Annotated in this window: 99 protein-coding genes and 5 pseudogenes (2 of these 104 cut by a window edge); 55 read left to right on the top strand and 49 right to left on the bottom strand. The window is 72.6% G+C overall.

All coding sequences use genetic code 11. The annotated features are described in order from the left end of the window. Positions 1-1,101, bottom strand: partial view of an SDR family oxidoreductase gene (locus tag DRB89_RS20190; RefSeq protein WP_112449688.1) — the 5' portion only. It extends 393 nt beyond the left edge of the window; only the first 1,101 of its 1,494 coding nucleotides appear in the window; its start codon is at positions 1,099-1,101; the stop codon falls past the left edge of the window. A gap of 154 nt (positions 1,102-1,255) precedes the next feature. On the opposite strand from DRB89_RS20190, the gene DRB89_RS20185 reads away from it, so the two are divergent. The 32 genes from DRB89_RS20185 (at position 1,256) to DRB89_RS20035 (ending at position 33,605) form a co-directional block, all read left to right on the top strand. Beyond that, the gene (locus DRB89_RS20185; protein ID WP_112463367.1) at positions 1,256-2,635 is read left to right on the top strand and encodes an FAD-dependent oxidoreductase; all 1,380 of its coding nucleotides are present in this window, start codon (positions 1,256-1,258) and stop codon (positions 2,633-2,635) included. After that, positions 2,632-3,402: a DUF1365 domain-containing protein gene (locus DRB89_RS20180; RefSeq protein WP_239516248.1), complete on the top strand. Its 771-nt coding sequence runs from the start codon at positions 2,632-2,634 to the stop codon at positions 3,400-3,402. Before DRB89_RS20185 ends, DRB89_RS20180 begins: the two co-directional genes overlap by 4 nt. Further along, complete coding sequence (locus DRB89_RS20175; RefSeq protein ID WP_239516247.1) at positions 3,399-4,634, top strand: cyclopropane-fatty-acyl-phospholipid synthase family protein; 1,236 nt, start codon at positions 3,399-3,401, stop codon at positions 4,632-4,634. Before DRB89_RS20180 ends, DRB89_RS20175 begins: the two co-directional genes overlap by 4 nt. Before the next feature lie 56 nt (positions 4,635-4,690). After that, a complete protein-coding gene (locus DRB89_RS20170; protein WP_112453583.1) occupies positions 4,691-5,440 on the top strand; it encodes a DUF1295 domain-containing protein in 750 nt (249 codons plus the stop codon). Between the two features lie 13 nt (positions 5,441-5,453). Continuing rightward, the gene (locus tag DRB89_RS20165) at positions 5,454-5,933 is read left to right on the top strand and encodes an Lrp/AsnC family transcriptional regulator (RefSeq protein ID WP_112449685.1); all 480 of its coding nucleotides are present in this window, start codon (positions 5,454-5,456) and stop codon (positions 5,931-5,933) included. 52 nt (positions 5,934-5,985) lie between these two features. Beyond that, on the top strand, positions 5,986-6,663 hold the full coding sequence (locus tag DRB89_RS20160; protein WP_112449684.1) for an HAD family phosphatase: 678 nt from the start codon (positions 5,986-5,988) through the stop codon (positions 6,661-6,663). A 124-nt stretch (positions 6,664-6,787) separates the two neighbouring features. After that, complete coding sequence (locus tag DRB89_RS20155) at positions 6,788-8,149, top strand: cytochrome P450 (protein ID WP_239516246.1); 1,362 nt, start codon at positions 6,788-6,790, stop codon at positions 8,147-8,149. Positions 8,150-8,230: 81 nt separating this feature from the next. Beyond that, positions 8,231-8,314: a putative leader peptide gene (locus DRB89_RS46350; RefSeq protein ID WP_343234701.1), complete on the top strand. Its 84-nt coding sequence runs from the start codon at positions 8,231-8,233 to the stop codon at positions 8,312-8,314. A 211-nt stretch (positions 8,315-8,525) separates the two neighbouring features. Then, the gene (locus DRB89_RS20150; RefSeq protein ID WP_112449682.1) at positions 8,526-9,437 is read left to right on the top strand and encodes an ABC transporter permease; all 912 of its coding nucleotides are present in this window, start codon (positions 8,526-8,528) and stop codon (positions 9,435-9,437) included. Further along, entirely contained in the window at positions 9,410-10,132 is a 723-nt protein-coding gene (locus DRB89_RS20145) for an ABC transporter ATP-binding protein (RefSeq protein ID WP_112463366.1), read from the top strand. The genes DRB89_RS20150 and DRB89_RS20145 overlap by 28 nt, the downstream gene beginning before the upstream one ends. 28 nt (positions 10,133-10,160) lie before the next feature. Continuing rightward, positions 10,161-10,640 (top strand): VOC family protein, encoded by a 480-nt coding sequence (locus DRB89_RS20140; RefSeq protein WP_343234826.1) that lies wholly within the window; start codon positions 10,161-10,163, stop codon positions 10,638-10,640. Between the two features lies 1 nt (position 10,641). Further along, entirely contained in the window at positions 10,642-12,462 is a 1,821-nt protein-coding gene (locus DRB89_RS20135) for an AGE family epimerase/isomerase (protein WP_112448567.1), read from the top strand. Positions 12,463-12,498: 36 nt separating this feature from the next. After that, positions 12,499-12,855: an STAS domain-containing protein gene (locus DRB89_RS20130; RefSeq protein ID WP_112448568.1), complete on the top strand. Its 357-nt coding sequence runs from the start codon at positions 12,499-12,501 to the stop codon at positions 12,853-12,855. Next, a complete protein-coding gene (glgX, locus tag DRB89_RS20125) occupies positions 12,852-14,987 on the top strand; it encodes a glycogen debranching protein GlgX (protein WP_239516245.1) in 2,136 nt (711 codons plus the stop codon). Before DRB89_RS20130 ends, glgX begins: the two co-directional genes overlap by 4 nt. Before the next feature lie 61 nt (positions 14,988-15,048). Beyond that, entirely contained in the window at positions 15,049-15,357 is a 309-nt protein-coding gene (locus DRB89_RS20120) for an STAS domain-containing protein (protein WP_112448569.1), read from the top strand. A 5-nt stretch (positions 15,358-15,362) separates the two neighbouring features. After that, on the top strand, positions 15,363-15,827 hold the full coding sequence (locus DRB89_RS20115; protein WP_239516244.1) for an anti-sigma regulatory factor: 465 nt from the start codon (positions 15,363-15,365) through the stop codon (positions 15,825-15,827). Then, positions 15,809-17,068 (top strand): PP2C family protein-serine/threonine phosphatase, encoded by a 1,260-nt coding sequence (locus DRB89_RS20110; protein ID WP_112448570.1) that lies wholly within the window; start codon positions 15,809-15,811, stop codon positions 17,066-17,068. Before DRB89_RS20115 ends, DRB89_RS20110 begins: the two co-directional genes overlap by 19 nt. 1 nt (position 17,069) lies before the next feature. After that, positions 17,070-17,813 carry a MinD/ParA family protein gene (locus DRB89_RS20105; protein ID WP_112448571.1) on the top strand — a complete coding sequence of 248 codons (744 nt, stop codon included), beginning with the start codon at positions 17,070-17,072 and terminating at the stop codon, positions 17,811-17,813. Positions 17,814-17,892: 79 nt separating this feature from the next. After that, a complete protein-coding gene (locus DRB89_RS20100; RefSeq protein ID WP_112448572.1) occupies positions 17,893-18,633 on the top strand; it encodes a type 1 glutamine amidotransferase domain-containing protein in 741 nt (246 codons plus the stop codon). A 45-nt stretch (positions 18,634-18,678) separates the two neighbouring features. Continuing rightward, positions 18,679-20,163, top strand: a complete 1,485-nt coding sequence (locus DRB89_RS20095; protein WP_112448573.1) for an aldehyde dehydrogenase family protein — start codon at positions 18,679-18,681, stop codon at positions 20,161-20,163. A gap of 40 nt (positions 20,164-20,203) precedes the next feature. Continuing rightward, on the top strand, positions 20,204-20,821 hold the full coding sequence (locus DRB89_RS20090; protein WP_112448574.1) for an NAD(P)-binding domain-containing protein: 618 nt from the start codon (positions 20,204-20,206) through the stop codon (positions 20,819-20,821). Then, a complete protein-coding gene (locus DRB89_RS20085; protein WP_112448575.1) occupies positions 20,806-21,330 on the top strand; it encodes a (2Fe-2S)-binding protein in 525 nt (174 codons plus the stop codon). The genes DRB89_RS20090 and DRB89_RS20085 overlap by 16 nt, the downstream gene beginning before the upstream one ends. A gap of 5 nt (positions 21,331-21,335) precedes the next feature. Next, on the top strand, positions 21,336-23,831 hold the full coding sequence (locus DRB89_RS20080; protein ID WP_239516243.1) for a xanthine dehydrogenase family protein molybdopterin-binding subunit: 2,496 nt from the start codon (positions 21,336-21,338) through the stop codon (positions 23,829-23,831). Beyond that, a complete protein-coding gene (locus DRB89_RS20075; protein WP_162688660.1) occupies positions 23,828-24,649 on the top strand; it encodes an FAD binding domain-containing protein in 822 nt (273 codons plus the stop codon). The genes DRB89_RS20080 and DRB89_RS20075 overlap by 4 nt, the downstream gene beginning before the upstream one ends. Before the next feature lie 26 nt (positions 24,650-24,675). After that, on the top strand, positions 24,676-25,953 hold the full coding sequence (locus DRB89_RS20070; protein ID WP_112448577.1) for an MFS transporter: 1,278 nt from the start codon (positions 24,676-24,678) through the stop codon (positions 25,951-25,953). After that, positions 25,950-27,491 carry an ATP-binding protein gene (locus DRB89_RS20065; protein ID WP_112463365.1) on the top strand — a complete coding sequence of 514 codons (1,542 nt, stop codon included), beginning with the start codon at positions 25,950-25,952 and terminating at the stop codon, positions 27,489-27,491. The genes DRB89_RS20070 and DRB89_RS20065 overlap by 4 nt, the downstream gene beginning before the upstream one ends. Before the next feature lie 81 nt (positions 27,492-27,572). Continuing rightward, positions 27,573-27,914, top strand: a complete 342-nt coding sequence (locus DRB89_RS20060) for a nuclear transport factor 2 family protein (RefSeq protein ID WP_112448579.1) — start codon at positions 27,573-27,575, stop codon at positions 27,912-27,914. 105 nt (positions 27,915-28,019) lie between these two features. After that, the gene (locus DRB89_RS20055; protein ID WP_112448580.1) at positions 28,020-28,667 is read left to right on the top strand and encodes a TMEM175 family protein; all 648 of its coding nucleotides are present in this window, start codon (positions 28,020-28,022) and stop codon (positions 28,665-28,667) included. A 72-nt stretch (positions 28,668-28,739) separates the two neighbouring features. Beyond that, positions 28,740-30,035: a transposase gene (locus tag DRB89_RS20050; protein ID WP_112448581.1), complete on the top strand. Its 1,296-nt coding sequence runs from the start codon at positions 28,740-28,742 to the stop codon at positions 30,033-30,035. Further along, a complete protein-coding gene (locus DRB89_RS20045; RefSeq protein WP_112448582.1) occupies positions 30,035-31,234 on the top strand; it encodes an XdhC/CoxI family protein in 1,200 nt (399 codons plus the stop codon). Before DRB89_RS20050 ends, DRB89_RS20045 begins: the two co-directional genes overlap by 1 nt. Before the next feature lie 147 nt (positions 31,235-31,381). Continuing rightward, positions 31,382-32,824, top strand: a complete 1,443-nt coding sequence (locus DRB89_RS20040) for a GuaB1 family IMP dehydrogenase-related protein (protein ID WP_204357708.1) — start codon at positions 31,382-31,384, stop codon at positions 32,822-32,824. A 226-nt stretch (positions 32,825-33,050) separates the two neighbouring features. Then, a complete protein-coding gene (locus tag DRB89_RS20035) occupies positions 33,051-33,605 on the top strand; it encodes a sigma-70 family RNA polymerase sigma factor (protein ID WP_112463364.1) in 555 nt (184 codons plus the stop codon). A gap of 39 nt (positions 33,606-33,644) precedes the next feature. Here DRB89_RS20035 and DRB89_RS45995 read toward each other — a convergent pair. Next, positions 33,645-33,722: pseudogene (locus DRB89_RS45995) on the bottom strand (LuxR C-terminal-related transcriptional regulator); the annotation flags it as partial. A gap of 221 nt (positions 33,723-33,943) precedes the next feature. Here DRB89_RS45995 and DRB89_RS20025 point away from each other — a divergent pair. The 4 genes and pseudogenes from DRB89_RS20025 to DRB89_RS20010 all read left to right on the top strand — a co-directional run. Beyond that, positions 33,944-35,002: pseudogene (locus DRB89_RS20025) on the top strand (vitamin B12 dependent-methionine synthase activation domain-containing protein); the annotation flags it as partial. 32 nt (positions 35,003-35,034) lie between these two features. Then, the gene (gene metF / locus DRB89_RS20020; protein WP_112453581.1) at positions 35,035-35,973 is read left to right on the top strand and encodes a methylenetetrahydrofolate reductase [NAD(P)H]; all 939 of its coding nucleotides are present in this window, start codon (positions 35,035-35,037) and stop codon (positions 35,971-35,973) included. 32 nt (positions 35,974-36,005) lie between these two features. Further along, positions 36,006-37,454: an adenosylhomocysteinase gene (gene ahcY, locus DRB89_RS20015; protein WP_112449681.1), complete on the top strand. Its 1,449-nt coding sequence runs from the start codon at positions 36,006-36,008 to the stop codon at positions 37,452-37,454. A 202-nt stretch (positions 37,455-37,656) separates the two neighbouring features. Continuing rightward, complete coding sequence (locus DRB89_RS20010) at positions 37,657-37,932, top strand: acyl carrier protein (protein WP_112449680.1); 276 nt, start codon at positions 37,657-37,659, stop codon at positions 37,930-37,932. Between the two features lie 105 nt (positions 37,933-38,037). Here DRB89_RS20010 and dxr read toward each other — a convergent pair whose 3' ends face one another. Then, positions 38,038-39,279 (bottom strand): 1-deoxy-D-xylulose-5-phosphate reductoisomerase, encoded by a 1,242-nt coding sequence (gene dxr, locus DRB89_RS20005; protein WP_112449679.1) that lies wholly within the window; start codon positions 39,277-39,279, stop codon positions 38,038-38,040. After that, complete coding sequence (gene fdxA / locus DRB89_RS20000; protein WP_112449678.1) at positions 39,272-39,598, bottom strand: ferredoxin; 327 nt, start codon at positions 39,596-39,598, stop codon at positions 39,272-39,274. Before fdxA ends, dxr begins: the two co-directional genes overlap by 8 nt. A 257-nt stretch (positions 39,599-39,855) precedes the next feature. Here fdxA and DRB89_RS19995 point away from each other — a divergent pair, with 257 nt between their 5' ends. Further along, the gene (locus DRB89_RS19995; RefSeq protein ID WP_112449677.1) at positions 39,856-42,192 is read left to right on the top strand and encodes a LuxR C-terminal-related transcriptional regulator; all 2,337 of its coding nucleotides are present in this window, start codon (positions 39,856-39,858) and stop codon (positions 42,190-42,192) included. Then, positions 42,192-43,793, top strand: coding sequence for an AMP-binding protein (locus tag DRB89_RS19990; RefSeq protein WP_112449676.1), 1,602 nt, complete (start codon positions 42,192-42,194; stop codon positions 43,791-43,793). The genes DRB89_RS19995 and DRB89_RS19990 overlap by 1 nt, the downstream gene beginning before the upstream one ends. A gap of 195 nt (positions 43,794-43,988) precedes the next feature. Here the strand turns inward: DRB89_RS19990 and ispG are convergent, their stop codons facing one another. From ispG to DRB89_RS19945, 9 genes are all read right to left on the bottom strand, one after another. After that, the gene (gene ispG, locus DRB89_RS19985) at positions 43,989-45,152 is read right to left on the bottom strand and encodes a flavodoxin-dependent (E)-4-hydroxy-3-methylbut-2-enyl-diphosphate synthase (RefSeq protein WP_112449675.1); all 1,164 of its coding nucleotides are present in this window, start codon (positions 45,150-45,152) and stop codon (positions 43,989-43,991) included. Between the two features lie 140 nt (positions 45,153-45,292). Continuing rightward, positions 45,293-47,635 (bottom strand): 1-deoxy-D-xylulose-5-phosphate synthase, encoded by a 2,343-nt coding sequence (dxs, locus tag DRB89_RS19980; protein WP_275431969.1) that lies wholly within the window; start codon positions 47,633-47,635, stop codon positions 45,293-45,295. A gap of 84 nt (positions 47,636-47,719) precedes the next feature. Next, positions 47,720-48,646, bottom strand: coding sequence for a Gfo/Idh/MocA family oxidoreductase (locus DRB89_RS19975; protein ID WP_112449674.1), 927 nt, complete (start codon positions 48,644-48,646; stop codon positions 47,720-47,722). Continuing rightward, positions 48,643-49,776, bottom strand: a complete 1,134-nt coding sequence (locus tag DRB89_RS19970) for an Ldh family oxidoreductase (RefSeq protein ID WP_112449673.1) — start codon at positions 49,774-49,776, stop codon at positions 48,643-48,645. Before DRB89_RS19970 ends, DRB89_RS19975 begins: the two co-directional genes overlap by 4 nt. A gap of 11 nt (positions 49,777-49,787) precedes the next feature. Continuing rightward, complete coding sequence (locus DRB89_RS19965) at positions 49,788-51,131, bottom strand: M20/M25/M40 family metallo-hydrolase (RefSeq protein WP_239516242.1); 1,344 nt, start codon at positions 51,129-51,131, stop codon at positions 49,788-49,790. Then, positions 51,112-52,071, bottom strand: a complete 960-nt coding sequence (locus DRB89_RS19960; protein ID WP_112449672.1) for a sugar phosphate isomerase/epimerase family protein — start codon at positions 52,069-52,071, stop codon at positions 51,112-51,114. The genes DRB89_RS19965 and DRB89_RS19960 overlap by 20 nt, the downstream gene beginning before the upstream one ends. Continuing rightward, complete coding sequence (locus DRB89_RS19955) at positions 52,061-53,098, bottom strand: Gfo/Idh/MocA family oxidoreductase (RefSeq protein WP_112449671.1); 1,038 nt, start codon at positions 53,096-53,098, stop codon at positions 52,061-52,063. Before DRB89_RS19955 ends, DRB89_RS19960 begins: the two co-directional genes overlap by 11 nt. A gap of 25 nt (positions 53,099-53,123) precedes the next feature. Continuing rightward, positions 53,124-54,173, bottom strand: coding sequence for a polyprenyl synthetase family protein (locus DRB89_RS19950; RefSeq protein WP_112449670.1), 1,050 nt, complete (start codon positions 54,171-54,173; stop codon positions 53,124-53,126). A gap of 62 nt (positions 54,174-54,235) precedes the next feature. Continuing rightward, positions 54,236-55,186 (bottom strand): 4-hydroxy-3-methylbut-2-enyl diphosphate reductase, encoded by a 951-nt coding sequence (locus DRB89_RS19945; protein ID WP_112449669.1) that lies wholly within the window; start codon positions 55,184-55,186, stop codon positions 54,236-54,238. Between the two features lie 326 nt (positions 55,187-55,512). On the opposite strand from DRB89_RS19945, the gene DRB89_RS19940 reads away from it, so the two are divergent. Beyond that, positions 55,513-56,331 carry an isocitrate lyase/phosphoenolpyruvate mutase family protein gene (locus DRB89_RS19940; protein WP_112449668.1) on the top strand — a complete coding sequence of 273 codons (819 nt, stop codon included), beginning with the start codon at positions 55,513-55,515 and terminating at the stop codon, positions 56,329-56,331. Positions 56,332-56,456: 125 nt separating this feature from the next. Here DRB89_RS19940 and DRB89_RS19935 read toward each other — a convergent pair whose 3' ends face one another. Next, a complete protein-coding gene (locus DRB89_RS19935; protein ID WP_204358198.1) occupies positions 56,457-57,848 on the bottom strand; it encodes an MFS transporter in 1,392 nt (463 codons plus the stop codon). 97 nt (positions 57,849-57,945) lie between these two features. After that, positions 57,946-58,800 (bottom strand): annotated as a pseudogene (locus DRB89_RS44695) (WD40 repeat domain-containing protein); the annotation flags it as partial. Between the two features lie 76 nt (positions 58,801-58,876). Between DRB89_RS44695 and DRB89_RS19925 the strand changes: the two are divergent. Then, positions 58,877-59,611 carry a GDSL-type esterase/lipase family protein gene (locus tag DRB89_RS19925; protein ID WP_112449610.1) on the top strand — a complete coding sequence of 245 codons (735 nt, stop codon included), beginning with the start codon at positions 58,877-58,879 and terminating at the stop codon, positions 59,609-59,611. A gap of 190 nt (positions 59,612-59,801) precedes the next feature. Next, positions 59,802-59,954: pseudogene (locus DRB89_RS19920) on the top strand (aldo/keto reductase); the annotation flags it as partial. An 84-nt stretch (positions 59,955-60,038) separates the two neighbouring features. Here the strand turns inward: DRB89_RS19920 and DRB89_RS19915 are convergent. Then, entirely contained in the window at positions 60,039-61,028 is a 990-nt protein-coding gene (locus DRB89_RS19915; RefSeq protein WP_112449611.1) for an aldo/keto reductase, read from the bottom strand. 246 nt (positions 61,029-61,274) lie between these two features. On the opposite strand from DRB89_RS19915, the gene DRB89_RS19910 reads away from it, so the two are divergent. Then, complete coding sequence (locus tag DRB89_RS19910; RefSeq protein WP_112449612.1) at positions 61,275-62,105, top strand: aldo/keto reductase; 831 nt, start codon at positions 61,275-61,277, stop codon at positions 62,103-62,105. A 118-nt stretch (positions 62,106-62,223) separates the two neighbouring features. Here DRB89_RS19910 and thpR read toward each other — a convergent pair whose 3' ends face one another. Genes thpR through DRB89_RS19895 form a run of 3 tightly spaced genes read right to left on the bottom strand, consistent with a single transcriptional unit; the run spans position 62,224 to position 64,690 of the window. Next, entirely contained in the window at positions 62,224-62,814 is a 591-nt protein-coding gene (gene thpR / locus DRB89_RS19905) for an RNA 2',3'-cyclic phosphodiesterase (RefSeq protein ID WP_112449613.1), read from the bottom strand. 51 nt (positions 62,815-62,865) lie between these two features. Next, the gene (locus DRB89_RS19900; RefSeq protein ID WP_112449614.1) at positions 62,866-64,227 is read right to left on the bottom strand and encodes an MFS transporter; all 1,362 of its coding nucleotides are present in this window, start codon (positions 64,225-64,227) and stop codon (positions 62,866-62,868) included. 25 nt (positions 64,228-64,252) lie between these two features. Then, positions 64,253-64,690, bottom strand: coding sequence for a MarR family transcriptional regulator (locus tag DRB89_RS19895; protein ID WP_112449615.1), 438 nt, complete (start codon positions 64,688-64,690; stop codon positions 64,253-64,255). 120 nt (positions 64,691-64,810) lie between these two features. Between DRB89_RS19895 and DRB89_RS19890 the strand changes: the two genes are divergently transcribed. Next, positions 64,811-64,993, top strand: a complete 183-nt coding sequence (locus DRB89_RS19890; RefSeq protein WP_030156886.1) for a hypothetical protein — start codon at positions 64,811-64,813, stop codon at positions 64,991-64,993. Between the two features lie 40 nt (positions 64,994-65,033). On the opposite strand, the gene DRB89_RS19885 is transcribed toward DRB89_RS19890, so the two are convergent. Beyond that, positions 65,034-66,440 (bottom strand): NCS2 family permease, encoded by a 1,407-nt coding sequence (locus DRB89_RS19885; protein ID WP_239516241.1) that lies wholly within the window; start codon positions 66,438-66,440, stop codon positions 65,034-65,036. A gap of 135 nt (positions 66,441-66,575) precedes the next feature. Between DRB89_RS19885 and DRB89_RS19880 the strand changes: the two genes are divergently transcribed. Further along, on the top strand, positions 66,576-66,875 hold the full coding sequence (locus DRB89_RS19880; RefSeq protein WP_112449617.1) for a DUF2530 domain-containing protein: 300 nt from the start codon (positions 66,576-66,578) through the stop codon (positions 66,873-66,875). A 185-nt stretch (positions 66,876-67,060) separates the two neighbouring features. Continuing rightward, positions 67,061-69,535 (top strand): cation-translocating P-type ATPase, encoded by a 2,475-nt coding sequence (locus DRB89_RS19875; protein ID WP_112449618.1) that lies wholly within the window; start codon positions 67,061-67,063, stop codon positions 69,533-69,535. Positions 69,536-69,581: 46 nt separating this feature from the next. Here the strand turns inward: DRB89_RS19875 and DRB89_RS19870 are convergent, their stop codons facing one another. Next, entirely contained in the window at positions 69,582-70,772 is a 1,191-nt protein-coding gene (locus DRB89_RS19870) for an MFS transporter (protein ID WP_112449619.1), read from the bottom strand. Between the two features lie 95 nt (positions 70,773-70,867). On the opposite strand from DRB89_RS19870, the gene DRB89_RS19865 reads away from it, so the two are divergent. Together DRB89_RS19865 and DRB89_RS19860 are read left to right on the top strand one after the other, a co-directional pair. Further along, positions 70,868-71,854: a DUF5937 family protein gene (locus DRB89_RS19865; protein ID WP_204357774.1), complete on the top strand. Its 987-nt coding sequence runs from the start codon at positions 70,868-70,870 to the stop codon at positions 71,852-71,854. A gap of 132 nt (positions 71,855-71,986) precedes the next feature. Beyond that, complete coding sequence (locus DRB89_RS19860) at positions 71,987-73,645, top strand: VCBS repeat-containing protein (RefSeq protein ID WP_112449620.1); 1,659 nt, start codon at positions 71,987-71,989, stop codon at positions 73,643-73,645. Between the two features lie 74 nt (positions 73,646-73,719). Here DRB89_RS19860 and DRB89_RS19855 read toward each other — a convergent pair whose 3' ends face one another. The 4 genes from DRB89_RS19855 to serC all read right to left on the bottom strand — a co-directional run bounded on the left by DRB89_RS19855 (position 73,720) and on the right by serC (position 80,018). Continuing rightward, positions 73,720-76,887 (bottom strand): molecular chaperone Hsp90, encoded by a 3,168-nt coding sequence (locus tag DRB89_RS19855; protein WP_112449621.1) that lies wholly within the window; start codon positions 76,885-76,887, stop codon positions 73,720-73,722. A gap of 176 nt (positions 76,888-77,063) precedes the next feature. Further along, positions 77,064-77,699 (bottom strand): class F sortase, encoded by a 636-nt coding sequence (locus tag DRB89_RS19850; RefSeq protein WP_112449622.1) that lies wholly within the window; start codon positions 77,697-77,699, stop codon positions 77,064-77,066. Then, positions 77,692-78,483: a hypothetical protein gene (locus DRB89_RS19845; RefSeq protein ID WP_162688658.1), complete on the bottom strand. Its 792-nt coding sequence runs from the start codon at positions 78,481-78,483 to the stop codon at positions 77,692-77,694. The genes DRB89_RS19850 and DRB89_RS19845 overlap by 8 nt, the downstream gene beginning before the upstream one ends. A 416-nt stretch (positions 78,484-78,899) precedes the next feature. After that, a complete protein-coding gene (serC, locus tag DRB89_RS19835; protein WP_112449625.1) occupies positions 78,900-80,018 on the bottom strand; it encodes a phosphoserine transaminase in 1,119 nt (372 codons plus the stop codon). 55 nt (positions 80,019-80,073) lie between these two features. Between serC and DRB89_RS19830 the strand changes: the two genes are divergently transcribed. Continuing rightward, a complete protein-coding gene (locus DRB89_RS19830; RefSeq protein WP_112463361.1) occupies positions 80,074-82,551 on the top strand; it encodes an FAD-binding and (Fe-S)-binding domain-containing protein in 2,478 nt (825 codons plus the stop codon). On the opposite strand, the pseudogene DRB89_RS19825 reads toward DRB89_RS19830, so the two are convergent. The 12 genes and pseudogenes from DRB89_RS19825 to DRB89_RS19770 all read right to left on the bottom strand — a co-directional run. Next, positions 82,451-83,602: pseudogene (locus tag DRB89_RS19825) on the bottom strand (MFS transporter); the annotation flags it as partial. The gene DRB89_RS19830 and the pseudogene DRB89_RS19825 overlap by 101 nt on opposite strands. 13 nt (positions 83,603-83,615) lie before the next feature. Continuing rightward, a complete protein-coding gene (locus tag DRB89_RS19820; protein ID WP_112449638.1) occupies positions 83,616-84,839 on the bottom strand; it encodes a 3-hydroxybenzoate 6-monooxygenase in 1,224 nt (407 codons plus the stop codon). A gap of 34 nt (positions 84,840-84,873) precedes the next feature. Further along, positions 84,874-86,784 (bottom strand): anthranilate synthase family protein, encoded by a 1,911-nt coding sequence (locus DRB89_RS19815; RefSeq protein ID WP_239516240.1) that lies wholly within the window; start codon positions 86,782-86,784, stop codon positions 84,874-84,876. Next, complete coding sequence (locus tag DRB89_RS19810; RefSeq protein WP_112449637.1) at positions 86,781-87,446, bottom strand: isochorismatase family protein; 666 nt, start codon at positions 87,444-87,446, stop codon at positions 86,781-86,783. Before DRB89_RS19810 ends, DRB89_RS19815 begins: the two co-directional genes overlap by 4 nt. Then, positions 87,446-88,216: a 2,3-dihydro-2,3-dihydroxybenzoate dehydrogenase gene (locus DRB89_RS19805; protein WP_112449636.1), complete on the bottom strand. Its 771-nt coding sequence runs from the start codon at positions 88,214-88,216 to the stop codon at positions 87,446-87,448. The genes DRB89_RS19810 and DRB89_RS19805 overlap by 1 nt, the downstream gene beginning before the upstream one ends. Continuing rightward, positions 88,213-89,631 (bottom strand): FAD-dependent oxidoreductase, encoded by a 1,419-nt coding sequence (locus tag DRB89_RS19800; protein ID WP_112449635.1) that lies wholly within the window; start codon positions 89,629-89,631, stop codon positions 88,213-88,215. The genes DRB89_RS19805 and DRB89_RS19800 overlap by 4 nt, the downstream gene beginning before the upstream one ends. After that, positions 89,628-91,523, bottom strand: a complete 1,896-nt coding sequence (shc, locus tag DRB89_RS19795; RefSeq protein WP_112449634.1) for a squalene--hopene cyclase — start codon at positions 91,521-91,523, stop codon at positions 89,628-89,630. Before shc ends, DRB89_RS19800 begins: the two co-directional genes overlap by 4 nt. Beyond that, entirely contained in the window at positions 91,523-91,945 is a 423-nt protein-coding gene (locus tag DRB89_RS19790; protein WP_239516819.1) for a DUF2834 domain-containing protein, read from the bottom strand. The genes shc and DRB89_RS19790 overlap by 1 nt, the downstream gene beginning before the upstream one ends. Beyond that, on the bottom strand, positions 91,935-93,500 hold the full coding sequence (locus DRB89_RS19785) for an NAD(P)/FAD-dependent oxidoreductase (RefSeq protein ID WP_239516239.1): 1,566 nt from the start codon (positions 93,498-93,500) through the stop codon (positions 91,935-91,937). The genes DRB89_RS19790 and DRB89_RS19785 overlap by 11 nt, the downstream gene beginning before the upstream one ends. After that, on the bottom strand, positions 93,497-94,393 hold the full coding sequence (locus tag DRB89_RS19780; protein WP_112449633.1) for a 1,4-dihydroxy-2-naphthoate polyprenyltransferase: 897 nt from the start codon (positions 94,391-94,393) through the stop codon (positions 93,497-93,499). The genes DRB89_RS19785 and DRB89_RS19780 overlap by 4 nt, the downstream gene beginning before the upstream one ends. Further along, positions 94,387-95,109, bottom strand: coding sequence for a bifunctional 2-polyprenyl-6-hydroxyphenol methylase/3-demethylubiquinol 3-O-methyltransferase UbiG (ubiG, locus tag DRB89_RS19775; RefSeq protein WP_112449632.1), 723 nt, complete (start codon positions 95,107-95,109; stop codon positions 94,387-94,389). Before ubiG ends, DRB89_RS19780 begins: the two co-directional genes overlap by 7 nt. Positions 95,110-95,176: 67 nt before the next feature. After that, positions 95,177-96,232 carry a polyprenyl synthetase family protein gene (locus DRB89_RS19770; RefSeq protein WP_112449631.1) on the bottom strand — a complete coding sequence of 352 codons (1,056 nt, stop codon included), beginning with the start codon at positions 96,230-96,232 and terminating at the stop codon, positions 95,177-95,179. 152 nt (positions 96,233-96,384) lie between these two features. On the opposite strand from DRB89_RS19770, the gene DRB89_RS19765 reads away from it, so the two are divergent. Then, positions 96,385-97,803, top strand: coding sequence for a cytochrome P450 (locus DRB89_RS19765; RefSeq protein ID WP_112453569.1), 1,419 nt, complete (start codon positions 96,385-96,387; stop codon positions 97,801-97,803). 54 nt (positions 97,804-97,857) lie between these two features. Here DRB89_RS19765 and DRB89_RS19760 read toward each other — a convergent pair whose 3' ends face one another. From DRB89_RS19760 to DRB89_RS19740, 6 genes are all read right to left on the bottom strand, one after another. Next, positions 97,858-98,985 carry a mechanosensitive ion channel family protein gene (locus DRB89_RS19760; RefSeq protein WP_112449630.1) on the bottom strand — a complete coding sequence of 376 codons (1,128 nt, stop codon included), beginning with the start codon at positions 98,983-98,985 and terminating at the stop codon, positions 97,858-97,860. Between the two features lie 251 nt (positions 98,986-99,236). Next, positions 99,237-99,617: a hypothetical protein gene (locus DRB89_RS44690; RefSeq protein ID WP_239516238.1), complete on the bottom strand. Its 381-nt coding sequence runs from the start codon at positions 99,615-99,617 to the stop codon at positions 99,237-99,239. 13 nt (positions 99,618-99,630) lie between these two features. Then, positions 99,631-100,374, bottom strand: a complete 744-nt coding sequence (locus DRB89_RS19755) for a hypothetical protein (protein WP_239516237.1) — start codon at positions 100,372-100,374, stop codon at positions 99,631-99,633. Between the two features lie 61 nt (positions 100,375-100,435). Continuing rightward, a complete protein-coding gene (locus DRB89_RS19750; RefSeq protein ID WP_275431961.1) occupies positions 100,436-101,248 on the bottom strand; it encodes an amino acid ABC transporter ATP-binding protein in 813 nt (270 codons plus the stop codon). A gap of 28 nt (positions 101,249-101,276) precedes the next feature. Then, positions 101,277-102,077 carry an amino acid ABC transporter permease gene (locus DRB89_RS19745; protein ID WP_112449628.1) on the bottom strand — a complete coding sequence of 267 codons (801 nt, stop codon included), beginning with the start codon at positions 102,075-102,077 and terminating at the stop codon, positions 101,277-101,279. Beyond that, positions 102,074-102,874 (bottom strand): ABC transporter substrate-binding protein, encoded by an 801-nt coding sequence (locus DRB89_RS19740; RefSeq protein WP_112453568.1) that lies wholly within the window; start codon positions 102,872-102,874, stop codon positions 102,074-102,076. The genes DRB89_RS19745 and DRB89_RS19740 overlap by 4 nt, the downstream gene beginning before the upstream one ends. A 147-nt stretch (positions 102,875-103,021) precedes the next feature. Between DRB89_RS19740 and DRB89_RS43040 the strand changes: the two genes are divergently transcribed. Then, the gene (locus DRB89_RS43040; RefSeq protein WP_162688657.1) at positions 103,022-103,198 is read left to right on the top strand and encodes a hypothetical protein; all 177 of its coding nucleotides are present in this window, start codon (positions 103,022-103,024) and stop codon (positions 103,196-103,198) included. Between the two features lie 7 nt (positions 103,199-103,205). Here DRB89_RS43040 and DRB89_RS19735 read toward each other — a convergent pair whose 3' ends face one another. The 3 genes from DRB89_RS19735 to DRB89_RS19725 all read right to left on the bottom strand — a co-directional run bounded on the left by DRB89_RS19735 (position 103,206) and on the right by DRB89_RS19725 (position 106,819). Then, positions 103,206-104,504, bottom strand: a complete 1,299-nt coding sequence (locus tag DRB89_RS19735) for an MFS transporter (protein ID WP_112449627.1) — start codon at positions 104,502-104,504, stop codon at positions 103,206-103,208. 11 nt (positions 104,505-104,515) lie between these two features. Further along, positions 104,516-105,781, bottom strand: coding sequence for an Ig domain-containing protein (locus tag DRB89_RS44685; protein ID WP_239516236.1), 1,266 nt, complete (start codon positions 105,779-105,781; stop codon positions 104,516-104,518). A gap of 144 nt (positions 105,782-105,925) precedes the next feature. Beyond that, a complete protein-coding gene (locus tag DRB89_RS19725) occupies positions 105,926-106,819 on the bottom strand; it encodes a LysR family transcriptional regulator (protein WP_112449023.1) in 894 nt (297 codons plus the stop codon). A 537-nt stretch (positions 106,820-107,356) separates the two neighbouring features. Between DRB89_RS19725 and DRB89_RS19720 the strand changes: the two genes are divergently transcribed. The 3 genes from DRB89_RS19720 to DRB89_RS19710 all read left to right on the top strand — a co-directional run bounded on the left by DRB89_RS19720 (position 107,357) and on the right by DRB89_RS19710 (position 110,024). Next, positions 107,357-108,397 carry an ABC transporter ATP-binding protein gene (locus DRB89_RS19720; protein WP_204357770.1) on the top strand — a complete coding sequence of 347 codons (1,041 nt, stop codon included), beginning with the start codon at positions 107,357-107,359 and terminating at the stop codon, positions 108,395-108,397. An 80-nt stretch (positions 108,398-108,477) separates the two neighbouring features. Next, complete coding sequence (locus tag DRB89_RS19715; RefSeq protein WP_239516817.1) at positions 108,478-109,224, top strand: ABC transporter permease; 747 nt, start codon at positions 108,478-108,480, stop codon at positions 109,222-109,224. 53 nt (positions 109,225-109,277) lie between these two features. Next, complete coding sequence (locus tag DRB89_RS19710) at positions 109,278-110,024, top strand: hypothetical protein (protein ID WP_204357771.1); 747 nt, start codon at positions 109,278-109,280, stop codon at positions 110,022-110,024. Between the two features lie 13 nt (positions 110,025-110,037). Here the strand turns inward: DRB89_RS19710 and ybaK are convergent, their stop codons facing one another. The 3 genes from ybaK to DRB89_RS19695 all read right to left on the bottom strand — a co-directional run bounded on the left by ybaK (position 110,038) and on the right by DRB89_RS19695 (position 112,982). Beyond that, the gene (gene ybaK, locus DRB89_RS19705; protein ID WP_112449541.1) at positions 110,038-110,526 is read right to left on the bottom strand and encodes a Cys-tRNA(Pro) deacylase; all 489 of its coding nucleotides are present in this window, start codon (positions 110,524-110,526) and stop codon (positions 110,038-110,040) included. Positions 110,527-110,545: 19 nt separating this feature from the next. Next, positions 110,546-111,283, bottom strand: coding sequence for an LON peptidase substrate-binding domain-containing protein (locus DRB89_RS19700; RefSeq protein WP_112449542.1), 738 nt, complete (start codon positions 111,281-111,283; stop codon positions 110,546-110,548). Positions 111,284-111,380: 97 nt separating this feature from the next. Then, complete coding sequence (locus tag DRB89_RS19695; protein ID WP_112449543.1) at positions 111,381-112,982, bottom strand: oxidoreductase; 1,602 nt, start codon at positions 112,980-112,982, stop codon at positions 111,381-111,383. A gap of 146 nt (positions 112,983-113,128) precedes the next feature. Between DRB89_RS19695 and hisD the strand changes: the two genes are divergently transcribed. After that, the gene (gene hisD, locus DRB89_RS19690) at positions 113,129-114,451 is read left to right on the top strand and encodes a histidinol dehydrogenase (RefSeq protein ID WP_112449544.1); all 1,323 of its coding nucleotides are present in this window, start codon (positions 113,129-113,131) and stop codon (positions 114,449-114,451) included. Continuing rightward, positions 114,448-114,813: the start of a histidinol-phosphate transaminase gene (locus tag DRB89_RS19685; protein WP_239516235.1), read on the top strand. The gene runs 759 nt beyond the window's last position; 366 of the gene's 1,125 nt are visible here — the first part of the coding sequence; its start codon is at positions 114,448-114,450; its stop codon lies beyond the right edge, outside the window. The genes hisD and DRB89_RS19685 overlap by 4 nt, the downstream gene beginning before the upstream one ends.

Raw genomic sequence — 114,813 nt, 5'->3', positions numbered from 1 at the left:
GTTCTCCCCGCCGATGCCTTCCACCACCCGCCACAGCGCTTCGGGCGGGGCGTCGACGGCGAGCTCCCGCCGGTCGGTGTAGAGGCTGCCGCCCGCCCAGTCGGGGTCGGTGGGCAGCGGGTCGCTCGGTGCTCCCGGCACCGAGGCCGAGGACCAGCGGGTGGTCACCTTGGCCTCCCGGATCCGCTGGAGTGCCAGCGCGAGCGCCTCGTCGAGGCCGATGGGGGCGCCCGGCGGGTCCGGGACGTGCGCGGCGATGTCGTGCTCGGCGCAGACCACCTCGTGCCGCAGGGATTCGGCGAGCGGGCGGGCCAGCGCCCTCGGCACGGGGGTGACGAGGCCGATCCAGTGGCTGGACAGGCGGGGGGTCAGCATCGGCACCCTCAGGATGAGGCGCGGGGGCAGCCCGGCGACGGCGGCGTAGCGGCGCATCATCTGCTCGTACGTGACCACGTCGGGCCCGCCGATGTCGAAGGCCCGGTCGACCTCGGGCGCCATGCCCGCGCTGCCGACGAGGTAGCGCAGCACGTCGCGGACGGCGATGGGCTGGCAGCGGGTGCCGACCCAGCTGGGGGTGACCATGACGGGCAGCCGCTCGGTCAGGTAGCGGAGCATCTCGAAGGAGGCCGAGCCCGATCCGATCACGACGGCCGCGCGCAGGACGGTCGCCGGGACGGCTCCGGCGAGGAAGATCTCGCCGACTTCGGCGCGGGAGCGCAGGTGCGGGGAGAGGGCGCGGCCGGGGACGGCGGCGGGGGTGAGTCCGCCGAGGTAGACGATGCGGCGGACCCCGGCGGCACGGGCCTGCTCCGCGAAGGTCCGGGCGGCGTCCCGGTCGCGTTCCTCGAAGCCGGGTCCGGCGCCCAGGGCGTGCACGAGGTAGTAGGCGACGTCGATGCCGGACATCGCGGCGGCCACGGACCGCGGATCGGTGACGTCGCCACGGACCACCTCGGCGCGTCCGGCCCAGGGGTGGTCGCGCAGCTTCTCCGGAGCGCGGGCCAGGCAGCGGACGCGGTGTCCGGCGTCGAGGAGTTCCGGCACCAGTCGGCCGCCGATATAGCCGGTGGCTCCGGTGACCAGGCAGTTCTTGCCCGTCATGGCTCTCTCCGCTCCTCGTGGCCCGCCCCGTGCCGATTGTGCCCCCGCGCTTCCCCTTCCCCGGGGCGCGCCGCACCGGATGCGGGATTCCGCCGTTCGGCACATCCAAGACCCCCCTCGGCTCCGAAGGAGGAGTGAGCGAGGGAGGAACACGATGACCGGACGAGGACGGCCGCGGCCGCGGCCGCGTACGGCCGTGATCGGCGGGGGCGTTTCGGGGCTGACGGCGGCGTACGTGCTGGCGCGCTCGCACGAGGTGACCCTGTACGAGGCGGAGGACCGGCTGGGCGGGCACGCCCACACCCACGAGCTGAAGGGGTCGGACGGGCGGGTGCGGGCGGTGGATTCCGGGTTCATCGTCCACAACGACCGGACCTACCCGCATCTGCTGCGGCTCTTCGACGAGCTGGGGGTGGCCACCCGGCCGACGACGATGAGCCTGTCCGTGCTGTGCGAGGGGTGCGGGCTCCAGTACGCGGGGGCGCGCGGGCCGCGCGGGCTGTTCGCCCGGCCCCGGTCCGCCGTGAACCCGGCGTACCTGCGGATGCTGGCACAGATCCCGGTGTTCCACCGGCGGGCGCGGAGGCTGCTGGCCGGCGCGGACCCGGCGTACCGCGCGGCGGCGGCGGACCCCCCGGACCCCGCGGACCCCGCGGACCCCGCGGACCCGGCCGCCGCCGCGCGCTCCGCGCACGGGGATCCGTACGAGCCGACGCTGGCCGAGTTCCTGCGGCGGGGCCGCTTCGGGCCCTACTTCACCGCGCACTTCGCGATCCCGCTGGTGGCCTCGGTGTGGTCGTGCCCGCCGGACACGGCGCTGGCGCACCCCGCGCGGTACCTGTTCCGCTTCCTGGAGCACCACGGACTGCTGTCGGTGGGCGGCTCTCCGCGCTGGCGTACGGTCGAGGGCGGCTCGGCGCGCTACGTGGAGCGGGTGCGCGAGCGGCTGGACACCGTGTACGCGGCGGCGCCGGTGCGCCGGATCGCGCGCGGCGCGGGCAGCGTGGCCGTGACCACCGCGGGCGGGGCGACCGGCCTGTACGACTCGGTGGTCCTCGCCGTCCACGCCGATCAGGCGCTGCGCCTGCTGGCCGATCCGACGGACCGGGAACGGGCCGTGCTGGGCGCCTTCGGCTACTCCCGCAACCGGACCGTCCTGCACACGGACGCCTCGGTGCTGCCGAGTGCGCCGGGGGCGCGGGGCTGCTGGAACTACCGGCTGTCGGGGTGCCGTCCGGACGACGCGCACGTCCGGGTCAGCTACGACATGAACCGGCTCCAGGGGCTGGACGGGCCGGAGCGGTACGTCGTCTCGCTGAACGCCGGCGACCGGGTGCGGCCGGAGCTGGTGCTGGCCGAGATGGACTACGAACACCCCGTCCACACCGTGGAGTCGGTGGCGGCGCAGCGGCTGCTGCCGGCGCTGTCGGGGCCCGTGACGGCCTTCGCCGGCGCGTACCACGGGTGGGGTTTCCACGAGGACGGCTGCCGCTCGGGCGTGGAGGCGGCCGCCGCGCTGGGGGTGGGGTGGTGACGGCGCCCTGCCTCTACGAGGCCGACATCCGGCACGTCCGCTCGGGTCGCGGCCGCCACCGGCTGCGCCACCGCACGTACGTGTGGCTGGTGGATCTGGACGGACTGCCGCGGCTGCCCCGGCTGTTGCGCCCGCTCGCCCGTTTCGACGCGCGGGACCACTTCGGGGGCGGCGCGCCCTCGATCAGGGCGGGGCTCGACTCCTTCCTCGCGGCGCGCGGAGCGGGCCTGCCGCCCGGCTCGCGGGTGGTGATGCTGGCGCACGCCCGCGTGCTGGGCCACGTCTTCAACCCGCTGAGCGTGTACTGGTGCCACGGCCCGGACGGCTCCCTGCGCCACGTGGTCGCCGAGGTGCACAACACGTACGGCGAGCGCCACTGCTACCTGCTCTCCCCGGAGACCGCCCGCGCGCGGGGCCCGCGGGACGGCCCGGGGCCCGGTGGCGGCGCCGGTACCCCCAAGGAGTTCCACGTCTCGCCCTTCCTGGCCGTGGAGGGCGAGTACCGGATGCGGCTGCCGGAACCGGGCGAGCGCCTCGCCCTGAGCGTCCGGCTGGCGGGCACGTCGGACGGGACCGGGCTGACCGCGACCGTGCGCGGCGTGCGCCGCCCCGCCGGAGCCCGCGGGGTGCTGCGCGCCGCGCTGCGCCATCCCTGGTCCACGGCCGCCGTCTCCGTGGCGATCCGCGTCCACGGCATCCGTCTGTGGCTGCGCGGTCTGCCGGTGCGGCCGCGTCCCCGACACGTCCCCCAGGAGGGCCTGAAGTGACCACCGTGAACTCCCCGACCGCCCTCATCGCCCCGGCCGTGCCGCCCTGCTCCCGGACCAGGGCCGCCGTCGGGCGGCTGCTGATCCGCCGGGCCCTGGACCGGCTGCCGCTCCAGGTCCGGATGGGGCCCGACGGCACCCTGGGGCGGGGCGGTCCGGCGATGGCGGTCCACGACCCGGCCGCCTTCGAGCGCCGGATCGCGGCCGAGGGTCTGATCGGCTTCGGCGAGTCGTACCTGGCCGGGGAGTGGGACGCCCGCGACCCGGTCGCCGTGCTGACGGTACTGGCCGGGCACGTGACGGCGCTGGTCCCGGCTCCGCTGCAGCGGCTGCGCGGCTTGTGGGCGGCGCGCCACCCGGCGGCGGACCGCAACACCCCGGACGGCTCGCGGACGAACGTCCGGCGCCACTACGACCTGTCGAACGAGCTCTTCGCGCAGTTCCTCGACCCGACGATGACCTACTCCTCCGCGGTGTTCCGCTCCTTGCCCGCCGGGCCCGACCAGCTCGCCGAGGCCCAGCAGCGCAAGATCGACATGCTGCTGGACCTGGCGGGCGTCGGACCCGGGACCCGTCTCCTGGAGATCGGCACGGGCTGGGGCGAGCTGGCCGTCCGGGCCGCCCGGCGCGGGGCCCGCGTCCTGACCCTGACCCTCTCGCGCGAGCAGCGGGAGCTGGCCCTGCGCCGGATCGCCGCCGCCGGGCTCACGGACCGCGTCGAGGTGCGGCTCTGCGACTACCGGGAGGCCGAGGGGCGCTACGACGCCATCGTGAGCGTCGAGATGATCGAGGCGGTCGGCGCCGAGTACTGGCCGGTGTACTTCGCCACGCTGGACCGGCTGCTGGCACCGGGCGGGCGGGTCGCGCTCCAGGCGATCACCATGCCGCACGAGCGGATGCTGGCCACGAGGGACACGTACACCTGGATCCACAAGTACATCTTCCCCGGCGGGATGCTGCCGTCGGTGCGGGTGGTGGAGGAGATGGCGCGGCGGCACACGGGGCTGCGCGTGACCCGGTGCGAGGCCTACGGGGGCCACTACGCGCAGACGCTGCGCCTGTGGCGGGAGCGGTTCGCCGAGCGGGCCGACCGGGTGGCCGCGCTGGGCTTCGACGAGACGTTCCGGCGGATGTGGACCTTCTACCTGGCGTACTGCGAGGCGGGATTCGCCTCGGGGTACCTGGACGTGCACCAGTTCCAGCTGTCGGCCGCGGTGGGCGGTCCGCGGTGAACTGGGGCTCCTTCGGCCTGAACCTGGCCGTCTCGGCGGGCGCCGCCCTCGCCGTCATGCTGGCCGCCTTCGCGGTCGGGGTCCGCCTCGGCAGGCACCGCGGGGTGGACGTGGCGTGGGGCCTGGGCTTCGCCGCCGTCGCGGTCGCCACGTACGCCGTCTCGGGCGGCCGGCACCCGCTGCCGGCCGCCATGGCGGTGGTGTGGGGGCTGCGGCTCGCCGGGCACATCGCGTGGCGCGGCCGGGGACACGGCGAGGACCCGCGCTACGAGCGGATGCTCGCGCGCGCCCCCGGGAACCGGAACCGGTACGCGCTGCGGATGGTCTACCTGCTCCAGGCGGCCCTGGTCTGGTTGGTCTCGCTGCCCGTGCAGGCGGCGGCGTACGCGACCGGGGAGCCCGGCGCCCTGGCGGCGGCGGGCACGGCCCTGTGGCTGGGCGGGCTGCTCTTCGAGGCGGTGGGGGACCACCAGCTCGCCCGGTTCAAGGCGGACCCCGCGAACCGGGGGCGGATCATGGACCGCGGCCTGTGGGCGTGGACCCGGCACCCGAACTACTTCGGCGACTTCTGCGTGTGGTGGGGCCTGTCCCTGGCCGCCTGGACCTCCGGCGGCGCGCTGGCGGTCTCGGTGGTCTCCCCCCTCGTGATGTCGTACCTGCTGATCGCCGGCAGCGGCAAGCGGCTGCTGGAGCGGCACATGGCGGACCGACCGGGGTACGCGGACTACCGGGAGCGCACCAGCGGCTTCCTGCCTCGGCCGCCACGGCGCCGGGCCGGTCCACCGGCCTCTCCACCCGCCCGTTGATAGGGTCGCGGGCATGGCGGTGGACGAGCTCGACACACGGATCCTGCGCCTGCTGATCGAGCAGCCGCGCACCAGCGTCCGGGAGTACGCCCGGATCCTCGGCGTCGCGCGCGGCACCCTCCAGGCCCGGATCGAGCGGCTGGAGCGCACCGGCGTGATCACCGCGACCGGGCCCGTCCTCTCCCCCGCGGCGCTCGGCCACCCGGTGCTGGCCTTCGTGCACATCGAGGTCACCCAGGGGCACCTGGACGAGGTCGGTGACGCGCTGGCCTCGGTGCCGGAGATCATCGAGGCCTTCTCCATCACCGGCGGCGGGGACCTGCTGACCCGGGTGGCCGCCCGGGACAACGCGCATCTGGAGGACGTCATCCAGCGGCTGATCCGGCTCCCGGGGGTGGTCCGCACCCGGACCGAGGTCGCGCTGCGCGAGCGGGTGGCGCACCGGCTGCTCCCGCTGGTCGAGTCCGTGGGACGAGCCGCGCGCAAACCCTGACAAGATGGTCGGGACAGGCACAAGACAGGCACCGGCAGGACGGGCACAGCGGATGATCTCCGTCATATTCGATCTCGACGGCACCCTCGTGGACAGCGAGCCGAACTACTACGAGTCCGGGCGGCGCACCCTGGAGCGCCACGGGGTCCCCGATTTCACCTGGGAGCAGCACTCCCGGTACATCGGCATCGGCACCCTGGAGACGCTGGAGATCCTGCGGGACGCCCACGGCATCGAGGCCCCGGTGGAACAGCTGCTGGCCGAGCAGAACGCCGCCTACCTGGAGCTGGCCCGCACCCACACCCCCGCCTATCCGGAGATGCGCCGGTTCGTCGAGCGGCTGCACGCCGACGGGGTTCCGATGGCGGTGGCCTCCGGGTCCTCGCTGGAGGCGATCGACGCGGTCCTGTCCGGCACCGGGCTGGACGCGCTGCTGACCACGGTGGTCTCCGCCGAGGAGGTGGCGCAGGGCAAGCCCGCCCCGGACGTGTTCCTGGAGGCGGCGCGGCGCCTGGGCGCGGAGCCCGCCGACTGCGTGGTCGTCGAGGACGCGGCGCCGGGCGCGCTGGCCGCCCGCGCGGCGGGCATGCGGTGCGTGGCGGTCCCGTACGTGGCGGCCACCGCCGACGATCCGGCCTTCGCCTCCGCCGGGCTCCTCTTCCCCTCCGGCCAGCCGGAGTTCAGCGCGGACACCGCGTACGGCTGGCTGGCGGAGCCCCGGGCGGCCTGACTGCCGCGCAGCCCTTGCGCGTTGAGGCCGCCGGAGCTCAGGCGCCGCCGGGGCTCCGGGGCCGCCGGGCTCTGGCGCCGCCGGGGCTCTGGCGCCCTGGAGGCCGCGCTGTCACCATGCCGTGGTGACCGCCACCCAGCTGCCTCCGGGCGCCGAGCGCGGACCGCGCCGGTGGCCCCTGGTCGGGAACCTCCCCGCCTTCGCCCGCGATCCGCTGGCCTTCTTCGAGTCGCTGCGCGACGACTACGGGGACTGGGTGCCCTGGGCGCTCGGCCCCCAGCGCAACGTGCTGGTCTCCCTTCCCGAGCACGCGGGCGAGCTGCTCGGCGCCGTCGAATCCACCTTCGACCCCACCGAACTGGGCTGGGCGTTCCGCCAGTTGCTCGGCAACGGCGTGGTCGTGGCCACTGGTGAGGACTGGCGGCGCAAGCGGGCGCTGGTCCAGCCCTCGGTGCGCCCGCGCCAAGTGCGCGCGTACGCGGCCACGATGGTGGAGTGCGCCGACGCGCTGGTCTCCGGCTGGGCCGAAGGCGAGCGGATCGACGTGCACAGGGAGATGGCCGGGCTGACCCAGCGGATCGCGGTGCGCACCCTGTTCGGAAGCGACGCCGCCGGCCGGGAGGAGCCCATCAGCGCGGCCATGGCCATCGCGCAGCGGGAACTCAGCGCCGAGTTCCGCGGGGTGACCCTGTTCCTGCCGCCGTGGGTGCGCACTCCGGGCCGGCGGCGGATGCGGGCGGCCGTGGCCGTCCTCGACCGGGAGATCGAGCACGTCATCCAGGAGCACGAGGCGGCCTCGGCGGCCGGCGAGGAGCGCGAGGACCTGCTGAGCCGGCTGCTCGCGGCCCGCGACGAGAACGGCGGGCCGCTGTCGCGCACGGAGCTGCGCGACGAGTCGATCACCCTCTACATCGGCGGCCACGAGACCACTTCGACCACCCTGACCTGGGCCTGGCAGCTGCTCTCGGGGGCGCCCGAGGCGCGCGAGCGGCTGACGGAGGAGCTGGATCGGGTGCTGGGCGACCGGCTGCCGACGTACGAGGACTACGCGCGGCTGCCCTGGACGCAGCAGGTGGTCAAGGAGGCGCTGCGGATCTATCCGCCGATCTGGCTGATCTCCGCGGTGGCGAAGGAGGGTGCGACGCTCGGCGGCCGCCCGGTGCCGGCCGGCCTGTCGGTGTGGGCGAGCCCGTGGTCGATGCACCGGGACGCGCGCTGGTTCCCCGAGCCGGAGGCCTTCCTCCCCGAGCGGTGGGACGCGAACGCCCCGCAGCCGGTGCCGGAGCACGCCTGGTTCCCCTTCGGCGGCGGCCCGCGCGCCTGTCTGGGCGCCCGCTTCGCCCTGGTCGAGGCGGCCCTCGTACTGGCCGTCGTGGCCCGGCGCTTCCACCTCGACAGCGGCCCCGGCCGCGCGAAGGTCCTCCCGGGGCTGACCCTCCAGCCGATCGGCCCGGTCCTGGCGACGCTGCGCGCGCCCGGGAAGTAGGGCGTCCCGACAAGGGAGACCGGAGTCCCAGTGAGCGAGACGCCATTGACCCGGAGCGGGCGGCTGGCTAGGTTTCGCCGCATGTTGCGTTCAGCTCTGCTCACCACGCGCGGTCACATCGACCTGCTGCGGGTGGCTTCCGCCGCGTGTTGTCGCGGCTGCTGACGCCCTTTCCCCCTTTCGGGTCGCGTCCCTTCACGTCACGAGCGCTCCGCGCTCCCCTTTCGCACGCCCTGAAGCCCTGAGGCCCTGAGGCCCTGAGGCCTTCCGGTCATTCCCCGTACCTCCGCACCTCCGCACCTCCGCGGGGTCGGCCGGGGCGTTCGACCGGGTGCGTGCGCCGCCTCCCGCCCCTCTCCCCTTCCGTGGAGCACTCATGAGCGTCACCAGCCATGCACCGTCGGACATATCGGTTAAAGCACCATCCAGTCAGCCGATCGAAGCCCGATCCGGGTCCGCCGCCGAGACCGGCACCCGCGGCGCCCCCGCCCTCGTGCCCGTCGTACCGGCCTCCGCGCGGCGGCGGTCCGCGCCCCGCTGGACACGGCGCACCATCGGGCCGCTGCTGCTGCTCGCGCTGTGGCAACTGGCCAGCAGCTTCGGGGTGTTGCCCGTCGACACCCTGGCTCCCCCGCTGACCATCGCGAAGGCCGGGGCCGATCTGATCGGGGACGGAACGCTGCCCGCCGCCATGGGCGTGTCCCTGCAGCGCGTGGCGATCGGCCTGGTCCTGGGCGGGACGGTGGGCACGGTACTGGCGCTGCTGTCCGGGCTGTCCCGGCTCGGCGAGGACCTGATCGACGCGAGCGTGCAGATGCTGCGCACGGTGCCGTGGGTCGGCCTCATTCCGCTGTTCATCATCTGGATGGGCATCGGAGAGGCGCCGAAGGTGGCGCTCATCGCCCTCGGCACGGCATTCCACCTGTACCTGAACGTGTACGCCGGCATTCGCGGGGTCGACGAGCAACTCATCGAAGCGGGCGGGGCGTTGGGGCTCGGCCGCTGGGGTCTGGTCCGGCACGTGGTACTGCCGGGGGCGCTGCCCGGGTTCATGACCGGGCTGCGGTACTCCCTCGCCACGGCCTGGCTCGCCCTCGTCTTCGGGGAGTCCATCAACGCCGACGCCGGGATCGGGTTCCTGATGAACCAGGCGCGCGAGTTCTTCCGTACCGACGTGATCGTCGTGTGCCTCGTCGTCTACGCCTTCCTCGGCCTCACCGCCGACCTCGTCGTCCGCGCTCTCGAAAGGCTGCTGCTGCAATGGCGACCGACCTTCACCGGGAAGTGATCCCGGACACCGCCGTCACGGTCGCGGGGCTCACCCGGGCCTTCGACGGACGGCCCGTCATCGACGGGCTCGATCTGACCCTGCGGGCCGGGGAGTTCACCGCGCTGCTGGGCCGCAGCGGCTGCGGCAAGTCCACGCTGCTGCGGGTACTGGCCGGGCTGGACCGGGAGATCGAGGGCCGGGTGCTCGTCCCCGAGCGCCGGGCGGTGGCCTTCCAGGCGCCCCGGCTGATGCCGTGGAAGCGGGTGTGGCGCAACGTGCTGCTCGGTCTGCCCGGCCGCCCCGAACGCGAGGTCGCGGAACGGGCCTTGGCGGAGGTCGGGCTGGAACACCGCACCGACGCCTGGCCCAAGACCCTGTCCGGCGGCGAGGCGCAGCGGGCCTCACTGGCCCGCGCCCTGGTGCGCGAGCCCGATCTGCTGCTGCTGGACGAGCCGTTCGGTGCGCTGGACGCCCTGACCCGGATCAAGGCCCAGCAGCTCGTCGCCGAACTGTGGCAGCGGCGCGGCTGCGCGGTGCTGCTGGTCACCCACGACGTCGACGAGGCGCTGCTGCTGGCCGACCGCGTGCTCGTCATGGACGAGGGCCGCATCGCCTACGACACCGAGGTGGGGCTGGAGCGGCCGCGCTCGGTCTCCGACGCCGGGTTCGCGCAGTTGCGCGAACGGCTGCTGGGCGAGCTCGGCGTGAGCTGAGCGCCGCCCCCACCCTGCCCTGCCCGCCTTGGCCGCGCCCTGGGTGGCGTACACCCGGGCGGCGGGGACGATGCGCTGGTCGCACGTGGGCCTGAACTGCGTGGACCAGAAGGCCACCGAGGAGTTCTACACCCGGTACTTCGGCTTCACCCGGGCCCGGGTGGTCGACCTCGGGGACGCCCGGATCGTGTTCCTGCGCCAGGGGGACGTGTACCTGGAGCTCTTCGGGGCGGGCACCGAGCCGGCCGGCACGGCACTGCACGACGGACCGCCGGCCCCGGGCCGGATGCGCCACCTGGCCTTCCAGACCGACAGCGTGGACGCCTTCCTGTCCACGCTCGGCGACGCGGCCGAAGTGACCCTGGGGCCACTGGACTTCGGCGACTTCATCTGCGGGTGGCGGACCGTGTGGGTCCGCGATCCCGACGGGGTGATCGTCGAGGTCAGCCAGGGATTCGAGGACGAGCACCCGCATGAGGGCTTCCACGACGACAAGGACGGTGTATGACATGGCGGATGCCGTGAGCTTCTCCTTCTCCGACACGATCGCCGGCTACGTCACCCGCTTCGACTCCGGGTCGCGCCTGCTGCGCCTGAAGACCTCGGACGGCCGCGCGTTCGACGTCTCGCTGGCCGGCGACCCCAGCGCCGAACTGGTCCGCAACCTGGACGAGCCGTACATCGACGCCTCCGGGCACATCGACGAGATGCTCTCGCCGGGCCGGTTCCTCTACGTCTACGGGGTCCACTACCCCGAGCACGGCGGCCGCTTCGAGGCCAAGCGCCTGGTGTTCCTGGGCCGCGGGGCCGAGGACTTCCGCTTCGAGGAGCCCAGCTGGTGGATCAAGCAGATCGAGTCGCTGGCCGACTTCTACAAGCGGGCGCAGTTCGGTGACGGGCCGGTGGACTTCGCCGAGTACCGCACCGAGATCCGGCTCGGCGGCGACAAGACCGCCAGCCACGTCCAGGAGACCGACACGATCTCCCGGCTGGTCTACGGCATGGCCTCGGCCTACCTGCTGACCGGCAAGGACGAGTACCTGGAGGTCGCCGAGCGCGGCACCGAGTACCTGCGCAAGCACATGCGGGTCGTGGACAGCGAGGAGGACGTGGTCTTCTGGTACCACGGCATCAGCGTCGACGGGGACAGCGAGCGCAAGCTGTTCACCTCGGAGTTCTCCGACGACTACGACGCGATCCCGATGTACGAGCAGATCTACGCGCTGGCCGGCCCGATCCAGACCTACCGGATCACCGGCGACGTCCGGATCAAGAACGACGCGGACGCCACCATCCGGCTGTTCGACAAGTTCTTCAAGGACCCGGAGCAGGGCGGCTACTACTCGCACATCGACCCGATCCTCTTCAGCGCCGACCACGAGTCCCTCGGGGAGAACGCGGAGCGCAAGAACTGGAACTCGGTCGGCGACCACGCGCCGGCGTACCTGATCAACCTGTACCTGGCGACCGGCGACCAGAAGTACGCCGACTTCCTCGAGTACACCTTCGACACCATCGCGGACAAGTTCCCGGACTACAAGAACAGCCCCTTCGTCCAGGAGCGCTTCTTCCGCGACTGGTCCCACGACACCGCGCACAGCTGGCAACAGAACCGCGCGGTCGTCGGCCACAACCTCAAGATCGCCTGGAACCTGATGCGGATGAACTCGCTGAAGGCCAAGCCGGCCTACGAGGAGCTCGCCCGCAAGATCGGCGAGATCATGCCGGCCGCCGGCAGCGACGTGCAGCGCGGCGGCTGGTACGACGTGGTGGAGCGGGTGAAGGAGGGGGACCAGGAGACGTATCGTTTCGCCTGGCACGACCGCAAGGCCTGGTGGCAGCAGGAGCAGGCGATCCTCGCCTACCTCATCCTGAACGGCACCGTCGGCGGCGACGCCTTCCTGCGCGAGGCGCGGCAGGCGCAGTCCTTCTACAACACCTTCTTCCTCGACCACGACGAGGGAGCCGTCTACTTCAACGTGCTCGCCAGCGGTACCCCGTACCTGCTCGGCACGGAGCGGCTCAAGGGCAGCCACTCGATGTCCATGTACCACTCCGCGGAGCTCTGCTACCTCTCCGCCGTCTACAACAACCTGCTCGTCAACGGCCGGGAGATGGACTTCCACTTCCAGCCCGACCCGAGCGGCTTGCCCGACCGCGTGCTGCGCGTCTCGCCCGACCTGCTCCCCGCCGGCTCGGTGCGGATCGCGTCCGTCGACATCGACGAGAAGCCGTACACGGACTTCGACGCCGACGGGCTCACCGTCCGGCTGCCCGACGTCCAGGGCCGGGTCAAGGTCAAGGTCCGGCTGCGGCCGACCGCTCACTAGCGCTCAACGGGGGCGCCCCACTCAGAGGGGAAAGCAATGACCCTGAACGTGAAGGAACGACGCAACAAGACGGGCACCGTGCTCGTCGCAACCGGCGAGATCAACAGCGAGACCTCCGGATCGCTGCTCCAGACGCTGCTGCCGCTGGTCCGCGAGGGCAAGCCGCTGCGCATCGACCTGACGGCCGTCACCTACGTCTCCAGCGCCGGGCTGCGCACCCTGCTCGTCGTCTACCGCGAGGCCCAGCACGCCGGGGTCGCCGTCACCCTCTACGGGGTGAGCGAGGAAGTCCGGTTCGTCATGTCGGCCACCGGCTTCCTCGACTTCTTCTCCACCGGCGAGGCCGAGGCGGCCACCGTCAAGGCGGCCGCCCGGGCACGGGCCGCGCGATGAGCGAGCCGGTGTCCGAACAGGTGCTGCGCGTCGACGCGTACCCGACCCACGAGGTGGGCGGGTACCGGGTCCGGGCCGGCAAGCCGTTCCCCTTCGGGGCCAACGTGGTCCCCGGCGGGGTCAGCTTCTCCGTCTTCTCCGACCAGGCCACCTCCATGACCCTGGTCCTCTACAAGCGCGGCGAGCCCGAACCGATGGCCGAACTGGAGTTCCCCAAGGAATTCCGCACCGGCAGCGTCTTCGCCATGACGGTCTTCGGCCTCGTCCACGAGAACATCGAGTACGGGTACCGGGCCGACGGCCCCTACGACCCCGTCACCGGCCACCGCTTCGACGCCCGCCAGGTGCTCTCCGACCCGTACGCCCGGCTGATCGCCGGCCGCGACGTGTGGGGCGTGGAGCCGGACCGCAGCCGCGGCTACCAGTACCGCTCCCGCGTCTGCCTCCAGGACTTCGACTGGGGCGACGACACCCCGCTGGGCGTCCCCGCCGAGGACCTCGTCGTGTACGAGACCCACGTGCGCGGCTTCACCCGGCACCCCTCCTCGGGGGTCACCGCCCCCGGCACCTTCGCGGGGCTGCGCGAGAAGATCCCGTACCTGAAGGAGCTCGGGGTCAACTGCATCGAGCTGCTCCCGGTGTTCGAGTTCGACGAGAGCGACAACCCGCGCACCAACCCGGAGACGGGCGAGCAGCTCTTCGACTACTGGGGCTACAACACCGTCTCCTTCTTCGCCCCCAAGGCCGGCTACGCGGCCACGGGACGCTACGGCATGCAGGGCGACGAGTTCCGCACCCTGATCAAGGAACTGCACGCCGCCGGCATCGAGGTCATCCTCGACGTCGTCTTCAACCACACCGCCGAGGGCAACGAGCACGGCCCGACGATCTCCTTCAAGGGGCTCGACAACGCCACGTACTACATGCTCACGCCCGAGGGGTACTACTTCAACTTCAGCGGCACCGGCAACACCGTCAACTGCAACCACCCCGTGGTGCGCAACTACGTGCTCGACTGCCTGCGCCACTGGGTCGCCGACTACCACATCGACGGTTTCCGCTTCGACCTGGCGGCCATCCTCGGCCGCTCCGCCGACGGCACCCCGCTGCCCAACCCGCCGCTGCTGGAACTGCTCGCCTACGACCCCGTCCTGCGGCACACCAAGCTCATCGCCGAGGCCTGGGACGCCGGCGGCCTCTACGAGGTCGGCAACTTCCCGGCGTACGGCCGCTGGGCGGAGTGGAACGGCAAGTACCGCGACACCGTGCGAAGCTTCCTCAAGGGCGACCCCGGGGTCACCGGGGAGCTCGCCACCCGGATCGCCGGCTCGCCCGACCTGTACTCCAGCCGCGGCACCTCCGCGTCGGTCAACTTCCTGACCGCGCACGACGGTTTCAGCCTCGCCGACCTGGTCTCCTACAACGACAAGCACAACGAGGCCAACGGCGAGGGCAACAACGACGGCGGCAACGACAACGCCAGCTGGAACTGCGGCGCCGAGGGCCCGACCGACGATCCCGAGGTCAACGCGCTGCGGCTGCGCCAGATGAAGAACGCCCTGGCCATCCTCTTCACCAGCCAGGGCATCCCGATGCTCCTGTCGGGCGACGAGGTGGCGCGCAGCCAGCAGGGCAACAACAACACGTACTGCCAGGACAACGAACTGTCCTGGTTCGACTGGGACCAGGTCGACGAGAACTCCGAACTCCTGCGGTTCACCCGGGAGATGATCGCCTTCCGCAAGCACCACCGCGAACTGCGCTCCACCTCCCACCCCACGGGACAGCTCAGGGACAGCCTCGGGCTGCCCGACATCAGCTGGCACGGGGAGCGGGCCTGGCAGCCCGACTGGTCGCCGGAGAGCAGGCTGCTGGCGGTGGCCCGCTGCGGCACCGGTGACGACGACGTGGTGTACGTGGCCATGAACTCCCACTGGGAACCGCACGACCTGGAACTGCCCGCGCTGCCGGGAGGCCGCGTCTGGCACCTCTTCGCGGACACCGGGGCGAGCGCCCCGTACGACATCCGCACCCCCGGCGCCGAGCTCGAACTGGAGAACGCCGGCAAGTACCTGATCGGCCCGCGCTCGGTCGTGATCCTGGTCGGCCGCACGCCGGACGCCGAGCTCTAGCGCGCGCTCCGGCCCGCGCGAACCCGTACGCCGTACGCCGTACCTCCGAAGGAGACCTGACATGCCGCTTTCCGTGTCCCTGAGCATCGAGGGCGACACCACCGTGATCGAGCTGGAGGGCGAACTGGACGCCAAGACCGCGCCGGACTTCCACCGGACCATCGAGAAGGCCGCAGGGCACGGAACCAGCACCGTCGAGATCAGGATGGCCGGCGTCGGCTACATGGCCAGTGCCGGACTGCGCTCCCTGGTCTTCGCCCAGCAGAAGGTGGGGGACCACGTCACCATCAAGGTGGTCGGCGCCATCGAGCCCGTCGCCCGGACCATCCGGACGGCCGGGCTGGACCGCAGCATCGTGCTCACCGACTGAGTCCGATGGCTGACCTGGTCAAGTCGGCGGTGACCGCCGCGGAACTGGAAGTGCCCGCCACCCTGGGGGCGCTGGGCGACATCGCCGCGCTCGTCCTGCGGCTGGCCGGGGGAGCGGGCCTCGACAAGGGCTCCGCCTACCGGATCCGGCTGGCCGTGGACGAGCTGGCCACGAACATCGTGGTGCACGGGTACCGGGGCGGCGACGGACGGATCACCGTCAGGGGCCGCTCCGGCCCGGGCCGGGTGCAGATCGCCATAGAGGACCGGGCGCCGGCCTTCGACCCCGTCCGGGGGAGGCTGCCGCCCGACCGGGAGAGTGCCCCCGAGCGGCGCCGGATCGGCGGCCTCGGCATTCACCTGGCACTGACCAGCGTGGACGAGTTCGGCTACGTACGCAGGGACGGCCGCAACATCAGCACGCTGACCGTGATGGCTGAGGGGACTGACCCATGCCCTCCACGACCGTGATCATCCTCGACCAATACCCGCCGCCGCCCATCGAACTGCTCGACGCGCTGGGGGAGATGGACGCGGAACTCGTGCCCCGCACCCTCGCCGACCTGCTGTCCGGCCCGCTGGAGGACCTGCCCGAGGCGGACGTGCTGCTCGCCCCGGCCGAGGCCGACGGGGAGTCCGTCCGGACGGCCGTGCGCAGGCTGCGCCGCTGGGCCGGCGCCCCCATCGTGGTCGTCTGGACCGTGACGGCGTTCGCCGCGCTGGAGGAGCACGTCCGGATCGGCCACGACTACCTCGTACCGCCCTTCCTGCCCTCGCTCGTCGGGGCCCGGCTGCACAGCTGCTCGGAGCGCGCCGGACTCGGCCGCACCCTGCGCGAAGCCGACGCCCGCGCCGAACTCATGGGGTACGAGAAGGAGCTGGAGATCGGCCGGGAGATCCAGGCCGGCTTCCTGCCGGAATCCCTGCCGGTCCCCGACGGCTGGGAGATCGACGTGTGCTTCCGGCCCGCGCGGCAGGTCGCCGGGGACTTCTACGACGTCTTCGAGCTCTCCCGGGGCCGGCGGCTGGCCTTCGTGGTCGCCGACGTCTGCGACAAGGGGGTCGGCGCCGCCCTCTTCATGGCGCTCATCCGCTCCCTGCTGCGGCACACCGCCGAGAACAGCGGCCTCCAGCACCTGGTGGCCGCCGGCCGCACCGGCAACAGCCGGCGGATCCCGGTCGTCGGCGCCACCCCGCTGCTCAACGCGGTCACCGCCACCAACGGCTACCTGACCCGCAACCACCTGCGCCAGGGCTACTTCGCCACGCTCTTCTTCGGGGTGCTCGACCCGCTCACCGGCTCGCTGGTCTACATCAACGGCGGACACAACCCGCCGCTGCTGCTGGCCGCCGACGGCGCGGAGCCGCTCGCCCTGGACGTCACCGGCCCGGCCGTCGGGGTGCTCCCGGACTGTGTGTACACGCTCGGCTACGCCCAGCTGAACCCGGGCGACACCCTCTTCGTGTTCACCGACGGAGTGCCCGAGGCCCGCTGCCCCAGCGGGACCTTCCTCGGGGACGAGCGGATGCTGCAGCTGCTTTCCGGCCCGCCGGTCAGCGGCAGGGAGATGGTCGACCGGATGGACACCGCCGTACGCGAACACACCGGAACAGCGGAACAGCACGACGACGTCACCATGCTGGCCCTGCACCGGCCACGCGCGGCGCGGGGGCCGCACGACGGCAGTGCGGGCCACAAGGTCGTGGCCTGAGATGACCCGGACCATCGTGGTGCACTCGTACCGCGGCGGGACCGGGAAGTCCTCGGTGCTGGCGAACCTGGCCCTGCTCATCGCCGCCGGGGGGCGCCGGGTCGGGGTGATCGACACGGACATCCAGTCGCCCACCCTGGACCAGCTCTTCCGGCTGGGCCCCGGCCCCTCGCTGGCCGACTACCTGCTCGGACGGTGCGAGATCGAGGCCGCCGCCCAGGAGGTCGCCCTGCCCGGGCTGTACGTCGTACCGGCCCGGACCGGGACGGCGGCCCTGCGCGAGCTCATGACCACCGGCTACGACGTGGGGCTGCTGCCCGAGGGCTTCGACCGGCTGTCCTGCCACCACGACCTCGACGTCCTGCTCCTCGACACCCATGCCGGGCTCAACAACGAGTCGGTCACCGCCATGGCCAGCGCCGACGTGCTCCTCATCATGGCCAGGGCCGACCGGATCGACCTGCTCGGCGCCGCCGAGACCATCGCCCTGACCGGCCGGCTCACCTGCCGCCGGACCCTGGTGATGAGCATGGCCCCCGAGGGCGTCGACCGGGAAGCCGCCCGGCGGCGGGCCGAGGAGGTCTACCGCACCCCGCTGGCCGGAATCCTTCCCTACGTACCGGAAATGGCCGCCCTCTACGGGGAGCGCATATTCGCGGAAGCGCATCCCGACCATCCCCTGGTCAGTGAATTCCGCACCATCATCTCGGCGTTGGACGCACGTGACGAAGTATCGCGGGCCTGACGTCAGGCCCTTACGCCCCTAGGCGGGGGCGTGTTGAATCGGCAGCGAATCCGGCGCATCATGAACAAGGAGAAGAGTCATGAAGATTCTCGTCGTCATGACGGCCAAGGCCACGCTTCATCTGCTGGACGGGGAACAGCACCCCTCGGGTTTCTGGGCCGAGGAATTCGCCGTCCCCTATGCGCTCTTCAAGAACGCGGGCCACAGCGTGGACGTGGCGACGATCGGGGGACTGGTCCCCACGGTCGACCAGACCAGCGTCGACCCCCAGTTCCTCCAGTGGGTCCGGCCCCAGGGCTCGGCGGACGAGGACGCGGCCAACGCCGCCGAGTACGTCCGCGTCATCGGCGAGAGCCCGCAACTCAGAAGTCCGATCGCGCTGGAGTCCCTGGGCGAGAAGGACATCGCCGGCTACGACGGCATCTACATCAGCGGCGGCCACGGCGCCATCGGCGACCTGCCCAAGTCCGACGAGCTCGCGCAGATCCTGCGCTGGGCCATCGCCCAGGACAAGCCGCTCGCCACCGTCTGCCACGGCCACACCGCACTGCTCGCCCTGCGCGACGGCGAGGGCCGCTGGCCCTTCGAGGGCTACCGCATGACCGCCTTCTCGCACAGCGAGGAGCTGGTCACCAACATGGCCGGCCGCCTCCCGCTGATCCTGGAGGCCGAACTCACCCGGCTCGGCGCGCGCTACGAGAAGGCCGAGGCCATCTGGGACTCGCACGTCGTGGTGGACCGCAGGCTCACCACCGGCCAGAACCCGTACTCCTCCAAGGCCCTCGCGCAGACGTTCCTGGCCCAGCTCGCGCGGGACTGACGAAGCCCCGCTCCTCGCATCCGACACCGGAAGGCAGCCACAGCCATGACCAAGCGCGAGCTCAGCGACCAGCCCTTGGCCAACCCCGGAAAGCTGTTCATCGGCGGCACCTGGGTCCCGGCCCGGGACGGCCGTACCGAACCGGACATCAGCCCCGTGGACGGCCAGGAGATCGTGCCGGTGGCCCAGGCCGCCGCCGCCGACGCGGACGCGGCCGTGGCCGCCGCCCGCACGGCGTACGAGGAAGGTCCGTGGAGCAGACTGTCCGCCCAGGAGCGCGCGCTGCGGCTGAACCGGGTCGGTGAGCTCATCGAGCGCGACCTCGAGGAGATCGCCCTGCTCGAGACGGTGGACATGGGCAAGCCGTTCGCCTTCTCCTCCACGGTCGACGCCCCCATGGCCGCCCAGCTCATGCACTACTACGCCGGCGCCGTGACCCGGGTGGACGGCTCCTCCAGGGCCCCCGCCGGCGGACAGCTCGCCTACACCCTGCGCGAACCGCTGGGCGTGGTGTGCGCCATCACCCCCTTCAACTTCCCGCTGCTGCTGTCGATGACGAAGATCGCCCCGGCCCTCGCCGCCGGGAACACGGTCGTCCACAAGCCCTCGCCGGCCACCCCGCTCACCGCCCTGAAGATCGCCGAGCTGTTCCAGGAGGCGGAGATCCCCGACGGGGTGCTGAACGTCATCACCGGTCCGGGCGTGGAACTGGGGGAGACCCTCACCGGCCACCCCGGCATCGACAAGATCGCCTTCACGGGCTCCACCTCGGTGGGCCAGTCGATCATCCGCAAGGCGGCCGGCACCCTGAAGAAGGTGACGATGGAGCTCGGCGGCAAGTCCGCCAACATCGTCTTCGCCGACGCGGACCTCGACGCCGCCGAGGAGCTGGCCTTCTTCGGCATCTACTACAACAAGGGCGAGATCTGCACCGCGGGCTCCCGCCTGCTGCTCCAGCGCCCGATCCACGACGAGATGGTCGAACGGCTCGTCACCCGGGCCGCGGCCCTCAAGCCCGGCGACCCCCGCGACCCGGCCACCCTCTTCGGACCGCTCGCGCACCAGGGCCAGTTCGACAAGGTCAGCTCGTACATCGAGGTCGGCGAGAAGGAAGGCGCCGTCCTGCGCACCGGCGGCACCGGCTGGACCCCCCAAGGGGCCTCGCACGAGGGGCTCTACTTCCTGCCGACCATCTTCACCGGCGTCGACAACGGCATGCGGATCGCCCAGGAGGAGATCTTCGGGCCGGTCCTGTCGATCATCCCCTTCGACACCGAGGAGGACGCCGTGCGCATCGCCAACGACAGCGCGTACGGCCTCGCCGCCGGCGTCCACACCAAGGACCTGCGCCGCGCCCACCGGGTCGCCTCGCAGATCAAGGCCGGCACGGTCTGGGTCAATTGCTACAACCAGTACGACCCCGCCGTGCCCTACGGCGGCTACAAGGCCTCCGGGTACGGGCGCGAGTGCGGCCCCGAGTCCCTGGAGAGCTACACCCAGACCAAGTCGGTCTGGATCGGAATGGACTGACCCGGAACGGACGGACCCGGCAACCACCTGAGGAGCCCTCATGCGGATCGGCATCATCGGCACCGGCCGGATCGGCTCGACCCTGGCAAGGATCCTCGTGGCGGCGGGCCACCAGGTCGTGCTCGCCAACGCCCGGGGACCGCGCAGCCTCGCACCCCTGCTGGCCGAACTGGGCCCCGCGGCCTCGGCGGCGCACCCCGCCGAGGCCGCGGACCGGGCCGACGTGCTGGTGCTGATGGTGCCCTTCGACAGCGTCGAGGGGCTGCTGGAGCCGGACGCGCTGCGGGGCACCGTACTCGTCGACGCCACCAACGCGTTCGCCCCGCCGGGCGGCGCCCCGCGGAATTCGGAAGGGCGCGGCTCCAGCGAACTCGTCGCCGAGTGGTATCCCGGCGCACGGCTGGTGAAATCCCTGAACACCATGCATTTTGAAACACTCGCCGTGGCCGGGACTTCCGACGGCCCGCGTCTGGCCCATTTCACGGCGGGTGACGACGGGAAAGCGAAAGACATCGTCGCGGGAATCATCGCGGATCTCGGATTCGCCCCCGTCGACACCGGCCCGCTGCATTCCGGAGGAATTCTCCAACAGCCCGGCGGGCCCCTCTTCAACCGGCCGCTCACGGAAGCGCAGGCGCTGGCATGGACCTCACACTGAATGTGAACGGAAGACCGGAGCGGTTCTCGGCCCAGCCGAACGAACTGCTCGTGGAACGGCTCCGCGACGGCCTCGCGCTGACCGGGACCAAGGTCGGCTGCGACACCGGCCAGTGCGGCAGCTGCGTCGTCCGGCTCGACGGCCGGTCCGTCAAGAGCTGCCTGATCCTCACCGTCGCGGCCGCCGGCTCCGAGGTGGCCACCATCGAGGGCGTCACCACACCCGGCGGCGAACTCACCGGTCTCCAGGAGGCCCTGCGCCAGGAGCACGGCACCCAGTGCGGCTTCTGCACCCCCGGCATGGTCATGGCGCTGGGCGAGCTCGTCGACAACACGGCCGAACGCGAAGCGCCCACCGAGCCCGAGATCCGCGAGTGGCTCACCGGCAACCTGTGCCGCTGCACCGGCTACCACAGCGTCGTACGGGGAGTGCAGCGCGCCTGCTCCGCCGCCCGCGGCGAGGCCTCCGCCGAGCACGCCGACGCCGCCGTGTCCGGACAGGAGGGATGAAGGGGATGACCGCAGTGACGGGGGAGACTCCCCTCCAGGAAGCGCCGGCCGCCGCCACGCCGGCCGCCGCCACGACGACCGCCGCCACGACGACCGTCGACCCGCCGCCCCAGGACCCGCCGCTCCAGGGCAGCGGCCTGCTCGGGCAGCCGCTCGACAGCCGCGAGGATCCGCAGCTGCTGCGCGGCGAGGCCGTGTACGTGGCCGACATCGACCTGCCGGGCACCGCCCACATGGCGATCCTCGGCAGCCCGGTCGCGCACGCGAAGATCCTCTCCATCGAGACCAAGGCGGCCGAACAGCTGCCCGGCGTCCTGAAGGTGGCCACCGCCGCCGACTTCACCGACGTCATGCCGCTCCCCTGCATCTGGATACCCGGCGGGGTCGAGAGCCACTTCCCGCCCCACCCCTACGGACTTCCCGGCGCCCGCCCGGTGCTGACCGGCGACACCGTGCGCCACGTCGGCGACCCCATCGCGGTGGTCGTCGCCGAGACCCCGCGCCAGGCCGCCGCCGCGCTCGCCGCCATCGCCGTCGAGTACGAGCCGCTGCCCGTCGTGACCCGCGCCGACGCGGCCCTCGCCGAAGGCGCGCCCCAGCTGCACGAGGCCGTCCCGGGCAACCTGAACGCGTACTGGACCTGCGGCGACAAGGACCGCACCGACGCGGCCATCGCCGAGGCCGAGGTCACCGTCGAGCTCGACCTGGTCAACCAGCGCACGATCAACAGCCCCATCGAACCCCGCGGGGCGGTCGGCGACTACAACGCCGCCACCGGCGAGTACACGCTCTACGCCTCCACCCAGGGCCCGCACAACCACCGCTTCCTGCTCTCCGCCCTGGTTCTCGGCATCCCGTTCAACAAGCTCCGCGTCGTCGCCCCGACCGTCGGCGGCAGCTTCGGCACCAAGGGCTACCTCTACCCCGACATGCCGCTGGTGCTGCTGCTCTCCAAGGCGCTCGGCCGGCCCGTGAAATGGGTCGACACCCGCACCGGGCTGATGAACTCCACGGTCCAGGGCCGCGACCACCGCCAGCACGTGGTCCTCGCCGGCACCCGCGACGGCCGCATCACCGCCGTGCGCGCCACGAGCTACGCGAACCTCGGGGCCTACCCCTCCACCATCGGCCCCGGCGTCGCCACCGCCCTGATGGGCCGCTCCATCAGCGGCATGTACGACATCGACGCCGCCTTCTGCGAGGTCTACGCCGCCTTCACCAACACCGTCTCGCTCGGCGCGCAGCGGGGCAGCGGGCGCGCCGAGGCCGCCTTCCTGATGGAGCGGCTCGTCGACCGGTACGCCGGCGAGATCGGCATGGACCCGGCGGCCGTCCGCCGCAAGAACCTGGTGCCGAAGGAGAAGTTCCCCTACGACAACGGCCTGGGCTGGACCTACGACTCCGGCGACTACCAGCTCAACTTCGACCGGGCCATGGAGCTGTCGCAGTACGTCGAGATGCCCGCCCGCAAGGCCGAGGCCCGCGCCCGCGGCAAGCGGCTCGGCGTCGGCATCGCCTCCTACGTCGCGATCTGCGGGGTCGGCCCCTCCACCCGGATGTCCAAGGAGGGCATGCTCGGCGGCACGTGGGAGAGCGCCAACATCCGCGTCCACCCGACCGGCGAGGTCACCGTCACCGTCGGCTCCGCCTCCACCGGGCAGAGCCACGGCACCGTCTTCGCGCAGGTCGCCGCCGACGAGCTCGGCATCGACCCGGCACAGGTCCAGGTGTACGAGGGGGATACGCAGAAGGCCCCGTACGGCCAGGGCACTTACGGCTCGCGCTCCTACAGCATGGCCGCGCCGGCCATCGCGCTGACCGCCCGCAAGATCAAGGCCAAGCTGGTCAAGGCCGGAGCCGTCTTCCTCGGCGTCCCCGAGGACAAGGTCGTCTACGAAGGCGGCAAGGTCCACGAAGAGGGCAACGAGGAGAACGCCAAGACCTTCGCCGAGCTGGCGATGGCCATGTGGTACGGCTGGGGGCTGCCCCCCGAGATCGAGCCGGCCCTCGACGAGACCACCCACTTCGACCCGCCGGACTTCAACTACCCCTTCGGGACGCACGTGGCGGTCGTCGAGATCGACGAACTGACCGGTGAGACCGAGGTGGTGGCCTACACCGCGGTCGACGACGCCGGCAACATCGGCAACCCCAAGATCGTCCTCGGCCAGATCGAGGGCAGCATCCTGCACGGCCTCGGCCAGGCCCTGATGGAGCACGCCGAATACGACGAGGACGGCCTGCTCGTCAGCCGCGACCTGAACCACTACGCCCTGCCGCGCGCCGCCGACGCGCCCTTCTACACCCTCGGCAAGACCACCACGCCCTCCCCGCACAACCCGCTCGGCGCCAAGGGCGCGGGCGAGATCGCCACCGTGCCGCCCGCCGCGGCCGTCGTCAACGCCGTCGTCGACGCCCTCTCCGACCTGGGCGTCCTGCACATCGACATGCCCGTGACCCCCGAGAAGGTCTGGCGCCGCCTGAGAGGGGAATCCCAGTGATCCTCGCCGATTTCGACTACGTCCGGCCCGTGGGCCTGGACGAGGCCCTGACCCTGCTGGCAGGCCGTCCCGGCGCCCGCGTGCTGGCCGGCGGCCAGAGCCTGCTGCCCGGCCTGCGCACCGGTGAGGAACGGGCCGCCCTGGTCGTCGACATCCGCCGGCTGGAGGAGCTGCGGGGCATCGGGCGGGCCGCCGACGGGATCCGGATCGGAGCGGCGACCACCCTCGCCGAACTGGCCGCGCACCCGCTGGTCCTGGCCCGCGCCCCGGAGCTCGCCGCCGCGGCCCGCGCCAACGGGGACCCGCAGGTCCGCAACCTCGGCACGGTGGGCGGCAACCTCGCCGCCGGGGGCCGCGCCACCGATCTGCCGGTGGCCGCCATCGCCGCCGGCGCCACGGCCGAACTGGCCGGGCCCGGGCGCCGGGCCGTGACCGCCGAGGAGCTCGCCTCCTCCGGGGTCCCGGCCGGCACCGTCATCACCGCGCTCCTGGTGCCCGGAGCCGGGCCGGCCGCCGCCTTCGAGAAGACCGCCGACCGGGCGACCCGCTACCCGGTGTGCGCCGCCGCCGTACGGATCACCCCCGACGGGCCGCGCATCGCGGTCACCGGGGCCACCGTCCGCGCGACCCGGCTGCGCGGGGTCGAAGAACGGCTGCGCGGGGGCCCGTACACGACGGAGACCGTGCTCGAGGCCTTCCGCGCCGAGCCCCGGGAGCTGTTCGTCCCCGGGCGCGGCACCTCGGCCGAGTACCTCGGCCACCTCGCGGGGGTGCTCACCGCCCGTGCGCTGGCGCGGGCAGCTCAGTCCCTCGGCTGACCGCCCACCAACGGGGAGTTGACGCAGTGGAACCCTTTCCGACGACCGCGACCACCACGGGGGTCACCGTGCGCCCAGCCGTCGACGCGCCCGGAGGACCGAGAGGCACGGGCTTCTGGGTGGTGGGCGCGGTCCTCGTCCTGCTGATGCTCTCCTCCTCCGTCCCCTCCGCCCTCTACGTGCTCTACCAGCAGGAGTGGGGCCTGTCCTCCGGCATGATCACGGTGGTCTTCGCCCTGTACGCCGTCACCGTGCTCGCCGGACTCCTGCTGTTCGGGTCGCTGTCCGACACCCTCGGCCGGCGGCCCGTGCTCGGCGCCGGACTGGTCCTCGCGATCGTCTCGATGGGCCTGTTCGCCGGGGCCGACGGGCTCGGCCTGCTGCTCGCCGCCCGCGCCGTGCAGGGTCTCGCCGTGGGCCTGGCCACCGGGGCCATGGGCGCCGCGCTGCTCGAACTCGCACCGCGCTCCCGGCCCGCGCTCGGCGCCCAGGTCAACAGCGCGGGACCGACCATCGGCATCGGGCTCGGCGGCATAGGCGCCGGACTGCTGGTCCAGTACGCGCCCGCGCCGACCGTACTGACCTACCTGCTGCTCGTCGGGGCCTTCGCCGTCGCCCTGGTCGGCGTCGTGCGGATGCGCGAGAGCGCCCCGGCCCGGCCGGACCCGGGCGGCGGCGGCCGCTTCAAGATCATCCCGCACCGGATCCGCGTCCCCGCCGCCGCCCGCGGCCGGTTCGCCGTGCTGATCCTGACCATCGTCGCCGTCTGGTCGGTCGGCGGCTTCTACCTCTCCCTCGGCCCGCACCTGGCCCTCTCCCTGCTGGAGAGCACCAACTACCTGGCCGGCGGCGCCACCGTGGCCCTGCTCGCCGGCGCCGCCACCGCCGCCCAGCTGCTGCTGGGCCGCACCGAGGCGCTGCGCACCGCCGTCCTCGGGCTGCTCGGCCTGCTGGCCGGGCTCGCCCTGGTGCTGCTCGCGCTCGGCCTCGGCTCGGCGCCCGTGTTCCTCGCGGCCACCGCCGTGCTCGGGGCCGGCTGGGGCGCCGCCTTCCTCGGCGCCTTCCGTGCGCTCAGCGCGCTGGCCGAGCCCGCGCACCGCGGCGAACTGACCGCCGCCGTCTACGTCTTCGCGTACCTCGCGATGAGCGTGCCGGCGGTCCTCGCCGGGCTGTTCACCAACATCCACGGCCTGCACCGGACCTCGGTCGGCTTCATGGCCGCCGTCGCCGCGGTCTGCGTGCTGGCCCTCCTGGCCACCCTGCGGCTGGCCGCCCGCACCCGGGCGCAGGGGAGCCCGTCATGAGCACCGCCGCCGGTCCCGCTGCCGGTCCCGCCGTCGGCCCGGGCGCGGACCTGCGCGAGGCCCTGCGCGCACTGGAGATCTTCGCGGGGCTCACCGGCGAACAGCTGGACTGGCTGGTCTCGGTCTCCGAACCCCGGGTGCTCGCGGACGGGGAGGTCCTCTTCCGGGACGGCGAGGAGGCGACCGGCTTCCACGTCCTGCTCTCGGGCGGGCTCGTGGTGACCAAGGTCGTCGACGGCCGCGAGGAGGTCCTGACCCGGCACTCCACCGAGGAGGAGGGCGCGGAGGCCGAAGGCCACGACGGCAAGCCCTCGGCCGCGCACCGGTTCACCGGCGAACTGCCGCTGCTCACCGACGGGGCGTACGTGGCCACCGCCGCCGCGAGCGGGCCCGCCACCACCGTGGTGGCGTACGCGAAGCCGGTCTTCTTCGAGATGCTGACCCGCTGCCACGGGGTGGCCGCCGTACTGATCCCCGTACTGGCCTGGCGCATCAAGTCCTCGGAGGTCCAGGCCCGCAAACGGGCCACCGTCGAGGCGCTGGGCACCCTCGCCGCGGGCCTCGCGCACGAGCTGAACAATCCCGCGGCGGCCGTCGCCCGGGCCGCGCAGGAACTGGCGCCCGCCCTGGACCAGCTGACCCGGACCGCCCAGGCCTGGGGCGCGGCCGCCTCGGGCACCGAGCGCTCCGTCTTCGACCGGCTGGCCGACGAGCTGGACAAGGTGGCCCCGCCCGTGGTCACCGATCCGCTGGGCCAGGCCGACGCCGAGGAGGAGCTCGCCGACTGGGCCGAGGAGACGGGCGCGGAGCGGCCCGGGTTGCTCGGCTCGGGGATCAGCGACCTCGGGCTGGAGCTGGGCTGGCTGCTGGAGCGCCTGGAGGGGATCGGTGAGCCGGCCCTGCCCGCCGCCCTGGACCACCTCGCGGCGCTCCTGGAGATCCGCTCGCTCGCCGCGGAGCTGCGGGCGGCCGGTCCCCGGATCTCCCAGCTGGTTGCGGCCACCCGGGATTACGCCAATCTCGACCGGGCCCCCGAGCAGCGCTTCGCGGTGACCGACGGGCTGGAGAACACGCTGGTCGTCCTGCGTGCCAAGCTCTCGGGAATCGCGATCGTCCGTGCTTACGACCCCGACCTGCCCGAACTGACGGGCTATCCCAGCGAGTTGAACCAGGTGTGGACCAACCTGGTCGACAATTCGGCGGCCGCCATGGAAGGCGCCGGCACGCTCACCCTGCGTGCCCGGGTCGAAGGCGTCTGCATGGAGGTGGAGATCGCGGACACGGGCTCGGGCATAGCCGAGGAATCCCTGCCCAGGATCTTCGAACCCTTCTACACGACCAAGGACGTGGGGAAGGGGACCGGCCTCGGGCTGCACCTCAGCTACCGGATCGTGACCCAGCGTCACCACGGTTCGATCACCGCCCGCTCCCGTCCGGGGGAGACCCGGATGACCGTCCGGCTGCCGCTGTCGGGGACGGACCCGTCCTGCGCCGTACCCGAACCGCCCGAACCGCCCGAACCGCAGGGCCGCCCGTAGAAGAGCCACCCCTAGAAGAGCCGCCCGTAGAAGAGCCACCCACCGAAGAGTCACCCATCGAAGAGTTGAAGTGGAGTCGACATGCCCAAGTACGACATCGCCACGCTGCACCCGGTCTTCGTCCGTCAGATGGAGGCGCTCGCCGCCCTGGACATCGAAGCGGTGATGAAGAACTACACCGACGACGCGGTGCTGTTGCGCTTCGAGGGGGTCTCGGTCGGCATCGACGCGGTGCGCGAGACGTTCACCGGCTACCTCACCGTGAAGCCCGCCCTGGTGGAACTCCAGGAGTACGTCGAGACCGACGACACCATCTTCTACCGGGCGATCATGAACCTGAACGGTGAACCGGAGCACGCGTTCGGGACACTTGTGGTCCGCGATGGCCGAATCTGGCGGCAGACAGCCGGCTTTGGCAGCTGACCGCCGAAATCTGGGTAGCGTGTGCGGGGAGGGCGGAGAAGGACGTGCGCCCTCCCCGTATGTGCGCCAGGCGTAGATATATGCAAGCAGTGCGAAGGGGAGGTCATGGAAACCGAAACCGGTCGGGTCGAGGCATTCAGTGACGGTGTATTCGCGGTCATCATCACCATCCTCGTTCTGGAATTGAAAGTTCCGGAAGAAACGGGATCCGACTTCTGGCACGGAGTGCGGGAACAGTGGCCGCACTACGCCGCCTATGTGGTGAGTTTCCTCATCATCGGAGTGATGTGGGTGAACCACCACACCATCTTCAGTCACATCAAACGGGTCGACCGTCCTTTGCTGTTCCTGAACCTCCTGGTGCTGATGGTGGTGTCGGTGGTCCCGTACACGACCAACGTGCTCGCCGAGCACCTCATGGAGGAGGGCGGGTCGGCCAACGCGGCGGCCGTCCTCTACAGTCTCGTCACCGTGGCCTACGCCTTGGCGTTCCTGGCCTTCTGGTGGTACGTCACCCGGCTCGGGCACCTCTTCCACGAACAGGTGGACAAGGACGGCGCCCGCGCCACCAGGGTCCGCTTCGGCCTGGGCGCCATTGCCTACCCGTGCACCGTCGCCCTGGCGTTCTACTCCGCACCGCTCACGCTTGTCGCACACTTCCTGATCGCGATCTACTATGCGGCGAACCAGATCCCCATCCCCCTCGTGGTAGAGGAAGAGCGGCTCGAAACTGCCAGCGACCTCAGGAAGTAGCCGCCGGGGCCTACGGCCGTTCTCCACGGTCAAGTAGGGTATTGGATCTAGCTGGTCGCGGGGGAGGCCCAGATGGCTCGCGTAGTCCTGCCGGAGGAATCCACGAAGGAAATCTCCGAATTGATCGACGTACTGATCTCGCTCTTCTTCGAGTCCTTACCTCGGCGGGACCAGCGAAACTGGGCCCGCGTATATCTGAACGGCCTGGTGCGGACGAGCGGAAAGAAAACAATCCGCAACATCGCCGGAACAGGGGCCAGTTCCGTCGAACAGAGCCTCCAGCAGTTCATCAGCAAGTCCCCCTGGGACTGGACCCCCGTCCGCCGGTCCCTCGCCCAGCACCTCGAACGGACCGCGCAGCGCCCGCTGGCCTGGGTGGTCCAGCCGATGGTCATCGAGAAGGCCGGAGACCGCTCGGTCGGCGTGGGCCGGCAGTTCGTCCCCCAGCTCGGCCGCACCGCCAACTGTCAGCAGGCCAGCGGGATCTGGCTGGCGTCCAGCGACGCGGGCTTCCCCGTCGAATGGACCCTCACCCTCCCCGGTCCGTGGACGGCCGAGCTCCTGCGCCGCCGCAGGGCCGGCATCCCCGACACCGCACGCTCGCTCACCCCCGCCCAGGACGCCGTACACGCCGTCCAGCGGATGGCCGCAGGCTGGCAACTCCAGCGCAGGCCCGTGGTGATGGAGGTGTCCAACGCAGAACTGCCCCAGTGCATCGAGTCGTTCGCGCTCCAGGACATCCCCTTCGTATTCAAAGTGGACGGCACCCTGCCCGTCTCCTTCGGCGGGGCCGGCCGCCACAAGCCCGGCCCGCACACCGCGCCCGCCCGTGAGCTCATCGACTCCCTGCGCTCCCAGCGCCGCGTCGTCGAATGGACCCGGCACGGCCGCACCGAGGGGGCGGTCACCCTGCTCACCTCGGCCGCCATCTTCGCCACCCCCGGCGAGGACCGGCTCGTCCCCGCGCCGCCCACCCCGCTGCTGCTCGTCGGGGCGTGGACCGAAGCGGCCCTGCTGCCCTCGGAGTTCTGGATCACCAACATCGGTGACCGGCCGCTCGCGCAGCTGTTCCTGCTCGCCAAGCTCACCGACCGGGTGGACCTCGACTTCGCCGAGGTCTGCGAACCCGCCGGGATCCGCGATTTCGAAGGCCGCTCCTTCCGCGGCTGGCACCACCACGCCACCCTCGCCAGCGTCGCCCACGCCGCGATGCTGCTCGGCGCGCGCGGACGGGAACCGGAGCGGTACCCCGCCCCCTCCCGGCCGGCCGTCCCCCGTACGGTCGCCGCCCACACCGCCGTCGGGCCGGTGCTGCCGTCGAGACCGCTCCTCCCCGGGCAGAGCCCGCGCCGCGAGTACATCCGCTGATGCTCGACATCGCCGCGGAGCTACGCGCGTGGTGCGCCGCCGGCCGGGACTTCGCGCTGGCCACGGTCGTCGCCGTCAGCGGCAGCGCGCCGCGCGGACCGGGCGCCTCGCTGGCCGTCGACTCCGCGGGCAGCGCGCTCGGCTCCCTCTCGGGGGGCTGCGTGGAGTCCGCCGTCCACGAGCTCTGCCTGGAGGCGATCGACTCCGGCGAAGGCGGCGTCCACCGCTTCGGCTACAGCGACGACGACGCCTTCGCGGTCGGGCTGACCTGCGGGGGAGTACTCGAAGTCCTGATCACTCCGGTACGCCGGCACGACCCCGTGCGGCCCGTCATCGGCGCGGTGCTCGACGCCGCCCGCGACGGGGCCCGCTCCGCGCTCGGCCGGGTGGTCTGCGGTCCGCCCGAACAGCTCGGCCGGGCGCTGGCCGTGCACGCGGACGGCTCGTACGAGGGCCGCCTCGGCGGCAGCGCCGAGCTGGACCGGGTGGCCGCCGAGCGGGTGCGGGTCTGGCTCGCCGCCGGGCGCACCGGCACCACCGAGCTCGGCGGCGCCGCGGGCGGATGGTGCGGGGCCCCGCTCACCCTGCTCGTGGAGTCGGCGGCCGCGCCGCCCCGGCTGCTCGTCTACGGGGCCATCGACTTCGCCGCCGCCCTCGCCCGGATCGGGGCCTTCCTGGGCTACCGGGTCACGGTGTGCGACGCACGGCCCGTCTTCGTCACCGCCGCCCGGTTCCCCGATGCCGACGAGGTGGTCGTGGACTGGCCGCACCGGCACCTCGCCGCGGAATGGGAGGCCGGCCGCCTCGACCCCCGCACGGTGGTGTGCGTACTGACCCACGACGCCAAGTTCGACATCCCCCTGCTGGCGCTCGCGCTGCGGCTGCCGGTCGGGTACGTGGGGGCCATGGGGTCCAGGCGCACGCACGAGGAGCGGACCGGGCGGCTGCGCGCCGAGGGGCTGCCGGCCGCCCTGCTGGACCGGCTGCGCTCGCCGATCGGCCTGGACCTCGGCGGCGGGACCCCCGAGGAGACGGCCCTGGCCATCGCCGCGGAGTTCACGGCCGAGCGGTACGGACGCGGCGGCGGGCCGGTCCTCCCGCTGGCCCGGAGCGCGGGACCGGTCCACCGGCGGCCGGCCGCGCCGCACCCGGCCGCGCCGCACCCGGCCGCGGTGGCCCAGGGGTCTAAAGTCCCGTAGGAAACGACCATGCGGCCCCATGTGTCCTGGACGATCGGCCCGGGCCACGTAAACGCCAGGGCGTGGGACAATGAAGTACGTGCGTTTCCTCGGCTGCCCTGACGTGGGTAGGACGGGCTCCTCCGATTCGACTGGGATGTTCTGCACGTGCGTTTTCTCAATGACCTGAAGCCGCCGTACGACCTTACGTACGACGATGTGTTCATGGTGCCGAGCCGCTCCGCGGTGGGTTCCCGCCAGAGCGTCGACCTCTCGGCCCCCGACGGCACCGGCACCACCATTCCGCTGGTCGTGGCGAACATGACCGCCATCGCCGGCCGCCGGATGGCCGAGACGATCGCCCGCCGGGGCGGCATCGTCGTCATCCCGCAGGACATCCCGATCGATGTCGTCACCGACGTCATCTCCTGGGTGAAGACCCGCCACCTCGTGCTCGACACCCCGATCACGCTGGCGCCCACCCAGACCGTCGCCGACGCGCTGTCCCTGCTGCCCAAGCGGGCGCACGGCGCCGGCGTCGTCGTCGACGCCGACGGCCGCCCGGTCGGCGTCGTCACCGACCACGACCTCACCGGCGTGGACCGCTTCACCCAGCTCTCCGAGGTCATGTCGAAGGAGCTGCTGCTCATCGACGCCGACATCGACCCGCGCGAGGCCTTCAACAAGCTCGACGCCGGCCACCGCAAGCTGGCCCCCGCCGTCGACAAGGACGGCAAGCTCGTCGGCATCCTGACCCGCAAGGGCGCCCTGCGCGCGACCCTGTACACCCCGGCCACCGACGCCAACGGCAAGCTGCGCATCGCCGCCGCCGTCGGCATCAACGGCGACTTCGTCGCCAAGGCCAAGCAGCTGCTGGACGCCGGCGTCGACACGCTGGTCATCGACACGGCCCACGGCCACCAGGAATCGATGATCAACGCGATCAAGGCCGTCCGCGCGCTGGACCCGCAGGTCCCGATCGTCGCCGGCAACATCGTCGCCGCCGAGGGAGTCAAGGACCTCATCGACGCCGGCGCCGACATCATCAAGGTCGGTGTGGGCCCCGGCGCGATGTGCACCACCCGCATGATGACCGGCGTGGGTCGCCCGCAGTTCTCCGCCGTGCTCGAGTGCGCGGCCGAGGCGAAGAAGCACGGCAAGCACGTGTGGGCCGACGGCGGCGTCCGCCACCCGCGCGACGTGGCCATGGCGCTGGCCGCCGGCGCGTCGAACGTCATGATCGGTTCCTGGTTCGCCGGTACGTACGAGTCCCCGGGCGACCTGCAGCAGTCGGCCGACGGCCGCCTGTACAAGGAGTCCTTCGGCATGGCCTCGGCGCGCGCGGTGCAGAACCGCACCTCGGAGGAGTCGGCGTACGACCGTGCCCGCAAGGGCCTCTTCGAGGAGGGCATCTCCACCTCGCGGATGTTCCTCGACCCGACCCGTCCGGGCGTCGAGGACCTGATCGACTCCATCATCGCCGGTGTCCGCTCCTCCTGCACCTACGCCGGTGCGGGCTCCCTCGCGGAGTTCGAGGAGAACGCCGTCGTGGGCGTCCAGTCCGCGGCGGGCTACGCCGAGGGCAAGCCGCTGCACGCCAGCTGGAGCTAGTCCCTTCCTGACGCGCGCTTCGTTCCGTCGGCCCCCCGAGCTCCGGCCCGGGGGGCCGACGGCGTCCGCGGCCGCCGCGCGGGGGTCAAGGTGCGTGGGGCGGGCGACCGTTCGGCGACGCCGGACGACCGGTCGGCGCAAGACGGGGCGGGATACGCCGGGCGGCGGATAACTCCGCGCGCGGACTGCGGCACGCTCCGGTCATCCGACCCGGAAGGGGTGGCCCGTGCCCGCGACCGCCGACACCACGACCCGCCGCCGCACCGACGCGCACTCCCTCGCCCGTCTGCACAGGGAACACGGCAAGGCCCTCCAGGGCTTCCTCCTCGGCCTCACCTTCGGCGACCGGCACCGTGCCGAGGACCTCCTCCAGGAGACCCTCTTCCGCGCGTGGAAGCACCCCGAGGCGCTCGAGAGCGGCGCCCACGCCTCCCCGCGGCCCTGGCTGTACACCGTGGCCCGGCGCGTCGCCATCGACGCCCGCCGGGCCCGGCTCGCGCGCCCCGCCGAGGTCGGGCCCGACGGGCTGGAGCACTCGCCCGCCGACGAGGACCGCACCGAGCGGTCCGCCGCCGTCCTCGACGTCCGCGAGGCCCTGCGCTCACTCAGCTCCGACCACCGGGCCGTCCTGCTCCAGATCTACTTCCACGGGGCCAGCGTCTGTGAGGCCGCCGAGGCGCTGGGGGTGCCCGCCGGGACGGTCAAGTCCCGTACCCACTACGCCCTGCGGGCCCTGCGCGAGCTCCTGCCCGGCTACGATCGCGGCGACCGCCGACCGTGAACGGACCTCCAGCTTCGCCAGGATGCGCGAGACGTGCGTCTGCACGGTCCGGCTGGACAGGAAGAGGGCGGAGGCGATCTCGGGATTCGTCCGGCCCTCCGCGACGAACAGCGCCACCCGCAGCTCCGACGGAGTCAGCGCCTCCCAGCCCCGCGCCGGGCGCCGCCGCGCCGCGCGGCTGCCCCGGCGGACCCCCAGGCTCCGCAACCGGGCTTCGGCCCGGGCGACGTCCCACCGCGCGCCCAGGGCCTCGTAGGCGGTCACCGCGCGGATCAGGGCCGACCGCGAGGAGGGCAGGTCGCCGTGCCAGGCCCGGGCCACGGCCAGGTCCTCCAGACCCCGTCATCCTCGGCGGCGCCGCCCTGACCCGCGCCTACGTCGAACAAGACCTCCACGAAATCTACGAAGGCGAAGTCCGCTACGCCCGCGACGCCTTCGAAGGCCTGCGCCTCATGGACGCCCTCATGGGAGTCAAACGCGGAGTCCCCGGAGCCGCTCTTCCCGAGCTCAAGAAGCGCCGCGTCGCCAAGCGGGACGCGCCCGTCATCGTCGAGGAGCGCCCCGAGGACGAGGGATCCGTCCGCTCGGACGTCCGCATCGACAACCCGGTCCCCGCCCCGCCGTTCTGGGGCACCCGCGTGGTCAAGGGCATCCCGCTGAAGGACTACGCCTCCTGGCTGGACGAGGGCGCCCTGTTCAAGGGCCAGTGGGGCCTCAAGCAGGCCCGCGGCGGGCCCTCGTACGAGGAGCTGGTGGCCGGCGAGGGGCGGCCCCGCCTGCGCGGGCTCCTGGACCGCCTGCACACCGGCAACCTGCTCGAAGCGGCCGTGGTCTACGGGTACTTCCCCTGCGTGTCCAAGGGCGACGACCTGGTGATCCTCGACGAGACGGGGTCCGAGCGGACCCGTTTCACCTTCCCGCGCCAGCGCCGCGGCCGCCGGCTCTGCCTGGCCGACTTCTTCCGGCCCGAGGAGTCGGGGGAGACCGATGTGATCGGCCTCCAGGTGGTCACCGTCGGCTCGAAGATCGGCGAGGAGACCGCCCGCCTGTTCGCCGGGAACGCGTACCGCGAGTACATGGAGCTGCACGGCCTGTCCGTCCAGCTCGCGGAGGCCATGGCCGAGTACTGGCACGCCCGCGTCCGCGCCGAGCTCGGCTTCGGCGGCGAGGACCCGGCACAGGTCCAAGAGATGTTCGACCTGAAGTACCGCGGCGCCCGCTTCTCCCTCGGCTACGGCGCCTGCCCCGACCTCGAAGACCGCGCCAAGATCGCCGACCTCCTGCGGCCCGAGCGGATCGGCGTCCACCTCTCCGAGGAGTTCCAGCTGCACCCGGAGCAGTCGACCGACGCGATCGTCATCCACCACCCCGAAGCCAAGTACTTCAACGCCCGCTGACGCGCGCCCCCGTACGTCCGGAAGGAACCTCCATGTCAGGTCCGCAGCGCTCCGCCGAGCGCGGCCGATACCGCCCGGCCCTGCTTCCCGCCGACGGCGAGCGCTCCTACTCCTTCGAGTTCTTCCCCGCGAAGGACGAGGCCGGGGAGCGCCGCCTGTGGCACGCGATCCGCCGGGTCGAGGCCGTCGCCCCGACCTTCGTCTCGGTGACCTACGGGGCCGGCGGCTCCTCCCGTACCCGCACCATCGCGACCACCCACAAGATCGCCACCCAGACCACCCTGCGCGCCGTCGCGCACCTGACCGCGGTCGGGCACTCCGTGGCGGAACTGCGCCAGATCATGGGCCAGTACGCCGATGCCGGGATCCACGACGTCCTCGCGCTGCGCGGGGACCCGCCGGGCGATCCGAACGGCCCCTGGATCCCGCACCCGGAGGGACTGACCCACGCCGATGAGCTCGTGACCCTCGTCAAGGAGGTCGGCCGCTTCGGCGTGGGCGTCGCCGCCTTCCCCGAACGCCATCCGCGCTCCGCGGACTGGGAGAGCGACATCGGCCACTTCGTGGCCAAGTGCCGGGCCGGCGCGGACTACGCCATCACCCAGATGTTCTTCCGGGTCGAGGACTACCTGCGGCTGCGCGACCGGGTCGCGGCGGCCGGCTGCGACATCCCGATCATCCCGGAGATCATGCCCGCCACCGACGTCCGCCAGATCCGGCGGTTCGCCGAACTCAGCAACGCCTCCTTCCCCGACGCCCTGGCCCAGAGGCTGGAGGCGGCCCGTGACGACCGCGCCGAAGGACACCGGATCGGCGTCGGGCACGCGACGGACATGGCCGAACGGCTCCTCGCCGAGGGGGCGCCCGGCCTGCACTACATCACCCTCAACCGTTCCACGGCCGCCCTGGAGATCCACCAGAACCTGGGACTGGCCCGGGCCCGCCTGTCGGCCCGCGCAGCGGTCGCCTGACCCCGACCATCACCCCGCACGGAGGAATTCGAATGACCAGCACGCAGGTGGCCGACTTCAAGGTCGCCGACCTCTCCCTCGCCGCCTTCGGCCGCAAGGAGATCACCCTCGCCGAGCACGAGATGCCCGGGCTGATGTCGCTGCGCGCGGAGTACGCCGCCGCGCAGCCGCTGGCCGGCGCCCGGATCACCGGTTCGCTGCACATGACCGTGCAGACCGCCGTCCTGATCGAGACGCTCGTCGCCCTCGGCGCGGAGGTCCGCTGGGCCTCCTGCAACATCTTCTCCACGCAGGACCACGCGGCCGCCGCCATCGCGGTCGGCCCGACCGGTACCCCGGAAGACCCGCAGGGCATACCGGTGTTCGCCTGGAAGGGCGAGACGCTGGAGGAGTACTGGTGGTGCACGGAGCAGGTGCTGACCTGGCCGGGCCAGCTGGGCCCGAACATGATCCTGGACGACGGCGGCGACGCCACCCTCCTGCTGCACATGGGCGTCGAGTTCGAGAAGGCCGGCGAGGTCCCCGACCCCTCCACCGCCGAGAACGACGAGTTCGCGCTCATCCTCGAACTCCTCGGGCGGACCCTGAAGGCCAACCCGTCGAAGTGGACCGACACGGCCGGCGAGATCCGCGGTGTGACGGAGGAGACCACCACCGGCGTCCACCGCCTGTACGAACTGGCCGCGAACGGCCGGCTGCTGTTCCCGGCGATCAATGTGAACGACTCCGTGACGAAGTCGAAGTTCGACAACAAGTACGGCTGCCGGCACTCCCTGATCGACGGCATCAACCGCGCCACCGACGTGCTGATCGGCGGCAAGGTCGCGGTCGTCTGCGGTTACGGCGACGTCGGCAAGGGCTCCGCGGAGTCCCTGCGCGGCCAGGGCGCCCGCGTCATCGTCACCGAGATCGACCCGATCTGCGCGCTCCAGGCGGCCATGGACGGCTACCAGGTCGCCACCCTCGACGACGTCGTGGAGATCGCCGACATCTTCATCACGACCACGGGCAACAAGGACATCATCATGGCCGCCGACATGGCCAAGATGAAGCACCAGGCGATCGTGGGCAACATCGGCCACTTCGACAACGAGATCGACATGGCCGGCCTCGCGAAGATCGAGGGCATCGTCAAGGACGAGGTGAAGCCCCAGGTCCACACCTGGAAGTTCCCCGACGGCAAGGTCGTCATCGTGCTGTCCGAGGGCCGCCTGATGAACCTGGGCAACGCGACGGGCCACCCGTCCTTCGTGATGTCGAACTCCTTCGCCAACCAGACGATCGCCCAGGTCGAGCTGTTCACCAAGCCCGAGGAGTACCCGGTCGGCGTCCACGTGCTGCCCAAGCACCTGGACGAGAAGGTGGCCCGCCTGCACCTCGACGCCCTCGGAGTGAGGCTGACGGCCCTGCGCCCCGAGCAGGCCGAGTACATCGGCGTCAAGATCGAGGGCCCGTACAAGGCGGACCACTACCGCTACTGAGGCCGGGCGGGCCGCCCGAGCCCGCCGCGCGAGGAGGACGGCCGCGGCAGCCCCCGACCGGGGGTTGCCGCGGCCGTCCTCCCGCACCGCGCGCCATCACGAGCCACAGCCACAGCCCCAGCCGTGCCTTTAGCGGGCGCGGTGACCATCCTGAGGCGGCGGCCCACGGGCCGCGACGACCTCGCGTACAGGAGGACCAGCCATGACCACCCCCGGAGCCCCGCCGGTGGCCGGAGAGCTGCGCGGCTGGCTGACCGAACGCCTCGCGCTCCACCTCGGCCGGCCGGTCGGCAGCCTCGACCCCCGGACCCCGCTCGCCGTCTACGGCATGGACTCGGTCTGCGCCCTGACCCTGTGCGGTGACCTGGAGGACGAGCGGGGCCTGATCGTCCCCTCGACCCTGGTCTACGACCACCCGACGATCGACGCGCTGGTCGCGTACCTGTCGGTGCTGACGGCGGCCCCCGTCGGCCGCTGACCGGCCCCGTACGCCCGCAGACTCCGTACGCCCCGTACGCCCCGTACGCGTAGATCCCCCGCCCGGCACGGCCGGACGGGGGATCTACGCGTCTCTCGGGCCGGTTCAGCCGGCCAGCTCGCGCGCGCGGACCCGGGCCCGCTTCTCGGCGTCGAGCACGTCGGACAGGGTCAGAGCGGCGGCGCTCGGGGTGGCGTCCAGTTGCTCGTCCACCACCCGCTGCACGGTGCTCACGATGCCGGTGAACGGCAGCCGGCCGGCGAGGAAGGCGCCCACGGCCTCCTCGTTGGCGGCGTTGAAGACGGCGGGCGCCACACCGCCCGCGCGGCCCGCGTGCTGCGCGAGGCCGACGGCGGGGAAGGCCTCGTGGTCCAGCGGGAAGAAGGTCCAGGCCGTCGCCGTGGTCCAGTCGCATCCGGGGGCGGCGTCCGGCACCCGGTCCGGCCAGCCCAGTCCGAGCGCGATGGGGATCCGCATGTCCGGCGGGCTGACCTGGGCCAGCGTGGAACCGTCGGTGAACTCGACCATGGAGTGCACGACCGACTGGGGGTGGACCACCACGTCGATGCGGTCGAAGGGGATGTCGAAGAGCAGGTGGGCCTCGATGACCTCGAGCCCCTTGTTCATCAGCGTGGCCGAGTTCACCGACACCATCGGGCCCATGTCCCAGGTCGGGTGGGCCAGCGCCTGCTGCGGGGTGACGTTCTCCAGATCGGCCCGGGCCCGGCCGCGGAACGGCCCGCCGCTGGCCGTGAGGACCAGGCGGCGCACCTCCGTGTCGCGGCCGCCGGTCAGGCACTGGTACAGCGCCGAGTGCTCGGAGTCGACGGGCACGATCTGCCCCGGTCGTGCCAGCCGCTTCACCAGCGGACCGCCCGCGACCAGGGACTCCTTGTTGGCCAGCGCGAGCACGGTGCCGGCTTCCAGGGCGGCCAGCGTCGGGGCCAGGCCAATGGATCCGGTGATGCCGTTGAGCACCACGTCGCACTCCAGGCCCGCCAGCTCGGTGGCCGCGTCGGGTCCGCCCAGCAGCTTCGGCAGCGCGCGGCCGGCGGCCCGTGCCGCGAGCAGCCCGCGCAGGGCCGGCAGGGCGTCGGCGTCCGACACCGCCACGTACTCCACACCGAGGAGGAGGGCCTGCTCGGCCAGCAGCTCCAGGCGGCCGCCGCCCGCGGCCAGGCCGAGCACGCGGAACCGGCCGGGCGAGCGGCGGATCACGTCGACGGCCTGCGTGCCGATCGAGCCGGTGGAGCCGAGGATGACCACGCTGCGCGGGCCGGAGGCGATCGGCTGGGCCACGCGTGGGTCGGCGAGCGGTGCGGCGGCGGCCGTCAGGAGCTCAGACATGGGCGGCGGCCAGGGGAAGGGCGGCCACGAACGGGTGGTCGGCCGCCAGCGGGTCCGCGTTGCTCGCGCCGCCCGGGGAGCCGACGGTCTCGAAGATCTCGATGTTCGCCGGTCCGAACCCGGCCCACTCCTCCGGCACGTCGTCCTCGAAGAAGATCGCCTCGACGGGGCAGACCGGTTCGCACGCCCCGCAGTCGACGCATTCGTCGGGCTGGACGTACAGCATGCGCGGGCCCTCGTAGATGCAGTCCACGGGGCATTCGTCGATGCAGGCCTTGTCCTTCACGTCGACGCAAGGCTGAGCGATGACGTACGTCACGGGTGGCTCCTCGGGGTGGCGGAAACGTTCCTGGTGTCGTTGCCGGCGCGAGCTGTCCAGCTCGCCCCGCATTCGAACCAGAAGGGCTTGTGACGGGCTAAAGGCGCCCTCGGCCCCGTCGCCGTGACCGCGCGGGCCTCGCCTTCAGAGCCCCTTAAGGCCCGCTGACTAGCTTCCGGAACCGCACGGTGGGACACCTTTCGTCCCCCCGTTCAGTTCCGAAAGCCAGCCACCGGGCATCAAGACATGGGGGAAAAATGTCGATCGATCTCGGGACGCCTCAGCTGTCCGCCGGACTGGTGGGCAGGGAACTCGATCTGATGGGAATCCAAGGGAGGCTCCAGGACCGGGCCGTCCGGCTCGCCACGCTCACCGGCCCCGCCGGCGTCGGCAAGAGCAGACTGGCCGCCGAGGCCGCGCACGGCCTCGCCGCCGAGTTCCCCGGCGGCGTCCGCTCCGTGGACCTGCCCGCCTGCGCGTCGCCGGACGCGGCCGTCGAAGCGGTCGCCGGGGCCGTCGCCGCGGGCGCCGCCGCGGCCGCCGCGGCCGTCGCCAGAGCCCAGTCGCATCCCGGCGGCGCGGACCCGCTGCGGTTCCTGCTGATCCTCGACGGGGTCGAGCACCTGACCGGCGTCCTCGCACCCGCCGTCGCCGAACACCTCGCCGCACAGCCCGCGTTGACCGTGCTGGCCACCGGGCAGCAGGCCCTGCGCATCTACGGGGAGCGCGTGGTCCCCGTGGCACCGCTGGCCCCGCCCGGACCGCTCGCGGAGCCCGAGGTCGCCGACGTCCAGGAGAACCCGGCCGTCCAGCTCTTCACCCGGCGCGCCCACGAGGTGAACCCCGAGTTCACGCTCACCGCGGAGAACGTCGAATCGGTCGTCGCCGTCTGCAACCTCCTCGAAGGCGTGCCGCTGGTACTGGAGCTGGCCGCCTGGCGGCTGCGCCTGTTCCCGCTGCGCGAACTGCACGCCTGGCTGGTCCGGGGCGGCGACAGCCACCTGTCCGGCCCCGTCGACGCGCCCGCGCGCCAGCGCTCCGTACTGGCCATGGCCGAGTGGAGCTGCCGGGGCCTGAGCGAGCGGCAGCGCACCCTGCTCGGGCACCTGGCCGTCTTCGAGGGCGGCGCCACCCTCGCCACGGCCGAGAAGGTCACCCCGCTGGCGCCCGGCGAGAGCGCCGAGGCCATCGAGGCGCTCCTCGACCGCAACCTGCTCTCCCTGACCGAACACCCGCGCGCCGACAGCCGCCTGACGATGTCGCGCACCATCCGCACGTACGGGCTCGCGCTCCTCGCGGACTCCGGCGCGGAGCGCTCCGCGCGCCAGGCCCACGCCCGCCACTACCAGGGGCTCCTGCACACCCTCGACGGCCGGTTCAACGGCTCCGAGCAGCGCCGCTGGCTGCGGGCCGCCGCCGTGGAGCACGAGAACGTGCTGGCCGCCCTCGCCCACCTGCGGGACGAGGGCGACCTGCGGGGGCGGGCGGCGCTCGCCGCCGCCAGCCTGCGGCCCTGGCTGGTGCGCGGCGAACTCAAGGAGGGGCTGCGCTGGTTCGACACCACCGCCCAGGCCCTCCAGGAGGAGCAGAAGACGCAGAACGCGCAGGACGCGCAGGACGAGGAGCTGCTGCGGATGCGCGCCCGGCTGCACGACGGGGCCGGCTGCCTCGCCGCCGCCCTCGGCGACCACGACGGCGCCTCCCACCGGCACCGCCGTGCGGTCGCCCTCTACAAGCAGCTGCGCGACCCCCGGCAGGGCGCCCGCGCCTCCGCCCGCATGGGCCTGGCCTACTTCCACTGCGGGGACCGGGCCGTGGGCCAGTCCCTGCTGTCCGCCGCCCGCGCCACCCTGGAGGCGCAGGGCGACACCGCCGGCTCCGCCGAGGCCGCCACCGCCCTCGCCGAAGCCCTCGCCGCCGGACCCGCCGAGGAGGTACGGGCGCTCCTGGACCGGGCCGTACGCATCCACCGCCAGAGCGGGGAGGTGCGCGACCTGGCCCGCACCCTGCTCGCCGTCGCCCGCGCCGCGCTGCGCGAGAACGACGAGGAGGCCGCGCGGAGCGCGCTGCGCGAAAGCCTGCGACTGTTCGACTCCGTCGACGAGCGCACCGAACTCCCCGCCGCCCTGGAGGAGTTCGCCCTGCTCATCCAGAGCGCCGCCGGCCAGCCCCAGCGGGCCACCCGGCTGCTCGCCGCCGCCGAATCGCTGCGCCGGCGTACCGGTGCCAAGGTCCCCGACGACCACTGGGACCGGGTCCAGGAGGCTGTCACCGGACTGCGCCGCCAGCTCGGCTGGACCGTCTTCGCCACCGCCTGGGTGGAGGGGCTGCGGCTGCGCCCGGAGGCCATGGCCGGCGAGGCCCTGGCCGCCGTCGGAACCGGCCGCCACGAGGACCGCGGCGAGGCCGCCGTCCTGACCCCGCGCCAGCTCCAAGTGGCCCTGCTGGTCGCCGAGGGGCTCACCAACCGCCAGATCGCCGGGCGGCTGGAGATCGCGGAGTGGACCGTCGTCAACCACGTCCGGCACGTCATGCGCAAGCTGGGCTGCAACTCGCGCGTCCAGGTGGCCTGGGCCGTCGGCAGGAGGAACTGATGGCCGCACCGCGGCAGCCCGCGCCCCGCACCGCGGCGGACCCCGCCGACGGCGGGGTGCCGCTCGCCGACCTGCTCGCCGCGCTGCGCCCGCCGGCCGCCCTCGCCGAGGAGTTCGTCCGCCGGGGCCGATGGCGCCGGGCCACCGTCCTGCACGACCTGTACCGGGCCGGGGCCGCCCACCCGCACCGCACCGCGATCACCGCGCACCGCGCCCACCAGCCCGCCGGGACCCGGATCGCCCGGATCTCGTACGGGCAGCTCGTCGCGCTCGTCGACCGGTTCGCGCACGCGCTGGCCGCCCTCGGCATCCGCCCCGGCGACCCCGTCGCCTTCCAGCTGCCCAACTGGTGGGAGAGCTGCGCCCTGTTCCTGGCCTGCCTGCGGACCGGTGCCGTGGCGGTGCCGGTGATGCCCGGCTACGGCGCGCAGGACCTGGAAGCGGTACTGACCGCCGCCCAGCCCCGCCTGTGCGTGGTGCCGGACCTGTGGGAGGGCGCCGCGCCCGCCGAGACCCTCGCCGACCTGGCGTCCTCGCTGCCCTGGCTGCGCCACCGCATCGTGCTCGGCGACGCCGAGTCCACCGGCGCCCTCGACTTCACCCGGCACTTCGTCCGCACCCCCCACGAGCGCTACCACCGCACCGGCTGGCTGCCGATGCCCGCGGACCTCGCCGACCGGATCTGCCTGAACGTCAACTCGGTGGGGCTGCGGGAGACCCACACCATGGACATGCACACCCCCAACTCCCTGTACGCCGGGCTCGGGGGCGCCGGTGCCCCGCATCCGGGCGAGGCGGGGTTCTCGGCCCTGCCGCTCGCGGTGCTGCCCTCGCTGCTGCACTCGGTGCTCGGCCCCCTCTCGCGCGGCGGCACGGCCGTACTGCAAGACGTGTGGGACCCGGAGACCGCGCTGGACCTGCTGGCCCGCACCGGTGCGGGCCTGGCCTTCGCCACCCCCGCCCAGTGGTCGGAACTGCTGGCCGCGCAGGCGGAGAAGCCCCGGGACCTGAGCACCCTGCGCCGGGCACTGTCCTCCGACGCGGCCGGCACCTCCGCCGGGCTGGTCCGGGAGATGCGCGAGAGCTGGCGGGTGCCGCTGACGGCGGGCGCGGATCCGTCCGGCGGGCAGGACCCCGAGGGGCCCGGGCCCGCCACCCGGCTGGCCCGGTGGCAGCGCGGGGCCGGCGGGCTCAGGCCGACCTGGGAGCACACCGGCGAGGCCGCACCGGGCACCGCGGCCGGGGTCGCCGGGGCGGCGGCCCCCGAGGAGGTCGGCGGGGTCTTCCTGCTGCCCGTGACCGAGATCGAGGAGCGGCTGGCGGCCCATCCCCGGATCGCGGAGGCCGCCGTGGTGGCCTACGTGGACCCCCTGCACGGGGAGCTGGCCTGCGCCGTGGTGGTCCCGGACGGGGATCCGCCGAGCCTGCCGGAGCTGTGCGAGCACCTGCTGGGGCTGGGCACCGCCGAGGCCCATCTGCCGGCCCGGCTGGAGCTGGTGGGCGCCCTGCCCCGCGCCGGGTCCGGCGCACCGGACCGCCGCCGGCTGCGCGCGATGCTCACCCGCCGCGCGGCCCTGGCCGCGGGCCCGTCCCCGGACTGACCTCCCGGACTGACCTCCCTGGTCGTCCCGGCGCGTCCCGGCGCGTCCCGGCGCGTCTCGGCGTACAGCGGCCCCGCCCTTCACTGCGAAGGGCGGGGCCGCTGCCTGGTGGGCCGCGCGTGGGCGGGGCGGGGTGGCCCCGGCACACCGAGGAGTGTCCGGCGGGCCGCGGCGGAGCTCCGCGGGGACCTCTCGTCACAGCACCTTGACGCTGGTCGCGTCGCCGGCCCGGGAGGACCGCTCCTCCGCCGGCATCGCCTCGACCAGCTTGAGCGCCTCCTCGATGAGGGTCTCCACGATCTTGGACTCGGGGACGGTCTTGATGACCTCGCCCTTCACGAAGATCTGGCCCTTGCCGTTGCCCGAGGCGACACCGAGGTCGGCCTCGCGGGCCTCGCCCGGACCGTTGACGACGCAGCCCATGACCGCGACCCGCAGCGGGGCGTCCAGGCCCTCCAGGCCGGCCGTGACCTGGTCCGCCAGCTTCCACACGTCGACCTGGGCGCGGCCGCAGCCGGGGCAGGAGACGATCTCCAGGCCGCGCTTCTTCAGGTTCAGGGCCTCGAGGATCTGCAGGCCGACCTTGATCTCCTCCACCGGGGGAGTGGAGAGCGACACCCGGATCGTGTCGCCGATGCCCTCGCCGAGCAGCGCGCCGAAGGCGACCGCCGACTTGATGGTGCCCTGGAAGGCCGGGCCCGCCTCGGTGACGCCGAGGTGCAGCGGGTAGTCGCACTGCGCGGCCAGCTGCCGGTACGCCTCGATCATGACGACCGGGTCGTTGTGCTTGACGGAGATCTTGATGTCCTGGAAGCCGTGCTCCTCGAACAGCGAGCACTCCCACAGGGCCGACTCGACCAGCGCCTCGGGCGTGGCCTTGCCGTACTTCTTCAGGAGCCGCTTGTCGAGGGAGCCGGCGTTGACGCCGATCCGGATCGGGACGCCGGCGCCGGAGGCGGCCCGGGCGATCTCCTTGACCTTGTCGTCGAACTGGATGATGTTGCCTGGGTTGACGCGGACCGCGGCGCAGCCGGCGTCGATGGCGGCGAACACGTACTTGGGCTGGAAGTGGATGTCGGCGATGACCGGGATCTGCGACTTGCGGGCGATCTCCGACAGGGCGTCCGCATCGTCCTGCGAGGGCACCGCGACGCGGACCATCTGGCAGCCGGCCGTGGTGAGCTGGGCGATCTGCTGGAGCGTGGCGTTCACGTCGGAGGTGAGCGTCGTGGTCATGGACTGCACCGAGACGGGGGCACCGCCTCCGACGGCGACGTTGCCGACCATGATCTGGCGGGTGTGGCGGCGCGGGGCGACGGACTTGGGCGGCAGGGTGGGCGAGCCGAGCAGAACGGTCATGACGGGGGTCCCTTCGGGAGACTTCGCAAGAACGGGCAAGGGCGGACACAGCAGGTCCAGCAGGTACGTCAGGTCCAGCAGGTACGTCGGGTCCAGCAGGTACGTCGGGTCCTTCGGGTACGTCGGGTACGTCGCGCCGGTCAGACCAGCTGCTCGGCGGGCAGCTGGGCGGCGGGCTGCCGCTGCAGGGCCCCGGAGAGCTTGAGGGCGATGTCGCCCGGCGTCAGGCCGAGCGCCTTGAGGATGTCGGCGCGCTTGGCGTGGTCGAGGAACTCCTGGGCGATGCCGAACTCGCGGGTCGGGGTGTCCACGCCCGCGGCGCGCAGGGCCATCGCCACGGCCGAACCGGCGCCGCCGGACAGGCCGTTGTCCTCGACGGTCGCCACCAGGCGGTGGCGCGCGGCCAGCGGGATCAGGGCCGGGTCGACCGGCTTGATCCAGCGGGGGTCGACCACGGTGCAGCCGATCCCGTCGGCCTCCAGCAGGGAGGCCGCGTCCAGGCAGGTCTGCGCCATGCTGCCGACGGCGACGAGGAGGATGTCCGCGCTCTCGCCGCGGTGCAGGACGTCTATGCCGCCGACCCTGTCCACCGTGTCGATGTCGGACTGCACCGGCCCCTTGGGGAAGCGCACCGCGGTGGGCCCGTCCTTGACCTCGATGGCCTCCTGGAACAGCTCGCCCAGCCGGCGGCCGTCGCGCGGGGCGGCGATCCGCATCCCCGGCACCACGTTCAGGATCGACAGGTCCCACATGCCGTTGTGGCTGGCGCCGTCGTCACCCGTCACACCGGCCCGGTCCAGGACGAAGGTGACCGGCTGCTTGTGCAGGGCCACGTCCATCAGCGCCTGGTCGAACGCGCGGTTCAGGAAGGTCGCGTACATCGCCACGACCGGGTGCATGCCGCCCATGGCCAGGCCCGCCGCCGAGGTCACCGCGTGCTGCTCGGCGATGCCGACGTCGAAGGTGCGCTCCGGGAAGGCCAGCGAGAAGTCCCGCAGCCCGGTCGGCTCCAGCATCGCCGCCGTGATCGCCACCAGGTCCTCGCGGCGGTGTCCGGCCTTGACGATCTCCTCGCTGAACACCGAGGTCCAGCTGCGCGGGGCCGGGGTCGCGGGGGCCTTCGCCCGGCCGGTGCTGATGTCGAAGGCGGCCGTGGCGTGGAAGCGGTCCAGCTCGTGGTTCTCCGCCGGGGCGTAGCCGTTGCCCTTGGTGGTGATGACGTGGACGAGGACCGGGCCGCCGAAGTGGCGGGCCCGCGTCAGGGCCTTCTCCAGCGCCACCGTGTCGTGGCCGTCGACCGGGCCGATGTACTTCAGGCCGAGCCCGTCGAAGAGGTTCTGCGGGGCGACGGTGTCCTTGAGGCCCTTCTTCGCGCCGTGCAGGACGTCGTACAGTCCGCTGCCCAGCACCGGGGCCTTGGCGACCAGCTTGCCCCATTCCAGCACCCGGCCGTACTTGTGCGAGGTGCGCAGCTTGGTCAGCTGCTCGGCCAGGCCGCCGATGGTCGGCGCGTACGAGCGGCCGTTGTCGTTGACGACGATGACGACCGGCAGCTCCTTGTCGGCCGCGATGTTGTTGATGGCCTCCCAGCACATGCCGCCGGTCATGGCGCCGTCGCCGATGACCGCGACCGCGAAGCGGTCCTTCTGGCCCTTGAGCTTGTACGCCTTGGCCAGGCCGTCCGCGTAGGACAGGGCGGTGGTCGCGTGGGAGTTCTCCACCAGGTCGTGGACCGACTCGGCCCGCGAGGGGTAGCCCGAGAGGCCGTCGGCCTGGCGCAGCTTGTCGAACTGGTCGGCGCGGCCCGTCAGCATCTTGTGGACGTAGGTCTGGTGGCCGGTGTCCCAGACGATCGAGTCGTGCGGGGAGCGGAACACCCGGTGCAGGGCGATGGTCAGCTCGACGACACCGAGGTTGGGGCCGAGGTGGCCGCCGGTCTTGGAGACCTTCTCCACCAGGGTCTGGCGGATCTCCCCCGCCAGCTGGTTCAGCTGCTCGTGGTTCATCGAGCGCAGGTCCTGCGGGGTGCGCACGGCCCGCAGCAGCCGGCCGACGCCCTCGGCGCGGTCGCGGTGGCCCTCGGCCGGCACGAAGCGGATCTCCGTGGACGGCTCCAGGCCGATCTCCGGGCCGGTCTTCGGGGTGTCGGTGGAGATCAGGACGTTGTAGTGGTTGGGGAAGTGGCAGGCGTCGTAGCCGAGGACGGTGCCGACGCGCTGCTCACCGGACCAGACCTCGTCGCCGCGGTCCAGGACCCCGCCGTTGGTGAGCTCGACGAAGCCGAGGAACGCCACCCGGTCGACGGTGCCGCCCGGCTGGGTGGTGACCTGGTCGGTGGTCACCAGCTCGTGGATCTCGCCCTCCCGCACGCAGCGGCTCGTGTACGGCTCCAGGACCATGCCGCGGTCGTCTCGGCGGTGCTTGAGCACCTTGACGACAACGCCGTTGACGCTCTTCTTCCGACCGTTCTCCGGGTGTGCCATGACAGTTCAACTCCCTTGGTGTGGTGCTGGATCGATGCGATGCGATGCGATGCCTGCGGTGCGATGCGTGCGGGAAGGCCCCGGTCAGCCGGCGGTGACGGCCGTGCGCTCGGACCGGTAGACCTGGTGGACGAGTTCGAGGGTGGCCAGGCCGTCCGGCCAGGTGGCGCGCTCGCCGCGCAGCACCTCGGCGAACTCCTCGAGGACGCCCACGTACTCGTGGCCCAGCGAGCTCTTGAAGCCCGGGTAGCCGCCCAGCATGTCGGCGGAGAACCGGCGCCCGTCGCCGAGCACGACCTCGACGTCCTTGAGCTCCCCGTGGCCGTAGGCCCAGTCCAGGTCCACGACGGCCTCGGTCCCGTCGGCCGAGGTCAGCCGGATCACGGCCTGCTGGTCCACGCCGTTCTCGTCGCGGGTGACGTCCGCGCCGGTCAGCGAGACCTCGCCGAGGAGCAGGTGCACCACGTCGATGGCGTTGGGGCCGTTGTCGGCGACCGCGCCGCCGCCGCACCGCTCCGGGTTCAGGTACCACTGGTCGCGGCCGACGTGCTCCTCGATCTTCTCCCAGTAGCGCACCGTCAGCTTCTCGACGGGGACACCGTCCGGCAGGCCGTCCCGCAGGGCGAGGACGTTGGTGTTGTAGCGGCGGTGGTACGCGGTGAACAGCGCCACCTTGCGGACGGAGGCCAGTGCCCGCAGCGTCCGGCCCTCCTCCACGGTGATCGCGAGGGGCTTCTCGACGCAGACCGCGCGTCCGGCGCTCAGGGCGTCCCGGACGACCGCGAAGTGCACGTCGTTGGGGACGTTGACGACGACCGCGTCGAGCTCCGTGCCGGCCAGCAGTTCGCGGTGGTCGCGGTAGGTGGGGATCTTCCCCTCGAAGGGGGCCAGCACCTCTTCGTTGAGGTCGCACACGGCGGCCAGTTCCAGGCCCGGGAGGCCCTCGAGCGCCTCCAGGTAGAAGCGGGAGATCACTCCCAGCCCCACGATGCCGATACGGATCTTGCTCATCGTTCTCCTCCAAGGGGAGCGGGCGGGACGAGGGAGTACTGCTCGGCGACTGCCAGCAGCTCGCCGTGGAGGGCGGCGGCCAGCGGTACGCCGTGTTCGCGCGCCTGGCGCGCGTGCCGGTCCTCGGGCCAGCCGGGGTAGCTCACCGGCCGGGCGGGATCGATCGCCGGGGCCCCCAGCAGGGAGGCGAACAGATCGTCGGCCTGCGCCAGGAACTCGCCCTCGGGGCGCAGCGTGCCCGGTGCGATCGCCAGGGCGAGGAAGCCGATGTTGTCGTCGCGGCCGTTGGGGCGGGCCCCGCCGAGCTCCCCGGTCGGACCGAGGTTCGCGCCGGGCAGCAGCGCCGCCAGCGTCTCCACCAGCAGGCTCAGCCCGTACCCCTTGTAGGCGCCGGTCTCCGGGCGCCCGCCCAGCCACTGCAGGTGCGCCTCGCCGCGGTCGAAGGCTCCGGGGTCGGTGACCGGGGTGCCCGCGTCGTCGGCGAGCCAGCCCTCGGGGATCCGCTTCCCGGCCCGCTCGGCCGCCCGCACCCGGCCCGTGGGGACCACCGTGGTGCTCATGTCCAGGACGTACGGGGGGTGTTCGCCGGCCGGTACGGCCAGGCTGAACGGGTTGGTGCCGAGCATCGCGGCGGCTCCGCCCGGCGGGCGGATGATGCGCTGCCCGCCGCAGTTGCCGGCCAGCAGGCCGATCTGGCCCTGCTGGGCCAGCTTGCCCGTGAAGTACCCGGCGCACCCGAAGTGGGTGCCGTTGTACAGGGAGACCAGGCCGATCCCGTGGGTCCGGGCCCGCTCGGCGGCCAGCTCCATCGCCGCGCCCGCCGACCACAGGCCCAGCGCCCGGTGCGAGTCCACCAGGACCGCCGCGCCCCGATCGGCGACGATCTCCAGATTGGCCTCGGGGTCGGCGCGCCCCTCGTCGAACAGGGGCAGGTACTGGCGGGTCAGGTTGGCCAGGCCGTGGGAGCTGACCCCGGTCAGGTCCCCGTACACCAGCGCCTCGGCGGCGGCCCGTGCCCGGTCCTCGGCCAGGCCCCGGCGGACGAACACCTCGGCGGTGAAGCCGACGAGCTCGCCGTGGTCGAGCCGGACGGTGCGGGACCGCTCGGCGGTGGCTGTGGCGGTGGTCATGTGCTTCCTCATCACGTCGTCGACGTCGACGTCGTCGACGGCAGGTCGTTGGTGGCGAAGGCGATCAGTAGCCGGGCGATGTCCCCGGCGAACAGTTCGAGTTCCTCCCGGTCGGCGAACTCGCCCTCGGCGTGGGCGTTGTTGCGCTGCAGGTCCCCGGGGCCGAACACGGCCGTGAACCCGTCCGGCAGCCCGTCGGCCCAGATGGCGTCGCAGGTGAAGGCGGCCTCGTCGGCCGGCCAGCGCTCCAGCCCGGCCTCCTCGGTCAGCAGCCGCTCCGCCCACGCGTCGCGGGACTCCAGGGCGGGCAGTCCGCGTTTGAGCCAGTCCAGGGTGGTGATCTCCTCCGCGTCCGCGGCGGTCCGCCCGATCAGCTCGCTGCCGGCGAAGCGGTGGCGGAAGCCGGCCAGCGCCAGGCGCAGCTCGTGGCCTACGGCCTCCTCCAGTGCGATGCCGTCGGCGCCGGAGCCGTAGGACAGGTTCAGCAGCAACTGGCCCGTCCCGTAGACCTTGTTGTGCAGCGGTCCGGTCTGCAGGCCGGCCACGCACACCTGGCCGCTGGTCGCGTACCGCGGCAGGGTGTCGGCCAGGTGGCCGGCCACGTGCCCCAGCAGGACCGTCGCGTTGTGCCCGGCGGCCGGGGCGTCGTCGATGGAGTCGTCGCCCGCCACCCGCACCCGGGCCGTCATCGCGGCCGTGGAGCGGGTCAGCAGCCGCCGCCCCGTCGGCTCGCAGAAGATGTTCAACCGGCCCGTGTACCCACGCTCGATCAGCGGCCGGGTGCCGTAGACCCCCATGGCGCCGCCCTCCTCGCCGGACACCAGCTGGATCAGGACACCAATCTCGCGGCCGACGGCGGGCTCCGCGTCGAGCGCCGCCCGGATTCCGGCCAGCAGGGCCACCGCGGGGCCCTTGGCGTCGATGGCGCCCCGGCCGTGGAAGCGGCCGTCGGCCAGCGACACCGGCTGCACCCCGGCGACCGTGTCCACGTGGATGTTGAACATCACGGTCCGCGACCGCGGCAGCGGCGGCCCGAGCCGCAGCACCAGGCTGGGCTGCGAGGCCAGGAACTCCCCGCCGTCCCGCACCGCCCACCGCACGACCGCCGGGACCTGCTCGTCGGCCAGCTCGTCGGCGTCGGCGGTGCCGTGCCACTCGACGGTGAAACCGAGCTCCCGGGCCGCCTCGGCGTAGGCCAGCTGGGCCTCCCACAGCCGGACCTCGCCGCCCGCCCCGGTCTCCAGCGGACCGGCGGTCGGCAGGGACAGCAGCCGCAGCAGCAGCGCGTCGTCCCCGGCGGTGAGCGGCGCGGTCCGCAGCGGCGCGGTCCGCGGCTCAGTGGTCGATGCCGGCACGTGCGTTCTCCTCTCTCGTCTCGTCAGTGGCCGATGCCACGACCTCGGTGGCGACCAGGTGTTCCAGGTGCCGCCCGTACTCCACGAACAGGTCGGGCCCGTCCTCGCCCAGCTCGGTGCGGCTCTCGTGCGGCCGCAGCGCCAGGTGCGGTTCGATCGACCAGGCGCCGGTGTACCCGTGCTCCAGCAGCAGCCGCAGACACCGGGCCACCTGGCTCTCGCCCCGGCCGGGCAGCGTGTAGGCCGCGGCCGTCCCGCTGCCGACCGCGTCCTTCACGTGGACGTGGGCGACCGCCTCGGGGCACTGGCTCATCAGCCGCTCCAGCACCCCGTAGGCCTCGTACCCGTACGCCGCCCCGTTGCCGGTGTCGAACAGCAGCCGCAGCGCCGGGCTGTCCACCTCCGCCAGCAGCCGCAGCATCCGCTCCGCGCTGCGCCCGGCCCAGCCCGCACAGTTCTCGTGCAGGAGGACCAGGCCCGAGGCGTTCGCCCGGGCGGCCAGCAGCCGCATCCGGCGGATCACCTCGGTGCCCCACTCGGCCTCGTCCCACCCGTCGTTGGGGTAGGACATGACCCGCACGTAGCGGGTGCCGAGGGCGGCGCACCGCTCGGCGAGCCGGTTCAGCTCGGCCAGGTCCTGCTCGACGCCCTGGCTGATCGGCCTCGACCAGTCCGCGATCCGCGAGTCCACGCACGCGGTGCCCAGCCCCGCTTCCCCCAGCGCCCGCAGGCAGGCGCCGAAGGCCGCGTCGTCCAGGTCCGCGATCGCGACCCCGCCCACGCTGCGCATCTCGATCAGCTGCCAGCCCAGTCCGGAGACCGCGCGGACCTGCTGCTCCAGAGTGCGCCCGGCCTCGTCGCCGATCCCCGCGTAGAGGATCCCGGGGGCTGCCTCGCCCCTCGGCGCGTGCCGCGCGACGCTCCGCAGGTCAGGAAGCATGGGGCAGTGCCTCTTCCTGGAGCGCCTCTTCGAGACGGGCGATCCTGGCCAGTTCCTTGGCTTCCGCGAGCACGGTCGTCACCCGGGAGTTGAGCCGGAAGTCGGCTTCCAGGTCCGCGTCCGTGGTGAACTGCTCGTACGCGTGGAGCAGGAACCGGGCCAGGGAGTCGTCCCGGAAGACCGAGCGGACGTTCTTCCCGTCGGCGGAGGTGTGCAGGTGCGCGTAGTCGTCGCTCTCGCTGATCGGGTAGTGGCCCACGGCCCACCCGTCGCTGAACCCGAGGCGGATCACCCGTTCCCGGATCGGCGAGGCCAGGTCGGAGAAGATCTCCGTCTGGACGCCGCCGTCGTGGTCCAGCAGCAGCCGGGCCGCCCCCATCTCGGGGATGACCCTGTCGCCGACGTGCATGTCGTGCAGTTCGGCCCCGGCCGTCCGGCCCTCGCCGGCCAGCTTGAGCGCCACCCCCACCGAGTGCGGCAGCTCCACGTCGAAGGCCGTCGGGTGGCCCTCGGTCTGCAGGGTGCGCACCAGGCGCGGCTTGCGCTGCGCCACGAAGATGGTCTCCAGCGTGCCGAGCTTGCCGCCCTGCACCAGGGACCGCAGCCGGGTGGTCAGGGCGCTCTGCAGCCAGTGCGCCACCACCATGACCTTCAGGCCGTGACCGGCCCGCAGGGCGTCGATGGCCGCCAGTTCCTCGGTGTCGGCCACCAGCGGCTTCTCCACGAGGATCCGGTCGAACCCCAGCTCCGCCAGCTCCCGCAGCGGCTCCAGCCGGTGCGTGGGCGGCGTGCACAGGTGGACGACGGTGTCCTTGGGATCGAGGAGCTCAGCGGCCTTGGCGAGCTCCGGTACGGAGATCACCTCGGCGTCGGTGAGCTGCGGGGTGTGCGGGTTGAAGTCGTAGACCACGGGCGGGAGGCCGGAGATGAGGGCGGCGCCGCGCTCGGTGCGGCGCAGCCGCTCCAGGACGGTCCAATGGAGCCCGTGACCGGCCCGGCCGAAGCCTACGATCAGTGTTCTGGGCATGATTCACTCCCGTTGGCTCTCGAGGTCAGTGGCTTCGGTAGGCGACCCGGGTAGCCAGCCGGGAGAACTCCTCGCACCAGGACTCGTCCAGCCCCGAACGGGCGATCGACTCGCAGGCCTTGTCCACGAGTCCGGCGATGGTGCGCTCCACGGTGGCGCGGACCCCGGTCTCCTCCAGGACCTTGCGCAGCAGCTCGACGTCCCAGGGGGCGCCGTCCTTGCGGTCCAGGAGCGAGCGCACCCGGGCGTCCTGTTCGGCGGCCAGCGCCAGCAGGAGGGTCATCTTGTGCTCGGCGAAGTCCAGGCCGGTCGGCTTGCCGGCGTCCTCGGTGGTGCCGAAGGCGTCGATCAGGTCGTCGCGGAGCTGGAAGGCCTCGCCCAGGGCGAGCCCGTACGTCTCGAACGCCGAGGCCAGGTCGGGGCGTCCGGCCAGGGTGGCGCCGAGCACCAGCGGGCGGTGGATGGTGTAGCGGCCCGACTTGCACACCGCGATCCAGCGGGACAGCGAGGGGTCGACCACGCCCTCCGCGGCGACCGCCACGTCCAGGTGCTGGCCGATGACCATCTCGGCGCGCAGTTCGTCCCAGACGGCGCGGGCCGGGGCGGGGAAGCGGGTGGTGAGCTGGTCGGCGTAGATGAGGGCCAGGTCGCCGGCGAGGACCGCGACGCCCTCGCCGAAGCGGCGGGACTCGCCCTGCCAGCCGTTGATCTGGTGCTCGGCCTCGTGCAGCCGGTGGACGGTGGGGGAGCCGCGGCGCAGCGAGGAGTTGTCCACGACGTCGTCGTGGATCAGCGCGAACGCCTGGAGCAGTTCGAGGGCCGCGGAGGCGTCGATGGCGACCGAGTCGGACGGGTTGCCGCCGGCGGCCAGGAAGCCGCTGAGGGCGAACACGGGGCGCAGCCGCTTGCCGCCGCTGGCGACCAGCGAGGAGATCGCGTCCACCGGCTGGGCGGCCCGGGGGTTGATCCCGTACCAGTACGCGCGCTGGCGCTCGACGAACTGCTCGAGCCGCTGCTCCACCTGGTCGAGCAATCCGGCCCGGAGTTGCTGAATATCGGTAACGACGGTCGTCATGGCAGCCTTCTCTGAGATGAAATCGGAATGTGCGCGAAACCGTGTGAAGATTTCGGGATAGATCACCGAACCGATGCCCCGGTGAGGCTTGCCGGAAGGCTGAAGACCACGTTTTCGATGGCGGTCTGCTCGAGTTCGAGATCGACGTAGCCGAGCGTCGCCAGCCGCTCGAGGAGCTGGTCGATCAGGATCTCGGGCGCGCTCGCCCCGGCGCTCACGCCGACGGAGGAGACCCCGTCGAGCCACTCGGTGCGCAGGTCGCCCACCTCGGGCACCAGGTACGCGGCGGTGCCCAGGTCGCGGGCCACCTCGACCATCCGGATCGAGTTGCTGGAGTTGACCGAGCCGACCACGAGCACCAGGTCGCTGCGGTGGGCGATCGCCTTCACGGCGTTCTGCCGGTTCTGGCTGGCGTAGCAGATGTCGCCCTTGCCCTCGAGCGCCGGGAACTTCTCCCGGAGGGCGTCGATGACGCCGGAGGTCTCGTCCAGCGACAGCGTGGTCTGCGACAGGTAGGCCACGTCCGCGTCCGAAGGCAGGTCCAGCGCGGCCACCGCTTCGACGTCCTCGACGATGATGGTCGAGGCGGGGGCCTCTCCGTAGGTGCCCTCGACCTCTTCGTGGTCGCTGTGGCCGATCAGGAGGATCGTCTTGCCGTCCCGTGCGTAGCGGATGGCCTCCTGGTGCACCTTGGAGACCAGCGGGCAGGTTGCGTCGATGACGTCGAGCTCGCGGTGCGCCGCGTTGGTGCGGACGGCCGGCGAGACCCCGTGGGCGGAGAACACGCAGACCGAGCCCTCCGGCACTTCCTCCTCGGAGTCCACGAAGATCGCGCCGCGCTGCTCCAGGGAGCGGACGACGTAGTGGTTGTGGACGATTTCCTTGCGGACGTATACGGGTGCTCCGTACTTGTTCAGGGCCTCCTCGACGATCTGTATCGCTCGGCGCACACCGGCGCAGAATCCACGCGGCTCCGCCAGAATCACCTTTTTCGGAGCTCTGGTTTCTGACATCTGGTGTTCTCCCGTTTCGGTCGGTCGCGGTGAACTCGAGATTGCCGACAACCGCAGAAACCAGTCAACGAATACCGGCCCGGGCGGCCGTCCCCGGAGCCATGGGGTCGAAATTCCGCCCGTTCGCTGCCACGCCCGCCGTCGCCGCCGGTCCGTCTGCCACCCCACCCGCCCCGGTCCGGCGCCGCCTTGTCATACGCCTGTCATCCGGGTCGGGAGATCCGGCCGGGAGGGGCCGTGATGCGCCCCGGGGGCGGGTGGTTAGAGTCCTGACGGTGGAGCGATGTGGCGGCCACTCAACAAGGTTCGGCTTGAGGAGACTTCGAATGACGGTCGATGCGAAGAGCACCGAGAAGGCCCTGCGGCTGCGGGCGTTGGGCGAGGGTCTCCTGGTGCTGCCCAACGCCTGGGACGCGGCCAGCGCGGCGGTGATCGAGGCGGCCGGCGCGTCGGCGATCGCCACGACCAGCGGCGGCGTGGCCTGGGGGATCGGCCGCGGCGACGGCCAGCACGCCCCGCGCGCGCGGATGCTGGAGGCTGCCGCGCGCATCGTGGCGGCCGTGGACCTGCCGGTCACCGTGGATGTCGAGGGCGGTTACGAGGACGTCGGGCAGACCGTGCGCGAGGTCGTGGCGGTGGGCGCCGTCGGCATCAACCTGGAGGACTCCAAGGCGTCCGACGGCACGCTGTACACGGCCGCGGAGCAGGCCGGGCGGATCCGCGCCGCCCGCGAGGCGGCCGCCGCGGCCGGGCTGCCGGAGCTGGTGGTCAACGCCCGTACCGACGTGTTCCTGTTCGGGATCGGTGAGGAGCCGGGCCGGCTGGCGGACGTGCTCGCGCGCGTGGAGGCGTACGCGGCGGCCGGCGCCGACGGGATCTTCGTGCCCGGCCTGCTGGACCTGGCGGCCCTGGCCGAGATCGCGCGGGGGCCGCTGCCGGTCAACGCCATGGCGGGCCCGGGCGGTCCGTCGGTCGCCGAGCTGGCGGCGGCCGGGGTGCGCCGGGTCAGCGTCGGCACCGCGGTGGCGCAGGCGGCGTACTCGGCGGCCCGCGCCGCCGCCGAGGAACTGCTGGGGCAGGGCACCTACGGGGCTCTCGGGGCTTCGCTCGACTACGGGACGCTCAACGGGCTGTTCGTGAAGTGAAGTGCAGTGCATTGAAGTGAAGTGAAGTGAAGTAGGCGCCGGCGCCTGGTGGGCGCGGGCGCGCACGCGGCTGTGGGCCGCTCCGCGGGTGCGGAGCGGCCCACAGCCGTGTCCGGCCGGCGCCGTCAGGCGCGGCGGGCGGGCCGCAGCAGGGCCGCGGCCACCACGAGCGCCGTGACCAGCAGCCCGGCGCCGATCCCGAAGGCCAGGTGGTAGCCGGAGGTCAGGGCCTCGGCGCGGCTCTGTCCCGCGGCGAGCAGGGAGTCGGTGCGGGAGGCGGCCAGGGTGGACAGGACCGCGACGCCCAGGGCCATGCCGATCTGCTGGGTGGTGTTGAACAGGCCCGAGGCGAGGCCGGCGTCACGCTCGTCGGCGCCGGACATGCCGAGCGCGGTCAGGGCGGGCAGGGCCAGGCCGAAGCCGGCGGCGAGCAGCATCACGGGGAGCAGGTCGCGGACGTAGTCGGCCTGGACCGGGAGCCGGGTCAGCCAGCCGAGGGCGGCCACGAGCAGGGCGAGTCCGGCCAGGAGCACGCGGCGTTCGCCGAAGCGGGCGTTCAGGGGGGCGGAGGCGAAGAGCGAGACCCCGCCGATGACCACGGCCGCCGGGAGCATCGCGAGCCCGGTCTCGGCGGCCCCGTAGCCGAGCACGTTCTGGAGGTGGAGGGCGACCAGGACCTGGAAGGAGAACAGCGCGGCCACCATCAGCATCTGGACCAGGTTGGCGCCGGCCACGGTGCGGGAGCGGAAGATCCGCAGCGGTACGAGGGGGGTGCGGGCCTTGGCCTGGCGGACCGCGAAGCCGGCGAGCAGGGCCAGGGAGAGGGCGCCGAGGCCGAGGGTGTGCGCCGAGAGCCAGCCGTACCGCTCGACTTCGACCACGGTGTAGATGCCGAGCATCAGGCCGGCGGTGACCAGGCCGGCGCCGAGGACGTCGGCTCCGGCGCGCAGGCCCGGACCCCGGGTGGAGGGGAGCGCCGGCAGGGCCAGCGCGAGGGCGGCGAGGCCTATCGGCAGGTTGATGAAGAAGATCCAGTGCCAGTCGAGGGCGTCGGTCAGGACCCCGCCGAGCACCTGCCCCAGGGAGGCCCCGGCCGCGCCGGTGAAGGAGAAGACGGCGATGGCCTTGGCCCGCTCGCGGGGTTCGGTGAACAGCGTGATCAGGATGCCGAGGCTGACGGCCGCGGCCATGGCGCTGCCGAGGCCCTGCAGGAAGCGGGCGGCGATCAGCACCTCGGCCGAGCCGGCGAATCCGGCGAGCAGCGAGGCCCCGGTGAAGACGCCGGTCCCGGCCAGGAACATCCGCTTGCGGCCGATCAGGTCGCCGAGCCGGCCGGCGAGGAGCAGCAGGCTGCCGAAGGCGATCAGGTAGGCGTTGACGACCCAGCTGAGTCCGGCGGGCGTGAAGCCCAGGTCTTTCTGGATGGCGGGCATCGCGACGGTGACGATGCTGCCGTCGAGGACGGTCATCAGCACGCCGGTGGACAGCACCCCGAGGGCGGTCCAGCGGGAGCGCAGCCCGCGGGGGGCGGCGGCCGCACGGGCGGCGGGCCCCCGAGTCGGACGCCGACGCGGACCCCGCCGCCGACGGAGTCGGCGACGGCCCCGTCGGGCCGACCGGGATCGCCACGACCTTGCTCGCCACCCCCTCCGCCCCGAACATCAGCGTCGACCCGTCCGCCGTGTACGTCACCGACTCCGCCTGCCCCTGCCACGGCGCGGCCACCTGCTCCCCGTCCCCGGCCGGCCGGCCGTCCTTCCAGGGGTACGTCTTCGCCCACAGGTACCCGCGCAGCGCGAGCCGCCCCCCGTCCGGGGAGAACGCCCCGTCGGTGACCCACGGCACGTCGCCGATCCGCCGGAAGGTGTTCGTACCGGACGCGGACAGCGCCGCCGGCCCCTCGTAGAGCCCGCCCGCCCGCTCGTCCTTGCTCGCGATGTACACCCGCCCGGTCACCGGATGGACCATCAGCGCCTCCGCGTTGCGCGGCCCGTCCGCGTACTTCACGGTGAACTGCTCGGCCTTGAGGGTGACGTCGCCGAGCGTCTTCGGCTCCGGGAAGCGGTAGATCCACACGTGGTTCCAGGAGCCGCCCAGGTTGTCGCCGATGTCGCCGACGTACAGCTGCCCGTCCGGCCCCAGCGAGATCGCCTCGACGTCCCGCGGCTTGCCGATGCCCGTCAGGGTGACCCGTGCGACCGTCTTGCCGGTCGCGGAGTCCACGGCGTACACGTACGGGCCGTCGTCGCTGTCGTTGTGCGTCCAGTACACGCCCGGGTGGATCCGGCTGGCCGCGAGCCCGCTCGACTCCTTGATCCGGGGGTCGGTGATGGTGAACCCGGACGCGCCCGGGCTCGCGGCGGCGGTGGCCGCGGCGGCGGGGACCGCAGCGGCCGCCAGGACGAAGGCAAAGCCGGAGGCGGCGACCACGGCAACGGCGGCGGTCGACGGAAGCAGGCGCAGGCGCATGCCCCCAGCCTGCCAGCACGCACGGAGTGTCCGGCATCACAGGGGTCGCGATCGCGTGATCCGCGATGATGTCCGGATGCGTTTCATGTGCGTCGGCGACTCCATGACCATCGGACGCGCCGGCGACTACACCTGGCGCTACCGGATGTGGCAGCACCTCAACGCGACCTTCGGCGGCCCGTACCGGATCGTCGGCCCGCGCCGCGAGCTGTACGACACCTTCTCGGACGCGCCCACCAGCCACGACTACGCCGACCCCGGCTTCCCCGAGCACGCCCGCCGCCACCTGGCCGGCTGGGGCGAGGGCTGGCAGCACATGGCCCCGCTCATAGGGCCCGCCGTCCGCGAAGCCCGGGCCGACGTGCTGCTCGTCTCCCTCGGCCTCATAGACCTGGGCTTCTACACCGCCGCCGGGGCCACCGCCGCCAACGCCCGCCGCTTCATCGCCGAGGCCCGCGCGGCCCGGCCCGGGATCCGGATGGTGCTGCTGCCCGTCATCCCCAACGTCCGGGCCCAGGACGACGCGCCCTTCGCGGCGGAGGTCGCGCTCTTCAACGAACTGCTCGCGAAGGCCGTCGCCGACCTGTCGACCGACGCCTCGCCGATCCTGCTGGCCGCGCGTCCGGAGGCGTACGAGCTCCACCACGACACCTACGACGGCACGCACCCCAACGCCTCGGGCGAGCACCGGCTGGCGGGGGAGTTCGCGGCGGTCCTGCACCAGGCGTGGGGCATCGGCGGCCCGTACCGGCCGCAGCACCACCCCCACCGGGACTCGTCACACGCCCTTCACGGACGGGTCCTGCCTTGAGCGCGCTCCAGGCAGTTGGCTAGTGCTGTGGCCGGAAAGGTTTGCCGGGTCGCGGTGTCCGGTGCGGTGCTTCGCAAGGCGGAGGGCCACGCCTCGTACTGGACGTACCGGTGTGGTCCGACAACGCGGCGAGGTGCCGTGCCGGGCGCCGCGACCCGGTGGACCTTTCCGGTCACAGCACTAGTGACCCATGAAGTACACGCAACTCGGACGCACCGGCCTCAAAGTCAGCCGACTTGTCCTCGGCACCATGAACTTCGGCCCCCAGAGCGGGGAGCCCGAGAGCCACGCCCTCATGGACACGGCACTCGACGCCGGCATCAACTTCTTCGACACCGCCAACCAGGCACGTTAACGCCACCTTGAGTAGGAGGTGGTCGCCGCCCAGGGCGAAGGGACGGCGACCACCGTACGTACGGCTACCTGATCACCAGGCGAAGGCCTCCGGGGACGGTCCCGGGCCGGGGAAGATCTCCTCCAAGGCGGCCAGTACCTCCTCGCTCAGCTCCAGCTCCAGCGCCCGCAGGGCACTCTCCAGCTGCTCGGCGGTGCGCGGGCCGACGATGGGGCCCGTCACTCCCGGCCGGGTGAGCAGCCAGGCCAGAGCCGTCTCGCCGGGCTCCAGGCCGTGCTTGTCGAGCAGGTCCTCGTATGCCTGCACCTGCGCCCGTACCGAACTGTTGGCCAGCGCGTCCGCGGACCGCCCCGAGGCGCGGCGGCCGCCCTCGGTCTCCTTCTTGATGACCCCGCCCAGCAGCCCGCCGTGCAGCGGCGACCACGGGATGACCCCGAGGCCGTACTCCTGGGCCGCCGGGATGACCTCCATCTCGGCCCGCCGCTCGGCGAGGTTGTAGAGGCACTGCTCGCTGACCAGGCCGACCATCCCGCGCCGGGCGGCCGTCTCGTTGGCCTGGGCGATCTTGTAGCCGGGGAAGTTGGAGGATCCGGCATAGAGGATCTTGCCTTGCTGGATGAGCACGTCGACGGCCTGCCAGATCTCCTCGAAGGGAGTCCGGCGGTCGATGTGGTGGAACTGGTAGACGTCGATGTGGTCGGTCTGGAGCCGCTTGAGGCTGGCCTCGACGGCCCGGCGGATGTTCAGCGCCGACAGCCGGTCCTCGTTCGGCCACGTCTCACCCTCGCGGGACATGGAGCCGTAGACCTTGGTCGCGAGGACCGTCTTCTCGCGCCGCCCACCACCCCCGGCGAACCAGGTGCCGATGATCTCCTCGGTGCGCCCCTTGTTCTCACCCCACCCATACACGTTGGCCGTGTCCACGAAATTCAGACCTGCGTCGAGGGCGGCGTCCAGGATTCCGTGGCTGGTCGGTTCGTCTGTCTGCGGACCGAAGTTCATTGTGCCGAGGACGAGTCGGCTGACCTTGAGTCCGGTGCGTCCGAGCTGCGTGTACTTCATGGGACCCAAGCCAACTGCTTCGAGTCCACTCCAGGCAAGAGCGGCCCGCGCAGCCCTCGATTTACCCCCGCCTGGTGGCGGGACATGTGCCTCCCTTTCTTCGCGGGGGTGGGCCAGCCATGGCCGGCATGGTCCTCACAGGGCGCCCGGGACTTCTGACCCGGACTCGGTCTCGTGCAGTCGGGAGCGACGGCGGCGACCTGGCAGGAATCCTACTGAGCAGGGGAGCGCCCGTAGCGGGCCCTCCTGTCGTCCAAGGAGGAGACGTGCACCGAAGAGATCATCGGCACCTGCTCCGGCCAGGGCGGCGGCCGCCGCGAGAAGACGGTCCTCGCCACCAAGGTCTACGGCAGCATGGCCGCCGAAGGCGACCCGTGGCCCAACTACGACCGCCTGTCGGCGCTGAACATCCGGCGGGCCGTCGACGCCAGCCTCAAGCGGCCCCAGACCGACCACATCGACGTCTACCAATTCCACCACGTGGACCGCAACACCCCCTTCGAGGAGATCTGGCAGGCCATCGAGGTCCTGGTCCAGCAAGGCAAGATCCTCTACGCGGGCTCCTCGAACTTCCCCGGCCGGAAGATCGCCCAGGCCAACGAGACCGCGGCGCGCTCCGGACGGCTCGGCCTCGTCAGCGAGCAGTGCCTCTACAACCTCGCCGAGCGGCGCGCGGAGCTGGAGATCATCCCGGCCGCCGAGGCGTACGGGCTCGGCGTCATCCCGTGGTCCCCGCTCCACGGCGGCCTGCTGGGCGGCGCCATCCGCAAGTCGGCGGAGTCGGGGCGCACGGCGACCGGCCGCTCGGCGGACGCGCTCGCGAACAGCACCGTACGGGCGCAGGTGCAGGGGTACGAGGACCTGCTGGACAAGCACGGCCTGGAGCCCGGCGAGGTCGCCCTGGCCTGGCTGCTGACCCGGCCCGGGGTCACCGGGCCGATCGTCGGCCCGCGCACGCCGGAGCAGCTCGCGTCCGCGCTGCGGGCGGTGGAGCTGGAGCTGTCGCAGGAGGTGCTGGACGGGCTGGACGAGGTCTTCCCGGGGCCGGGACCGGCGCCGGAGGCGTTCGCCTGGTAGTCGGGGACGGGCGGCGGGACTACTGCCCGACGGCGGCGGCCACGGCGACGACGAGGAACATCAGCACGAGCACGCCCGCCATGACACGGTTTCTGGTCTTGGGATCCACCCGTCGAGCCTAACGCGACCGGGCCCGCCCTTCGTACGGAGGGGCGGGCTCTCCCAGTTCCCAGGAGCCGACGACCTCGTAGCGGGGCTGCTCGCCGGGGACGCCGCCGGCCGGCAGGTTGCTGCGGACCAGGCTCAGCTCGCCGACCTGCCAGGGGGCGCCCTCGAAGGAGGCGAGCGACTCGCAGTAGGGCCGCACGTCGTCCGCCTCGTGGCGGAGCCGGCCGAGGGTGAGGTGGGGCGTGTACCGGTGGTGCTGGTCCATCGGGACCCCGGAGCGGCGCGCGGCGGCGTCGGCGCGCTCGGCGAGCATCCGCAGGGAGTCCAGGTCCCCGGCGGCGCCCGCCCACAGCGAGCGGTGGCCGAAGTGGCCGGAGCCGTGGATCCGGAGCGGGAAGGGCGCGCTGCGGGTGGCCGCGCGGGCGAGGCGGGCGTGCAGTTCGGGGAGCAGTTCCTCGGGCACCTCGCCCATGAAGGCGAGGGTGAAGTGCCACCCCGCTTCCGCGGTCCAGCGCAGTCGGTCGTCGCGCAGTCCGTGCACGGCCCGGGCCAGCTCCGAGATGGCCGCCTCGGGCGGCATGACGGCTGCGAACAGTCTCATGCCGCCGAGCCTAGCGGGGGTGGCCGGGTGCGGCCCCGTTGCCGGACGGGTCTACGCCGCCGTCGCCAGGTGGGCGCGGCCCGACGGGACGAAGGTCACGCCGTGGCGGTTCACGCTGAGGCGGAGGTTGCCCACGCGGGACAGGACCAGGCCGATCGTGACCGCGGCGGCCAGCGAGACGACGCCGCCCGCGGCCATGCCGATCCGCGCGCCGTACGTGTCCGTGACCCAGCCGACCAGCGGCGCGCCGATCGGGGTGCCGCCGGTGAAGACCATCATGAACAGGGCCATCACCCGTCCCCGCATCTCGGGGTCGGTGGCCATCTGGACGCTGGAGTTGGCGGTGACGTTCACCGTCAGGCCGAAGACCCCGATCGGCACCAGGAGCGCCGCGAACAGCCAGAAGCCGGGCGCGAAGGCCGTCACCAGCAGCAGTACGGAGAAGAGCACCGCCGCCGTGACCAGCAGCCGCAGGCGGGAGTGGCCCCGCCGGGCCGCCAGCAGCGCGCCCACGAGGGAGCCCGCCGCGATGAGCGTGTTGAACAGCCCGTACGTGCCCGCGTCACCGTGGAACACCTTGCTGACGAACGCCGACAGCCAGATCGGGAAGTTGAAGCCGAAGGTGCCGATGAATCCGACGAGCACGATCGGCCAGATCAGCTCGGGCCGTCCGGCGACGTACCGCAGGCCTTCCCGCAGCTGTCCCTTGGCGCGCGGCTGGACCTCGATCCGGTGCAGCTCGTGCGTCCGCATCAGCAGCAGGCCGATGATCGGGGCCGCGAAGGAGAGGCCGTTGAGCAGGAAGGCCCAGCCGGAGCCGACGGCGGTGATGAGGACACCGGCGATGGCCGGGCCGACGAGCCGCGCGGACTGGAAGTTGGCCGAATTCAGGCTGACCGCGTTGGCGACCTGGTCCTTGCCGACCATCTCGGAGACGAAGGTCTGGCGGGCCGGGTTGTCCACGACCGTGACCAGGCCGAGCAGGAAGGCGGCGAGGTAGACGTGCCAGACGCTCACGTGCCCGGCGAGGGTGAGCGCACCGAGTGCGAGGCCGGTGAGGCCCATCGCGGCCTGCGTGCACAGCAGGAGCGGGCGCTTGGGGAGCCGGTCGGCGAGTACGCCTCCGTAGAGGCCGAACAGCATCATCGGCAGGAACTGCAGGGCGATGGTGATGCCGACCGCCGAGGCCGAGCCGGTCAGGGAGAGGACGAGCCAGTCCTGGGCGATGCGCTGCATCCAGGTGCCGGTGTTCGAGACGACCTGTCCCGTGGCGAAGAGCCGGTAGTTCCGGATCTTCAGCGAGCTGAACATCCCCCGGCTACCGCCGGGAGGTGCCCCCAGGTTCTTGCCCGGGGCGCGCTTCGTGGTGGATGTATGGCCGGGGGCGGAGTCTGCTCCGGGTCCCGTACTCAAAAGGGGTCGCCTCCTGGCGTCGTTCCTACAGGTGCGCGAGCTTGTCCAGGACGGGTGCGGCCTCGCGCAGCTTGGCCCACTCGTCCTCGGTCAGCTCGGCCGCGAGCCCCGCCAGGAAGGCGTTGCGCTTGCGACGGCTCTCTTCGAGCATCGCCTCGGCCTCCTCCGTCTGGCGGACCACCTTCTGGCGGCGGTCGTCGGGGTGCGCTTCGAGCGTGACCAGTCCCTTGGCTTCCAGCAGCGCGACGATGCGGGTCATCGAGGGCGGCTGCACGTGCTCGCGTCGGGCCAGCTCACCGGGGGTGGCCTGGCCGCAGCGGGCGAGGGTGCCGAGCACCGACATCTCGGTCGGGCTCAGCGATTCGTCGACGCGCTGGTGCTTGAGGCGCCGGCCCAGCCGCATGACGGCGGAGCGGAGATCGTTCACGGCAGCGGCGTCGCCGCCATGGGAAAGGTCATGCATGTTCTTTAGAGTAACTCATTACCCTCCCTAAGGAACACCACTTATCTGCCGTCACTCGTACGGGTGAGTCGGCTCCGGAAAGTGACACGCGTCCATGCCCTGTGCCCCGACTCTTTCGGCATGGGGACACATGTGCTGAGCATGCGCATAGACGGGGAGCTCCTCGACAGGCTCCGGACTCATGCCGCCAAACGCGGAATGAGCGTCCAGGACTATGTGGTCCGGACGCTCATTCGCGACGATTTCGACGAACGCTTCAAGGCGGCCGTCGACGAGACGGAGAAGTTCTACGGGCTCACGTGAGCCCGGCTCCTCCAGTGGGGCGGTGGGCGGGGGCGGGGTGCTACGTGAGGCCCAGCGCCGGCATCGCGTAGTAGAAGACGAACACCGCCGACACGACGTACATGGCGGCCGGGACCTCGCGGCCCCGGCCGGTCGCGAGCCGCAGTACGGCGAAGGACACGAAGCCGATGCCGATGCCGTTGGTGATCGAGTAGGTGAACGGCATCATCACCATGGCCAGGAAGGCCGGGACGGCGATGGTGAAGTCGTTCCAGTCGATGTCCCGGACCGAGCCGGCCAGGATCAGGAAGCCGACCGCCACCAGGGCGGGGGTGGCGGCCTGCGAGGGGACCATCGTGGCGAGCGGGGTCAGGAACAGCGACACCGCGAAGAGGCCGCCGGTCACGATGTTCGCCAGGCCCGTGCGGGCGCCCTCGCCGACGCCCGCCGTGGACTCCACGAAGCAGGTGGTGGCCGAGGAGGAGCTCGCGCCGCCCGCGGCGACGGCCATGCCGTCGACGAACAGCACCCGGTTGATGCCGGGGAAGGAGCCGTCCGGCTTCGTCAGCTTCGCCTCGTCGCCGACGCCGAGGATCGTTCCCATGGCGTCGAAGAAGCAGGACAGCAGGACGGTGAAGACGAACAGGACGCCGGTCAGCATGCCGACCTTGCCGAAGCCGCCGAACAGGCTGACCTGGCCGATCAGTCCGAAGTCGGGGGCGGCCACCGGGTTGCCCGGCCACTCGGGGACCGTCAGGCCCCAGGCGGTGTCCGGGAGCTTGGTGACCAGCTGGATGGCGAGCGCGGCGACGGTCATGGCCACGATGGAGATCAGGATCGCGCCCGGCGTCTTGCGGATGATCAGGGTCAGCGTCAGCAGCACGCCGACCACGAAGATCAGTACGGGCCAGCCGTGCAGGTGGCCGTTGCTGCCGAGCTGGAGCGGGACCGTGGTGTGCGCGAGGTCGGGCATGCGGGTGACGAACCCGGAGTCGACCAGGCCGATCAGCATGATGAACAGGCCGATGCCGATCGCGATGCCCTTGCGCAGGCCGATCGGGACGGCGTTCATGACCCGCTCGCGCAGGCCGGTGGCGACGAGCAGCATCACCACGAAGCCGGCCAGGACCACCATGCCCATGGCGTCGGGCCAGCTCATGCGCGGGGCGAGCTGGAGGGCGACGACGGTGTTGACGCCGAGCCCGGCCGCCAGTGCGATCGGGACGTTGCCGATCACGCCCATGAGGAGGGTGGTGAAGGCCGCCGTCAGGACGGTGGCGGTGACCAGCTGGCCGCCGTCGAGCTGGTGGCCGTACATGTCCTTCGCGCTGCCCAGGATGATCGGGTTCAGCACGATGATGTAGGCCATCGCGAAGAAGGTGGCGAACCCGCCGCGGACCTCGCGGCCGATGGTCGAGCCGCGCTCGGAGATCTTGAAGTAGCGGTCCACGGGGGCCGACGTGCTCATGGGGGTCCTGGTCCTCATTGGTGGTTTCATACGGCGAAAACGGGCCAAGCCCAAACCGTTTCAGTATGAACACATGAACGAAGGGCCGTCTATCTCCGCGCGTAGACCCTCCGCCGACCGGCCTATCCTTGTGCCATGGCGAAATGGACTGCGCAGCACGAGGCCCCCGAGCCCCTTGAGGGTCCGATCGTGGGGACCGTCATGGGCGGCACGATCCTGTGGTTCGCCCTCTTCGTCCTCCAGCTCCCCTTCTACGGGTGGTTCGCGGACCGGGACCTGCTGTGGTGGGTCTGGACCTGCGCGGCCGGCGGGGTCCTCGGCCTGATCGGCCTCTGGTACGTCCGCGGCCGCGATGCCGCCTTGAAGCGGCACGAGGCTGAGCTGGCCGCTCGAAGCGAGGCCCCCGGGCCGGGCCCGGCGCCCCACCCGGGCTAGCATCCGGGATCCCGCGCGGGTCCGCTGTGGCTGGGCGCGCAGTTCCCCGCGCCCCTGACGGGCCGCCGTGCGGCCCCGGCCGCGGGCCGTGAGGGGCTACCCGAGGACGATTCGGCTCATCCGGAAGTCGGATCTTCAGACTTTTCGGCGGGTGGGGGAGTGAATAGCCCTTTACCGTCGGAACCATGACGCAGCGGGCGAGCATCGAATCAGACGGACCAGAGCCGGGCGGCGGCAGCGGTCCGGCCGCCGGGACCGCCATCGACGCGGGGTCCGAGCTCGATCCCGTCCACCCGATCAAGCCGCCCGCGCCCCGGTTCAAGCCCGCGGGGCTGAGCACCGCCGAAGTCGCCGAGCGCGTCGCCCGCGGAGCCGTCAACGACGTCCCCGTGCGCAGCAGCCGCTCCACCACCGAGATCGTCCGCGCCAACGTCTTCACCCGCTTCAACGCCATCATCGGCGTCCTGTGGGTGGTCATGCTCTTCGTCGCGCCGATCCAGGACAGCCTCTTCGGCTTCGTGATCATCGCGAACACCGGCATCGGCATCATCCAGGAGATGCGCGCCAAGAAGACCCTCGACGGCCTCGCCGTCATCGGCGAGGCCAAACCCAGCGTCCGCCGCGACGGCCGCACCGCCGAGATCTCCACCTCCGAGATCGTCCTCGACGACGTCATCGAGCTCGGCCCCGGCGACAAGGTCGTCGTCGACGGACTCGTCGGCGAGGCCGACGGACTGGAGATCGACGAGTCCCTCCTCACCGGCGAGGCCGACCCCGTCCTGAAGAAGCCCGGCGACCCGGTCATGTCCGGCTCGTTCGTCGTCGCCGGCGGCGGCGCCTTCACCGCCACCAAGGTGGGCCGCGAGGCCTACGCCGCCCAGCTGGCCGAAGAGGCCTCCCGCTTCACGCTCGTCCACTCCGAGCTGCGCTCCGGCATCTCCACCATCCTCAAGTACGTCACCTGGATGATGATCCCGACCTCCATCGGCCTGATCATCAGCCAGCTGATCGTCAAGGACAACAACCTCAAGGACGCCATCGCCCGGACCGTCGGCGGCATCGTCCCGATGATCCCCGAAGGCCTCGTACTCCTCACCTCCGTCGCCTTCGCCATCGGAGTCATCCGGCTCGGCCGCAAGCAGTGCCTGGTCCAGGAGCTGCCCGCCATCGAGGGGCTCGCCCGCGTCGACGTGGTCTGCCTCGACAAGACCGGCACCCTCACCGAGGGCGGCATGGACGTCACCGAGTGCCGCCCGCTCGGCGGCGCGGACGCCGCGTACGTCAAGAAGGTGCTCGGCGCGCTCGGCGAGAGCGACCCGCGCCCCAACGCCAGCCTCCAGGCGATCATCGACGCCTACCCCGACAGCGCCGAGTGGCGCTGCACCGAGTCCCTGCCCTTCTCCTCCGCCCGCAAGTACAGCGGCGCCAGCTTCAGCGAGGGCGACGGCGAGAACAACACCTGGCTGCTCGGCGCCCCCGACGTGCTGCTCCCGGCCGGGGACCCGGCCCTGGAGGAGGTCACCGACCTCAACGAGCAGGGCCTACGGGTCCTCCTGCTGGCCCGGGCCGCCCGCGAACTCGACGACCCGGCCGTCGCCACCGGCGTCAAGCCGACCGCCCTGATCGTCCTGGAGCAGCGGCTGCGCCCCGACGCCGCCGACACCCTGCGCTACTTCGAGGACCAGGACGTCAAGGCCAAGGTCATCTCCGGAGACAACGCGGTCTCGGTCGGCGCGGTCGCCGGCAAGCTCGGCCTGCCCGGCGCGCAGAACACCGTCGACGCCCGCACCCTCCCCACCGACCAGGCCGAGATGGCCCGGGTCCTCGACGAGAACGCCGTCTTCGGCCGCGTCACCCCGCAGCAGAAGCGCGACATGGTCGCCGCCCTCCAGTCCAAGGGCCACACGGTCGCGATGACCGGCGACGGGGTCAACGACGTGCTCGCGCTCAAGGACGCCGACATCGGCGTGAGCATGGGCTCGGGCTCGGAGGCCACCCGGGCCGTCGCCCAGATCGTGCTCCTCAACAACAGCTTCGCCACCCTGCCCTCGGTGGTCGCCGAGGGCCGCCGCGTCATCGGCAACATCACCCGCGTCGCCACCCTCTTCCTCACGAAGACGGTCTACTCGGTGCTGCTGGCCGTCCTGGTGGTCTGCTCCCAGGTCGAGTACCCGTTCCTGCCGCGCCACCTGACGCTGCTGTCCACGCTGACCATCGGCATCCCCGCCTTCTTCCTGGCCCTCGCGCCGAACAAGGAGCGGGCCAAGCCGCACTTCGTGAAGCGCGTGATGCGCTACGCCATCCCCGGCGGCGTCATCGCGGCCGTCGCCACCTTCGTCACCTACGTGATCGCCCGCCACCACTACACCGGGCCCGACGCCCTCAAGGCCGAGACCAGCGCCGCCACGCTCGCGCTGTTCCTGACCTCGATGTGGGTCCTGGTGATCATCGCCCGCCCGTACACGTGGTGGCGCGTCGGCCTGGTCGGCGCGATGGGCGGGGCCTTCCTGATCGTCCTCGTCGTGCCGTGGCTCCAGGAGTTCTTCCAGCTCAAGCTGGAAGGCGCAGTGATGCCGTGGACCGCCGTCGCCATCGCCGCCGGCGCGGCCGCCCTGATCGAGTTCACCTTCCGCTGGGTGGACCGCAAGTTCCCGGCCTAGTCCGACCCTTTCGGATCTTGCCGCATCGCCCCGGGCCCCCGGCCGGTCAGGCCGCCAGCGCGTGGTCCCTGCGCACCGCGATGCGGGTGCGCAGGCCCAGGGTGGCGGCCGCGGCGAGCAGGCCGACGGCGAGGGCGCCCCACCACAGGGCCGTGGCGCCGACGCCGGTGTACAGGGCGACGCCCACGGTGAGGGCGGAGAAGCGGGCGAAGCCCCAGGTCCAGGTGAAGGCGCCCTGGTAGCGGCCGCGGGCGGCGGCCGGGGCCAGATCGGCCACCACGGAGGCCGCGATGCCGGCCACGACCACCTCGCCGAGCGACCAGACGACCACCGAGACGACGTACCCGGCGAGGGAGTCGGCCAGCCCGGTCAGCGCGACGCCCACGGCGATCAGCGTGCTGCCGGCCGCCTGCACCGGGAGCTGCGGCAGATCGGCCAGCCGGGACGTGACGAACGGCTGCAGACCCACCACCAGCACGGCGTTGACCGCCGCCAGCGCCCCGTACACGGCCGGCGAGAGCCCGCTGTCGCGCACGGCCAACGGCAGCGCCACCTCGGTCAGCGAGTACACGAACAGCTGGATCCCGAACAGCGGGAGCAGCGCGAGCATGAGCCGGTCCCGCAGGACGACCCCGTATCCCAGGCCGCCCTTGTCCGACGCGGACGCCGGGGTACGGGCCGGCTCGCGCAGCCGGGTCGCGACGACGGCGGCGTACACGAGCGCCGTGCCGGCGTCGACGGCGAAGAGCAGCCAGTACCCGTGCGCGGCCAGGAAGCCGCCGAGCACTCCGGCCACGGCCGTGCCGATGTTGACCCCCCAGCCGAACAGCGCGTACGCCCGCTGGCGCCAGCCGGTGTCCACCGCGTCGGCCAGCATCGCGTACGCGGCCGGCGGCACGACGGCCCCGGTGGCGCTGAGCAGCAGCGCGGCGGCGGCCATCGTCCAGATGCCCGGGGCCAGGAACAGCGCGCCCTGCGCGACGGCGGCGCCGACGAGGCCGATCAGCATGGTCGGGCGGCGGCCGATCCGGTCGGCCAGCAGCCCGCCGACGGCCGGGCCGAGCAGGTTGCCGGCGCCCAGCGCGGCCAGGACGTAGGAGACGCCCGAACCGGTGATGCCCCGGTCGGCGAGCAGGAAGACCAGGAACGGGGTGACGAGGTGGCCGAGCCGGTTGACGATCGTGCCGGCGAAGAGGGTCCACACGGTGGGCGGCAGTCCGCGGAAGGAGGAGAACATGCGAGGAGCCTGCGCCCGGACGCTCCGGCATTCCATTGATTAAGGTGGGGCCGAATCCAATGGCAGTTTTCCCATGGGGCTACGGGGGCGGGAACATGGAATCCAGACTGGACTTCTCCACGGCGGACCTCGCACAGACCCGCTTCGCGGTGTCCCCGATGTGGGAGGTCGTCACCAGCTTCCGGCTGCTGCGCGACGAGGCCGAACCGCCCCTGCACCGCCGCTGGGCCGCCCAGGTGCGGCCCCGGCTGCTCCGCGCGGGCCTGGACCGGGGATGGCTCGCCGCCCTGATCCCGGGCGGCGGCTACCTCGCGGACTTCCTCAACCCGACCCCCGCCGGCCCCTTCCCCGAACTCCCCGCCGAGCTGGCGGCCATCCGCTCCAGCACCCCGGAGCACGTCCGCTCCGACCTGGCCCTGCTGGCCGCGAAGTCGTCCCGCCCCGCGCCCCGGCTGCGGCTGCTCCACGACGAGCCCGAAGCCGCGCTGGAGAAGGTCACCGCCGAGATCGAGACGTACTGGGAACTCGCGCTCGCGCCCTACTGGTCCCGCATCCGCCAACTCCTCGAATCGGACGTCTTCCACCGCGCCCGGCAGGTCGCCGAACACGGCTCCGCCCACGTCCTGAACGAACTCCACGAATCCGTCAGCTGGGACGCCGGAACCCTGAGCCTGGTCCGCCGGCAGTGCGCGCTGACCCGCGACAAGACCGGCTCCGGACTGCTGCTGGTGCCCTCCGCCTTCGCCTGGCCCCGCGTGCTGACCCGCTCGGTGGCCCCCGAGCCGCCCCAGCTCGCCTACCCCGCCCGGGGCATCGGCACCCTGTGGGAGCCCCGTACCAGCGAGGCCTCCGACGCGGTCGCCGGCGTACTGGGCCGCTCCCGGGCCCTGCTGCTCGCCGAGCTCGACACCCCGGCCTCGACCACCCAACTGGCCGTCCACACCGGCCTGTCCGCCGCCGCGGTCTCCCAGCACCTCACGGCCCTGCGCAACGCCGGCCTGGTCACCGGCCACCGCACCGGCCGCTCGGTCCTCTACGCCCGCACGGCCGTCGCGGACGCGCTACTCGCCCCGACCAGCTGACCGCCGGGTCCGCCTGGCGCCGTGCGGAGCCCCCCCGCCGTTCGAAATGTCAGTGCGAGCTGGTAATCCTTCTGGAAGATTACGGCCGGTCACTTCGGCCGATGTCAGATTTCCCAGGGGGGGAAACACCACATGAAACTCGTTCGCGCACTACCGACAGCGGCCCTGGCCCTGGCGCTCGGCCTGTCGGCCGCGGCGCCGGCCGCGGCCGCGGGCCCCGTGGCGCCCAAGGTCACCGCGCCCCGCACCAGCCCCACCCCCGGCTTCGCCGGTGAAGGCACCTCCTCCGCCTGCTACACCAACCCGTACTCCGGGGCCGGTGCGGGCTGGATCGGCCTGGGCGACGTCACGCTCAGTGCCAAGGTCGGCTCCCCGTCGGCCACGCAGTTCCAGACGACGTTCCAGCTCTGGGACACCGCGTACGGGGGCAAGCGCACCGACTTCGCGACGGGCTGGTCCGGTTCCGAAGCCCGTACGACCGTCTCCCGTGACCTGCTGAAGGACGGCGGCCAGTACGCCTGGCGGGCCCGCGCCACCGACGGGAAGCTGACCGGCGCCTACTCGGCCTGGTGCTACTTCCGCGTCGACCACACGCAGCCGACCGCCGAGGTCAGCACGGACGCGACGCCCAAGATGCAAGGTGTGGAAGCCACCTTCACTTTGAAGGGCACCGACACGGGATCGGAGATCGCCTGCGCCCGCTGGCAGACCACCCCGATCTTCGGCGTCGGCTGGAAGTGCTCGGACGAGGCCGTGGACTCCCACGTCGTGCGTCTGACGGACGGCGCGGCCGACATCAAGCTCAAGCCCGCCACCTGGGGCAGCCAGTACGTCTACCTCCAGACGATGGACAACGCGGGCAACCTCGGCGAGGCCAACCTGTCGTACTACGCGCAGTCCAGCACCGCCCCCGCCGCCTTCGGTGACATCGACGCAGACGGGAAGCCGGACGTCCTCGTCCCGGACGCGGCCGGCAACCTCCGCAAGCCGGGCTCGAACCCGCTGGACACCGCCAGCGCGCGCGCCGCGGCCGCTCCGGGCGGCAGCGGGAGCTGGGCCGGGGTCCAGTACACCCACCGCGGTTCGCTGGGCGGCCGGCCGGTCGACGACCTGCTGGGACACGCCCCCGGCGCCGCCCATCTCTACTTCTTCCGCAACGACGGCGGTGGCCTGTTCACGGAGCAGGGTGCGACGACCGTCAGGAAGCCCAACACCTGCGTGAACGCGGCGTTCGAGCCCATCGTGTGCGCGGATCACGGCCTCGGCGCCGACTGGTCGAAGGTCACGCGGATCGCGGCGTTCGGCTCGCCCTCGGGCGACAGCCCGGTCGGGGCCAGCCTGCCGCGCACCTCGGTGCTGTTCGTCGAGAACGGCCGCCTGTGGCTGGTGCAGCGCGGCTCCGTCAACAATCTGGAGGCGGAAGCCGTCCTCCTCTCGGGCAATGACACCCGCTGGGCGGGCTACGAGCTCCTCACCCCGGGCCGGGCGCAGGGCACGGACTTCCCCACCCTGTGGGCCCGTTCCACGGCGGACGGCACGATCCGCGCCCTCACCATGGGCGGGACGCCGGAGCTCCCGGACTTCTCCGCCTTCGCCGACCCGTCCGCCGGGCCGGTCCTGACCACTCTGGCCCCGGCCGGCCACCCGCGCGTCGGCTCGGACGGCGACCTCACGGGTGACGGCCTCCCGGACCTCTGGTCCGCCGACGCCTCCGGCAAGGTCACGGTCTTCCCGGGTACGGGAACGGCCGCACCGCACCCGACGGTGACGGGCTTCGGCCCGGCCGTCTGAGTAGTAGAGCAGCAATGAGTCCGGCGCCCCGCGGGAGTGGGGCGCCGGAGTCGTTTCCCCGGTCGGACCGGCGGTCAGTCGAACCAGCGGTCGCGGGCCAGTTCTGACGTGCGGGAGGGGTCTTCCAGGAGGGCCGCCACCTCGAAGCGGCGGGGCCACTGGCCCGCCGCCCAGGCGAGGGCCGCCGCCACGCCCTCCAGGGTGGAGGCGTGGAGGGTGCCGTCCGGGGTGCGGCGCCAGTCGAGTTCGACGCCGCCCGCCAGGAGCTCCTCGTGCTCCACGTAGTGGGCCGGGGTGGCCGGGCCGAGGAGCTGGAGGACGGATTCGGGGGTCTCGTGCTCTTCGCCCTCGGTGCTGACCTCCGCCGGGACCGTCTCCGAGAGGCGGCGGACCTGGAAGAGCTCCGCCAGGTCGGCGGCCCGGGCAGGGGCCACCGGCAGGAGGGGGAGGCCGGCGGTGAGCGGGAGCAGGTCCGGGGCGTCCGCGATCACCGCGTCCGTCGCGTCGACCACCACGACCTCGCCGTCGACCACCGCGCGCAGCTCGTCGGGGAGGGTGACCTGGTCGGGGTCCAGGTCGGCCAGCGCCCCGTACAGGGCGTGCAGTTGGCGGCCGCCGACCTCGCGCTCCGGGTCGGCGAGGCGGCTCAGGAGCTCGGCCGCGCCGCCCGGTTCGTCCAGCAGGGCGGGCACGGTGGTGCGTACGCCCAGCGCCCGCAGGACCTGCTCGTCCTCGAAGCCGGTGGCGTCCGCCGGGGTGTAGAGCCCCGCCAGCAGCGGGTCGCCGCCCGCCGCGCGCAGGCCCGCCGGGCGGCGGCCGTCCAGGACCGGGTGGTCGCGCAGCCACCAGGCGGTGTACGGGCGCACGGACCGGGTGGTGCCGTCCGGGAGGAGGACGCGGACGGGCTGGGTGAGGGCGTCGCGGAAGGGCGGCTGGGCGAGCATGGCCAGCGCCTGGGGCCAGCAGTCGTCATCGACCAGGTCGAGGTCCCGTACGGCGACCAGCTCGGTGGCGACCGGCGGCACCGGGGTGTCGGGGAGCTGGTCCAGGACGTCCTCGCACCACACGTCGACCGCGTCGAGCAGCCCGGCGTCGTCGGGTTCGGCGAAGTCCCCGTCGCGGGGCTCCAGTTCGTCCGGATCCAGGACCACGTCGGTGGCCCGGACCAGCTGGAAGGCGGCCAGGACGCCGACGGCCTCCAGGGTCCGCGCGTCCCAGCGTTCCACCAGCTCGGCGTCCACGTACGGGATCTCGTCCTCCCGGATGACGGAGGCGAGCGGGGAGCCGGGCAGCAGCAGCTCGCCGGCCGGGGTCGGCTCGCCGTCCTCGTCGGGCAGCGCGAGCGCGCCCAGCCACGGCTCGTCACCGGGCGCCAGCTCGGCGGCCCGCACCAGCCCGAGGACGATGTCGGCCAGCTCCTCGGCGTCGAGCCCGTCCTCGTCCCACACGTCCCCGGCGTCCAGGGAGGCCGCGACGGCCGCCCGCACCTGCGGGGTCGTCAGGACGGCGCGCGGGGAGGCCGGCAGCGCGCCGAGCTTCTCCAGCAGCGGGTGCGCCGCGTCCGGATGGGCCACCTTCAGGCCGAGCCGGGCCAGCTGCCGCGAGGCGTCCGCGTCCGGGGCGTCCACGCCGGGCAGCAGCAGGTGCCGGGGCCCGATCGCGGTGCGCCCGTCGGCCAGCGGCACCGGGAGCCCGGAAAGCCGGTCCGGGTCGACGCCCGCGAGGCTGTCGTAGAGCCGGTGCCACCACTCGGGGGTCCGCTCGATGCCGGCGATCCGCTCGATGGCGTCGCCCAGCGGCAGCCGGCCCACCCCGAGGGCGCGCAGCTCGGAGCGGCGCTCCAGCCCGGCGGGGAGCAGGGTCGGCAGCACCTCGGCGAGGACCCGTACGGTGTCGGCGCCCGCGCCCTCCACCACCTCGGCCTCGAAGGGGCGCAGCGCGGCGCGCTCCCGCGGCTCGCCCTCGGCCGGCTCCTCGGGTTCGGCGGCCGGGGCGAGGAAGGCCGTGCGGGGCAGGCGGGTGAGGACGGCCGCGCGCAGCGCCCCGTCGAGCTCGCCCTTGCCGAGCGGCCCGGGTACGAGGTCCACGAGCGCGGTGCTCACCGGGTCCCAGGAGCCGAGGAGTTCGGCGTAGGCGTCGGCGGCGCGCTCGACGAGGAAGTCGGTGAGCGGCCCCGGCGCGGGGTGGCGGCGCGCGGTGTCCAGCGGCAGGGTCGCGATGAGCAGGGCCGGGATCCCGAGCGGCTCGTCGGTCGGGGTCGGCGCGTGCACCACGGGCGCGGTGGCCGGCCGGACCGGGGCGCCTTGGGCGTCGACGGGCACGGCCCAGGACACCGCCCAGGCGGGGCGCAGCCGTTCCTCGACGGGCCGGTCGGCGAGCAGCGCCTTCTCGATGGGGCCGCCGTGGCGGACGGTGCGCCAGCGGTTGGTGCCGGACGCGGAGTCCTCGATGACGGTGTACGGGCCTTCGGTGCGGCGGCGCAGCGTCCGTACGGTCCCGGAGCCGCCCGCCGACGGGGTCTCGACGACGACCTCGGCCAGCCCGGGCAGGGTCAGCAGCAGGGCGTCGTCGATCGCGGCGAGCAGCCGCTCGACGAGGTCCTCGGCGGCGGTGTCGCGCAGGGGGAGGACCACGACGGTGTCGTATCCGTCGGGTGCGGTGCCCTCGGCGGGCAGCGGGAGGCGCAGCAGCGGGACGTGGCCGTCGCGGCGGCGCAGTTCGTCGCCGAGTCCGGGGCTGCCGACGGTCGCGCCGCGGGCCAGTTCGCGGGCCTCGGCCAGGGACCAGCGGACTCCGCCGTGACGGCCGAGGACGGCCGGTTCGTCCGAGACGGCGAGGACGGCGGCGAAGCCGACGCCGAAGCGGCCGACGCTGCCGGCGGAGTCGTCGCGCTTGGCGGAGGCGCGCAGGGTGGAGAGCGACTCCACGCCGGTGGCGTCCAGCGGGGCGCCGTTGTTGGCGACGGCGAGCACGGCGTGCCCGTCGGGCTGGTCGGTGCCCGCGTGCAGGGTGAGCCGCAGCCGGCCGGGGACCTTGGCGCGGGCGGCCGCGTCGGCGGCGTTCTGCGCGAGCTCGACGACGAGCCGGTCGCGGTAGCCGCCGAGCGCCAGGTCCTCCTCGGCGTTGGCGTCCTCGCGGAAGCGGGCGGGGCCCGCGCCCCAGGCGTCGAGCACCCCGCGCCGCAACCGGGCCGTGCCGAAGGGGTCCACGCCGTCCTGGGCCGCCGTCACTCGCACGCTCACGCCGCTGCCTCCATGCTGTACCGCTCTGTGCCGCATCCGCCGAAGCCGGAAGCCGAAGCCGAATGCCGGGCCTTGAAGGTATCGCGTGCGGGAGCGGCGGCGGCCACGGGCCGGGCCCGCGTCCCACGGGCCGGTCACGTGGGACGCGACGGGTTCCGGGCGCGGGGCGCGGCGGGCTACTCCTGGCCGACGAGGTGCGCGAACACCACGACGTTGGCGTCCCAGTGGCGGTCCTTGGTGAGGTCGCCGCCGCAGGTGATGAGGCGCAGCTCGGCCTTGCCGTGGGTGTCCCCGTAGACCTTCTCGGTGGGGAAGCCGTCCTTCTTGAAGGTGTCGACCGTGTCGACCTGGAAGACGGCGGTGCTGCCGTCGTCGCGGTGGACCTCGATCTTCTCGTCCTTCTTCAGCTTCTTGAGGTTGTAGAAGACGGCCTCGGGCACCTTGGGGGTGTCCATGTGCCCGACGATGGCGGCCGCGCCCTTCTCCCCGGGGGTCGGGCCCTCCTTGTACCAGGCCGCGTCCATCGGCTTGGCGAAGTCGGGCTCCGTCATGACGCCCTGGGCGTCGAGTCCGACGGAGTCGAGCGGGGCGTCGACCTTGATGTCCGGGATCACGATGCGGTCCGGGACGGAGGGCTTGAGCGCGGAGGCGGCCTTGGCGGACGCCGGGCTGTTCTTGACGGTGTCACCGCCGCCGGAGGAGCAGGAGGTGACGAGGACGACGGTGAGGGCCGACGCGCCCGCCAGGGCGGCCACGCGCAGGGCGCGGCCGCTCCGGCGGGGGGTGCGTTCGGGGGTGGACTGCTCAGCCATGGTCAGCGGCGTCCGAGGGGACCCAGCCGAGGGGGGCCTGGCCGGTGTTCACGGAACCCTTGGGGGTCTTGTGGTCCTTCGGGTCGACCGGCTTCGGCTTCGGGGCCGGGGTCGGGTTGCCGGTCGCGTCGGTGGAGAACTTGACGGTGTCGAACTTCTTGCCGCCCGCGAAGGCGTCGACGCCGTAGTAGCCGGACTTGACGTTCTTGGAGACGACCGCGGTGCCGGTCCAGACGCCCTTGCCGTCGTTCTTCAGGTTGACCTGGCCGCCGAAGGCGTCGGACTTGATGAACGCGCTCTTCTCGTTCGGCGCCGTCTTGATGGTGACCTGGATCTTGTCGCCGGGCTTGCCGTTGTCCTTGGACAGGCTGACCGTGGACTCGGTCGGCTTGGGGGAGTCGGACGTGACGGTGAGCTGCGCGGTGGCCTGGATCTTCTTGCCGTCGGGGCCCGTGCCGGTGAGGGAGATCCCGTAGGTGCCGTCGGCGACCTTGGAGACCGTGGCGGTGGCGCCGCGGCCGTCGGTCATCTTCACGTTGCCCAGGGCCGCGGAGGAGATGGACAGGTTCGTCGAGCCGTCCGGGACCTCCATGGACATCCGGATGGAGTCGCCGGGCTTCGCGGTGGAGGTCGACAGCTTCAGGGCCACGGGCGCGGAGGGGGTCTCGGTGCTGGGGCTGCTCGACGCCGTCGGGGTGGAATCGGCGGCGAACGCGACGGTGGGGACTGCCAGGGCCATAGACGAGGCGAGGGCGATCGCCGAGAGGGTAAGTGCCTTGCGCATGGGGTTCCTCCTGAACGGGCCGGGGTTCGTTCCCGGCACACCAGACATGAGGGACATCCTGGGGTGGTTGGTTGCGGCCCTCCGAGGGGCCGGGGAGGGCCCCTGCCGAAGGTCCCGCCGCATAAAGCCGCAGGCGGCAGCGGTGGTGGGGATCTTCCGTTTGCGGACTCTTTGCCCCGATTTTTGGGACCAAGGTCCCGGGTTTCCGGGTCGTGCGGCGGACTCTGTCCTTCAGGGCTCCTTCAGGGCTCCTTCAGGGCCCGTTCAGGACGGCCTCAGGGCCGACTCCGGCGGGATGCGGACAACGCGGAGCCCCCGGTGACGAAGTGTCACCGGGGGCTCCGGAGCGTGTCGGACGGGTCGGTCGGCCGACTCGGTCAGCCGGGTCGGCCAGCCGGGTCGGTCAGAGGGGTCGGTCAGAGGGCTTCGATCACGAAGTCCACGCACGCGGTCAGCGCCTGCACGTCCGCCGGGTCGATCGCCGGGAACATGGCGACGCGCAGCTGGTTGCGGCCGAGCTTGCGGTAGGGCTCGGTGTCCACGATGCCGTTGGCGCGCAGCACCTTGGCGACCGCGGCCGCGTCGATGTCGTCCGAGAAGTCGATCGTGCCGATCACGGCGGAACGCTTCGCGGCGTCCGCGACGAACGGGCTCGCGTACTTCGACGCCTCGGCCCAGCCGTACAGGTGGGCCGCGCTGGCCGACGTACGGCCGGTCGTGAACTCCAGGCCGCCCTGGCTGTTCATCCACTCCAGCTGCTGGTCCAGCAGGAAGAGGGTGGAGAGCGCCGGGGTGTTGTACGTCTGGTTCTTCAGCGAGTTGTCGATCGCCGTCGGCAGCGAGAAGAACTCCGGGATGTGCCGGCCGGAGGCGTGCACGCGGGCCGCGCGCTCCAGGGCCGCCGGGGAGAACGCCGCCAGCCACAGGCCGCCGTCGGAGGCGAAGGACTTCTGCGGGGCGAAGTAGTAGACGTCGGTCTCGGTGATGTCCACCGGCAGGCCGCCGGCACCCGAGGTCGCGTCCACCAGGACGAGTGAACCCGCGTCGGCGCCCGCGACGCGCTTGATGGGCGCCGCGACACCCGTCGAGGTCTCGTTGTGCGTGTACGCGTACACGTCCACGCCCGCCTCCGCCACCGGCTCCGGGTGCGTACCCGGCTCGGAGGAGATCACGGACGGCGCGTCCAGCCACGGCGCGGACTTCGCGGCCGAGGCGAACTTCGAGGAGAACTCGCCGAAGGTGAGGTGCTGCGACTTCCGCTCGATGAGACCGGCGGTCGCGATGTCCCAGAAGGCGGTGGAGCCGCCGTTGCCCAGGATCACCTCGTAGCCCTCGGGGAGGGAGAAGAGGTCCCGGAGTCCCTGGCGAACCGAGCCGACCAGGTTCTTGACCGGGGCCTGGCGGTGCGAGGTTCCGAGCAGGGAGGTACCGGTGGCGGCGAGGGCGTCCAGCGCCTCGGTCCGCACCTTGGAGGGGCCCGCGCCGAAGCGTCCGTCGGCGGGCTTGATGTCAGCGGGAATCTGGATCTCAGCCACGATCCGAGCGTATCCGGTCCCGGTCCACGCCTCGGAGGCGCGTCCACCCGATGAGATGAACCGGGCCGGTGGGAGGGTGTCGTCCGTGACCTCACCCGGTGAACTCGAACGGACATTGCGGAAGAACCTGCGCGGAGAGGTCGACTTCGGCGCCGCCGCGCGGGCCCTGACGACCATGGACGCCTCGAACTACCGCCGCGTCCCGCTCGGCGTGGTCGCCCCGCGCGACGCCGATGACGTGGCCGCCGCCCTCGTGACCTGCGCCGATGCCGGCGTCCCCGTCGTCCCGCGCGGCGGCGGCACCTCCATCGCCGGGCAGTCCACCGGGACCGGAGTCGTCCTCGACTTCACCCGCCACATGAACGCCCTCCTCTCCCTCGATCCGGCCGCGCGCACCGCCGTGGTCCAGCCCGGCCTGGTCCTCGACCGGCTGCGGGACGCGGCGCGCCCGCACGGGCTGGTCTTCGGCCCGGACCCCTCCACGCACTCCCGCTGCACGCTCGGCGGGATGATCGGCAACAACGCGTGCGGGGCCCACTCGGTCGCCTGGGGGACCACCGCCGACAACGTGGCCGAGCTCTCGGTGACCGCGTACGGGGGCTCCTCGTACCGGCTCGCCACCGGCTGGACGGGCGCGCCGCCGGGCCTGCGGGAGCTGGTCGCCGAGAACCTGGCGGTCCTGCGCACCGGCATGGCGGGCGGCTTCTCCCGGCGGATCTCGGGCTACGGCGGGCTGGACGCGCTGCTCCCCGAGCGGGGCGCCGGGCTCGCCCGGGCGTTCTGCGGCAGCGAGGGCACGCTCGGGGTGGTGACGCAGGCCGTGGTGCGCCTGGTGGAGGCCCCGCGCGCACCGGTGCTCGCGGTGCTCGGGTACGCCGACGAGAGCGCGGCCGCGGACGCGGCGGCGGGCCTGCTGGGGCACCTGCCGCTGACGGTGGAGGGCATGGCGGCCGACCTGGTCGGGGCCGCGGCCGCGGGCCTGCCGAGGGGCGGCGCGTGGCTGTTCGCGGAAATGCGGGACGAGGCCGCCGCGCGGTCCCTGCTGAGGGGTGCGGACGCGGTGGACAGCCTGCTGATCACCGACCCGGCGGGGCAGCGGGCGCTGTGGCGGATCCGCGAGGACGCGGCGGGCACCGCGACCAGGATGCCCGACGGGGGGATGGCCTGGCCCGGATGGGAGGACTGCGCGGTCCCGCCGGCCCGGCTCGGCGGCTACCTGAGGGACTTCCGCGCGCTGCTGGCGGAGCACGGCCTGCGCGGATCCCCGTACGGGCACTTCGGCGAGGGCTGCGTGCACGTCCGCATCGACTTCGACCTCGTGACGGCGGGCGGCGTGGGGCGCTTCCGCGCCTTCTCCACCGCCCTCGCCGACCTGGTGGTCGCCCACGGCGGCTCCCTCTCGGGCGAGCACGGGGACGGCCAGGCGCGGGCGGAGCTGCTGCCGCGCATGTACGGGCCCTCGGTGATCTCCCTCTTCGAGGCCTACAAGCGGGTCTGGGACCCGGCGGGCGGCATGAACCCGGGCATGCTGGTCCGCCCGGCGCGCCTGGACGAGAACCTCCGCTTCGCGGTGCTGCCGCCCTCGGACTTCGCGGGGGAGGTCGCGCGGTGCGTCGGCGTCGCGAAGTGCCGGACCACGGACGTGGGCGGGCCGGGGGTGATGTGCCCGTCGTACCGGGCCACGGGGGAGGAGCGGCACTCCACGCGCGGCCGGGCCAGGCTGCTGCACGAGATGCTCGCCGGGGAGATCGTGACCGACGGTTGGCGCTCGGCGGAGGTCGCCGAGGCGCTGGACCTGTGCCTGGGCTGCAAGGGCTGCCGCAGCGACTGCCCGGTGGGCGTGGACATGGCCTCGTACAAGGCGGAGTTCCTCCACCGCCACTGGGCCGGCCGGCTGCGCCCGCTGTCCCACTACGTACTGGGCGGCCTGCCGACGTGGCTCCGCCTGATCGCCGCGCTCCGGCTGGCCCGCCCGGTGAACCTGCTGGCCCGCCTCTTCCGCATCCCGGGCCTGGAGCGCGCCCGGGCCCTGCCCCCGCTGGCCCCGCAGCCCTTCACCCGCTGGTGGCGCGGCACGGAAGGCCGGCCCCGCCGGCGTCTCGGGCGCGGGGTCCGGGGCGGAGCCCCAGGTCTTCCGGGTCCGGGCGGAGCCCGGGGAACGGTGGAAGGGCGGGGAGGGGAAGACCGCCCGCAGGGCCTGCCCGCGCCGGGGGCCGCGCCCGAGGCCGCGCCCGAGGCGACAGGCCCTCCCCCGGTCTCCCCGACGCCCCGGAGAGCCGGCCGCCGTGGGGTCAGCCCGTGCTCGCGCGGGTCTTGTGCTCCTCACCCGGACGGTCCCGGGGGTCCTGGCCGGGCTCCTGCGGCCGGGGCTCGTCGGAGAGGTACGGGCGGTACGCCGCGGACACGAAGACCAGGACGACGGTCACGGCCAGCGAGGCGAGCCCGCCGCCCCAGAGGACGACCCGCACCCCCCAGTGGTCGGCGATCCAGCCGCAGATCAGGGCGCCGACCGGGGTGGAGCCCTGGAAGATGAGGAAGTACAGCGCCATCACCCGGCCCCGGTACTGCGGGTCGCTCCCCAACTGGATCCGGTGGTTGGCGGCCTGGGCGAAGTAGGCGGCCGCGAACCCGGTGGCCCCCAGCAGGGCCAGCGCCGCGGCGTAGCCGGTCACCAGGCCGGCGGCGGTCTCCACGGCGGCGAAGGCGAGGGCCGCGCCGAGGACGAGCCGGTGCGAGGGCCTGCCGCTGCGGCCGGCGGTCACGAAGGCCGCGGCCAGCGAGCCGGCGGCCAGCGCGGTGGTCAGCATCCCGAACGAGGCCGAGCCGGTGTGGAACACCGTCTTGGCCAGCAGCGGCAGGACCAGCTGGAAGTTGAAGCCCAGCAGTCCGATGCAGGCGACGAGGACCAGCGGCAGGACGAGGTCCGGGCGGCCCGCGAGGTAGCGCAGCCCGTCGGACACCTTGGCGTCGTGCGCCCGGACCTCGGGGCGCTGGAGCTCGTGCGGGCGCATGACCAGCAGCGCGGTGACCGTGGCCACGTAGCTGACCGCGTTGAGCAGCACCACGGACACCACCCCGAAGCCGCTGATCGCCACGCCCGCGATCGCCGGCCCCGCGATGCGGGCCACGTTGAAGTACGCGGCGCTCATGGCGGAGGCGTTGGGCAGCAGGTCGGGGCCGACCATCTCGCTCACGAAGGACATGCGGGCCGGGGTCTCGACGGCGTTGACCGTGCCGAGGGCCAGGGCGAAGACGTAGACGTGCCACAGCCGCTCGGCGCCGGAGAGCAGCAGGAGTCCCATCAGCAGGGCCAGGGTGCCCGCCGCGATGTTGGCCAGGACCAGCAGGGCGCGCTTGTCGTACCGGTCGGCGAGCCGTCCCGCGTAGAGGCTGCACAGCAGGACCGGGGCGAACTGCAGCGCGGTCACCAGGCCGAGCGTCTGCGCCGAGTCGCCGGACATCGACAGGACCAGCCAGTCCTGGGCGACGAACATCATCGAGCCGCAGGTGACCGAGAGCACCTGCCCGAGGGTGAAATAGCGGAAATTGCGGACGGACAGGGACCGGAAGGAATGTCTCACCATGAGACCTTCTCGCCTACGGCGGTCGAACGCCGCTCAAGGCGGGCACGGCACGCGGTGCGGTCCCCGTCAGGCGGTGGCCGTGCAGCCAGGACACCTTCTCGTACAGGTCCTCCTCGGTCAGGGACCGCAGCATCGCGTTGCGCGCCCGCGCGGCCGCGCCCGCGGGGTGGTAGAGCCGCGTGCCCATCTCGCGGGCCACCAGCTGGGCGCGCGCGGTCCGCTCGCGCCGCCGCCCGTTGTACCGCTCCAGGCTCCGTGCTATGTCCTCGCCGGCGGTGTCCGCGAGTACCTCGCCCAGGACCACGGCGTCCTCCAGGGCCTGGCAGGCGCCCTGGGCGGCGTACTGGAGCATCGGGTGGGCGGCGTCGCCCATCAGGGCGACCCGGCCGTCCGTCCAGACGTCGACCGGATCGCGGTCGCAGAGCACCCACTCCCGCCAGTCCTCGCCCAGTTCCAGCAGGCGCCGGCCGGTCGGGCCGAGCTCCCGGAAGCGCTCCAGCACGGTGGCGCGGCGCGCCGGGCGTCCCGCCACGGGCTCGACGGCGCCGTCGTCGAGGGTCGCGGCGAGGTTGAGGTGCTTGCCGCCGCCGATAAGGTAGTGCACGAAGTGCCAGTCGGGGCCCGCCCACAGGGTCACGGCGTTCCACCTCAGGTCCCCCGGCACCTTCGCGATCGGTATCACCGACCGGTAGATGGTGTGGCCGCTGACCCGGGGCGGGCCGTCGCCGGCCAGTTGGGCGCGGACGGCCGAGCGGATGCCGTCGGCTCCGATGAGCAGGTCGCCCGTGAACGTGCGGCCGTCCGCGCCGGAGACGGTGACCCGCTCCCCGTCCTGCGCGTACCCCCGTACGCCGGCCCCGGCGACGAGCTCGACGCCGTCGGCCGCACGGCACGCCGAGAGCAGCGGGTGGTGGAGGTCGCCGCGCGCGACCACGGCGTACGGGTTGGCGAACCGGCGGCGGTAGCGCCCGGTGAGCGGCATGGCGGCGACCTTCTCGCCCGTCGTGCCGTCCATGAAGCGCAGTTCGTCGGTGAACACCGCCCGGTCGCGCACCTCCTGGCCGACGCCCAGGAGGTCCAGGGCGTGGAAGGCGTTCGGGCCGAGCTGGATGCCCGCGCCGATCTCGGCGAAGCCGTCCGCGCGCTCCAGGACCGTGACGCGGTGCCCGCGCCGGGCCAGGGAGAGGGCGGTGGCCAGGCCGCCTATGCCGCCTCCGGCGACGAGTGCGTGAGCCATGGCGCGCTGGGTGTCCCTTCTCTCCGGTCGACTGTCACCCGCACCGCCCCATCACCTCCGTGATCAGCGAGCCGATGATCCGCGGGCCGTCCTGGGTGAGGACGGACTCCGCGTGGAACTGCATCGAGGCGAAGTGCGGGCCGAGCAGGGCGTGCACCTCGCCGGTCTCCGGGTCCCTGCTCACGGCGGTGCGGCCGAAGGCGGGGTGCTCGATGACGTCGCTGTCGGAGCGGGCCGCGAACGTGTTGTAGAAGCCGACCCGTTCGCGCCGGCCGAACAGGTCGATCTCGTGCTGTACGCCCTGGTTCGGGGACGGGCGGCGGGCCAGGCCGAGCCCGAGCCGGGCGCTCAGCACCTGGTGGCTCAGGCACACCGACAGGAAGGGGCGTCCTTCGTCCAGCAGCCGGGACACCGCCGACCAGAGGTGGGCGATCTTCGGGCGCAGCAGCTGCCGGGGGTCGCCGGGCCCCGGGCCGAGCACCACGAGGTCGTACGCCGCGGTGTCGTACTCCTCGTCGAAGCGCCGTACGGTCACTTCGAGCCCCAGCGAGCGGATCTGGTGGGCGAGCATCACCGTGAAGGTGTCCTCGGCGTCGACCACGAGCGCACGGAGCCCGGCCGGTTCGGCCGCCGGGGCGGTCCTGCCGTCCGGCTCGTCCAGCCAGAATCCGGAGACGAGCTCGTTGCGCGCCGCCAGGGCGGAGCGGACGTCGGGATGGCCGGCGAAGCGGGTGGGCGCGGGCTCGGCGAGCGCGGCGAGCAGCCCGGACACCTTGGCGCGCGTCTCGCGGGCCTCGGACTCGGGATCGGAGTGCCGCACGAGCGTGGCGCCGACGCCGATCCGCAGCCGGCCGTCCGCCGAGATGTCGGCGGTGCGGATCAGGATGGAGGAGTCCAGGGTCCGGCCGCCGGAGGCGTCGCGCCCGATGAGGGCGGCCGCGCCGCTGTAGTAGCCGCGCCCGCAGTGCTCGTGGCGCTTGATGACCTTGGCGGCGTTCTCGAGCGGCGATCCGGTCACCGTCGGGGCGAACATCGTCTCCCGCAGGATGTCGCGGACGTCGCGGTCGGTGTGGCCCTTGATGAGGTATTCGGTGTGCGCGAGGCGTGCCATCTCCTTGAGGTGGGGGCCGACGAGCCGTGCGCCGGAGGGGCAGACGCGGACCATCATCTTCAGTTCCTCGTCCACCACCATGTACAGCTCGTCGGTCTCCTTGCGGTCCGTCAGGAAGGACATCAGCCCGTCGAGGGTGGGGCCGCCCTCGGGGTAGCAGTACGTGCCGCTGACGGGGTTCATGACGGCCGTGCCGCCCCGCACGCTGATGTGCCGCTCGGGGGTGGCGCCCACGAGCACGCGGTCGCCCGTGTGGACGAGGAAGGTCCAGTAGGCGCCGGTCTCCCGTTCCAGCAGCCGGCGGAAGAAGGACAGGGCTCCGCTCGGGGAGAAGCCGGGGAGCCATGCCGTGAACGTCCGCTTGATCACGAAGTTCGCGCCCTCGCCGGTGCCGATCTCGTCGGCGATCACGCGGCGCACGATGTCCGCGTACTCCTCGTCCGGGATGTCGAAGGCGTCCTGGTCGACCTTGACCGGCTCGTTCGGCAGCCTGCGCAGGGCCTCGGAGAGCGGCAGCGCCTGCTGCTCGGTGACCGTCATCGCGATCAGCGGCTCGCCGTCGTCGTGGGCCTCGAACCCGCGCTCGGTGATCTGCCGGTAGGGCAGCAGGGCGAGCAGTTCGTGCCCGGCCCCCGGGGCCGAGGTGTCGGGGAGCGGCAGGTCGGCGAGCGTGCGGTGGGCGGACGTCTCGCCGAGCAGCACCTCCAGGGTGTCCGGGGAGGTGGCCTCCGGCCGGTACAGGAGGGCGAAGGCGGGCGCGGTCCCCTCCAGTACGCGTGCCAGCAGGTCCGGGGCTTCGAACGGGCCGGCCCCGGCCCGGATCGCGGCGCTCACCGTACGCCCTGCGCCGCGGGCGCGGCCGTCAGGGACTCGCACAGGGCGGCCGTGGTGACGACGGCGGCGCACCGCTGCGCCGCGTACTCCAGGGCGAGGCGGTGGTGGTCGGCGGAGAAGTCGGCGACGGCGTCGGCCGCCAGGAACGGCTGGATGTCGTGGGTGAAGGCGTCCACCGCCGTCATCAGCACGCCGACGTGGGCGTAGACGCCGCAGAGGACGAGCTGGTCGCGTCCCTCGGCGCGCATGCGCTCCAGCAGATCGGTGCGGAAGAACGCGCTGTAGCGCCACTTGGTGAGCAGCCAGTCTCCGGCCGCCGGTTCGAGGGCTTCGACGACCCGGCGGTGTTCGGGCGCCGTCCGCATGCCGGGTCCCCAGAAGTCCACGAGCAGGCCGCGCTGCTCGGGCGTCATCCCGCCGGGCTGGGCGGTGTAGGCGACGGGGACGCCGAGTTCGGCGCAGTGCCGGCGCAGCCGGGCCGCGTTGTGGACGAGGGGGGCTCCGGGTGAGGAGTCCGGCGGGAAGGGTTCGAGGAAGTACTCCTGCATGTCGTGGACGAGGAGTACGGCGCGCCGCGGGTCGGCCCGCCAGTCCACGAGGACCGGGGGGAGCTCTCCGGGCAGCGGCATCGGGTAGGGGGCTATGGAAGGCAGTCCGGCCATCAGTACACCTGCGCTCCGAGGGTCGCCCCTCCGTCGACGGTGAGGTCGTGCATGGTGATGTGTCCGGCTTCCTCGGACAGCAGGAAGCGGACGGCGTGCGCGACGTCCTGGGGGCTCGCCACCTTGCCCAGCGGAATGCCCACCCGGTACGCGGCGTGGTCCCCGGCGACGGACGCGGCGGCCGCGTCCCCGCCGGAGTGCATGCCGTGCAGCATCGGGGTGTCCGTGGAGCCGGGGGCGACGAGGTTGCAGCGGATTCCGTACTGCGCGACCTCCAGGCCGAGGCACTTGGTGAAGGCGCTCGCCGCCGCCTTGGAGGCGGCGTACGCGGCCATGGCCCCCCGGGCGATGCTCGCCGCGTTCGATCCGACGGTGACGATGGCGCCCTGGCGGCGCGGGATCATGCGGTTGACGACCGACCGGGACATGAAGAAGACGCCGTTGGTGTTGACCGCGAAGGTGCTGTGCCAGTCCCGGTCGGTCAGCGCCCTCGATTCGGCCAGGAGGAGCACTCCGGCCGCGTTCACCAGGTAGCCGATGGGACCCGCGACCCGCTCCACTTCCGCCACCACCGCCTCGGCCTCGGCGGAGGAGGTGACATCGGCCGGATGGGCCCATACGGGCAGCCCGTCGGCGGTGAGCTCGTCGACGACGGCGGACAGCCGGCCGGGGTCGAGGTCCACGGCGGCCACGGTGATGCCCCGTTCCGCGAGCAGCCGCGCCACCGCGGCGCCGATCCCGCCGGCCGCGCCGGTCACGACGGCGATCACGGCCGGCCTCCCCGGGTGCGCCCGGCCAGCAGCCGGATGCCCGCCGCGAACGGGGCGAGCGCCACGCGCAGTGCCCGGGCGAGCACCGGGCTGATCCCGCCGATCCGCTCGATCCGCACGGGCGGCGCGTCGGGGCGCAGGGCCCGGCGCACCGACTCGGCGGCCGCCAGTCCGGAGCGCACGGCGCCCTCCATGCCCGCGACTCCGGGCGGGCCCGCGCAGAAGTCGCCGGCGACGTGCAGGTTGGCGAGCGCGGTCGAACTCGCCGGCCGGAGCCGGTCGGAGCCGGGTCCGGGCGCGAAGAACGGCACCTTGTGGTGCGGTTGGTAGCAGACGTGCTCGATGTCGTCCCAGGTGAGGACCGGCACGTAAGTCATGAGCTCCTCCACGAGGATCTTGACCGCCTCGTCCTCGGACAGGTCCGCGAGCCGTGACACGCGGCCGACCACGCAGTTGAGGAGACTGGTCTCGTGGCCCTCCCAGACCTGGCCGACGTCGATGAGCGTGATCGCGTGGGGCGATTCGACGAGCCGGATGTGTTCCGCGGGCATGCCCGGCAGGCGCCTGCGCAGGTAGATGTGCAGCGCCCCCAGCGGGCGCGATACCAACTCCTCGACACCGTGCGGTGGTTGGAGCGCGCCCGTGACGGCCGGGCCGAGTCCGGAGAGCCGGCCGTGCGGGAGCGCGAGCACCACGTGGCCGTCGACGTCCTCGGTCACGGCGGCGCCGTCGCCGTCGCGGACGGTGAGGGTGTCCAGGCGGCCGCCGTCCACGGAGACTTGCAGGAGTTCCGTGCCGGTGACGATCTCGACGCCGGCCTCCTCCAGCCGCTTGCGGAAGGGGCCGATGAACCACTGCTGGAGGTCTCCCCTGGGCATGCGCACCTTGCCGGGGTGGCGTGCGAAGGCGGCGATGCTGCCCCGGAAGCTCGCCGCCGACACGGACCGGCTCTCCGCGGCGCTGGAGGCGACGAAGAGGTGCTCCACGTCGGCGATCGCCGCCTGCGTCAGGTACCAGCGGCTGTGCAGGAACCGGTGGAGCGATTCGTCGCGGGCCCCGTACTTCTGGGCGAGCAGGTCGATCACCCCGTAGAAGAAGAGCAGTTGGTCGGCGACGGGGGTGACCGCCGACCGGAAGGAGGGGAACTCGCCCGGCACCAGCTGGTGCAGGCTCCCGGTCTCGCGCAGGTTCCCCGCGATGCCCAGTTCCCCGACGAGCTTCAGGGTGTTGAGGTACCAGGCGGGGAAGATGTGCACCCCGTGGTCCTCGACCCGGCCGTCGATCACCCGTGATCCGGCCATCCCGCCGAGCTCCGGGGAGGCTTCGATCAGCCGTACCGGAATCCCGTACCGGCGGATGGCCCAGGCCGCCGTCATTCCGGCGAGGCCTCCACCGACCACCGTCACGCCGGTCATCGCTCCTCCGAACCGTCGGTGCGGGCCAGGTACGCCGACATGGCCATCACGGGGTAGATCAGGCGCAGCAGGCTGTCGCGCCAGTACAGGCCGTCGTGGTGCACGACCCAGGTGTGCCAGGGTTCGGCCCAGTCGCCGTCCTCCTGCTGGGTGCGGACCAGGAACTCGAGGCCCGCGCGGACCTCTTCGCTGTCGGCGCGGCCGGCGGCGATGAGCGCGAGGAGCGCCCAGCCCGTCTGCGAGGGGGTGCTCGCGCCGTTCCCGATCCAGGCCGGGTCGTGCAGGGCGCGGATGTCCTCGCCCCAGCCGCCGTCGTCCTGCTGGTGCGCGACGATCCACTCGCAGGCCCGGGCCACGGCCGGGTCGGTGCCCGGGATCCCGCACGCGGTGAGCCCGGTGACGGCCGCGCTCGTGCCGTGCAGGTGGTAGCAGGCCCACCAGCCGGGCCACGATCCGTCGGCGTGCTGGTTCTCGCGCAGCCACTCGATGCCGCGCAGGGCGGCGGGGGTGCGGGCCTGGCCGTCGGAGCCCAGGGCTTCCAGGACGTGCCCGGTGACGTCGGCCGAGGGCGCCTCGAGGAATCCGATGGCGGCCAGCTTGTCGCGTCCGGGCAGCTTCCAGCGCAGCGGTTCGAAGGCGGCCCAGCCGCCGTCGTCGCACTGCTGGGACTCCATCCACCGGCCGGCCCGCTCGCACGCCTCGTCGACGGCCGCGTCGCTGCCGCGCGGGTGGAACCGGCGCAGCGCGGCCACCGCGAAGGCGGTGTCGTCGGCGTCGGGGTTGGCGTTGTTGGTGAACTCGTACGGCCATCCGCCGGCGACCGGGTCCTTGGTCAGCACGGCCCAGTCGCCGAGCTCCGTGACCTGGTTGGCGAGCAGCCAGCGGACCGCGGGTTCGGCGGCGGACTTCGTGTCGGGGCCGCCGGCGGCCGCGGTCGCGTGCAGGCCGAGGGCGGTGTCCATGACCACCGAGGTCCACATCTCGACCCGGCGGTGGCCGTCCTTCTCGACGACGTACCGGTCGAGGCCCTCCATCGCGGCCTTGACGACCGGGTGGTCCTGTCCGAAGCCGACCGCGTCCAGTCCCATGACGACGTTCGCGGTCTGCGGCCAGTTGCCGCCCCAGCTGCCGTCCGTTTCCTGGGTGCGCACGAGCCAGTCCGCGGCCTTGCGGACGGCCCGGCGGCGCAGGAAGCCGATCGGGTGGCGGGCGTACCAGTGGGTGAGGGTCGTCCCGATGCGCAGGGCGGCGGGCCTGGGGAGCCTGCGCCGGGCGCTGGGCTTGGCGAACAGTTCGGCGATGTCGAAGCCGGCGGGGACCACCGGCCGGTCGGCCATGAACAGGCTGTTGGCGACGACGATGCCGCGGGCGGCGGCGCCGAACTGGTAGATGTTGCCGGGGAACCTGCTGGGCAGCAGGACGATCTCCGCCGGGATCAGCGGGATGTCGCGCCACGGCCAGAGCCCGATCAGGGCCAGCCAGGCCAGCATGAGGAGGTTGTCGACGCCCTCGATGCCGCCGCCTGCCCGGATCGACCCGGCGGCCGCGCGCATCTCCGGTTCGTCCGGGTCGTGGCCGGCGAGCCGCAGCGCGACGTAGCAGAAGATGGAGAGCAGGAGCTCGTCGGGCCCCTGGTAGTAGGACGCCCATCCGCCCGTGGCGGTCTGCTCGCTGAGGATCGTGCTCGCCGCGGCGGCGGCCGTGCCGTCGTCGGGCAGCCGCAGGAAGTGCCGCAGGATGACCTCGCCGGATTCGCCGATGAGGCTGGTCTCGAAGTCGCCCTTCCAATGGCCGGCCGGGTCCTGGCGCTCCCGGAGCGTACGGGCGGCCAGGGCCAGTGAACGGTCGACGCTCGCGGTGAGCGCGATGGCCTCGGTGGCCTCGGTGGTCATCACTGCATCCCTCTCGTCAATTCGTGGGAGGCCGCGGGGACGGGGCTCGGTCCCCCGCCGCGCGCGGCCGCGATCTTGAGCTGGCGGACGTACATGAAGGCGGTGAAGCTCGCGCACAGCGCCAGCGCCGGGGCGCCGATGATGTACGCCCACACGTGGCGGATGCCGTGCCGCCGGGCCTCGACGACCATGAAGCCCGCCAGCGCCGCCCAGATGAGGAACAGGTCGGCGTAGATGAACCGGGCCGCCGGGTTCGTCAGCGCGTCGCGCATGAAGGTGCGGATGACGCCGAAGACGCCGTCGTGGATGTTGTCCACCACGAAGTCGACGGCCAGCGCCCCCATGACCAGGGAGCCGGCCACGGAGAAGATCCCGTAGAACAGGCACAGCTCGCGGTCCCTGCCGCGCACCTCAGCGAGCATCCGCACGTCGGCCTCCGGAGCTGTGGTCGTACCGGTAGTGGTCGAGGTCGAAGTGCCGGGCCCGCCAGGCGGCCTCGTACCGCGTGGCCGGCCGGACGGCCGGCGCGTCCCCGCGCTCGTCGAGGTAGTAGGTGTTCGCGCGCCGGCAGCTCTCGTCGAGGAACACGGTGCCCGGCTGCCTGCGCAGCGTCCTGCGGAAGGACTTGTCGTGCTCCTCCGGCCGGACGGAGGCCTCCGTGGCCCGCCGCCGGCGGGCCTCGCCGATCACCCGCAGGGCGTGGGTGACCTGGTAGTCGATCATTCCGAACCAGGATCCGCCGGTGAACGAGTACGGCCCGACGATGAACCAGAGGTTCGGGAAGCCCTTCACCGAACTGCCCTCGTACGTCTGGAAGCGCTCGGTCCGCCAGAACTCCCTCAGCTCCCGGTTCGCGGGGCCGTGCACCGGGAAGGGCGGCAGGTTCTCCAGGACGTGGAAGCCCGTGGCGAGCACGAGTACGTCGAGCAGCTGCTCCTCGCCGTCCGCCGTGTGGATGCCGGTCTCGGTGATCCGCTCGATGCGTTCGGTGACGAGTTCGACGTTGTCCCGGGTGAAGGCGCGCCAGTAGCCCTTGCCGAACGACGGCCGCTTGCAGCCCAGTTTGTAGGCGGGGGTGAGCTTCCTGATCAGCTCGGGATCGCCGCCCACCTCCCGGCGCAGATGGCGCCGGGACAGCGCTTCCCCGGCCTTCACCAGGAAGGGGAACCGGCGGTGGTAGATCATGGCGATCACGAAGCTGAGCTCCGTCACCGTGTCCGTGAACAGCCGGACCAGGCGCTGCGTCCACGGGGCCGACCGGAACAGTCGGCTGACGGCGGCCGGCATCGCGAAGTCCGGTTTCGGGAACACCCAGATGGGGGTGCGCTGGTAGACGTGGAGCCGCTCCACGTCGGGGGCGATCTCCGGGACGAGCTGCACGGACGAGGCGCCGGTGCCGATCAGCCCGACGTTGCGGCCGCTGAGCTCCAGGGAGTGGTCCCAGCGCGCCGTGTGCACGACCTCGCCCTTGAAGGTGTCGAGTCCCTCGATGTCGGGCGCCTTGGGCTTGGTGAGCCAGCCGGTGGCGCAGATGACGAACCGTCCGGTGGTCGCGGTGCCGTCCGCCAGGAAGACGGTCCACACGTGCGCGGCCCCGTCGTACTCGGCGCGCACGACCCTCGCGTTCAGCCGCAGGTGGCCGCCCAGCCCGTACTTGCGCACGCAGTGCCGGGCGTACGCCTTCAGTTCCGCGCCGGGAGGGAACGCCCGGGTCCATGACGGGGAGGGCTCGAAGGCGAAGGAGTAGGAGAAGGCGGTGATGTCCACGGCGATGCCGGGGTACTGGTTGGCGTGCCAGCTGCCGCCGATGTCGTCCTGCTCGTCCAGGACCACGAAGTCCTCGATGCCGGCCTTGCGCAGGCCGATCGCCGTGCCGATTCCGGAGAACCCGGCGCCGATGACCAGCACTTCGTGGTCCGGGGCCACCGCGGCCCCGGGGGTGTCCGGCGTCCGCGGGGTCCCGCTCCGGCCGGTCACAGGACCAGTCCGGTCGCCAGCAGGGCCCCGTACACGAGGAGCAGTACGCAGGTCTGCTCCAGCGCCGCTATCAGATCGCTGCCGCGCGCCCCGCCGAGCACCCGCCGCAGCGGGAGGACGGCGGACGGGGCGGCGGCGAGCAGGAGCAGCAGCCAGGGCCGGGCGGTCGCCAGGAGCAGTCCGGACGCGAAGGCGGCGGCGACGCACAGGGCGTAGTACACGCGGGTGCGTCCGTCGCCCAGCCGCACCGCGAGGGTGATCTTCCCCGCGGCGGTGTCGGTCGGGATGTCGCGGAGGTTGTTCGTGGTCAGCAGCGCGACGGCGAGCAGGCCGATGGGTACCGACGCGCCGAGGGCGAGCAGGGGCACCCGGCCGAGCTGGATGAATGCGGTGGCGCACACGGCGATGACCCCGTGGAAGAGGAAGATGCTGACGTCCCCCAGTCCCAGGTAGCCGTAGGGCCGGGACCCGCCGGTGTAGAACCAGCCGCCGACCGCGCAGAGCGCGGCCAGCGCGAGCAGCCACCAGGAGATCGTCACCGCCATGACCGCGCCGGCCAGGACCGCGACGCCGTACAGGGCGAGCCCCATGCGCAGGACCTGGCGCGGCGAGGCCCGCCCCGATCCCACCAGGCGGACGGGGCCCACCCGTTCGTCGTCGGCCCCCCGCACCCCGTCGCTGTAGTCGTTGAAGAAGTTCGTGCCCAGGACGAAGCCCAGGCCGAAGAGCAGGGTCAGGGCGGCGCGCCACCAGCTGAAGTGGCCCTGCGAGCGGGCGACCGCCCATCCCACCACGATCGGCGCCAGCGTCACCGGCAGGGTCTTGAGCCGGGCGCCGACCACCCAGGTGCGCACGGCGCCGCGGACCGGCGGCCGCTGATCCGTCGTCACCATGTGGGGCCCGCCTTGGTGCCCGCCCCGAGGAAGAGAACGCCGGTGGACCGGACGGGAACCATGCGGACCCCTTCGCGGCGCCGGGCCAGGTAGCCGATCCCGTCGCGGAAGCTCGGGCGCAGGCCGTGCAGCTCGAGCTCCACCCCGTGCGCCCGCGCGGCCTTCACCAGGCGCTCGCGGTTGACGAAGAGGCGGTGGTCGTGGGTGCCGCGGGCCGGCCTGCCCGGCAGGGGCAGGTTCTCGGCGAGGGTGATGGAGACCAGCCGCGCGATTCTGGTGTCGGCGATGGTGTCGACGACCAGTGTTCCGCCCGGGCGCAGGACCCGGCACAGCTCCGCCACCACCCCGTAGGGATCCGGTACGTGTTCGAGGCACTGACCCGCCGTGACGACGTCGAACGACTCGTCGGGGAAGGGGAGTTCGGAGATGTCGGTGCGGACCACCTCGTCGAAGCCGTGGCGCAGCGCCTCTTCGAGGGACTTGGCCGAGAGGTCGACGCCGACCAGGCGGTAGCCCTTGCCGGCCACGTGGGGGCCGAACAGGCCGCCCCCGCAGCCGACATCGAGCAGTCGGGCCTGCTCGCGCGCGGCGGGCGGGATGTGCTCGGCGCGGGCGCGAGCGATCCAGCCGAGCGGTGCTAGCGGTCCTCTAGGGTCCCACCACTGGTCGGCGAGACCATCGTAATCGCTGATGAAATCGGTTCGGAGCCCTGACACGACAACCCTCCGGGATCGACCCAGCCGGGACCGGCTGAGCGTGGACACCACTTGCGGCGCGATCGGTTCACACCGTCTCGACGAGCGCTTCCTGAGCGGGGTGCTGGGACGCGAGCCCGTCGACCAGGTCGCGCAGACACTTGCGTACGAGAGGAGCCCGGTGCGCGAAGGACGGATGGGACTCCAGCGCGTCCAGGGCCTGGGCCATGTAGCGCTGCGCCACGTCGGCCGCCCGGCCGATCGAACCGGACTCGTGCATGGCGTCGATGATCGCCTGGCACTGCGCCGGGGAAATCGGCTGCTCGCGCAATACCGGAAGAATGCGCTCCGGGGAATCCCTTACGGCGTAGATCACCGGAAGGGTGTACACGCCGTTGAGAACGTCCCTTCCGGGCTGCTTTCCCGTTTCCTGGCTGCAGATGTCCAGGATGTCGTCCCAGATCTGGAATGCCATTCCGAGATTGTGTCCGAAATTCTCCAGCACTTCTTGGGACGCGATGTCCCCGCCGGCCTGGGACGCCCCCATGAGCGAGGCCGTCCGGATCAGGCGCGCGGTCTTTCCGGAAATCGAGGTGAGGTATTCCTCTTCGGTGCGCAGGGAGTCGAAGAGCTGGGTGGTCTCCAGCATCTGGCCCACGCACAGGTCGATCAGGGTCTCCGCCATCGTCATCATGCGGGACGCGCCGAGGGAGGCCGCGGCCTGCATGCAGCGCGCGAGGAGGTAGTCCCCGGTCAGCAGCGCGATGGCGCCGCCGTACTTGGCGTTCGAGGTGGGCCTACCACGCCTGACCTGCGCTTCGTCGATCAGATCATCGTGGAACAGGGTGGCGATGTGCAGGATCTCGACGATGGCCGCCCCGTCGATCACGCGCTGGGGCGTGACCCGGGCCGGCTCGCCCTCGAGGAGGTACGAGGACAGGAGCACGAGCGTGGGCCGCAGCAGCCGGCCCGTCTGCTCCACGGCGTACATGATCGGTTCGTGGATCCTCTGGTGCGGCGGCACGGCGAGCGAGTAGAGACTTTCCCTGACCCGCTCCAGGTCGCCTTTGAGCCGTTCTTGAATCTGAACGAGTCCGCCGTCGGTCGGAAATTCACTTCCGAGCAGGGCCGATATCTCCTTCATTGACGGTTCCTTCCCCCGAGACCTCCATGCCGTCTTTCAGGCGAAGAGGACCGGCAAGTCTCACGAAGGGTCTAGGTTGCCTCGAGTGCGGTGCAACCCTGCATGAGACATTAGGAGGAAGGATTGAGAACGAGTAGAGAATGGATGGCGACATGAAAAGTGACACGGAAAGCATTCCGTCGGTACCGAAGGCACCCGGTGCGACGCCCGTCCTCGGGCACCTGCCCGCGCTCCTGCGGGCACCGCTGGCCTTCCTGCGGGGCCTGCCCGCTCATGGTCCGCTGGTGGAGATCCGGCTCGGCCGCAAGCCGATCGTCGTGGTGTGCGATCCCGAACTGACCCGTTCGTTCCTGGTCCAGGACCGCGTCTTCGACAAGGGCGGACCGCTCTTCGACCGGCTGCGCGAGGCGGGCGGACAGGGGCTGGCCACGTGCCCGAGCGGGGAGCACCGGCGCCAGCGCCGGCTCATACAACCGGCCTTCCACCAGGCCCGGTTCCCCGGCTACGCCGGCATCATGACCGAGCGGCTGGACGCCATCCTCGGCGGCTGGCGCGACGGCCAGACCCTCGACCTGAGCGTGGAGATCCGCAAGATCGCCGCCGACGTGGTCATCGCCGCAGTCTTCGGCACCCGCCTGGAGCGGGGCATCCACACCCGTCTGGCCACTGACTTCGACATCCTCCTGTCGGGCTTCACCCGGCACAGCCTCCTGCCGAAGCCGCTGCGCAAGGTGCCCACGCCCGGCAACGTCCGCTACGACCAGGCCACCAAGCGCGTGCGCGAGACCATGACCTCCCTCGTCGCCGAGCACCGCGAACGCGGCGCCACCGACGAGACGAACCTGCTGTCCATGCTCATCTCGGCCCGCGACCCGGAGAGCGACTCCCCCGCCCTGTCGGACGAGGAACTCGTGGACCAGGCCGTGACCATGTACTCGGCCGGCACGGAGACGACGGCGGGCTCGGTGGGCTGGGCCCTGTACCTGGCCGCCGTGCACCCGGAGGTCCTCGGACGGCTGACGGAGGAGATCGACACGGTGCTCGGGGGCCGCACCGCGACCTGGGAGGACCTTCCGCGACTGACGTACACGCGGCAGGTGTTGAACGAGGCCCTGCGCATGTACCCGCCCGGCTGGTTCCTGACCCGGCAGGTGATGTCGGACGCCAAGCTGGGCCCGTACTCCGTGGCGGAGGGGACGACCATGGCCTACAGCCCGTACCTCATCAGCCATCTGCCGTCGCTCTACCCCGACCCGGAGCGCTTCGACCCCGACCGCTGGATCCAGACCGGCCGCCAGCCGAAGGTGCCCGTCACCGTGTTCGGCGGCGGTGCCCGCAAGTGCATCGGCGACGAGTTCTCGCTCATCGAGGGCGTCCTGCTGCTGGCTTCCCTGCTCAGCCACTGGAAGGTCGATCTCCACCCCGGCAGCCTGACCCTCCCGCGGCTGCCGCAGCTCACGCTGAACCCGGGCAGGATGGTGGCCACGATCACCGCACGCGCGCCGCGCTGCCCGTACGCGAACCAGCCGGAGCCGGAGCCGGCCCGGGCGGCGGGCAGCCCGGACGTGTGACGCCGGCCCGTCTCCCCGGGGCCGCGTCCCGGGGAGACCGGCGGCTACCGGCCGCTACCGTCCGCTGTCCGCCAGGGCCTGGACCGGGGCCTGGACCGGGGCCTCGCGCTGGTGCGGGACCGGCGAGGCCGCCGCGGAGGGTGCGGCCCGCAGGTCGTCCTGCCGGAGCTCGACCGTCCGCGTGGGGGCGGGGATCGAGATGCCCTCCTCGTGGAACCGGCGGTGCAGCCGCTTGATGAACTCGTGCTTGATCCGGTACTGGTCGCTGAACTCGCCGACGCCCAGGATCACCGTGAAGTCGATCCTGGAGTCCGCGAAGGTGTGGAACCGGACGGCCCCCTCGTGGTCTGGGACCGCGCCGTTGATGTCGGCCATCACCCCGTCGACCACCTCCAGGGTCACCCGCTCGACGTGCTCCAGATCGCTCTCGTAACCCACCCCCACCTGGACCAGGATCGACAACTGCTGCTCGGGCTGGGTGAAGTTGGTCATGTTCGTGCGCGCGAGCCGCCCGTTGGGGATGATCACCAGGTTGTTCGAGAGGTTGCGGACCACGGTGTTGCGCCAGTTGATGTCGACGACGTACCCCTCCTCGCCGCTGGTGAGCCGGATGTAGTCACCGGGCTGCACCGTCTTGGAGGCGAGGATGTGGACGCCCGCGAAGAGGTTGGCGAGGGTGTCCTGCAGGGCCAGCGCGACCGCCAGACCACCCACGCCGAGAGCGGTCAGCAGGGGCGCGATGGACACGCCCACGGTTTCGAGTGCGACCAGCAAGCCCATCGCGAGCACCACGACCCGCGTGATGTTGACGAAGATGGTGGCCGAACCGGCCACTCCCGTCCGGGCCTGGGCCACCGACTGGACGAGACCGGCGACGACCCGGGCCGCGCCGAGCGTGGCCATGAGGATCAGCAGCGCGGTCAGCGACTGGTTCACCCAGCCGGAGACCCGCGTGCTCAGCGGCAGCGTCGAGGCGGCCACCGCGGCGCCCGCGATGACGGCCGCCCCCGGAGCCAGGGCGCGCAGCGCGCCGACGATGAGGTCGTCGCCGCTCCACCGGGTCCGCAGGGCGTGCTTGCCCAGCCACCGTACGAGGGCCCGCAGGAGCAGGCCGCCGACCGCGCCGGCGGCCAGCGCGATGCCGGCGACCAGCCAGTCGTGCAGGACGAGGTCCCGGGTCAACGGACGCCCTCCGCCCCTCGTCGGACCGGGGATGCGGCGGCGGGCGCTGCCGGCCGCCGTATGAGGTGTGTCTTCACCTTGTCACCTGTCAGTTCGTCGTGCACGGAGGCGTGTTCGCACACGCGCGCGCATGTGGAACGAGCTGCCATCCTGCCCCATGGCCACGGCGGCGCCGCAGGTGGGCCGGGTCCGCCGACGGACCGAGAACTGCAGCGGTCGGTAGCCGCGGTCCCCGAGCACGGTGTCGATCGCTAGTTCTTCTGCAGGGTGCGGGTGACACCGGCGATGACGGCGGTCGTGAGCATCCAGCCGAGGACGATCAGCAGGTAGGCCAGCCACTGGATGACGTCGTTCGACCAGTACCACCCCGCGCGCTGTCCCAGACCACCGATGGGAATCAAGAGGTCGAGTGTGTAGACCAGGGGCTGGAACGGGAAGCCTTCACCCGGCTTCACCGAGGTCGGAGAGTCGGTACCGAAGACCAGAGTGCCCAGCAACGTCAACGTCAGGAGCCAGACACCTGCCAACCAGGGCCGGTAGCCGTACCCTACGGTCACGTCGAGCAGGTGCCCCCACGCCCGTGCCGGCGGGGACAGGGTGAGGCGTCGGTGACGCTGTTTCGCCAGCAGCACGCGGCGGGCGTCGTCATCGTGGCCGATCCCCCGGTACCAGCCCGCGAGTTGCTCGTACGGCTGCGGGGCATATCCGGGGTTCCGACGGACCCACGCCCGGCGACGGGCCACCTCGTCCCTGACCGGCGTTTCGCCCGCGCCCGCTGCTGACGCGCCGTGCGCCAGGCAGCCGGAACCCGCCTCGTGTGGTGAGCCGCTGGGCGAAGACGCCGCCGTCCAGGACGAGGCCACCCGCGAGCACTGCCCACTCCTCCGGGCTCGAGATCTTGGCATCCGAGAGCAGGAGATTCCCGGCCATACGGACGTTGACGAGTACGAGGGAGCCACCTTCGACACTCGACCGCCTCAGATCCAGGTCGCCCTCGATCCGTGCGAGTTCGGCGTCGATCCCCGGAACCCAGCTGTCCGTGATCTCGATCGTCCGGGTCGTGGCCCCGTGCAGCCGCACCGCCTCGTCCAGCCGGCAGCCCTCCAGCGAGAACGTGTGGCGGATCTCCGCCCCGGACAGGTCGAGGCGGCCGGTGATACGCGTCCCGGCGAGTCGCAGGGCGGCTACGCCACCGGACCGACCGTCGTTCGCGCCGAGCAGCAACGCCGTCACCACGGCCGCGCGGACCGTGCGTTCGGGACCCCATCGAGTACCCGCGGAGGGAGCGTCAGCCTCGGGCACACCTGTGCGCAGGTCGACTCGACGCCCCTCGGGGAAGGCGTCCCACAGCTCGCGCTCCGGCGGGGTCAACTCGTCGTATGACAGCACCCATGCAGAGTAATGATCTCCTCACCCGGTCGCGCGCCAACCAGGAGAACGGTTCGTTCTGTCAGGGGTTCTCAGCGGGTCGCGGGTCCTCGCCGGCGGCCCCGGGGGCCTCGGTCCCCGCCGGGTCCAGGATGCGGTTGAGGAAGGCCTTGGTCCGCTCGTGCCGGGGGTCCCCGACCACCTGCGCCGCCGGACCCTGCTCGACGATCACGCCGCCGTCCATGAACACGACCCGGTCGGCGACCTCCCGGGCGAAGCTCATCTCGTGGGTGACGACCATCATCGTCATGCCCTCGCCCGCCAGTACCCGCATCACCGCCAGGACCTCGCCGACGAGTTCGGGGTCGAGCGCCGAGGTCGGCTCGTCGAAGAGCATCACCTCCGGGCCCATCGACAGGGCCCTGGCGATCGCCACCCGCTGCTGCTGGCCGCCGGACAACTGGGCGGGGAACGCCTCGGACTTGTCGGCGAGGCCGACGCGTTCGAGGTTCTCCGCGGCCACGGCCGCGGCCCTGGTCCGGTCCCGGCCCAGGACCCGGCGCTGGGGCAGGGTGAGGTTGCCGGTGACGTTCACGTGCGGGAAGAGGTTGAACTGCTGGAAGACCATGCCGATGCGGCGGCGTACGGCGTCGATGTCGACGTCCGGGTCGGTGACCTCCGTGCCGCCGACGAAGACCCGGCCCTCGCTGGGCTCCTCGAGCAGGTTCACGCAGCGCAGCAGCGTCGATTTGCCCGAGCCGGACGGCCCGATGACGCAGACCACCTCGCCGCGGGCGATCTCGAGGTCGATGCCGCGCAGGACGTGGTTGGCGCCGAAGGACTTGTGCAGTCCGCGGATCTCGATCTCGGGGCCGTCCGTGGCCTTCGTGTCCACCGCTGGTGTCTCCTGTGGCATGTCGTCCTCACGTGGCCTTGTCCGCGCGGGCCTCCAGGCGGCGCACCACGAAGCTCAGCGGCACGGTCACCAGGAGGTAGCACAGGCCCGCGACCAGGATCGGGGTGGAGTTGGCGGTCTGGCTGGCGAGGTCCCGGCCGAACTTCGTCAGCTCGCGCTCCTGCAGCGTCACGCCGAGGAACAGCACGAGCGAGGAGTCCTTGAACAGCAGGACCAGCTCGTTGGTGAGCGGCGGGATGACGATGCGGAACGCCTGCGGGATGACGACCGAGACCATGGCCCGGGCGTGCGAGAAGCCGAGTGAGCGGGCCGCCTCCATCTGCCCCTTGGGCACCGCCTGGATGCCGGCCCGGATCGTTTCCGCCATGTAGGCGGCGGCCACCAGTCCGAGGCCGATCGCGACCTTGCCGTACGTGCCGCCGGGGATCTCCGTACCGGGGAACGCCAGGGGCACCGCCACGCCCACGAAGATGAAGATCAGCAGGGCCGGGAGGCCCCGGAACAGTTCGATGTAGACGCCGGCGACCCACCGGTACGGGGCCACCGAGGACAGCCGCATCATGGCGATGACCAGGCCGAGGACCAGGCCGAGGAGGAACCCGGACGTCGTGTAGATGACCGTGTTGCGCAGGGCGGTGGTGATGATCTCCGGGAAGAGCCGCACCGCCAGGTCCTTCTGGGCGAACTGGTTCTGCAGCCGGCCCCAGTCGGCGTTGACGCCGACCAGGACCAGCACCGCCGCGAAGAGGGCGTACTGCAGGCCCTGCGAGAGTGCGCGGCGCTGTCGGCGGGTCAGCCGAGAGGTCACGGCGCGGCCTGGGGCAGCGGGCCGATCCACTGCTCGTAGATCTTCTTGTAGGTGCCGTCGGCCTTGGCGTCCGTGATGGCCTTGTCGATCGCGGCCACGAGGGCGGTGTTGCCCTTCTTCACCGAGAATCCGTACTGCTCGCCCGTGTCGATGCTCTGTCCGAGGGTGAACTCGGCCGCGTTCTTCGGGTCCTTCAGCCAGCCCTGGACGACGGGGTAGTCGATGACGACCGCGTCGACCTGGCCGGTGCGCAGTCCGTTGAGGACCGCGTCCGAACTCTCGAAGGCGACGGGGTCGAAGCCCTGGGCCTTGGCGTAGCTCTCGCCGGTGGTCTCGGCCTGCGCGCCCAGCTTCTTCGACTTCGCCTTGAGGTCGGCGAGCGAGGTGACGCCGCTCTTCTTGGTGGCGAGCAGTGCCTGGGTCGCGTCGAAGTAGGGGACGGAGAAGTCGACGTTCTTCTTGCGCTCGTCGGTGATCGTCATGCCGGCCGCCGCGAGGTCGCACTCGCCCGAGTTCAGGAAGGCGCCGGTCTTGAAGTTCTCGAAGGGCGTGTCGAGGATCTTCTGCTCGACCCCCAGCCGGGTCGCCACCAGGTCGACGAGCGCCACGTCGAAACCGACGACCTTGCCGTCCTTCTCGAACTGGAACGGCGGGTAGGGCAGGTGGGTGCAGGTGGTGAGCTTGCCCTTCTCCACGACGGGCACTCCGCCGGCCGCTTCGCCCGACCCGCCCCCGGAGGAGGAGCATCCGGCGACGAGGAAGGCGCCCGCCGCGGCGGCGGTGGCCGCGACGCGGATGCGGAGGCTGTTGCGGCGACTGCGGTTTCCTCTGGCCGTCCGGAACACGGTTGACCTCCACGGGTGCGGGGTGGGCGGCGATCACGGGACGGGACCGTCCGCCGAGATCGTAAGGCAAGGGCGGCGCCCGCTGAGGGATCTTCGGCGATGGGTTCCGGGGACGCCGGGCGGACCCGGGCGGATCCGGCCATGATCGCGGAGGCGGCCGCTCCGGGCTCCCCGGGCGGTCCCCCACCCGGCCGCGGGCCGTGGCTCGGGCCCGTCGGGGTATCCGGCGGGATGCGCCACGCCGTCGCCCCGGAGGCGCCGGGCTCGCACAAGTGACCGGATCTCAACGGCCCCGGGCGGCCCGCCGGTTCGCCGGCGGGTCGCCCTGCGGTGCGCGGGACCGGCCCCCGCGCGGGCGGCGGCCGGCCGCCGCGACGGCGGCCAGGACCAGCAGCAGTCCCCCGGCGGCGACGCCCAGGGCCGGGCCGGGTCCCCACAGGGTCCAGGCCGCCCCGAACAGCAGGGAGCCCGCGAACCGCGCCAGGGCCTGCGCGGTCTGGAGCACCGCGAGTCCGGTGGTGCGCAGCCCGGCCGGCAGCAGCGGGCCGGCGGCTGCCATCAGCACCCCGTCCGTGGCCGCGTAGAACAGGCCGAGCAGTCCGAGGACGCCGAGGACGAGGACGGGCCCGGGCGGTACCGGGGCCAGGAGCAGCAGGCAGGCGCCGGACAGCAGCAGGTGTCCGCCGAGGAAGACCCGGTGGCGGCCGAGCCGGTCGGCGAGCCGGCCCACGGGCAGCGCGGCCAGCAGGAACACGGCCGCCGTGCCGACGGGCAGCAGGGGGAAGTACGCGACCGGCAGGTCCAGGCGGCGTTGGAGCAGGAGGTAGAGGAAGGCGTCGCCGACGGTGAACAGGCCGAGCGCGGCGGCGGTCAGACACAGCCGCCGCAGGCCGGGGATCCGCAGGAGGTCCCGGGCCGAGGTCGTCCCGGCGCCGGGCGCGGCCGCGGGCGCCGGGCTCTCGCGTACGAACAGGGCCAGCACCACGACCCCCAGCACCGCGAAGCAGCAGCTCACCGCGAAGACGGCCTCGTACCCGTCCACCGCCACCCACAGCACTCCGAACGCGGCCAGCGGTCCCAGCAGGGCGCCGGCCGTGTCCATCGCGCGGTGCACGCCGAAGGCGCGGCCCTGCTCCTCCGGCGGACAGGACAGCGAGATCAGCGCGTCGCGCGGGGCGGTGCGCAGGCCCTTGCCGGTCCGGTCGGCGGCGAGCACCACCGCCACCGACCAGGGGGCGGTGGCGGCCAGCAGGGCGGCCTTGCACGCGGCGGAGATCGCGTAGCCGGTGCCGGCGACGAGTTTGCGGCGGTGGGTGCGGTCGGAGACCCGCCCGCCCACCAGGCGCAGCAGTGCGGTGGCGCCCTGGACCAGTCCGTCCAGGGCGCCGAAGGCGAGCGGGGACATCCCGAGCACGGTCACCAGGTACAGCGGCAGGACGGCGGTGACCATCTCGGCGGAGACATCCGTGACCAGGCTGACCAGGCCGAGCGCGAGCACCGTGCCGGGGACGGCCCGCAGGGGGCCCTTCGGAGCCGGAGGGCCTGCGGCGATGTCCGCGGCGCGGCTGGTCGACAGGTACACGGATGCCTCTCTCAGAACCAGTTGATGGTGAGGGGGAAGGTGGTGCCCGCGGCGGCTCCGGTGCTGTCGGTGGCGGTGGCGGTGATCTGGACGGTGCCGCTGCTCCAGGGTTTGCCGGTGATGCGGCCGGTGTTGGCGTCGAGGGTCAGGCCCCAGGGGAGTCCGGTGGCGGCGTAGCGGACGGGGGGCTTCCCGCCGGTGGCGGTGAGCTGGATGGTGCAGTTCTGGTTGAACTTGCAGGTCTGCGGACCGGGGTTGGCCAGCTTCAGATCACCCGGAGTCGGAGTCGGAGTCGGGGTCGGAGTAGGCGTGGGCGTCGGGGTCGGGGTCGGCGTCGGCGTGGGCGTAGGGGTAGGCGTCGGCGTGCCGGCGCAGCCCGGGGTGGCCTCCGGGGGCAGCGGGACGCGCCAGATCTGGGTGTCGTTCTCCGACCCCACGAGCAGGCTGGTGCAGTCGGCGTACGTCACCGTCTCGCCCTGCGACTGCGCCGGGAGGGCGACGTCCGCGAGCTTGGCGCCGGAGGTGTCGTACACGGAGGCCGTGTTGGCGCCCAGCGGCCCGCCGCTGCGCAGGGTGTACGAGGCGCCCGACGGCGAGAACGCGCCGTCGGTGGCGAAGACCGGGCCCGGCCGGACCGCGGTGAGGGTGTTGACCTGCCCGGCCACCGGCGGCAGCGGAGCCTGGTACAACTGGCCCGCCGCGCCGATGAGTTTGCTCGCGATGTGGATCCGGCCGGTGACGGGATCGGCGAGCAGCGACTCCGCGTCGTGCTTGCCGTCGGCGTAGGCGAAGCGGTACGTCACGGGCGTCACCGTGGCGTTGGCGAGCTGATCGGGCTCGGCGAAGGAGTGCACGGTGATCTCGGCGCGACTGCCGAAGTTGTCGCCGATGTCGCCGACCAGGATCGCGGGGCCACCCCCGGCGTCCTTGCCGATCGTCAGGCCCTCCCAGTCGGTGTTGCCCACGCCGGCGACCGTGAGCGTGGCCAGGAGCCGGCCCGTGGCGCCGTTGCAGTCGACGGCGAAGACCTGGTTGGTGTTGCCGCTGTCGTTGACGGCGTAGAAGACGCCCGGGTGCTTGCGGCTCATGGCGAGGCCGCTGATCTCGGCCATGCCGCCGGGGAGGGTGCACTGGCGCTCGGGGGCCGCGGCCGCGGCCGGGGCCGGGGCGGCGCTGGCCGCGCCGCCGGCCATCCAGGCCACGGCCGGCAGGATCGTGGCGAGGACCGCGGTGGCGAGGGCGGCGGCCCGTGGGGGCGTGAGGAGTTGTCGGGACATGCCCACCATGTGAGAGGACGTCAGTTTCTGGCGCCAGGGCCAATCACTCCCCCTTCGAGCATCGTTCAATGCCGGACGGGCATGCCTGGCCACCGGGAGCTGCCTTCCGGTCACACCGGCACGGCCCGTCCGGCACGCACGGGGTCAGCGGGCCGGTTCCCGTACGGGCGAGTTGTGCCGGGCGTGCGCGATGAAGGCGCGGGCCGCGCGGCTCAGCGGCCGCCGGGCGTGCGCGATGCCCACCGGGCGCAGCAGGGGCGGGGTGAAGGAGCGGATCTCCGCCCGGCTGCCGAAGGCCCGCGCCACCACGTCGCGGTACCAGATGAGGGAGCCGCGGCCGTCGGTCACGCCCGTCACCCAGGCGAGCCGTTCGTCCACTTCGAGGCAGGGCACCGGGCGCACGCCCAGGCAGCTGAACATGGCCTCCATCTCGGTGCGCCGGCCCGTCCCGGGGGTGGGCAGCACCATCGGGAGCCCGTCGAGGGCGCGGAACGGCATCGGATCGGGCAGGGACGAGCCGATCGGCGAGATGAGCACCACCTCGCGCTCCTGGATGTGGTGGGTGGAGAGCTCCTTGTCGACCGGCAGGTCGACGAGCGCCAATTCGGCCCGGCCCTGGGTCAGTTCCTCGACCAGCGTCTCGCGGCTGTCGTACTGCTGGACCCTGACGTCGATGCCGGGGTGCCGCTCGGTGAAGGCCCGGACCAGGTCGGAGGCCAGGTCGAGGGCCAGGGTGGGCGTGGTGACGAGGGTGAGGGTGGCCCGGCCGCCCTTGCCGTGGGGCGTCCCGATGTCGTCGATCGCGTCCACCGCGTCGAGGACGGTCCGGGCCAGCCGGACGACCCGAGCCCCTTCAGGTGTGAGGTCCACCCCCCTTCCCCGGCGGGCGAGGAGCTCGACGCCGAGGTCGCGCTCCATGGCCTGGACGGCGCGGGACAGCGCGGACTGGGCGACGAAGACCGAGGCCGCCGCGCTCGTGATGGAGCGGCAGTCGGCGACGGCGACGAGGTAGCGGAGCTGGGCGAGGGTGGGCGTCATGACCGGACGGTAACCGCGCGAGGTTATACCCGTAAGAGCAAGTCGGGTGAACAACTACTTGAAGTCGCAAAGGTGTTCATGCTGGACGGGTGGCAAGCCATACCGATGCGGCATGAGCCCGCGCTGACGAGGTGCCCCGCCGGCCGGGCCGGGCCGGGCTTCCCGGGTGGCAACGTCGCAGGTCAGTGCGGTGGAACGGGTGTGCGGACGGGTCCGGCGGCGGGCCGCCGGGGCGATGCGCGGGCACCGGGGGCGGGAAGTCCGGGATTCCGGATGGCCGTTGACAGTGCACGGCGGCCACCGCACGATGCATCGCGTCGCCAGGGGATTTGACCGCCGTTCAAGCTTGTCCTCCGGTGGACTCCCGGCCGATCCGCGCGTCACCCACCCCGCCTTCCCCTTCCCGGAACTACACGCAGGCGTTGCCGCCGCAGACGGCAGATGTGTATAAGAACCCGGCCCCGACCCCGGCCGCCCCGGCCGCCCCGGCCGCCCCGGCAGCCGAGTAGGCACCGGAACCCCGTAGGCTGCTCCCTCGTGAGTACGGGCACAGCACAGGCTGACACGGGCACGGCAGCGGCCGCGGGAGCGGCTCCCGACGTGGTCTGCGCGGTGCGTGACCTGGTCAAGACGTACCCCGCGGTCCGGGGACGCCGCGGAGCTCCCGCCCTGCCCGAGACCCGCGCCACCGACGGGATCTCCCTGGACGTGCGGCGCGGCGAGATCTTCGGCCTGCTCGGCCCCAACGGCGCCGGCAAGTCCACCCTGGTCCGCCAGCTCACCGGGCTGATGCGGCCGGACTCGGGCTCGGTCTCCCTGCTCGGCCACGACCTCGTGCGCCACCCCGAGCGGGCGGCCCGGCTGCTGTCCTACCTCGGGCAGGAGTCCACCGCCCTCGACGAGCTCACCGTGTCCCTGGCCGCCGAGACCACCGGCCGGCTGCGCGGGCTCGGCCTGCGCACGGCGCGCGCCGAGCGGGACGCCGTCCTGGAGGAGCTCGGGCTCACCGAGATCGCGGGCCGGCCCCTGAAGAAGCTCTCCGGCGGACAGCGGCGCCTCGCCTGCTTCGCCGCCGCACTGGTGGGCGAGCGGCCCGTGCTCGTCCTCGACGAGCCCACGACCGGCATGGACCCCGTGGCCCGGCGCGCCGTCTGGTCCGCCGTCGACCGCCGCCGCGCCGAGAGCGGGGCCACCGTGCTACTGGTCACCCACAACGTCATCGAGGCCGAGACCGTCCTCGACCGGGTCGCCGTCATCGACCAGGGCCGGGTCATCGCCTGCGACACCCCGGCCGGGCTGAAGGCCGAGGTCTCCGGCGAGGTCCGCCTGGAACTCGTCTGGCGCACGGCCGCGCCGCTGGAGATCCCGGAGGTCGCCGCGCTCGCCGCGTCGGCCGCCGCATCGGGGCGGCGCTGGGTGCTGCGGCTCGGACCGGACGAGGCGCGGGCGGCGGTGGCCGCCGTGACCGGCGGCCCGGCCTTCGCCGCCCTCGACGACTTCACGCTGGCGACGCCGAGCCTGGAGGACGTGTACCTCGCACTGGGCGGGCGTACGTCGAAGGGACTGGTGAAGGCGTGAGCTCCACGGCCACGGGCACTCCCGCACCCGAGGCGGCCACGGGCACCCCGGTACCCGCCGCGGCCACCGCACCGGGCCCCCTGGCTCCGCGCGCCCGGTTCTTCCCGGCCCTCGCCGCCGTCTACCGGGCGCAGCTGTCCCGGGCGCGGGTCTCGCGGATCCCGCTGCTCTTCGTCGCCACCTTCCAGTCCGTCGGGATCATGATCCTGATGCGGGGAGTCGTCGACGGGGGCTCCGAGGCGCGCGCCGTCGTGGCCGGCTCCTCCGTGCTGGTCGTCGCCTTCGTCGCGCTGAACCTGCTCGCGCAGTACTTCGGACAGCTCCGGGCGAGCGGCGGGCTGGACCACTACGCCACCCTGCCCGTGCCGCCCGCCTCGGTGGTGCTGGGCACGGCCGCCGCGTACGCCTCCTTCACCCTGCCCGGCACCCTGGTCACGGCCGTCTTCGGCTGCGTGCTGTTCGGGCTGCCGATGGGCGGGCTGTGGATCCTGGCCGCCGTGGTGCCGCTGGCCGGGGCCGCGCTCGCCGGACTCGGCGCGGCGCTGGGACTGCTCGCGCCGCGGCAGGAGCTGGCCACGCTGGCCGGACAGCTCGGCATGTCCGCCGCACTGCTGCTGGGCGTACTGCCGCCCGAGCGGATGCCGGACGTCATCGTGTGGACCCGGGACCTGCTGCCGTCCACGTACGGGGTGGAGGCCTTCGCCCGCACCTTCGCACCGCACCCGGACTGGGCGGCGGTCCTCCTGGACCTCGGCGTGTGCGGGGCGGTCGGCGTTCTGTCCCTGGCCGTGGCGACCTGGGCGTACCGGCGGGCCGCGGTCCGCTGACGACGGGGGCGGCCGACCCCTCCGCCCGTCCGGGGACCTGGCACGATGTGGGGGTGACCGAAGCCGTGACCCCTTATGACAAGGCCGACCAGCCGCCGCTGTCGTCGCCTTCGCCTTTCCCTGAGTCCTCGCCCGAGCCGGTGCTCTCCCCGGCCGACATCCGCGACGGGGCCGCCATCGCCCTGGTCCTGGGCGTGGCCGGGGTCCTGCTCGGTGTGCTGTGGGCGTGGCTGGCGCCGCGCGTGCAGCTCGTCTCGAACGGGGAGGCCGTGTTCTTGCGGAACACCGAGAGCGAGGCGCGCATCGGGGCCGACGCGACGTTCTTCCTGCTGTCCGCCGGCTTCGGTGTGCTCAGCGCGGTCGCCGTCTTCCTGTGGCGCCGGCGCGGGGGAGTCCCGCAGGTCGTCGGGCTCGCGGCCGGTTCGGCCTTCGCCGCGCTGGTGGGCTGGCGCGTGGGCCTGTGGCTGGGCCCGTCCCCGGACGTCGTGGCGGTCGCCCGGCGGGTGGGCAAGTCGGTCCCCTTCGACGCCCCGCTGGAACTGATGGCGCACGGGACCCTGCTCGTCTGGCCGATGGTCGCGGTGATCGTCCACCTGGCGCTGACGGCCCTGTGGGGGCCGCGCGAGCCCGCACCGGCGATGTCGGTGTCCTGGCCCGCCGCGGGGTACTACGCCGCGCCCGCCGCACCCGGATCCGATGCGGCCCCGGGCGCTCCCGGTGCTCCCGGTGTCCACGGCTCCGCCGCCGGCCCGCAGGACCAGCCGGCGGGACCCTCGGCGCCGGAGCCCCCGCGCCCCTGACCGGGGGACGGGGCTACGCGCGGGCGATCGGGGCGAGCGCGGCCGCCGTCAGGCCGGTGAGCGCCGAGGGCGCGAGCTCGACCTCCAGGCCGCGCCGGCCCGCCGACACGCAGATCGTCGCGAACTGCTCGGCCGAGGCGTCCAGGACCGTCCGCAGCCGCTTGCGCTGCCCCAGCGGGGAGATCCCGCCCAGCACGTAGCCCGTGGTGCGCTCCGCCAGGGCGGGGTCGGCCATCGCCGCCCGCTTGCCGCCCACGGCCGAGGCCAGGGCCTTCAGGTCGAGGCTGCCGGAGACCGGCACCACCGCCACCACCAGCGAGCCGTCCACATCGGCGAGCAGGGTCTTGAAGACCCGCGCCGCGGAGACCCCCAGGGCCTGCGCGGCCTCCTCGCCGTAGGACGGGTGCGCCGGGTCGTGGTCGTAGGCGTGGACGGTGAAATCGGCGCCGGCCGCAGTCAGGGCCACGATCGCCGGGGTGCCCGCGGGTTTCTTCTTCGCCATCGGTCCTCCGTCGGACGCGTCAGTTCGGGCTCGTCGGGGCGCGGGTCAGGTCCACGGCCGGGAGCGAGGGGAGGTGGCGGATGACGGCCGTCTCCGCGCGCAGCAGCTTCAGCTCCTCCGCGAGGCGGGTCGCCGTGTCCGGGGCCTGGAGCAGGCGCTGCTTCGCCGGGATGTCCAGCACCGCCGCCGCCGCGACCAGGTACGAGACCACGGACGGCTCGTCGGGCAGGTCCATGCTCGTCAGGGACCGCTCACGGGCCCCCGCCAGGCGCTTCTGGTAGTTCCGGAACGCCCGCAGCACGCCCTCGGCCAGCGCGCCCGCGCCCTCGCCCGAGTCCTCCGGAAGTTCCTCCAGCTCCGCCACCAGGTACGGACCCGACGCGTCGACCGACAGCAGGCGCACCCGGATCGTGCCGGTCGCCATCACCTCGAAGCTGCCGTCCTCCCGCTCCCGGATCGAGGCCGCGTCCGCGATGCAGCCCACCCGGTGGAAGGCCTGGACCGGGTCCGCGCCGAAGCCCGCGGTCGGGCCGCGCTCGGGCAGGGAGGTCTGGTCCGGCAGGCCGGGCGCGGTCGGGGCGACCTCCCGGCCGTCGCGGATCGCCACGACCGCGAAACGGCGCGGCTCGTCGTCGCCCGCCTTCAGCAGCTCGCGCATCATGGCGCGATAACGCTCCTCGAAGATGTTCAGCGGGAGGACGAGTCCCGGGAACAGCACCGAGTTCAGCGGGAAGAGTGGCAGGCGAACGGTGGTCACGAGGCACAGGGTAATGGCCGCGGGGCGCGGGGCGTGTCCCAGGGAACGGGGCGGACCCGGCCCTGATCCCCGGGACAGCCCCGGGACAGCCCCGACGTCACCCCCGCCTCAGCAGGCGGGACGCGCCCGCCGCCACCGTCGTGGCCAGGATCCAGCCCACGATGACCAGCGCCGCCGCCCCCCACTGCCAGCCGCCCGTCTGGTTCCACTGGTCCTGCTGCCCGAGGTCGATCACCGGAAGCAGCAGGTCCAGGGCGTACAGGGAGGCGTTCCAGGCCGGATGCTCGTCCGCCTTGATCGCCGCGGGCTGGCCGTGCAGGTGGAAGACGACCGCGCCCGCCGCCCACAGGACGGCCATCCACAGAGCGGCCCGCCCCGGCCGGTAGCCGTAGACCACCGTCCAGTCCTGGAGGTACCCCCACGCCCGCAGCGCCGGCGGCAGCGTCGTGCGCCGCCTCCGCTGCTTGGCCAGCAGCACCTCCCGGGCGTCCGCGTCCTCCCCCGAGGCGCGCAGCACCGCGGCGAGCCGCTCGTACGGCTCGGGGGAGTACTCGGGGGTGGCCGCCTCGACCCACTCCAGCCGCCGGGCGAGCGGGAAGTGCCCCCGGGGCGCGAGGCTCTCGTAGCCGAAACCCTCCATCGAGACCCGGCCCGGGCCCGGCCAGCTCGTGGAGGCGTCCACGAGCTTGACCACGCGGGCCCCCGACAGCACCACCCGCCCCAGCTCCGGCCGCTCGCCCACGAACCGCAGCTCCGGGGTGTGGATGCGGCGCAGCGAGACCTCCTGGTCATCCGTGAGGGTGAACCGGGCCCCGTAGAAGTCGACGGCGTCCCCGAAGCGGCCGTCGTCCAGGCGCAGGCCGCCCCGGCACTCGAAGTGCTGCGCCCGCAGGCCCCGGGCGGGGGTCCGGCCGAACCCGTACGGCGGCGTGGAGGAGTCGGAGTCGCCCCGCGCGTAGTCCAGCGCGATCGAGGTCAGGTACAGGGTCCGCTCGACGGTGAGCTGCGGGGCGTTGAGCGCGCGGCGCCCGTCCGGATTGCGCAGGCGGGCCCCGCGCAGGTTCATCGACACGCCGACCTTGGCGCCGCGCAGGCTCACCTCCCCGTACGTCTCGAGCAGCTCCCCCTGGAAGTCCTGCGCCACCGACATCCCGTCCGCGGCCAGCGCCCGGCCCTTGCTGTCCCGCTGCACCACCGCCTCGCTGATCAGCAGGTCCGTGCCGATCTGCGCGTCGGTCAGCCGGATGCCCCGCGCCACCCGGCAGCGCCGCAGGTGCAGGTCGCCCTCGGTGTGCAGGCGGGCCGCGTCCAGCCGGGGTATCGCGCAGTTCACCAGGCGCAGGGTGCCGAAACGGGTCTCGGAGAGCTGCACCTCGCCGTCGAAGCGGCAGGACTGCAGCTCCACGTACGGGGCGACCGTGCCCCCGGACAGGTCGAGGCGGCCGGTGATCCGCACCCCGCGCAGTTTCAGCGAGGCCACCCGGCCCGGCACCGGTCCCGGCCCGTGCAGCAGCAGGAGCGCCACCACCCGGGCGCGGACACTGCGCTCGGGGCCCCAGACCGTGTCGGCGTGCGGATCGTCCCGGTTCGCGGCGCGGGAGCTCAGATCGCAGACGCTACCGGTGCGGTACGCGCTCCACATGCGCTGTTCGGGGCCGGTGAGATCGGCCGGTTCCTCGCCCGCGCGCGCTTCGGCCATGGCGGCCCCCCTCCGCTGTCACGACGGATGGCACCGCGTGTACGCGAACGCTAAACGGCCGCCGTGACATCCGGGAACGCCCGGGGCGTGTATCAGCCAGTGATACAGGCGAACGGTCGCGCGAGGCGGTCTGAGAGAATTGGCAGGTGATCTCTCGTATCGACCTGCGCGGTGACGCCCTCCCCGAGGGCGGCGCCCTGCGCGATCTGCTGCCCCGTGCCGAGTTCGACGTGGAAGCCGCCCTGGACAAGGTGCGGCCCATCTGCGAGGACGTCCATCATCGTGGGACGGCGGCGCTGATCGAGTACGCGCAGAAGTTCGACGGAGTGAAGCTCGAGCAGGTCAGGGTCCCGGTAGAGGCCATCAAGACCGCTCTCGACGAGCTCGACCCGGCCGTCCGCGCCGCCCTCGAGGAGTCGATCCGGCGCGCCCGGATCGTCCACCGCAACCAGCGCCGCACCGAGCACACCACCCAGGTGGTCCCCGGCGGAACGGTGACCGAGAAGTGGGTTCCGGTGGAGCGCGTGGGGCTGTACGCCCCGGGCGGCCGCTCGGTGTACCCGTCCTCCGTCGTCATGAACGTCGTACCGGCCCAGGAGGCGGGCGTCGAGTCGATCGCGCTCTCCTCCCCGCCGCAGGCGGAGTTCGACGGCCTGCCGCACCCGACGATCCTCGCGGCCTGCGCGCTGCTCGGCGTCGACGAGGTGTACGCGGCCGGCGGCGCCCAGGCCGTCGCGATGTTCGCGTACGGCACGGAGGAATGCGCACCGGCGAACATGGTGACCGGCCCCGGCAACATCTGGGTCGCCGCCGCCAAGCGCTACTTCACCGGCAAGATCGGCATCGACACCGAGGCCGGACCGACCGAGATCGCGGTCCTCGCGGACTCCACGGCCGATCCGGTCCACGTCGCCGCCGACCTGATCAGCCAGGCCGAGCACGACCCGCTGGCCGCCGCCGTGCTGGTGACGGACAGCGAGGAGCTCGCGGCCGCCGTCGAGAAGGAGCTGGAGCCGCAGGTCGCGGCGACCAAGCACATCGAGGACCGGATCAAGCCCGCGCTGGCCGGCCGGCAGTCCGCGATCGTGCTGGTCGACACCCTGGAGGACGGCCTCAAGGTCGTCGACGCCTACGGCGCCGAGCACCTGGAGATCCAGACGGCCGACGCGGCCGCCTGGGCCGCCCGCGTGCGCAACGCCGGCGCGATCTTCGTCGGCCCGTGGTCCCCGGTCTCCCTCGGCGACTACTGCGCCGGCTCCAACCACGTGCTGCCCACCGGCGGCTGCGCCTGCCACTCCTCCGGCCTGTCCGTGCAGTCCTTCCTGCGCGGCATCCACATCGTCGACTACACGCGGGACGCCCTCGCCGAGGTCACCCACCACGTGGTGACGCTCGCCGAGGCCGAGGACCTGCCCGCGCACGGCGCCGCCCTCAAGGCGCGCTTCGGATGGAAGGTTCCCCAGCAGTGAGCGCGGAGACAGTGGACATCGGCATCGACGACCTCCCCATCCGGGACGAGCTGCGCGGCAAGACCCCGTACGGCGCCCCGCAGCTCGACGTGCCCGTCCAGCTGAACACCAACGAGAACCCGTACGGGCTGCCCGAGGCGATTGTCAGCCGCATCGCCGAGCGCGTCGCCGAGGCCGCCCGCACCCTCAACCGCTACCCCGACCGGGACGCGGTCGAGCTGCGCACCGAGCTGGCCGCCTACCTCACCCGTACCGGCAAGCACCCGGTCGCGCGGGAGAACGTGTGGGCCGCCAACGGCTCCAACGAGGTCCTCCAGCAGTTGCTGCAGACCTTCGGCGGGCCCGGGCGCACCGCGATCGGC

This window comes from Streptomyces sp. ICC4, from assembly GCF_003287915.1.
Taxonomy (GTDB): Bacteria; Actinomycetota; Actinomycetes; order Streptomycetales; family Streptomycetaceae; genus Streptomyces; species Streptomyces tritrimontium.
This window is presented reverse-complemented; position numbering and strand designations above follow the sequence as displayed.

Bases quoted from the DNA above. Each gene is read 5' to 3' on its own strand.
- DRB89_RS20185 (WP_112463367.1), top strand. From the start codon at position 1,256: ATGACCGGACGAGGACGGCCGCGGCCGCGGCCGCGTACGGCCGTGATC.
- DRB89_RS20170 (WP_112453583.1), top strand. From the start codon at position 4,691: ATGCTGGCCGCCTTCGCGGTCGGGGTCCGCCTCGGCAGGCACCGCGGG.
- DRB89_RS20165 (WP_112449685.1), top strand. From the start codon at position 5,454: ATGGCGGTGGACGAGCTCGACACACGGATCCTGCGCCTGCTGATCGAG.
- DRB89_RS20160 (WP_112449684.1), top strand. From the start codon at position 5,986: ATGATCTCCGTCATATTCGATCTCGACGGCACCCTCGTGGACAGCGAG.
- DRB89_RS46350 (WP_343234701.1), top strand. From the start codon at position 8,231: ATGTTGCGTTCAGCTCTGCTCACCACGCGCGGTCACATCGACCTGCTG.
- DRB89_RS20150 (WP_112449682.1), top strand. From the start codon at position 8,526: ATGAGCGTCACCAGCCATGCACCGTCGGACATATCGGTTAAAGCACCA.
- DRB89_RS20145 (WP_112463366.1), top strand. From the start codon at position 9,410: ATGGCGACCGACCTTCACCGGGAAGTGATCCCGGACACCGCCGTCACG.
- DRB89_RS20135 (WP_112448567.1), top strand. From the start codon at position 10,642: ATGGCGGATGCCGTGAGCTTCTCCTTCTCCGACACGATCGCCGGCTAC.
- DRB89_RS20130 (WP_112448568.1), top strand. From the start codon at position 12,499: ATGACCCTGAACGTGAAGGAACGACGCAACAAGACGGGCACCGTGCTC.
- glgX (WP_239516245.1), top strand. From the start codon at position 12,852: ATGAGCGAGCCGGTGTCCGAACAGGTGCTGCGCGTCGACGCGTACCCG.
- DRB89_RS20120 (WP_112448569.1), top strand. From the start codon at position 15,049: ATGCCGCTTTCCGTGTCCCTGAGCATCGAGGGCGACACCACCGTGATC.
- DRB89_RS20115 (WP_239516244.1), top strand. From the start codon at position 15,363: ATGGCTGACCTGGTCAAGTCGGCGGTGACCGCCGCGGAACTGGAAGTG.
- DRB89_RS20110 (WP_112448570.1), top strand. From the start codon at position 15,809: ATGCCCTCCACGACCGTGATCATCCTCGACCAATACCCGCCGCCGCCC.
- DRB89_RS20105 (WP_112448571.1), top strand. From the start codon at position 17,070: ATGACCCGGACCATCGTGGTGCACTCGTACCGCGGCGGGACCGGGAAG.
- DRB89_RS20100 (WP_112448572.1), top strand. From the start codon at position 17,893: ATGAAGATTCTCGTCGTCATGACGGCCAAGGCCACGCTTCATCTGCTG.
- DRB89_RS20095 (WP_112448573.1), top strand. From the start codon at position 18,679: ATGACCAAGCGCGAGCTCAGCGACCAGCCCTTGGCCAACCCCGGAAAG.
- DRB89_RS20090 (WP_112448574.1), top strand. From the start codon at position 20,204: ATGCGGATCGGCATCATCGGCACCGGCCGGATCGGCTCGACCCTGGCA.
- DRB89_RS20085 (WP_112448575.1), top strand. From the start codon at position 20,806: ATGGACCTCACACTGAATGTGAACGGAAGACCGGAGCGGTTCTCGGCC.
- DRB89_RS20080 (WP_239516243.1), top strand. From the start codon at position 21,336: ATGACCGCAGTGACGGGGGAGACTCCCCTCCAGGAAGCGCCGGCCGCC.
- DRB89_RS20065 (WP_112463365.1), top strand. From the start codon at position 25,950: ATGAGCACCGCCGCCGGTCCCGCTGCCGGTCCCGCCGTCGGCCCGGGC.
- DRB89_RS20060 (WP_112448579.1), top strand. From the start codon at position 27,573: ATGCCCAAGTACGACATCGCCACGCTGCACCCGGTCTTCGTCCGTCAG.
- DRB89_RS20055 (WP_112448580.1), top strand. From the start codon at position 28,020: ATGGAAACCGAAACCGGTCGGGTCGAGGCATTCAGTGACGGTGTATTC.
- DRB89_RS20050 (WP_112448581.1), top strand. From the start codon at position 28,740: ATGGCTCGCGTAGTCCTGCCGGAGGAATCCACGAAGGAAATCTCCGAA.
- DRB89_RS20045 (WP_112448582.1), top strand. From the start codon at position 30,035: ATGCTCGACATCGCCGCGGAGCTACGCGCGTGGTGCGCCGCCGGCCGG.
- metF (WP_112453581.1), top strand. From the start codon at position 35,035: ATGTCAGGTCCGCAGCGCTCCGCCGAGCGCGGCCGATACCGCCCGGCC.
- ahcY (WP_112449681.1), top strand. From the start codon at position 36,006: ATGACCAGCACGCAGGTGGCCGACTTCAAGGTCGCCGACCTCTCCCTC.
- DRB89_RS20010 (WP_112449680.1), top strand. From the start codon at position 37,657: ATGACCACCCCCGGAGCCCCGCCGGTGGCCGGAGAGCTGCGCGGCTGG.
- dxr (WP_112449679.1), bottom strand. From the start codon at position 39,279: ATGTCTGAGCTCCTGACGGCCGCCGCCGCACCGCTCGCCGACCCACGC.
- DRB89_RS19995 (WP_112449677.1), top strand. From the start codon at position 39,856: ATGTCGATCGATCTCGGGACGCCTCAGCTGTCCGCCGGACTGGTGGGC.
- DRB89_RS19990 (WP_112449676.1), top strand. From the start codon at position 42,192: ATGGCCGCACCGCGGCAGCCCGCGCCCCGCACCGCGGCGGACCCCGCC.
- ispG (WP_112449675.1), bottom strand. From the start codon at position 45,152: ATGACCGTTCTGCTCGGCTCGCCCACCCTGCCGCCCAAGTCCGTCGCC.
- dxs (WP_275431969.1), bottom strand. From the start codon at position 47,635: ATGGCACACCCGGAGAACGGTCGGAAGAAGAGCGTCAACGGCGTTGTC.
- DRB89_RS19975 (WP_112449674.1), bottom strand. From the start codon at position 48,646: ATGAGCAAGATCCGTATCGGCATCGTGGGGCTGGGAGTGATCTCCCGC.
- DRB89_RS19970 (WP_112449673.1), bottom strand. From the start codon at position 49,776: ATGACCACCGCCACAGCCACCGCCGAGCGGTCCCGCACCGTCCGGCTC.
- DRB89_RS19960 (WP_112449672.1), bottom strand. From the start codon at position 52,071: ATGCTTCCTGACCTGCGGAGCGTCGCGCGGCACGCGCCGAGGGGCGAG.
- DRB89_RS19955 (WP_112449671.1), bottom strand. From the start codon at position 53,098: ATGCCCAGAACACTGATCGTAGGCTTCGGCCGGGCCGGTCACGGGCTC.
- DRB89_RS19950 (WP_112449670.1), bottom strand. From the start codon at position 54,173: ATGACGACCGTCGTTACCGATATTCAGCAACTCCGGGCCGGATTGCTC.
- DRB89_RS19945 (WP_112449669.1), bottom strand. From the start codon at position 55,186: ATGTCAGAAACCAGAGCTCCGAAAAAGGTGATTCTGGCGGAGCCGCGT.
- DRB89_RS19940 (WP_112449668.1), top strand. From the start codon at position 55,513: ATGACGGTCGATGCGAAGAGCACCGAGAAGGCCCTGCGGCTGCGGGCG.
- DRB89_RS19925 (WP_112449610.1), top strand. From the start codon at position 58,877: ATGCGTTTCATGTGCGTCGGCGACTCCATGACCATCGGACGCGCCGGC.
- DRB89_RS19915 (WP_112449611.1), bottom strand. From the start codon at position 61,028: ATGAAGTACACGCAGCTCGGACGCACCGGACTCAAGGTCAGCCGACTC.
- thpR (WP_112449613.1), bottom strand. From the start codon at position 62,814: ATGAGACTGTTCGCAGCCGTCATGCCGCCCGAGGCGGCCATCTCGGAG.
- DRB89_RS19895 (WP_112449615.1), bottom strand. From the start codon at position 64,690: ATGCATGACCTTTCCCATGGCGGCGACGCCGCTGCCGTGAACGATCTC.
- DRB89_RS19890 (WP_030156886.1), top strand. From the start codon at position 64,811: ATGGGGACACATGTGCTGAGCATGCGCATAGACGGGGAGCTCCTCGAC.
- DRB89_RS19885 (WP_239516241.1), bottom strand. From the start codon at position 66,440: ATGAGCACGTCGGCCCCCGTGGACCGCTACTTCAAGATCTCCGAGCGC.
- DRB89_RS19880 (WP_112449617.1), top strand. From the start codon at position 66,576: ATGGCGAAATGGACTGCGCAGCACGAGGCCCCCGAGCCCCTTGAGGGT.
- DRB89_RS19875 (WP_112449618.1), top strand. From the start codon at position 67,061: ATGACGCAGCGGGCGAGCATCGAATCAGACGGACCAGAGCCGGGCGGC.
- DRB89_RS19870 (WP_112449619.1), bottom strand. From the start codon at position 70,772: ATGTTCTCCTCCTTCCGCGGACTGCCGCCCACCGTGTGGACCCTCTTC.
- DRB89_RS19865 (WP_204357774.1), top strand. From the start codon at position 70,868: ATGGAATCCAGACTGGACTTCTCCACGGCGGACCTCGCACAGACCCGC.
- DRB89_RS19860 (WP_112449620.1), top strand. From the start codon at position 71,987: ATGAAACTCGTTCGCGCACTACCGACAGCGGCCCTGGCCCTGGCGCTC.
- DRB89_RS19850 (WP_112449622.1), bottom strand. From the start codon at position 77,699: ATGGCTGAGCAGTCCACCCCCGAACGCACCCCCCGCCGGAGCGGCCGC.
- DRB89_RS19845 (WP_162688658.1), bottom strand. From the start codon at position 78,483: ATGCGCAAGGCACTTACCCTCTCGGCGATCGCCCTCGCCTCGTCTATG.
- DRB89_RS19830 (WP_112463361.1), top strand. From the start codon at position 80,074: ATGAACCGGGCCGGTGGGAGGGTGTCGTCCGTGACCTCACCCGGTGAA.
- DRB89_RS19820 (WP_112449638.1), bottom strand. From the start codon at position 84,839: ATGGCTCACGCACTCGTCGCCGGAGGCGGCATAGGCGGCCTGGCCACC.
- DRB89_RS19810 (WP_112449637.1), bottom strand. From the start codon at position 87,446: ATGGCCGGACTGCCTTCCATAGCCCCCTACCCGATGCCGCTGCCCGGA.
- DRB89_RS19800 (WP_112449635.1), bottom strand. From the start codon at position 89,631: ATGACCGGCGTGACGGTGGTCGGTGGAGGCCTCGCCGGAATGACGGCG.
- shc (WP_112449634.1), bottom strand. From the start codon at position 91,523: ATGACCACCGAGGCCACCGAGGCCATCGCGCTCACCGCGAGCGTCGAC.
- DRB89_RS19790 (WP_239516819.1), bottom strand. From the start codon at position 91,945: ATGCTCGCTGAGGTGCGCGGCAGGGACCGCGAGCTGTGCCTGTTCTAC.
- DRB89_RS19780 (WP_112449633.1), bottom strand. From the start codon at position 94,393: ATGGTGACGACGGATCAGCGGCCGCCGGTCCGCGGCGCCGTGCGCACC.
- DRB89_RS19770 (WP_112449631.1), bottom strand. From the start codon at position 96,232: ATGAAGGAGATATCGGCCCTGCTCGGAAGTGAATTTCCGACCGACGGC.
- DRB89_RS19765 (WP_112453569.1), top strand. From the start codon at position 96,385: ATGAAAAGTGACACGGAAAGCATTCCGTCGGTACCGAAGGCACCCGGT.
- DRB89_RS43040 (WP_162688657.1), top strand. From the start codon at position 103,022: ATGGGTTCCGGGGACGCCGGGCGGACCCGGGCGGATCCGGCCATGATC.
- DRB89_RS44685 (WP_239516236.1), bottom strand. From the start codon at position 105,781: ATGTCCCGACAACTCCTCACGCCCCCACGGGCCGCCGCCCTCGCCACC.
- DRB89_RS19725 (WP_112449023.1), bottom strand. From the start codon at position 106,819: ATGACGCCCACCCTCGCCCAGCTCCGCTACCTCGTCGCCGTCGCCGAC.
- ybaK (WP_112449541.1), bottom strand. From the start codon at position 110,526: ATGGCGAAGAAGAAACCCGCGGGCACCCCGGCGATCGTGGCCCTGACT.
- DRB89_RS19695 (WP_112449543.1), bottom strand. From the start codon at position 112,982: ATGGCCGAAGCGCGCGCGGGCGAGGAACCGGCCGATCTCACCGGCCCC.